The organism is Caballeronia sp. A2-2 (assembly GCF_057612605.2).
The window spans coordinates 3,079,391-3,193,722 of the sequence record NZ_CM172587.1 but is presented as its reverse complement, the minus strand read 5'-3'; the positions used below and the strand labels follow the sequence as shown (position 1 = coordinate 3,193,722).

Annotated in this window: 100 protein-coding genes and 1 pseudogene (2 of these 101 running past the window's edge); 53 read left to right on the top strand and 48 right to left on the bottom strand. The window is 61.1% G+C overall.

Annotation, left to right across the window (positions count from 1 at the left end):
- A protein-coding gene (locus tag ACZCWR_RS15110) for a lysophospholipid acyltransferase family protein (protein WP_487301534.1) crosses the window boundary here: on the top strand, positions 1-373 show its 3' end. 380 nt of this gene lie to the left of the window's left edge; only the last 373 of its 753 coding nucleotides appear in the window; its start codon lies off the left edge, out of view; the stop codon is at positions 371-373.
- A gap of 26 nt (positions 374-399) precedes the next feature.
- Here the strand turns inward: ACZCWR_RS15110 and ACZCWR_RS15105 are convergent, their stop codons facing one another.
- A complete protein-coding gene (locus ACZCWR_RS15105) occupies positions 400-1,272 on the bottom strand; it encodes a symmetrical bis(5'-nucleosyl)-tetraphosphatase (RefSeq protein ID WP_487301533.1) in 873 nt (290 codons plus the stop codon).
- Between the two features lie 457 nt (positions 1,273-1,729).
- Between ACZCWR_RS15105 and rfbB the strand changes: the two genes are divergently transcribed.
- From rfbB to ACZCWR_RS15025, 16 genes are all read left to right on the top strand, one after another.
- Positions 1,730-2,791, top strand: coding sequence for a dTDP-glucose 4,6-dehydratase (rfbB, locus tag ACZCWR_RS15100; RefSeq protein ID WP_487301532.1), 1,062 nt, complete (start codon positions 1,730-1,732; stop codon positions 2,789-2,791).
- An 11-nt stretch (positions 2,792-2,802) separates the two neighbouring features.
- Positions 2,803-3,684, top strand: a complete 882-nt coding sequence (gene rfbA, locus ACZCWR_RS15095; protein ID WP_487301531.1) for a glucose-1-phosphate thymidylyltransferase RfbA — start codon at positions 2,803-2,805, stop codon at positions 3,682-3,684.
- Complete coding sequence (gene rfbC / locus ACZCWR_RS15090; RefSeq protein WP_487301530.1) at positions 3,681-4,232, top strand: dTDP-4-dehydrorhamnose 3,5-epimerase; 552 nt, start codon at positions 3,681-3,683, stop codon at positions 4,230-4,232. The genes rfbA and rfbC overlap by 4 nt, the downstream gene beginning before the upstream one ends.
- Positions 4,233-4,238: 6 nt before the next feature.
- Positions 4,239-5,150, top strand: coding sequence for a dTDP-4-dehydrorhamnose reductase (rfbD, locus tag ACZCWR_RS15085; protein ID WP_487301529.1), 912 nt, complete (start codon positions 4,239-4,241; stop codon positions 5,148-5,150).
- 79 nt (positions 5,151-5,229) lie between these two features.
- Positions 5,230-6,126 carry a hypothetical protein gene (locus ACZCWR_RS15080; protein ID WP_487301528.1) on the top strand — a complete coding sequence of 299 codons (897 nt, stop codon included), beginning with the start codon at positions 5,230-5,232 and terminating at the stop codon, positions 6,124-6,126.
- A 4-nt stretch (positions 6,127-6,130) separates the two neighbouring features.
- Complete coding sequence (locus ACZCWR_RS15075) at positions 6,131-6,886, top strand: GNAT family N-acetyltransferase (RefSeq protein ID WP_487301527.1); 756 nt, start codon at positions 6,131-6,133, stop codon at positions 6,884-6,886.
- 11 nt (positions 6,887-6,897) lie between these two features.
- Positions 6,898-8,058: a dTDP-4-amino-4,6-dideoxygalactose transaminase gene (rffA, locus tag ACZCWR_RS15070; RefSeq protein ID WP_487301526.1), complete on the top strand. Its 1,161-nt coding sequence runs from the start codon at positions 6,898-6,900 to the stop codon at positions 8,056-8,058.
- The gene (locus ACZCWR_RS15065) at positions 8,058-9,323 is read left to right on the top strand and encodes an O-antigen translocase (protein WP_487301525.1); all 1,266 of its coding nucleotides are present in this window, start codon (positions 8,058-8,060) and stop codon (positions 9,321-9,323) included. The genes rffA and ACZCWR_RS15065 overlap by 1 nt, the downstream gene beginning before the upstream one ends.
- Positions 9,320-10,237, top strand: coding sequence for a glycosyltransferase (locus tag ACZCWR_RS15060; RefSeq protein WP_487301524.1), 918 nt, complete (start codon positions 9,320-9,322; stop codon positions 10,235-10,237). Before ACZCWR_RS15065 ends, ACZCWR_RS15060 begins: the two co-directional genes overlap by 4 nt.
- Before the next feature lie 15 nt (positions 10,238-10,252).
- Positions 10,253-11,296, top strand: a complete 1,044-nt coding sequence (locus ACZCWR_RS15055) for an EpsG family protein (protein WP_487301523.1) — start codon at positions 10,253-10,255, stop codon at positions 11,294-11,296.
- A gap of 36 nt (positions 11,297-11,332) precedes the next feature.
- Positions 11,333-12,307 (top strand): NAD-dependent epimerase/dehydratase family protein, encoded by a 975-nt coding sequence (locus tag ACZCWR_RS15050; RefSeq protein ID WP_487301522.1) that lies wholly within the window; start codon positions 11,333-11,335, stop codon positions 12,305-12,307.
- A complete protein-coding gene (locus ACZCWR_RS15045; RefSeq protein ID WP_487301521.1) occupies positions 12,307-13,497 on the top strand; it encodes a glycosyltransferase family 4 protein in 1,191 nt (396 codons plus the stop codon). The genes ACZCWR_RS15050 and ACZCWR_RS15045 overlap by 1 nt, the downstream gene beginning before the upstream one ends.
- Before the next feature lie 3 nt (positions 13,498-13,500).
- On the top strand, positions 13,501-14,466 hold the full coding sequence (locus tag ACZCWR_RS15040; protein ID WP_487301520.1) for a UDP-glucose 4-epimerase family protein: 966 nt from the start codon (positions 13,501-13,503) through the stop codon (positions 14,464-14,466).
- Positions 14,463-15,023: a sugar transferase gene (locus tag ACZCWR_RS15035; RefSeq protein ID WP_487301519.1), complete on the top strand. Its 561-nt coding sequence runs from the start codon at positions 14,463-14,465 to the stop codon at positions 15,021-15,023. Before ACZCWR_RS15040 ends, ACZCWR_RS15035 begins: the two co-directional genes overlap by 4 nt.
- A gap of 363 nt (positions 15,024-15,386) precedes the next feature.
- Positions 15,387-17,291 (top strand): polysaccharide biosynthesis protein, encoded by a 1,905-nt coding sequence (locus ACZCWR_RS15030; protein ID WP_487301518.1) that lies wholly within the window; start codon positions 15,387-15,389, stop codon positions 17,289-17,291.
- A gap of 15 nt (positions 17,292-17,306) precedes the next feature.
- On the top strand, positions 17,307-18,341 hold the full coding sequence (locus tag ACZCWR_RS15025) for a glycosyltransferase family 9 protein (protein WP_487301517.1): 1,035 nt from the start codon (positions 17,307-17,309) through the stop codon (positions 18,339-18,341).
- Here ACZCWR_RS15025 and ACZCWR_RS15020 read toward each other — a convergent pair.
- The 3 genes from ACZCWR_RS15020 to ACZCWR_RS15010 all read right to left on the bottom strand — a co-directional run bounded on the left by ACZCWR_RS15020 (position 18,314) and on the right by ACZCWR_RS15010 (position 20,978).
- Entirely contained in the window at positions 18,314-19,240 is a 927-nt protein-coding gene (locus ACZCWR_RS15020) for a LysR family transcriptional regulator (protein WP_487301516.1), read from the bottom strand. The two genes, ACZCWR_RS15025 and ACZCWR_RS15020, sit on opposite strands and share 28 nt — an antisense overlap.
- An 87-nt stretch (positions 19,241-19,327) precedes the next feature.
- Positions 19,328-19,927, bottom strand: a complete 600-nt coding sequence (locus tag ACZCWR_RS15015; protein WP_487301515.1) for a phosphatase PAP2 family protein — start codon at positions 19,925-19,927, stop codon at positions 19,328-19,330.
- 49 nt (positions 19,928-19,976) lie between these two features.
- On the bottom strand, positions 19,977-20,978 hold the full coding sequence (locus ACZCWR_RS15010) for a GlxA family transcriptional regulator (RefSeq protein WP_487301514.1): 1,002 nt from the start codon (positions 20,976-20,978) through the stop codon (positions 19,977-19,979).
- A gap of 374 nt (positions 20,979-21,352) precedes the next feature.
- Here ACZCWR_RS15010 and galU point away from each other — a divergent pair, with 374 nt between their 5' ends.
- Positions 21,353-22,288: a UTP--glucose-1-phosphate uridylyltransferase GalU gene (gene galU / locus ACZCWR_RS15005; RefSeq protein ID WP_487301513.1), complete on the top strand. Its 936-nt coding sequence runs from the start codon at positions 21,353-21,355 to the stop codon at positions 22,286-22,288.
- Between the two features lie 75 nt (positions 22,289-22,363).
- Here the strand turns inward: galU and ACZCWR_RS15000 are convergent, their stop codons facing one another.
- The 8 genes and pseudogenes from ACZCWR_RS15000 to ACZCWR_RS14965 form a co-directional block, all read right to left on the bottom strand.
- On the bottom strand, positions 22,364-23,044 hold the full coding sequence (locus tag ACZCWR_RS15000; protein WP_487301512.1) for a hypothetical protein: 681 nt from the start codon (positions 23,042-23,044) through the stop codon (positions 22,364-22,366).
- Between the two features lie 4 nt (positions 23,045-23,048).
- Positions 23,049-23,387 carry a hypothetical protein gene (locus ACZCWR_RS14995; RefSeq protein ID WP_487301511.1) on the bottom strand — a complete coding sequence of 113 codons (339 nt, stop codon included), beginning with the start codon at positions 23,385-23,387 and terminating at the stop codon, positions 23,049-23,051.
- Between the two features lie 7 nt (positions 23,388-23,394).
- Positions 23,395-24,288, bottom strand: a complete 894-nt coding sequence (locus tag ACZCWR_RS14990; RefSeq protein WP_487301510.1) for a hypothetical protein — start codon at positions 24,286-24,288, stop codon at positions 23,395-23,397.
- Positions 24,289-24,292: 4 nt separating this feature from the next.
- On the bottom strand, positions 24,293-26,044 hold the full coding sequence (locus ACZCWR_RS14985) for a DUF2345 domain-containing protein (RefSeq protein WP_487301509.1): 1,752 nt from the start codon (positions 26,042-26,044) through the stop codon (positions 24,293-24,295).
- A gap of 1,396 nt (positions 26,045-27,440) precedes the next feature.
- A pseudogene (locus ACZCWR_RS14980) lies at positions 27,441-29,561 on the bottom strand (type VI secretion system Vgr family protein); the annotation flags it as partial.
- Positions 29,558-29,680, bottom strand: coding sequence for a hypothetical protein (locus ACZCWR_RS14975; RefSeq protein WP_487301508.1), 123 nt, complete (start codon positions 29,678-29,680; stop codon positions 29,558-29,560). The gene ACZCWR_RS14975 and the pseudogene ACZCWR_RS14980, both read right to left, overlap by 4 nt.
- Positions 29,681-29,983: 303 nt before the next feature.
- Positions 29,984-30,436 carry a GDP-mannose mannosyl hydrolase gene (locus tag ACZCWR_RS14970; protein ID WP_487301507.1) on the bottom strand — a complete coding sequence of 151 codons (453 nt, stop codon included), beginning with the start codon at positions 30,434-30,436 and terminating at the stop codon, positions 29,984-29,986.
- A 203-nt stretch (positions 30,437-30,639) separates the two neighbouring features.
- Positions 30,640-32,826 (bottom strand): hypothetical protein, encoded by a 2,187-nt coding sequence (locus ACZCWR_RS14965; RefSeq protein WP_487301506.1) that lies wholly within the window; start codon positions 32,824-32,826, stop codon positions 30,640-30,642.
- Positions 32,827-34,075: 1,249 nt separating this feature from the next.
- Between ACZCWR_RS14965 and ACZCWR_RS14960 the strand changes: the two genes are divergently transcribed.
- The 9 genes from ACZCWR_RS14960 (at position 34,076) to ACZCWR_RS14920 (ending at position 46,658) form a co-directional block, all read left to right on the top strand.
- Positions 34,076-35,083, top strand: a complete 1,008-nt coding sequence (locus ACZCWR_RS14960; RefSeq protein WP_487301505.1) for a GlxA family transcriptional regulator — start codon at positions 34,076-34,078, stop codon at positions 35,081-35,083.
- Positions 35,084-35,246: 163 nt separating this feature from the next.
- Positions 35,247-36,752 carry a mannose-1-phosphate guanylyltransferase/mannose-6-phosphate isomerase gene (locus ACZCWR_RS14955; protein WP_487301504.1) on the top strand — a complete coding sequence of 502 codons (1,506 nt, stop codon included), beginning with the start codon at positions 35,247-35,249 and terminating at the stop codon, positions 36,750-36,752.
- 149 nt (positions 36,753-36,901) lie between these two features.
- Positions 36,902-38,281, top strand: a complete 1,380-nt coding sequence (locus ACZCWR_RS14950) for an undecaprenyl-phosphate glucose phosphotransferase (protein WP_487301503.1) — start codon at positions 36,902-36,904, stop codon at positions 38,279-38,281.
- Between the two features lie 51 nt (positions 38,282-38,332).
- The gene (locus ACZCWR_RS14945) at positions 38,333-39,487 is read left to right on the top strand and encodes a polysaccharide biosynthesis/export family protein (protein ID WP_487303340.1); all 1,155 of its coding nucleotides are present in this window, start codon (positions 38,333-38,335) and stop codon (positions 39,485-39,487) included.
- Between the two features lie 80 nt (positions 39,488-39,567).
- The gene (locus tag ACZCWR_RS14940) at positions 39,568-41,793 is read left to right on the top strand and encodes a polysaccharide biosynthesis tyrosine autokinase (protein WP_487301502.1); all 2,226 of its coding nucleotides are present in this window, start codon (positions 39,568-39,570) and stop codon (positions 41,791-41,793) included.
- 77 nt (positions 41,794-41,870) lie between these two features.
- Positions 41,871-42,989, top strand: coding sequence for a GDP-mannose 4,6-dehydratase (gene gmd, locus ACZCWR_RS14935; protein ID WP_487301501.1), 1,119 nt, complete (start codon positions 41,871-41,873; stop codon positions 42,987-42,989).
- Positions 42,990-42,995: 6 nt separating this feature from the next.
- A complete protein-coding gene (locus tag ACZCWR_RS14930; RefSeq protein WP_487301500.1) occupies positions 42,996-43,952 on the top strand; it encodes a GDP-L-fucose synthase family protein in 957 nt (318 codons plus the stop codon).
- A 59-nt stretch (positions 43,953-44,011) separates the two neighbouring features.
- A complete protein-coding gene (locus ACZCWR_RS14925) occupies positions 44,012-45,160 on the top strand; it encodes a glycosyltransferase family 4 protein (protein ID WP_487301499.1) in 1,149 nt (382 codons plus the stop codon).
- A 145-nt stretch (positions 45,161-45,305) separates the two neighbouring features.
- A complete protein-coding gene (locus ACZCWR_RS14920) occupies positions 45,306-46,658 on the top strand; it encodes a WcaI family glycosyltransferase (RefSeq protein ID WP_487301498.1) in 1,353 nt (450 codons plus the stop codon).
- Between the two features lie 898 nt (positions 46,659-47,556).
- On the opposite strand, the gene ACZCWR_RS14915 is transcribed toward ACZCWR_RS14920, so the two are convergent.
- Together ACZCWR_RS14915 and ACZCWR_RS14910 are read right to left on the bottom strand one after the other, a co-directional pair.
- Positions 47,557-48,687 (bottom strand): IS481 family transposase, encoded by a 1,131-nt coding sequence (locus ACZCWR_RS14915; RefSeq protein WP_487300626.1) that lies wholly within the window; start codon positions 48,685-48,687, stop codon positions 47,557-47,559.
- A gap of 175 nt (positions 48,688-48,862) precedes the next feature.
- Positions 48,863-49,312, bottom strand: a complete 450-nt coding sequence (locus tag ACZCWR_RS14910) for a hypothetical protein (RefSeq protein WP_487301497.1) — start codon at positions 49,310-49,312, stop codon at positions 48,863-48,865.
- Positions 49,313-49,385: 73 nt separating this feature from the next.
- Between ACZCWR_RS14910 and ACZCWR_RS14905 the strand changes: the two genes are divergently transcribed.
- The 4 genes from ACZCWR_RS14905 to ACZCWR_RS14890 all read left to right on the top strand — a co-directional run bounded on the left by ACZCWR_RS14905 (position 49,386) and on the right by ACZCWR_RS14890 (position 53,192).
- Positions 49,386-49,574 carry a hypothetical protein gene (locus ACZCWR_RS14905; RefSeq protein ID WP_487301496.1) on the top strand — a complete coding sequence of 63 codons (189 nt, stop codon included), beginning with the start codon at positions 49,386-49,388 and terminating at the stop codon, positions 49,572-49,574.
- 226 nt (positions 49,575-49,800) lie between these two features.
- Positions 49,801-50,424: a DapH/DapD/GlmU-related protein gene (locus ACZCWR_RS14900; RefSeq protein ID WP_487301495.1), complete on the top strand. Its 624-nt coding sequence runs from the start codon at positions 49,801-49,803 to the stop codon at positions 50,422-50,424.
- Positions 50,425-50,866: 442 nt separating this feature from the next.
- Positions 50,867-52,597 (top strand): FAD-dependent oxidoreductase, encoded by a 1,731-nt coding sequence (locus ACZCWR_RS14895; RefSeq protein WP_487301494.1) that lies wholly within the window; start codon positions 50,867-50,869, stop codon positions 52,595-52,597.
- 130 nt (positions 52,598-52,727) lie between these two features.
- Positions 52,728-53,192 (top strand): hypothetical protein, encoded by a 465-nt coding sequence (locus ACZCWR_RS14890; RefSeq protein ID WP_487301493.1) that lies wholly within the window; start codon positions 52,728-52,730, stop codon positions 53,190-53,192.
- A 937-nt stretch (positions 53,193-54,129) separates the two neighbouring features.
- On the opposite strand, the gene ACZCWR_RS14885 is transcribed toward ACZCWR_RS14890, so the two are convergent.
- Positions 54,130-55,326 (bottom strand): glycosyltransferase, encoded by a 1,197-nt coding sequence (locus ACZCWR_RS14885; RefSeq protein ID WP_487301492.1) that lies wholly within the window; start codon positions 55,324-55,326, stop codon positions 54,130-54,132.
- 26 nt (positions 55,327-55,352) lie between these two features.
- Positions 55,353-56,834: a hypothetical protein gene (locus ACZCWR_RS14880; protein ID WP_487301491.1), complete on the bottom strand. Its 1,482-nt coding sequence runs from the start codon at positions 56,832-56,834 to the stop codon at positions 55,353-55,355.
- Positions 56,835-57,319: 485 nt separating this feature from the next.
- Here ACZCWR_RS14880 and ACZCWR_RS14875 point away from each other — a divergent pair, with 485 nt between their 5' ends.
- Complete coding sequence (locus ACZCWR_RS14875; RefSeq protein WP_487301490.1) at positions 57,320-58,471, top strand: acyltransferase family protein; 1,152 nt, start codon at positions 57,320-57,322, stop codon at positions 58,469-58,471.
- Positions 58,472-58,476: 5 nt separating this feature from the next.
- Here ACZCWR_RS14875 and ACZCWR_RS14870 read toward each other — a convergent pair whose 3' ends face one another.
- The 3 genes from ACZCWR_RS14870 to ACZCWR_RS14860 all read right to left on the bottom strand — a co-directional run bounded on the left by ACZCWR_RS14870 (position 58,477) and on the right by ACZCWR_RS14860 (position 61,515).
- Positions 58,477-59,823, bottom strand: coding sequence for a type II toxin-antitoxin system HipA family toxin (locus tag ACZCWR_RS14870; protein WP_487301489.1), 1,347 nt, complete (start codon positions 59,821-59,823; stop codon positions 58,477-58,479).
- 37 nt (positions 59,824-59,860) lie between these two features.
- Positions 59,861-60,202 carry a helix-turn-helix domain-containing protein gene (locus ACZCWR_RS14865; protein ID WP_487301488.1) on the bottom strand — a complete coding sequence of 114 codons (342 nt, stop codon included), beginning with the start codon at positions 60,200-60,202 and terminating at the stop codon, positions 59,861-59,863.
- Positions 60,203-60,336: 134 nt separating this feature from the next.
- Complete coding sequence (locus ACZCWR_RS14860) at positions 60,337-61,515, bottom strand: glycosyltransferase (protein ID WP_487301487.1); 1,179 nt, start codon at positions 61,513-61,515, stop codon at positions 60,337-60,339.
- A gap of 410 nt (positions 61,516-61,925) precedes the next feature.
- On the opposite strand from ACZCWR_RS14860, the gene ACZCWR_RS14855 reads away from it, so the two are divergent.
- The 5 genes from ACZCWR_RS14855 (at position 61,926) to ACZCWR_RS14835 (ending at position 66,102) form a co-directional block, all read left to right on the top strand.
- Positions 61,926-63,191: an oligosaccharide flippase family protein gene (locus ACZCWR_RS14855; protein ID WP_487301486.1), complete on the top strand. Its 1,266-nt coding sequence runs from the start codon at positions 61,926-61,928 to the stop codon at positions 63,189-63,191.
- Positions 63,192-64,271 carry a glycosyltransferase family 4 protein gene (locus ACZCWR_RS14850; protein ID WP_487301485.1) on the top strand — a complete coding sequence of 360 codons (1,080 nt, stop codon included), beginning with the start codon at positions 63,192-63,194 and terminating at the stop codon, positions 64,269-64,271. It begins immediately after the preceding gene.
- Positions 64,272-64,457: 186 nt separating this feature from the next.
- On the top strand, positions 64,458-64,928 hold the full coding sequence (locus ACZCWR_RS14845) for an ImmA/IrrE family metallo-endopeptidase (protein WP_487301484.1): 471 nt from the start codon (positions 64,458-64,460) through the stop codon (positions 64,926-64,928).
- The gene (locus ACZCWR_RS14840) at positions 64,916-65,389 is read left to right on the top strand and encodes a hypothetical protein (RefSeq protein WP_487301483.1); all 474 of its coding nucleotides are present in this window, start codon (positions 64,916-64,918) and stop codon (positions 65,387-65,389) included. Before ACZCWR_RS14845 ends, ACZCWR_RS14840 begins: the two co-directional genes overlap by 13 nt.
- Before the next feature lie 17 nt (positions 65,390-65,406).
- A complete protein-coding gene (locus ACZCWR_RS14835; protein ID WP_487301482.1) occupies positions 65,407-66,102 on the top strand; it encodes a dienelactone hydrolase family protein in 696 nt (231 codons plus the stop codon).
- Between the two features lie 48 nt (positions 66,103-66,150).
- Here ACZCWR_RS14835 and ACZCWR_RS14830 read toward each other — a convergent pair whose 3' ends face one another.
- The 5 genes from ACZCWR_RS14830 to ACZCWR_RS14810 form a co-directional block, all read right to left on the bottom strand.
- Positions 66,151-67,260: an MraY family glycosyltransferase gene (locus tag ACZCWR_RS14830; RefSeq protein WP_487301481.1), complete on the bottom strand. Its 1,110-nt coding sequence runs from the start codon at positions 67,258-67,260 to the stop codon at positions 66,151-66,153.
- 78 nt (positions 67,261-67,338) lie between these two features.
- Complete coding sequence (gene galE, locus ACZCWR_RS14825; protein ID WP_487301480.1) at positions 67,339-68,388, bottom strand: UDP-glucose 4-epimerase GalE; 1,050 nt, start codon at positions 68,386-68,388, stop codon at positions 67,339-67,341.
- A 20-nt stretch (positions 68,389-68,408) separates the two neighbouring features.
- The gene (locus ACZCWR_RS14820; RefSeq protein ID WP_487301479.1) at positions 68,409-69,536 is read right to left on the bottom strand and encodes a glycosyltransferase family 4 protein; all 1,128 of its coding nucleotides are present in this window, start codon (positions 69,534-69,536) and stop codon (positions 68,409-68,411) included.
- A 51-nt stretch (positions 69,537-69,587) separates the two neighbouring features.
- Complete coding sequence (locus ACZCWR_RS14815; protein ID WP_487301478.1) at positions 69,588-70,397, bottom strand: glycosyltransferase; 810 nt, start codon at positions 70,395-70,397, stop codon at positions 69,588-69,590.
- Positions 70,394-71,656: an oligosaccharide flippase family protein gene (locus ACZCWR_RS14810; RefSeq protein ID WP_487301477.1), complete on the bottom strand. Its 1,263-nt coding sequence runs from the start codon at positions 71,654-71,656 to the stop codon at positions 70,394-70,396. Before ACZCWR_RS14810 ends, ACZCWR_RS14815 begins: the two co-directional genes overlap by 4 nt.
- A gap of 412 nt (positions 71,657-72,068) precedes the next feature.
- Between ACZCWR_RS14810 and ACZCWR_RS14805 the strand changes: the two genes are divergently transcribed.
- The gene (locus ACZCWR_RS14805; protein WP_487301476.1) at positions 72,069-73,469 is read left to right on the top strand and encodes a phosphomannomutase/phosphoglucomutase; all 1,401 of its coding nucleotides are present in this window, start codon (positions 72,069-72,071) and stop codon (positions 73,467-73,469) included.
- Positions 73,470-73,515: 46 nt separating this feature from the next.
- Here the strand turns inward: ACZCWR_RS14805 and ACZCWR_RS14800 are convergent, their stop codons facing one another.
- Positions 73,516-73,947, bottom strand: coding sequence for a DUF29 domain-containing protein (locus ACZCWR_RS14800; RefSeq protein WP_487301475.1), 432 nt, complete (start codon positions 73,945-73,947; stop codon positions 73,516-73,518).
- A 200-nt stretch (positions 73,948-74,147) separates the two neighbouring features.
- Here ACZCWR_RS14800 and waaC point away from each other — a divergent pair, with 200 nt between their 5' ends.
- Genes waaC through waaA form a run of 3 tightly spaced genes read left to right on the top strand, consistent with a single transcriptional unit; the run spans position 74,148 to position 77,380 of the window.
- Positions 74,148-75,089 carry a lipopolysaccharide heptosyltransferase I gene (gene waaC, locus ACZCWR_RS14795; RefSeq protein ID WP_487303339.1) on the top strand — a complete coding sequence of 314 codons (942 nt, stop codon included), beginning with the start codon at positions 74,148-74,150 and terminating at the stop codon, positions 75,087-75,089.
- Between the two features lie 45 nt (positions 75,090-75,134).
- Positions 75,135-76,019, top strand: coding sequence for a Kdo hydroxylase KdoO (gene kdoO / locus ACZCWR_RS14790; protein WP_487301474.1), 885 nt, complete (start codon positions 75,135-75,137; stop codon positions 76,017-76,019).
- A 44-nt stretch (positions 76,020-76,063) separates the two neighbouring features.
- Positions 76,064-77,380 carry a lipid IV(A) 3-deoxy-D-manno-octulosonic acid transferase gene (gene waaA / locus ACZCWR_RS14785; RefSeq protein ID WP_487303338.1) on the top strand — a complete coding sequence of 439 codons (1,317 nt, stop codon included), beginning with the start codon at positions 76,064-76,066 and terminating at the stop codon, positions 77,378-77,380.
- A gap of 816 nt (positions 77,381-78,196) precedes the next feature.
- Here the strand turns inward: waaA and ureG are convergent.
- From ureG to urtA, 16 genes are all read right to left on the bottom strand, one after another.
- Positions 78,197-78,847, bottom strand: a complete 651-nt coding sequence (ureG, locus tag ACZCWR_RS14780) for an urease accessory protein UreG (RefSeq protein ID WP_487301473.1) — start codon at positions 78,845-78,847, stop codon at positions 78,197-78,199.
- Between the two features lie 18 nt (positions 78,848-78,865).
- Positions 78,866-79,546, bottom strand: a complete 681-nt coding sequence (locus ACZCWR_RS14775) for an urease accessory protein UreF (protein ID WP_487303337.1) — start codon at positions 79,544-79,546, stop codon at positions 78,866-78,868.
- The gene (gene ureE, locus ACZCWR_RS14770) at positions 79,533-80,093 is read right to left on the bottom strand and encodes an urease accessory protein UreE (protein WP_487301472.1); all 561 of its coding nucleotides are present in this window, start codon (positions 80,091-80,093) and stop codon (positions 79,533-79,535) included. Before ureE ends, ACZCWR_RS14775 begins: the two co-directional genes overlap by 14 nt.
- A gap of 5 nt (positions 80,094-80,098) precedes the next feature.
- On the bottom strand, positions 80,099-81,805 hold the full coding sequence (ureC, locus tag ACZCWR_RS14765; RefSeq protein WP_487301471.1) for an urease subunit alpha: 1,707 nt from the start codon (positions 81,803-81,805) through the stop codon (positions 80,099-80,101).
- Between the two features lie 22 nt (positions 81,806-81,827).
- The gene (locus ACZCWR_RS14760) at positions 81,828-82,133 is read right to left on the bottom strand and encodes an urease subunit beta (RefSeq protein ID WP_487301470.1); all 306 of its coding nucleotides are present in this window, start codon (positions 82,131-82,133) and stop codon (positions 81,828-81,830) included.
- A 6-nt stretch (positions 82,134-82,139) separates the two neighbouring features.
- Positions 82,140-82,442, bottom strand: coding sequence for an urease subunit gamma (locus ACZCWR_RS14755; RefSeq protein ID WP_008342482.1), 303 nt, complete (start codon positions 82,440-82,442; stop codon positions 82,140-82,142).
- 833 nt (positions 82,443-83,275) lie between these two features.
- Positions 83,276-83,995: an amino acid ABC transporter ATP-binding protein gene (locus tag ACZCWR_RS14750; RefSeq protein WP_487301469.1), complete on the bottom strand. Its 720-nt coding sequence runs from the start codon at positions 83,993-83,995 to the stop codon at positions 83,276-83,278.
- Complete coding sequence (locus tag ACZCWR_RS14745) at positions 83,982-84,632, bottom strand: amino acid ABC transporter permease (protein WP_487301468.1); 651 nt, start codon at positions 84,630-84,632, stop codon at positions 83,982-83,984. The genes ACZCWR_RS14750 and ACZCWR_RS14745 overlap by 14 nt, the downstream gene beginning before the upstream one ends.
- Entirely contained in the window at positions 84,629-85,306 is a 678-nt protein-coding gene (locus tag ACZCWR_RS14740) for an amino acid ABC transporter permease (RefSeq protein ID WP_487301467.1), read from the bottom strand. The genes ACZCWR_RS14745 and ACZCWR_RS14740 overlap by 4 nt, the downstream gene beginning before the upstream one ends.
- An 18-nt stretch (positions 85,307-85,324) precedes the next feature.
- The gene (locus ACZCWR_RS14735) at positions 85,325-86,116 is read right to left on the bottom strand and encodes a transporter substrate-binding domain-containing protein (RefSeq protein WP_487301466.1); all 792 of its coding nucleotides are present in this window, start codon (positions 86,114-86,116) and stop codon (positions 85,325-85,327) included.
- Positions 86,117-86,289: 173 nt separating this feature from the next.
- Positions 86,290-87,150 (bottom strand): urease accessory protein UreD, encoded by an 861-nt coding sequence (locus tag ACZCWR_RS14730; protein WP_487301465.1) that lies wholly within the window; start codon positions 87,148-87,150, stop codon positions 86,290-86,292.
- Between the two features lie 29 nt (positions 87,151-87,179).
- A complete protein-coding gene (urtE, locus tag ACZCWR_RS14725; protein ID WP_487301464.1) occupies positions 87,180-87,872 on the bottom strand; it encodes an urea ABC transporter ATP-binding subunit UrtE in 693 nt (230 codons plus the stop codon).
- An 809-nt stretch (positions 87,873-88,681) separates the two neighbouring features.
- A complete protein-coding gene (urtD, locus tag ACZCWR_RS14720) occupies positions 88,682-89,566 on the bottom strand; it encodes an urea ABC transporter ATP-binding protein UrtD (RefSeq protein WP_487301463.1) in 885 nt (294 codons plus the stop codon).
- Entirely contained in the window at positions 89,563-90,759 is a 1,197-nt protein-coding gene (gene urtC, locus ACZCWR_RS14715) for an urea ABC transporter permease subunit UrtC (protein WP_487301462.1), read from the bottom strand. Before urtC ends, urtD begins: the two co-directional genes overlap by 4 nt.
- Before the next feature lie 3 nt (positions 90,760-90,762).
- A complete protein-coding gene (urtB, locus tag ACZCWR_RS14710) occupies positions 90,763-92,379 on the bottom strand; it encodes an urea ABC transporter permease subunit UrtB (RefSeq protein WP_487301461.1) in 1,617 nt (538 codons plus the stop codon).
- 81 nt (positions 92,380-92,460) lie between these two features.
- On the bottom strand, positions 92,461-93,768 hold the full coding sequence (urtA, locus tag ACZCWR_RS14705; RefSeq protein WP_487301460.1) for an urea ABC transporter substrate-binding protein: 1,308 nt from the start codon (positions 93,766-93,768) through the stop codon (positions 92,461-92,463).
- Between the two features lie 334 nt (positions 93,769-94,102).
- Between urtA and ACZCWR_RS14700 the strand changes: the two genes are divergently transcribed.
- Entirely contained in the window at positions 94,103-94,786 is a 684-nt protein-coding gene (locus ACZCWR_RS14700) for a DUF433 domain-containing protein (RefSeq protein WP_487301459.1), read from the top strand.
- Positions 94,783-95,187 (top strand): PIN-like domain-containing protein, encoded by a 405-nt coding sequence (locus ACZCWR_RS14695; protein ID WP_487301458.1) that lies wholly within the window; start codon positions 94,783-94,785, stop codon positions 95,185-95,187. Before ACZCWR_RS14700 ends, ACZCWR_RS14695 begins: the two co-directional genes overlap by 4 nt.
- 53 nt (positions 95,188-95,240) lie before the next feature.
- Here ACZCWR_RS14695 and ACZCWR_RS14690 read toward each other — a convergent pair whose 3' ends face one another.
- Both ACZCWR_RS14690 and ACZCWR_RS14685 read right to left on the bottom strand, forming a co-directional pair.
- Complete coding sequence (locus tag ACZCWR_RS14690; RefSeq protein WP_487301457.1) at positions 95,241-96,017, bottom strand: SDR family oxidoreductase; 777 nt, start codon at positions 96,015-96,017, stop codon at positions 95,241-95,243.
- 31 nt (positions 96,018-96,048) lie between these two features.
- Positions 96,049-97,488, bottom strand: a complete 1,440-nt coding sequence (locus ACZCWR_RS14685; RefSeq protein WP_487301456.1) for an aldehyde dehydrogenase family protein — start codon at positions 97,486-97,488, stop codon at positions 96,049-96,051.
- 236 nt (positions 97,489-97,724) lie between these two features.
- Between ACZCWR_RS14685 and ppa the strand changes: the two genes are divergently transcribed.
- Complete coding sequence (ppa, locus tag ACZCWR_RS14680; protein WP_487301455.1) at positions 97,725-98,252, top strand: inorganic diphosphatase; 528 nt, start codon at positions 97,725-97,727, stop codon at positions 98,250-98,252.
- A 66-nt stretch (positions 98,253-98,318) separates the two neighbouring features.
- Here the strand turns inward: ppa and ACZCWR_RS14675 are convergent, their stop codons facing one another.
- A complete protein-coding gene (locus ACZCWR_RS14675; protein WP_487303336.1) occupies positions 98,319-98,609 on the bottom strand; it encodes a GIY-YIG nuclease family protein in 291 nt (96 codons plus the stop codon).
- A 155-nt stretch (positions 98,610-98,764) separates the two neighbouring features.
- Here ACZCWR_RS14675 and ACZCWR_RS14670 point away from each other — a divergent pair, with 155 nt between their 5' ends.
- From ACZCWR_RS14670 to ACZCWR_RS14650, 5 genes are all read left to right on the top strand, one after another.
- On the top strand, positions 98,765-99,907 hold the full coding sequence (locus ACZCWR_RS14670) for a GNAT family N-acetyltransferase (protein WP_487301454.1): 1,143 nt from the start codon (positions 98,765-98,767) through the stop codon (positions 99,905-99,907).
- Positions 99,908-99,983: 76 nt separating this feature from the next.
- Complete coding sequence (locus ACZCWR_RS14665) at positions 99,984-102,038, top strand: NAD(+) synthase (protein ID WP_487301453.1); 2,055 nt, start codon at positions 99,984-99,986, stop codon at positions 102,036-102,038.
- Positions 102,039-102,167: 129 nt separating this feature from the next.
- The gene (gene glnK / locus ACZCWR_RS14660; RefSeq protein WP_086969848.1) at positions 102,168-102,506 is read left to right on the top strand and encodes a P-II family nitrogen regulator; all 339 of its coding nucleotides are present in this window, start codon (positions 102,168-102,170) and stop codon (positions 102,504-102,506) included.
- A gap of 149 nt (positions 102,507-102,655) precedes the next feature.
- Positions 102,656-104,413, top strand: coding sequence for a cation:proton antiporter (locus ACZCWR_RS14655; RefSeq protein ID WP_487301452.1), 1,758 nt, complete (start codon positions 102,656-102,658; stop codon positions 104,411-104,413).
- A gap of 144 nt (positions 104,414-104,557) precedes the next feature.
- Positions 104,558-105,895, top strand: coding sequence for a gamma-glutamyl-gamma-aminobutyrate hydrolase family protein (locus ACZCWR_RS14650; protein ID WP_487301451.1), 1,338 nt, complete (start codon positions 104,558-104,560; stop codon positions 105,893-105,895).
- A gap of 78 nt (positions 105,896-105,973) precedes the next feature.
- On the opposite strand, the gene ACZCWR_RS14645 is transcribed toward ACZCWR_RS14650, so the two are convergent.
- The 3 genes from ACZCWR_RS14645 to ACZCWR_RS14635 form a co-directional block, all read right to left on the bottom strand.
- A complete protein-coding gene (locus ACZCWR_RS14645) occupies positions 105,974-106,642 on the bottom strand; it encodes a DUF2968 domain-containing protein (RefSeq protein WP_487301450.1) in 669 nt (222 codons plus the stop codon).
- 41 nt (positions 106,643-106,683) lie between these two features.
- The gene (locus ACZCWR_RS14640; protein WP_487301449.1) at positions 106,684-107,583 is read right to left on the bottom strand and encodes a hypothetical protein; all 900 of its coding nucleotides are present in this window, start codon (positions 107,581-107,583) and stop codon (positions 106,684-106,686) included.
- Between the two features lie 187 nt (positions 107,584-107,770).
- Positions 107,771-108,298 (bottom strand): GNAT family N-acetyltransferase, encoded by a 528-nt coding sequence (locus tag ACZCWR_RS14635; protein WP_487301448.1) that lies wholly within the window; start codon positions 108,296-108,298, stop codon positions 107,771-107,773.
- Positions 108,299-108,455: 157 nt separating this feature from the next.
- On the opposite strand from ACZCWR_RS14635, the gene ACZCWR_RS14630 reads away from it, so the two are divergent.
- On the top strand, positions 108,456-109,751 hold the full coding sequence (locus tag ACZCWR_RS14630) for a tricarballylate/proton symporter TcuC (protein ID WP_487301447.1): 1,296 nt from the start codon (positions 108,456-108,458) through the stop codon (positions 109,749-109,751).
- A 49-nt stretch (positions 109,752-109,800) separates the two neighbouring features.
- Here ACZCWR_RS14630 and ACZCWR_RS14625 read toward each other — a convergent pair whose 3' ends face one another.
- Positions 109,801-111,672, bottom strand: coding sequence for a tetratricopeptide repeat protein (locus ACZCWR_RS14625; protein WP_487301446.1), 1,872 nt, complete (start codon positions 111,670-111,672; stop codon positions 109,801-109,803).
- Positions 111,673-111,767: 95 nt separating this feature from the next.
- Between ACZCWR_RS14625 and ACZCWR_RS14620 the strand changes: the two genes are divergently transcribed.
- The 3 genes in view from ACZCWR_RS14620 to ACZCWR_RS14610 are tightly spaced (at most 58 nt apart) and all read left to right on the top strand, a layout consistent with a single transcriptional unit that may run on beyond the window.
- Positions 111,768-112,133 (top strand): ArsR/SmtB family transcription factor, encoded by a 366-nt coding sequence (locus ACZCWR_RS14620; RefSeq protein WP_487301445.1) that lies wholly within the window; start codon positions 111,768-111,770, stop codon positions 112,131-112,133.
- 16 nt (positions 112,134-112,149) lie between these two features.
- On the top strand, positions 112,150-113,136 hold the full coding sequence (locus ACZCWR_RS14615) for a cation diffusion facilitator family transporter (protein WP_487301444.1): 987 nt from the start codon (positions 112,150-112,152) through the stop codon (positions 113,134-113,136).
- A gap of 58 nt (positions 113,137-113,194) precedes the next feature.
- Positions 113,195-114,332 carry the 5' portion of an FAD-dependent monooxygenase gene (locus ACZCWR_RS14610; RefSeq protein ID WP_487301443.1) on the top strand. The gene runs 614 nt beyond the window's last position, so the window shows 1,138 of its 1,752 coding nt (coding positions 1-1,138); the start codon lies at positions 113,195-113,197; the stop codon falls past the right edge of the window.

Here is a 114,332-nt window from a genome sequence, read left to right as displayed (position 1 = left end):
TGCGGAGCGTTTGCAGAAGGGCGAAGTGATGTGCGTGTTCCCCGAAGGCACGACCACCGATGGTCAGTCCTTGCTGCCGTTCCACGCGAATATGTTTCAGGCCGCGGTGTCGGCGTGTGTGCCGGTGCAGCCGGTGTGTCTCATGTACGAAGATGCGCGCGGCATGCTCTCGACCGCGCCCGCTTATATCGGCGACATGACATTGAACGATTCGCTGACCACCTTGCTCAAGGCCGAGTCGCTGATCGCTCACGTCTACGTCTGCGAGCCGATTCTCGGTGACGACCGCCGCGCGCTGGCGGCCGCCGCGCAGCAAAGCGTCGCCGATGCGCTGGACGCGATGAAGCGCGACTTGCGCTCGGCCTTGCCGTAGCAAACAGCAAACAGCAAACGCCCGCGTCAGCCCGCGACCCCTCGGCAGTCGTTGCATTTCACCTGCGTGAGCAGGCGTTCCGCCGGATTCGGCATCAGCCGGACGGCGGACAGTTTTTCGCCCCACACACATCCCGAGTCGAGACCAATGAGGTTGTCGCGCATCGTCAGGCCGAGCGCGGCCCAGTGACCGAACACGACGGTGATGTCGGCGGTACGCCGCGACGGCACGTCGAACCACGGCATCTGCCCCGGCGGAGCCGAATCGAGCCCGCCATTGCTCGAAAAATCCATCACGCCGTCGATGCTGCAAAAGCGCAGGCGGGTGAGCGCATTGCAGGTGACGCGCAAGCGGTCGATTCCTTTCAGCTTGTCGCTCCAATGGCTCGGCTCGTTGCCGTAAAGCCCCGCGAGCGTTTCCTTCCAGTTCGGCGCACGCAGCGCGCGATGCAGTTCGTCGGCGAGTTCGAGCAATTGGGTGACGTCCCACTGCGGCAGCACGCCCGCGTGGACCAGCAGCATGCCGTCCTCGAAGTGAGCGAGAGGTCTGAAGCGAATCCAGCGGAGCAGATCCTCGGCATCGGGCGCGGCGAGAATTTCATCGATCGTGTCGCCTTTCTTCGACTTGCGGATGCCTGCCGAGACCGCGAGCAGATGCAGATCGTGATTGCCGAGCACCGGCACCGCGCGATCCCCGAGCGCGATGATGTCGCGCAGCGTGGAGAGCGATTCGCTGCCCCGGTTGATCAGATCGCCGGCAAACCACAGCGGCGCGTCGGCGGGCGGCGCGGCCTTGGCGAGCAAACGCCGGAATGGCGTGCGGCAACCTTGCAGATCGCCGAAGGCGAGCGGAGCGGAACGCGTGGCAGGCGGCAGCGGATGACACGAAGTGGCGTTCATCGGGCAATAAGGGCTGTGGATGCAGCATTCCTGAAAAGGGCTTCATTCTATCGGCTTTGCCGTGCGGCTGATTCGGCTGCTTTCGTGCTCGCCGGACGCAGTTGCTTCGCGCGCACGGATCCTGCTGATGGACATCTTTCTGGCATGGGGACGTGTAGAGACAGCCTTGAAGCGAGATCGAATGTTGCGTCCATGTCGTGCTTTGAGCACGAAATTCGACACGTGAGGAATGTTTCAAGTTGTACCTGCGTGATAGGGCGCTTCCCTGATGGCATATAATGTTGGGTTCGGACATCTTTAATGCGTTGTCCTTGAAAGCGGTTCAACCGCCGGCGCACCGGCACTCTGACGCTTCGCTCGGCGCTTCATGCACCGAAAGCAATGTTGCGACAGGCATTCGAAATCGGCGGGCGTCGAAGTCGACGACACCGGAAAAAGTTAATCCTGAAGGATTTGTATGATTCTTGTGACGGGCGGCGCCGGTTTCATTGGCGCGAATTTCGTGCTCGATTGGTTCACCCATCACGATGAGCCGCTGCTCAACGTAGACAAGCTGACCTATGCAGGCAATCTCGCTACGTTGAAGTCGCTGGAGAACAACGCAGGACACGTGTTCGTGCGGGCCGACATCTGCGACCGCGTCGCAATGGATGCGCTGCTCGCCCAACACAAGCCGCGCGCCATTGTGCATTTCGCCGCGGAAAGCCACGTCGACCGTTCGATCAACGGACCGACGGACTTCATCCAGACCAACGTTGTCGGCACCTTCACGCTGCTGGAGTCGGCGCGCGCGTACTGGAACACGTTGCCGTCCGACGAGCAACGCGCGTTTCGCTTTCTCGCGGTGTCGACCGACGAAGTGTTCGGCTCGCTCGGCCCGGCCGATCCGCAGTTCTCCGAACTCACGCCGTACGCGCCGAACAGCCCGTACTCGGCGACCAAGGCAGCCGCCGATCATCTCGTGCGCGCCTATCACCATACCTACGGCCTGCCCACGCTCACGACCAACTGTTCGAACAATTACGGTCCGTATCACTTTCCCGAAAAGCTGATCCCGCTGGTGATTCATCGTGCGCTGATGGGCCAGCCGCTGCCGGTCTACGGCGATGGTCAGAACGTGCGCGACTGGCTGTATGTCACGGATCACTGCGCGGCCATCCGCGAAGTGCTCGGGCGTGGAACGCCGGGTGAGACTTACAACATCGGCGGCTGGAACGAAAAGACCAATCTCGACGTGGTGCACACGCTGTGCGATCTGCTCGACGAACGCAAGCCGCGCGCACAAGGCTCGTATCGCGACCTGATCACGTTCGTCACCGATCGTCCCGGCCACGATCGCCGTTATGCGATCGACGCCCGCAAGATCGAACACGAACTCGGCTGGAAACCGGCGGAGACGTTCGAGAGCGGCATGCGCAAGACTGTCCACTGGTATCTCGACAATCAGACGTGGGTCGATGACGTGACCTCGGGCGAATACCGCAAATGGGTGGATCTCAACTATGCGCAGCGCGCTTGACGGAGGCCGCAATGGCTCGTAAAGGCATCATCCTGGCCGGCGGCTCCGGCACGCGTCTGTATCCGATCACGCACGCAGTGTCGAAGCAACTGCTGCCGGTCTACGACAAGCCGATGATCTACTATCCGCTGTCGACCCTCATGCTGGCAGGCATCCGGGACGTGCTGATGATCTCCACGCCCGTCGATCTGCCGCGCTTCCAGGCGCTTTTGGGCGACGGCGCGCAGTGGGGCATGAACATCTCGTATGCCGAACAGGCGTCGCCGGACGGCATCGCGCAGGCGTTCATCATCGGCCGGGAGTTCATCGGCGGCGAGGCGTGCGCGCTGGTGCTCGGCGACAACATTTTCCACGGCGACGGGCTCGGGCCGCTGCTGACGCGGGTGTGCGCGCGGACCGACAGCTCGACCGTGTTCGCCTACAAGGTTCACGATCCCGAGCGCTACGGCGTGGTGGAGTTCGACGCGGCCAACCGCGCGGTATCGATCGAGGAAAAGCCGATCAAGCCGCGCTCCGGGTTCGCGGTCACGGGCCTGTACTTCTACGATCACGATGTCTGCGACATTGCCGCCGAGGTCAAGCCATCGCCGCGGGGCGAACTCGAAATCACGGACGTCAATCTCCGCTATCTGGAACTCGGCCGGCTCAATGTGCAGACGCTCGGCCGCGGCTGTGCGTGGCTGGACACCGGCACGCACGACTCGCTGATCGAAGCCTCGACGTTCATCGCGACGCTGCAGCGTCGTCAGGGGCTGATGGTCGCGTGCCCGGAGGAGATCGCGTTTCGTCAGCACTGGATCACCAGCGAACAGTTGCTCGGACTGGTCAAGCCGCTTGTCAAGAGCGGTTACGGAAAGTACCTGCTCGATCTGGTAACGGAGCATCGTTCATGATCTTCGATATCGTCGACACGCGTTTTGACGAGGTCAAACTGATCGATCCGCGCATCTTCCGAGACGAGCGGGGTTTCTTTCTGGAGGCTTTCAACGTCCGCGACGCCGCGAAGCTCGGTATCCACCGCGCATTCGTGCAGGACAACCACTCGTGTTCGGCGCAGCACGTGTTGCGCGGCATGCACTATCAGATCGGACGTCCGCAAGCGAAGCTGGTGCGGGTTGTCGAAGGCGCGATATTCGATGTCGTCGTCGATCTTCGCCGCAGTTCGCCGACCTTCGGGCAATGGCAGGGCTTCGAGCTATCGGCCGACAACAACCGGCAGATGTACGTGCCGGAAGGCTTCGCGCACGGTTTTCTGACCGTCACGCCGCGCGCGCAGGTGATCTACAAGACCAGTGACTATTACTCGCCGGAGCATGAGCGGGCGATCGTCTGGGACGATCCGGATGTCGGAATCGACTGGCCGCTTACCGGCCAGCCGCCGCGCCTCGCCACACGCGACGCCGCCGCGCCTCGCCTGCGCGACGCCGAATGTTTCGAATGAACCAAGATGCGTACTAGCGATTCGCGGACTATTCTCGTCACCGGCGCGGCCGGGCAAGTCGGTTTCGAACTGATGCGCTCGCTGCAAGGGCTCGGTCACGTGATCGGTCTCGATCGCGCCGCGCTCGATCTTGCCGATCCGCTTGCGATCCGGCACGTGATCCGCACGACGAAACCCGCGATGATCGTCAACGCGGCGGCTTATACGGCCGTTGATCGTGCTGAATCGGACGCGGCGATGGCGCACGCGGTCAACACGGTGGCGCCGGAGGTCATGGCGAACGAAGCGCGCGCGCTGGGCGCGGCGCTCGTGCATTTCTCGACCGATTACGTATTCGACGGCGCGAGCGTGGCGCCGTATGCGGAAACGGACGCGACGAATCCGCAGAACGTGTATGGCCGAACCAAGCGCGATGGCGAACAGGCGATCGTCGCGTCGGGTTGCGACCATCTCATCCTTCGCACGAGCTGGGTCTACGCGGCGCGCGGGCAGAATTTCCTGCTGACCATGCTGCGGCTCGGCGCGGAACGCGACGAATTGCGGATCGTGGACGATCAGCACGGCGCGCCGACCTGGGCGAACACGCTCGCCGCAATGACCGCGCAGCTCGTGGCCCTGAGCTTCGCGGGCAGCGAGGACGAGTCCCGGCAATGGTGGCGTGAACATGGCGGCATCTATCACATGACGTGCGCGGGGCAGACGTCGTGGTATGGCTTTGCGCATGCAATCTTCCACGCCGCGGGATGCGAGCGCTTGCCGCGATTGAGCGCGATCGATTCGGCATCGTATCCGGTGGCGGCGAAGCGTCCGGCGCATTCTGTCCTGAGCAATCGTAAGTTGCACGACACGTTCGGCCTGCGCCCGCCTCCGTGGCGCGACGCCCTGACGCTGTGTCTGCAGGAGCGGCGTCACGTATAGCGCCAGCGGCGCTTGCTGGTCCGAAGCACATTCGCGTAGGCGCTTCGGCGTTACTTGTTTTCATCGATACACGACCCTAATGCAAAACCTCAACCGCGACATCTATCAGAACGAGAACAGCGAAACTGAAGCGCGCCCGGAGACCTTCTCGAACTTCGTGAAATTCCTTCGGCGCGATGCACGGCTGCTGATCGTCGGCGCCGTGGTCGGCGCGCTGGTCGGATTCGGATCGAGCTATCTTGCGCACCGGCAATGGCAGGCGTCGCAGGTCGTTCAGATCGGCCAGATTTTCAACGGCACCAACGGCGTGCTGCTCGAAACGCCGCCCAATCTGCTGACTCGGGTGCAGTTGCGCGCGTTCCAGCTCGAGGTGTTGCAGCGGCTCGGCTGGCCGGCGCCGCCGACGGACGACCCCCGCACGCAACTGCTGATGAACAGCCTGCGCGCGAAGGTCTTGTCGAGCGATCTGGTCGAAATCAATGTCAACGGCCGCACCGCCGATGACGCCAAAACCGAACTCGACGCCACGCTGAAGGCGCTGTATGGCCGTCATGAAGCCATGATCACGCCGTCGATCACGCGCATGGACACGGATCTCAACGAGACCACGCAGCGTCTCGCGCAGGCGGAAGACCGCGGCAAGCAACTCGTCGCGCTTGCGCAGGACCGCATGAAGCCTCACTCGGGCGACGCAGGCAATACGTCGACCGACATCATGATTTCCGAGCTGATCAACGGAAACGATCAGACCATCAACGTCTTGCGCGCGCATCGCGACGATATGAAGGAGCGGGTCGATCCGCAGCGCACGTTCCTGACGCGTCCGGTCGGCGCGCTGTCCGCCGGCGATGGCCCGGTCTATCCGCGCCGCGCGGTGATGGCGTTCGCCGGGCTCGTCCTCGGTATCGGGCTGGCGCTGTGCATTTCGTTGTTCTTGTCGTCCCGCGCCACGAAGCGCGGCCGCAGCGATGTCTGATGCAATGCCCGACGCACTGCCCACCGGCCGCGCGGCGATGATCGCACTGTCCGCCATCGATGAAGCGCGCTTTGGCGTGGTGACGGCGAAAGCGAACGCCGTTGCTGTGTCCGAGATCGCGCTGATCGGCGCGCAGTGCCGCGAGCAGAACGTGGCATTGCTGATCCTGCGCATCGACACGTCGCATGTCGCCGCGATGCAGGCCGCCGAGCAGGCGGGCGCGTATCTCGCCGACACGCTGGTGTACTTCGAGCGGCCGGTCGCGGGCATCGGCGAAGCACGGCTGCCCGAAGGCGTGCGTTCGCGCGTCGCCAGCACCGCGGATGCCGACCGCGTGGCCGCCCTCGCGCGTGAAATATTCAAAGGCTACACCGGCCACTATCATTGCGATCCTCGCTTGCCGGCCGATGCCGCCGACGAGGTCTACGTGTCATGGGCGCACGCGACCTGCGCCACGCCCGGCGTCGCCGACGCGGTGCTGCTGCTCGACGACGAGCACGGCCTGGCCGCCTTCTGCGCGCTGCGCGTGATCGGTGCGAATACCGTCGATGTCAGCCTGATCGGCGTGGCCGCGCGTGCGCGCCGGCTCGGGCTGTTCGCCTGTCTGCTGCGCATGGCGGCGCAATGGGGCGCGGCGCGCGGGCTCGATACGATCGAGTATTCGACTCAAATCACGAATATCGCGGCTCAGCGCGGTCTGGCGAAAGCCGGCTTCCTGCCCATGAAAAGCCTTTACACGCTTCATCAATGGTTCGATTAAGGAGGCGCGAAATGTCCGAAGCATCGAAGTCCGAAGAAATGATTCCGTTCAACAAACCCTATCTGCATGGCCGCGAACTGGTCTATATCGCTCAGGCGGTGGCGTCCGGCAAGATTTCCGGCGACGGCATGTTCTCCAAGCGCAGCCACAAGTTCTTCGAGGACCGTTACGGTTTCAAGAAGGCCTTGCTGACCACGTCCTGCACGGACTCGCTGGAAATGGCCGCGTTGCTGCTCGATATCGGGCCGGGCGATGAAGTCATTCTCCCGTCGTACACCTTCGTATCGACCGCGAACGCCTTCGTGCTGCGCGGCGCGAAGCTCGTGTTCGCGGACAGCGGTCCGCTCGAACCGAACATCGATGCCAACGCCGTCGAGGCGCTGATCACGCCGCGCACCAAGGCAATCGTCGTGGTCCACTACGCGGGCGTGGCCTGCGACATGGATCGTTTCGTCGAACTCGGGCAACGGCACGGCATCGCCGTGGTCGAGGATGCCGCGCAGGCGATCGAGTCGTTCTACAAGGGACGCCCGCTCGGCGGCATCGGTGAAATCGGTGCGTTCTCGTTCCACGAGACCAAGAACATCATCTCGGGCGAGGGCGGTCTCACCACCATCAACGACGAGCGCTATATTCAGCGCGCGGAAATCATCCGCGAGAAGGGCACCAACCGCTCGGCGTTCTTCCGTGGCGAAGTGGACAAGTACGGCTGGGTCGATATCGGCTCTTCGTATCTGCCCTCGGAGATCGTCGCGGCGTACCTGTACGCGCAACTCGAACAGATCGAACCGATTCAGGCGCGCCGCCTTGCGATCCACGAGCGCTATCAGCGCAACCTCGCGCCGCTCGCGCGGAAAGAATATTTCGCGCTGCCGTTCATCCCGGACTATGCGACCAACAACGCGCACATGGCGTATATCGTGTGCCGCTCGCTGGAAGAACGCACTCGTCTGGTCGAGCATCTCAAGCAGCGCAACATCATGTCGGTGTTCCACTATCTGTCGCTGCACGCGAGCGCGTTTTACGCGGATAAGCACGACGGCCGCGCGTTGCCCCACAGCGACCGCTACACCGACTGCCTGCTGCGTCTGCCGCTTTTTTACGAATTAACGGATGCACAGGTCGATCGCGTCTGCGCGGAGATCGAAAGCTTCTTCGGGGCAGCCCGATAATGTCGTTACGCTGGCTCAAGGCGTCGATGGCGAGCGCCATCGCGCAGATCACACGAATGATTTGCGGTCTCGCGGTGCTCAAGATCGTCGTCATCGAGCTCGGCGTCGACGGAGTCGGCAAGCTCGGCCACTTCATGAACATGCTGTCGATTCTTTTCGTCTTCGCGGGCGGGGGCATCAACATCGGCATTTCGAAGTATGTCGCGCAGTACGAGTCGGATGCGCCGCGTCTCCGGCAATTTCTGTCGAGCGCCTGGACTTACTCGGTCGGCGCGTCGGCGCTGATCGCCGTGCTGTTCGCGGCGCTCGCGCACAGCGTCTCCGAGATCCTGTTCGGCACCGATGCGTATCAATGGCTGATCGTTTGCATCGGGCTCGTTCAGTTCGCGTTCGCGTACGTCAATTTCGCGACCGGCATTGTGAACGGCTTGCGGATGACACAGGCGTACTCGCGCATCTCGACAATCGGCTCGCTGATCGGCCTGTTGCCGTGCTATCTGATCGTGAGCCGGTTCCATCTGACCGGCGCGGTCTTCGCGCTGGTGCTGGTGCAGGCGGGTCTTTTGATCCCGGCAATCTACGAACTGCGCAAGCTGGAGTTCGGCCGGCCGCATTTCACCCGGCATCCGGGCGATACCGCCGATCTCGGCCGCTTCAGTCTGATGCAACTGTTTTCGGTTGCCACCATGCCGCTCGTCGAGATATTCATTCGGACGCAGATCGTTCACGCGTCCGGCTGGGACGCGGCGGGCATGTGGCAGGGCGTGCAGCGGCTGTCTTACGCGTCACTGAGCCTGTTCACGAGTTTTCTTGCCGTGTACTACATGCCGACGCTGTCGTCGATGAAGAACGCGGAGGAAGGCGTGCGTTATGTATTTCGCACGCTCGCCGGCATTCTCGGCGCCTTCTCGGTGGTCGCAATCGGCGTGCTGCTGTTGCGGGATTTCGTGTTTTCCGTGCTGCTGTCGAAAAGTTTCTCGATCGCGCCGTCGCTATTGGTCGCTCAACTGATTGGCGACTTTTTCCGCATCGGCTCGTATGTGGTGGGTTTTTATGCTGTCGCCAAGGCGGCAACGCGCATTTACGTGATCTGCGAAATCGTGCAGTCGGCGCTTTACGTGCTTGCGTTTTATATCGTCTCCAGAATGGAAGGCGCAGGGCAGGGCGTCTTCGTTGCATATGCCATTTCGAATGGTTGCTACTTCTTGTTTTGCGTATCGGGCCTGCTGATTTATCGTAAGTCCGTGATTGAGGTGTCAAAGTGAATTCGCCGAAACTTTCCGTAGTCGTATCGAGCTATAACCAGCGCGATTACATCACCGGTTGTCTGGAAAGCATCGTCTCGCAGGACGTGGATTTTCCCTATGAAGTCGTGATCTCGGATGACGGCTCGAAAGACGGCACACGCGAAATCATCGAGGAATTTGCGTTGCGGCACCCGAATCTGATCCGGGTCTTGCAGAACGAAAGCAACGTCGGTCCCGCGCGCAATTATTTTCGCGCGCACAACGCGGCGCAGGGCGATTATGTGGCGCATATCGACGGCGATGACATCATGCTTCCCGGCAAGCTGAAAGCGCAGGTCGCCGTGCTGGACGCCAACCCCGATTGCGTGCTGGTCATTCACCGGGCGCGTTATTTCAACGACAGCCGCACCTATGTGACCGATACCGGGGAATTGCCGAGCGGCGAAGAACTGACGTTTTACTCGATCGAGGAAAACGCGCGCTGGGGCACCATCGCGGTTCATAGTTCCTATATGTATCGCGCCAATGCGCGCAGGACCCGCGAGTTCCAGGCCGATTTCATGGAATGGTACTTTACGATGGAGTATCTGCTGGCTCCGGGCACGCGCGCCTGTTTCATCAATCGAATTCTGGTGGAATATCGCTGTAACGATTCCAATTCGGCCTACACGGCATCGCGCAAGGGACGTCAGCGCTCTTACCGGATTCATATCGGTCACCTGATGGATTACTTCGCTGCGCACCCCGCTTTACGCCGCGATATTTACGCGCACGCATTTCTTAATATTCTGACCTATCACCGCGCCGTGCGCACTTTCGAGCCGGGCATGCTCTGGTTTTTGGTGCGCCATCTGGGCTGTTTCGATCTCACCCGCGTAAAGGACGTGATGCGCATTCGTCAGGCAGTCGCTCCGCGCCAAAGAATCCGATAACGGCTTAATTTCGTCATGAGCGACTTCGAGCATCCATTGCAGAACGCGGCAGAACGCAGCGCGTTTCACCGGTTCCGTCTGACCGGGCTTTATATCGTCTTCGTGCTGTTGATCGCGCTCGTCTACGCGTCGGCGACGGTCGGCGCGGACTCCGATAAACCGGCTTACGAGCTGTATTTCTTTTATCTGCAGAATAATCTCGGCGTGCCGATCGGCTTTGATCGTGTCGAGCCGGGCTTTCGTCTTTTCACGTGGCTGATCGCCAGGCTCGGCGGTTCGACGTATCTGTATTTCTCGTTGATCTTCGCGCTCGAACTCTTCGGTTTGACCATACAGACCGGCAAGCGAAGCACGCTGTTCCGAGATCGGTTTTTCCTGCTCGTGCTTTGGCTTGGCTTTCCGTTCTTTTACTCGCTGAGCATCAATGCGGTACGGCAAGGCCTCGCGCTCATTTTCGTGATCTACGCGCTCGACGCGGAACTGAACGGCCGACGCCTGCGCAGTTGGATTCTGATTGCAGGCGGCACGCTTTTCCATGTCAGCACGATCGTCTATCTGCCGCTTTTCCTGTTGTTGCGCCGTCATCTCAACTTCCGCACCTTGCTGATTTTTTGGATCGTCTGCGTGACGTGCGCGGCGCTGTCGGTGCCGCAGCATCTCGTGCAGTTCGCGACGTCCTTCGTGCCGCAGAGCTTTCGCGACCAGTTTCCGTATTACTTCTCCTATCTGACCGGAACGCTGACGACCGAATACGACACCGGTTTCAAGTTCCGTTTCCTGCTGTTCAGCGCGATTCCACTGCTGGCGCTGCTGGCGTCGCGGCCGTTCGGATTCCGGCCGTCGCGCGATTGCATGTTCGTGCTCAGGCTCTATCTGATCCTTAACGGCATGTTCTTCCTGATCGGTTATATCCCGTTCAGCGACCGTATCGCGTTGCTCAGTTGGCAACTCATCCCGATTCTCGGAGTGGGCCTGACGCCGCCTCCGTTGAAGAATTACGTGTGCTGCGTCGCGATCCTCATGGCATTGCTCGCGCTCGGCTACTTTTTCGTCTTTTGATTTTCCAAGGCCACGAGGCCTGTTCAGGAAGAAAGCATGCGTGCATCGGTCACGGGCGCGTCCGGTTTCATCGGCCGTCGTCTGGTAGACAAACTGGTTGTTTTGGGTTGGGACGTCACGGTGCTCACGCGCCGCGGCGACTCGCGCGAGTTCGCGTCATCGGTGAATGTCGTGCGTGGCGATCTGGCCGATGAAAACAGCGATCTGAGCGGTTTCGTCGACGGTTGCGACGTGCTGTTCCATTGCGCCGGCGAGTTGTACCGTCCCGAACTGATGGAAGCGCTGCATGTCGGTGGCGCGCGGCGTCTGGCCGCGGCCGCGCAGGCGCGCAGCGGTAATGGCGCGGCGCCGCTGCACTGGGTCAACCTGAGCAGCGTGGGCGCATACGGCCCGCCCCGCGACCCGCGCGAGCGCCGCGTCGTGCGGGAGGACTTTCCGGCCGCGCCGGTCGGTCAGTACGAGATCACCAAGACGCGTGCCGATGAAATCGTGCTGGATGCATCGAAGCGCGGCGCGGCGACGTGCACGATCGTCCGCCCGAGCAACGTCTTCGGCGAGACCATGACCAACGCATCGCTGCGCGGTCTGTTGTCGATGGTGCGCAAACGGCTGTTTTTCTATGTCGGCGACCGCGATGCCATGGCCAATTACGTCCACGTCGACGACGTGGTCGATGCGCTGATCGCGTGCGGCACGAATCCGGCGGCGCGCAACCGCGTGTTCAACGTGGCGCACGATTGCCGGCTCGAAACGATGATCGCCGGGTCGGCCAGCGCGCTCGGCGTCGCGCCGCCCCGGCTGCGGGTGCCCGAGTGGACGGCGCGGCTCGCCGCATCGACGGGCGGACGGCTGCCGGGCTTTCCGCTGACTCACGACCGGATCAACGCGCTGGTCGGCCATACGCACTACGCATGCGATGCGCTCCACGACACGCTCGGCGTGCGTCCGTCGATCACGGTTGCATCGCGCGCCCGCGCCATGCTCGGCATGCCGACGGCGGAGACTGCGTGATGGCGGCCAACGCTCAACAAAGTCAACGCTTTGCGCATCGATCGACGGAACGGCCGCGCCTGTGCGTCGTGTCGACGATCGCCACGCCCTTGCGTGTCTTCATGGGTCCGCACATCGCGGCGCTGTCCGAGACTTACGACGTGACCATGGTCTGCAACGGCGAGCGCGGCGAACTCGAACCCATGCTCAACGAGCACGTGACGTTCGTCTCCTGTCCGATTCGCCGCGACATCTCGCTGGCGCAGGACATCCGCTGCACGGTCTGGTTGCGGCGGTTCCTGCGCGACGGCCGGTTCGACGTGATTCACACGCTGATGCCGAAGTCCGGGCTGCTCGGCATGATCGCCGGCCGCCTCTCCGGCACGCCGATGCGCTTTCACACCTTCACGGGCCAGGTCTGGGCGACGCGCACCGGCCCGATGCGCGCGCTGCTCAAGACCATGGATCGCGTGCTGGCCGCCTGCGCGACGCGGCTTCTCACCGACAGCCAGTCGCAGATGAATTACCTCGTCGACGAGGGCATCGTGTCGCGCGAGCGTGTCGAAGTGCTCGCCGATGGGTCGATCTGCGGCGTCGATATCGAGCGGTTTGCCCGCGATCCGGCAATGCGCGCGCGCTTGCGTGCGGAGCTGGGCGTGCCGGACGGCGGTACGCTGTTCATGTTTCTCGGCCGCGTCACGGTCGAGAAGGGCATCAACGAATTGCTGAGCGCGTTTCGCGAAGTGGCGGCCGCGAAGCCCGATGCTCATCTCGCGATCGTCGGACCCATGGAGGCGGACTTCGACCGCGCGCTCGCCGAGACGGCGTCCGCGACCGGTGGCCGGCTGCATCGGATCGGCTTCACGCTCACGCCGGAGCATTACATGTCGGCGGCCGACGTGTTCTGTCTGCCGAGCTACCGCGAAGGGTTCGGCACCGTGATCATCGAGGCGGCGGCAGCCGGCTTGCCGACCATCGCGTCGCGGATCTATGGTGTCTCGGATGCGATCGAGGATGGCCGTACCGGGCTGCTGCACACGGTGCGCGATGTGGCGCAGATGCGCGAGATGATGCTGCGCCTGATCGACGATCCCGCCTTGCGCGACCGGCTCGGCGAAGCGGCGCACGAGCGCGCGGTCACGCGTTTTCCGAAGCAGCGGCTGGTCCGGGCCATGCTCGATTTCTATAACAAGGAACGCATCAAAGCGTAATTCATGGCCTCCACGACACTCATGAATAGCAAGGTGATGGTGACCGGCGCGAGCGGCTTCGTCGGGAAGCGGCTCTGCGAAATGCTGGCCGAGCGCGGCGTTAACCATGTCGGTACGTCGCGCAGCGGCGGCGCTGGTTTGACCGCGGTCGGAGAACTGCGCGCCGACACCGACTGGAGCCCGGCGCTGCAAGGCGTCGACGTGGTCGTGCATCTGGCCGCGCGCGTCCATGTGATGGTCGAAACCGAATCCGATCCGACTCAGGCGTTCCGGCGCGCGAACGTGGACGGCACCATCCGGCTCGCCGAGCAGGCCGTGCAAGCGGGCGTCCGGCGCTTCGTCTACGTCAGCTCGGTCAAGGTCAACGGCGAGGCGACTCACGCGCGGCCGTTCTCGGTCAATGACGCGCCCGCGCCGGAAGATCCTTATGGCGTTTCGAAGCGCGAAGCCGAGGACGCGTTGCGGACCTTCGCCGCGCAGGCCGGTCTGGAACTGGTGATCGTGCGCCCGCCGCTCGTGTACGGTCCCGGCGTGAAAGCCAACTTTCTGAACCTGATGCGCGCCGTGCGGCGTGGCATGCCGTTGCCGATCGGTGCGGTTCGCAATCTGCGCAGCATGGTCGCACTGGACAATCTGACGGATTTTCTGATTCTCGCGGCCAGCCACCCCGATGCGCCGGGACGCACCTTCCTGATCTCGGACGGCGATGATCTGAGCACCGCGACACTCGCGCGCAAGCTCGCTGCCGCAATGCAACGATCGCCGCGCCTCGTTCCCGTGCCACTCTGGGCGCTGCGTCTGATCGGCAGGCTGACAGGCAAGTCGTCGGTGATCGACCGCCTGACTTCGTCCCTGCAGGTCGACAGCAGTCCGTGCCGCGATGTGCTCCGCTGGACGCCGCCGAAGTCGGTGGACGAAGGCATCGCCGCGGCCGTCAATCATTTCCTGACCCGCGAGGAGGCACGATGAAGCGCTGTTTCGATCTGGCGCTGGGCATTGTCGCCGCGCTCATTCTCGTCATACCGACCTTGCTGGTCGCGCTTCTGGTGAAGCTGACCTCGCCCGGGCCGGTGTTGTACTGGTCGGATCGTGTCGGCCGCAACAACGACATTTTCCGAATGCCCAAATTCCGGTCGATGCGCGTCGGCACGCCGGCCGTCGCCACGCATCTGCTGTCGAATCCTGATTCGTATCTGACGCCGATCGGCGGTTTCCTGCGCAAAAGCAGTCTGGACGAACTTCCGCAGCTCTGGTCGATTCTATGCGGCGACATGAGCTTCGTCGGACCGCGTCCGGCGCTTTTCAATCAGGACGACCTGATCAAACTGCGCACCGAGAAGGGCGTGCACACCTTGCGCCCGGGCTTGACGGGCTGGGCGCAAGTCAACGGCCGCGACGACCTGCCCATTCCCGTCAAGGTGGAGTTCGACGAAGCCTATGCGCGCCGGAAATCGCTGGCGTTCGACATCCGCATCCTGTTTCTGACCTTCGTGAAGGTGTTGGGACGGGAAGGCGTCTCGCACTAGGGAAGAAAATCGTTACAAAAATTTTGATCGATCCGAGACAGGACGCAACGCTTGGCGCTCATCGCGCAGGCAGGTTTTCTGCTGAAAGCTTGGGCCACGGCGCCTGATGGCGCTGGGTCAACGCGTTTTTTCAGCACTTCGCGCGGCCCTTCGACGGTTCATCCGACGATAGACAAGTTACATGGGTCAGGTAGCTTGTGACCGGGCGGCAAGGCATAATCTTTTCCCGCGATGCTTCGCCCCGGCGTGCGCGAGAACGCGTGGCCCCATGAGCGCCCGCCCTTGCAGGCGCCGTGCAATTTCAGTATTAGTTCAGTATTTGCTGCCCGGTCATCGAACCAGGCAAGTGGAGGTGGGTTACCTATGTTTCGACACAAGTCCTCGTGGATCTCGTTCATCGCCTTCATCTTCGATTTGTGCGCAGTCGTCGGAACGTGGCTCGGCGCCTATCTGATCCGCTTCAACGGACCGGTCCCTTACGAATACTGGAGCGGTGCGCTGCGCGCGTTGATCTGGGTGCTTCCGGTCTACGGACTGATGTTCCGGGTGTTCGGCCTGTACCGCGGTATCTGGGTGTTCGCGAGCTTGCCGGACCTCTTGCGCATCTCCAAAGCCGTGGGCTGGGGCGCGCTGACCGTGATGGTGCTCTCCGTCGTGGTTCAGCCCGTGCCGATCATCCCGCGCTCGGTGCTGATCGTCTCGCCCTTGCTGCTGTTTCTCGGAATGGGCGCGCCACGCGCACTGTATCGTGCGGCGAAAGAATTTCGTCTGTATGGCGGACTGGTCGCGGAAGGCAAGCCCGTGCTCGTGCTCGGCGCGGGTCGCGCGGGCGCGAATCTGGCGCGCGAACTGTCGCGTTCGAGCGAGTGGCGTCTCGTCGGCCTGCTCGATGACGACACCGCCAAGCATGGCCGCGAAGTCTATGGCTATAAAGTGCTGGGCCGCATCGATGACCTGGCGCAATGGGCGGAGAAATTCGGCACCGAATACGCGATCATCGCGATCCCTTCGGCATCGGCCGACGACCAGCGGCGCGTCGCCACGCTTTGCCTGAACGCAGGCGTGAGCGCCATGGTGCTTCCGGCGCTCACCACGTTCACGGACGAACAGGCGGCTCTGTCCCGAGTGCGTCAGATCAATCTGGAGGATCTGCTGGGCCGCGCCGCCGTGACGATCGACACCCAGCACGTCGAAGCCTTGCTGCACGGCCGCGTGGTGATGGTCACGGGCGCAGGCGGGTCCATCGGTTCGGAGTTGTGCCGTCAGATTCTCCGTTTCGCGCCGGCGCAACTGGTCGCGTACGACATGTCGGAATTCGCCATGTACCGGCTCACCGAGGAATTGCGCGAGCGCTTCCCGGATACGCCGCTGGTGCCGATTGTCGGAGACGCGAAGGATTCGCTGCTGCTGGATCAGGTCATGGCACGCTACGCACCGCATATCGTGTTTCACGCGGCGGCCTACAAACATGTCCCGCTGATGGAAGAACTGAACGCGTGGCAGGCCGTGCGCAACAACGTGCTGGGCACGTATCGCGTGGCGCGTGCGGCGGTCAACCACAACGTCAAGCATTTCGTGCTCGTGTCGACCGACAAGGCCGTCAATCCGACCAACGTGATGGGCGCGAGCAAGCGGCTCGCCGAAATGGCGTGCCTCGCGTTGCAAAAGACGAGTCGAAACACGCAGTTCGAGATGGTCCGCTTCGGCAATGTGCTGGGCAGCGCGGGCAGCGTTATCCCGAAGTTCGAGGAGCAGATCCGCAAGGGCGGCCCGATCACGGTTACCCACCCCGAGATCACGCGTTTCTTCATGACGATTCCCGAAGCGTCGCAACTCGTGTTGCAGGCATCGAGCATGGGGCAGGGCGGCGAAATCTTCATTCTCGACATGGGCGAGCCCGTGAAGATCACGAATCTCGCACGCGATCTGATCCGTCTGCACGGCTACACCGAGGAAGAGATCCGGATCGAGTTCACCGGTCTGCGTCCTGGCGAAAAGCTCTATGAAGAACTGCTCGCCGACGACGAAACCACCACGCGCACGCCGCACCCGAAACTGCGTATCGCGCAGGCGCGCGGCGTGGCGGAGAATTTCCTCGGCGAACTGCTGCCGTGGCTCACGCAGCATCGCGTGTTGCCGGACGACGAAGTGCGCCGCGATCTGCGTCGCTGGGTGCCGGAATATGCACCGGTGAGCGCGCCGTCGCTGCAAGCCGTGCACAGCCTGCCCGCCGCGCAGTCGGCGAACGAGCGCGGCGCGGCGGCCTGAACCCTGGCTCAACGCATGGTCACGACGCTCGACGACGTGCATGCGCTGAGCCACGCAGGTTCGCTTTTGTCCGGCGAGCGCCTGATCCTCGCACCCTACGACCTCGAAGTATCGAACCATGCGGCAAGCGGCTTTTCCGCCTTGCCGTCATCCATTCACCACGCGCCGTTCTCTACCCAGTACGAGCACGCGCGCCACGTCCATCTCATCAACGCGTTCGGCGTCACCCTCGGCGATTCGATCATCGGGCTGACGGCCTTGTTCGCGCTGGCACGACGCTATCCGCATCTGACCTTCACGATCCATCGCCCGGCGCATGCTCCGCGTTTCGTGCAGCATTTGTATGAACTTGCCGCGCCGTTCGCAGGCGAGATCGTCGATCTGCCCGTGCCGCTCGCCGCGTTATCCGATGACGCCCTGAAAATCGACATCGGCAATCATCTGTTCTGGCCGTCGTTCGCCTCGATGCCGATGATCGACTTCTTTCTCTGGGCCATGGGCATCGCGCCGGAAAGCGTGGCGGCGGAGGACAAGTGCAATCGCTGGCTTAAAGGTCTTCCGCTGCCGAAGGCACCGCAGCACGATTACGTGCTCCTCTGCGCCGACGCCAGCACGCCGGTGCGCAGCATTCCGATGGCGGCGCGCGAACGCATCGTCGAGCGCTTGTGGGAAGCGTTTGGCTGGCCTGTGCTGGGTTTCGGCGCGGTCGATCATCCGCGCTATCGGGACATCGCCGCGCAATCGCGCGATACGGCCGAGTTTCTCGCATGGGTCGGTGGCGCGCGGCACGTCGTCACGTCCGATACGGCGGCACTCCACATCGCCGCAGGTTTCGACGTGCCGACGACGGCGTTCTTCACCACCATCGCGCCGGAGCTTCGCGCGCGCGATTACGGGCGTTGCGTGTCGATCGACCTTGGCTTGACGCATCTGCAAGGCATGCACGCGAGCGCGCGGGAGAGCGATCTAAACGCAGTAGAACGCGCATTTCGATCCTTCGACTTCGACACGATGCCGCTCGCTCAGGCCGCCACTTTCTCGCGTATCTGAAAGATCGGCAGACGCGAATACAGCTCCGCCACCCAGTCGATGAACACGCGCACGCGCCGTGGCTGATGCCGGTTCGCCGCATACAGCACCGACACCACGCGCGCATGCGACGGAAACTCGCTCAACACTTCCCGAAGCTGTCCGGTCCTGAGATACGGTTCCAGCGTGTAGCTTGAACTTTGAATCAGCCCGAGACCGGACACCCCGGCGGCGATATACGAATCCCCGTCGTTCACCGCGATCTTGTGCTTCATCGCGAAGGTGCGCGCTTCGTTATCGACGGCGAATTCCCAGTTGCGCACGCGCCCCGAGTTGTTCAGCACATAACCCACGGCGAGATGATGTTCGAGGTCATCGAGCGTCATCGGCTCGCCATGCTGCTCGATATATCGCGGCGATGCGCACGTGATCTGCGAATACGCGCCGATACGCTTGGCCACCAGCCCGACATCGCCCACCGCGCCCACGCGCACCACGCAATCGACGCCTTCCTCCACGAGATCGACTTGCCGATCCGTGAGCAACAGTTCGATGCCGATATCCGGATACGCCGCGAAGAAGTCCGGCAGCGCGGGAATGATGGTGCTTTTCGCCATGACCTGCGGCAGGCTGATCTTGACCGTGCCCTTGGGACTGGTCTTCGAATGCGCGAGCGACGCTTCCATGTCGTCCACTTCGCCGAGCACGCGCACGCAGCGCTCGTAATACGCTTCGCCGTCCTCGGTGATGCTGATGCTGCGCGTCGTGCGATTGATGAGCCGCGCGCCCAGATGCGCTTCGAGCGCCTGCAGCGTGCGCGATACGCTCGCGGGCGGCAGGCGCAGGGCATCGGCGGCTTTGGAGAAACTGCCCGCCTCGACCACGCGCGCGAACACTTTCATTGCCAGGAAACGATCCATGCTGACAATCCCGGTTAGTTCGATGAATTGCGACTAACCGACGATCATACTTGGGATCGTCATCCGGCGCGGTTTCGGTGCAACGCGTCAGTCCAAACCGAGCCCGCGGCACACCCACCAAGAGTAATGCTCGATCAGGCTTTGAAAGGGCGCGTGATGCCCATAAGCCAGCGTGGACACCGCCAGCAGCGCGACCCCGGCGAGCGCGGCGCGCGGCATCTTACGCGGCTGGCTGAACACGCGCATGAGCAGCGTCAACGCGATGGCCGCACCGAGCAGCCAGCCCGTCACGACTTCGGAAGTCGTATGCGCGAGGATCAGCACGCGGCTCACGCCGATGGCCGCCGCGAACAGCAGCCCGGCCGCCGCGCCCACTCTGTACCAGCCGCGTCCGAACCCGCCGAGCAGCAGGCCGCCCGCCACGGTGTAGATGGCCGCCGACAGCATGGTATGTCCGCTGATCATGCGGAAGTTGATGGCTTCGACTTCGAGGCCGCAACCCGCGTAGAGAATCTTCGACAAACCGACGAGCGCCATGCCCAGCATGAGCGCAACGGCCCAGAAAATCGCGAGCCGTTTTTCCACCGTGCGCAGCCATAGGCCGCACACGACGGCGAGCGGCAGTGTGAGTGCCGCATCCCCGAAATTCGAAAAAGCCCACAGCCAGAATATTGTTTTGGTCGTCATGCGACTCCGTGACAGATGCGCATCAGGTCGATGCGCCGGGTTTCATGATTCATGAGGTGTCGCCCTGTTTGCGCCGGCCGGCCAGTCGGTACTCGGTCGGCGAGATGGACAGGCGCTTGCGGAAAATCTTGGCGAGGCCGTCGCCGCTGCCCGCGCCGCAGCGGCGCGCGATCTTGTCCACCGGCAGGTCGGTCGCGGCGAGCAGCATGCAACTTGCGTCCAATCGGGCACGCAATAAGTATTCCGATGGCGTGAGGCCGATCTGCGCCTTGAAGCGCCGCAGGAAATTGCGCTCGCTCATGGCCGCGACGCGCGCGGCATCCGTGATGGAGATGGGCTTCACGTAATTTTCGCGGATCCAGCGCGCGGCTGCATCGATTTTCTGACGCACGCCGCCGCCATCGGTATCTTCGAGCAGCGTGGCGAGTTTCTGCCACGCGCCTGGAATGGTGCGTTCCGACACTTCGCGCGCCACCGCCGCACCGTGATCGCGCTTGATGATCGACAGCGCCGCCGCGATCGGACCTTTCGGGTCGTCCAGCGTCAGCGTTTGCTCGGCGATGAACAACGCGCTCGACATCGCGGGCGTCAGCGCCGAGGACAGCGCTTCCTCCGGCTCGCCCGCGAAATCGAGCGAACGGTTCTGCAGCGTGAGATTCGCCGCCGCCAGAATGTGCGCGCCGTCGCCGATCGCCTTGATGAACGGAATCTTCGGCGCGACGCGCCCGAGCCGCTTGCGCAGCACGATATCGTGACGCGCCTGCCGCGCCCCCGCGCCACCGGCGATGAACAAGGCATCGCACTCGTTCATCCAGCGCGTTTCCAGACTCTCGGTCCAGATGCGCAGCGAACAACTGCTTGCCACGCTGCCGCCATCCGATGACAGGAATTGCAGCGCGTAGTTAGGCCTCGGTCCGCTGTCCACCGTGGTGCGAACCTGATTGGCGAGCGCGAAGACTTCGGAAATCGAACTGACTTCGACCAGCGAAAAGTCCTCGAAGATCAATATGCCGATCCGTTTCGCCATGCTGGCCGAATCGGTGGACGACATATCGGGCTCGGGCTCTGAGCGAACCACTTGCAGCCTGCTTGCGCCCGTACCATGAACATATGACATCGAACTTCTCCCTCACTCCTCAGGGTTCCTTACCGGAACGTGCATGGCGGGAATATGAGACCAATTGAAGCCACTATACGCGGCAGCCCACATCCGCCGCGTGCCAAGTCGGAAAATGGCGAAGTGTTGGCAGATGATTTCGATATTCAAGGAATAAGCTGGCGTTGCTCGTGTCGTCTGATGAAATCGGGCGCATTTTTGTCGTGGAATCATTCGTCACACGCGCGTGTCACAGTACAAGAAAAAGGCGGCTGCGGTTCGGTGCGAACCCGGCGCGCCTTCGATATTTCAACGGGATCGAGGTGAGCATGCTCGAAGTGCGCAAGGCGGTATTTCCTGTAGCGGGCCTCGGCACGCGATTTCTTCCGGCGACGAAGGCCAGTCCCAAGGAGATGTTGCCGGTCGTGGACAAGCCGCTGATTCAATACGCGGTCGAAGAGGCGATGGCTGCGGGCATCACCGAGATGATTTTCGTGACCGGGCGCAGCAAGCGCGCGATCGAAGACCATTTCGACAAGTCCTACGAGATCGAGGCGGAACTGGAAGCGCGCGGCAAGGAAAAGCTGCTCGAACTCGTGCGCGGCATATTGCCAAGCCATGTCACGTGCATGTATGTGCGTCAGGCCGAGGCGCTCGGTCTGGGTCATGCGGTGTTGTGCGCGGAGAAGATGGTCGGCGGCGAACCCTTCGCGGTCGTGCTCGCGGACGATTTGCTCGATGGCGTGCCGCCCGTGCTTTCGCAAATGGTCGATGTGTTCGATCACTACCATTCGTCGGTGATCGGCGTGGAAGAGATCGATCGTCGCGATTCGAAATCGTATGGCGTGATCGAAGGCAAGCCGTGGGACGACGGGTTGTTCAAGCTTTCGCGCGTGGTGGAGAAGCCGGAGCCTGCGGTGGCGCCGTCGAATTTCGGCGTGGTCGGGCGGTATGTGCTGATGCCGCGTATTTTCGAATTCCTGCGCAAGCAGCAACCGGGCGCGGGCGGTGAAATTCAGTTGACGGATGCGATTCAGGCGTTGCTCGTGGAAGAGCAAGTGCTGGCGTTTCGGTATCGCGGTCAGCGGTTTGATTGCGGCAGCAAGCTCGGGTATCTCAAGGCGACGGTGGAATTCGCGCTGCGTCATCCGGAGGTGAAGACGGAGTTTGAGGCCTATTTGCGGGCGCAGTTTGGCACGCCTGCGATCGTCGAGGAAGCGCCCATCACCGACGGTGCGGACGACGAAACGATTGAAGCGGCTTGAGTAGGGATGGAGAATGAAGGCGGCGCGCAGGGATGTGCGCCGTTTTTGCTTGATGGGGCTGAAGCGTAAGTGCGGCTAAACGATCTCCAGGCAGGCCATGCTTGTGCAATGGTTCATGTCGCCGTGTTTTTGTTGCTTGGCGTCGTTGCGCTGCTGGAGTTCTTCGGGCGTTAGGTAAGAGCGCACTATTTCAAGTGAACGGAAATCGGTGGTGTTTTCGAACGTCGATCGTGCGGGCTTATCAGGCGCGCGTTGATATTGTAGATTCACGTAGACATCAAAAGGCGAGTCGTCCGACAACGGAAGACGAAGATTGAGGCCAACTCTGTTAGGAAAAGGTGTTGGAAGATTAGGTGCATTAAAGTAGCTCAAAACCTCTTTCCTAACCCCGTCTATCAATTCACCTCTCTGTAAGCGATGCAGGCCAAGACCTTGTTCAAGCGTGTCACGCGGAATATTGGATGTAATCCAGTCTTCTACGTCCAATAAGAATCGCCTTGATATACCGTGCTTTTGAAGATCCCACTGCGTTTCTATCCTGAATGCGGCTCCGAAGCCATCAAAGCCGTAGGTATACGAGCGCAGATCATCGGAAAGAAACGGAGCCTTCTTTCCTAGCTCTTTCTGCACTTCGTCCATACTCATGGTTCCGGCGACCCACTTCAGGCCGATATCCGTCACGCGGAAAATCTGTTGGCGCTGTTTATCGGTCAGATCGCGTTGCGCGGGCCAGCCGATTCTGGAGCTATCGGTCATCGTCTTAGGCTCCGTTACCGGCGGGGCGGTATCGCTCGCGACCGTTATGGGCGAGTGCATACTGGCGGCTGCACTGATTACCAACCAGGCCATCCGGTACGTGATCGTTGCTCCAGTAATCTCCCGCGATTTCACCGCAGAAGAAGGCGTCATTTTCCCAAGGGCGCGCTTGGTAGCCTTCACCAAGGCCTGCCAGCATGTCGTCAATGTCAATTGAGGTTCCTCCCGCTCCAACGTCTTTGAGAATTTCTTTCGCCTGCTTATAGGCGCGGTTGTATTCATCAGCGAGCGCCGAAGCATCCGGCGCGAAAGGCGAACGCGACGCAAATGCGTCGCGCCGCATTTGCGATTTAAGTCATGTGGTATTGAAGTCTGCGCAGTGGCACCATGCGTTCACCCGCCAGCTCGTCCTGATGCTCGGAACATAGCCAGAAATATCGGGCATTTACGGCATATACGCGGCTTTCGCGGTACGTTTTCGCAGAATTGCGTGCTGTGGGAAACTGACCGCCGAACTTCATCAGTTCGACGTCAAGTATGCCGTTCGGCCCCCATGCTTCCCAAAAACCTGTTTCTGGGCAGGTCATGCCTGTGCAAAGGTTCATGTAGCCGTATTTCTGGCGCTTGGCGTCGTTACGCTGCCGAAGTTCTTCGGGCGTAAGGTAAGAGCGCACTATCTCAAGTGAACGAAAATCGGTGGTGTTTTCGAACGTCGATCGCTCGGGCTTATCAGGTGCGCGCTGATATTCTAGATTGACGTACACATCAAACGGTGAGTCGTCCGGCAAGGGAAGGCGTAGATTAAGGCCAACTATGTTCGGGAAATCTGTCGGAAAAATAGGCAAATTAAAATAGTTCAAAACCTCTTTCCTAACTCCGTCTATCAATTCCCCTTTCTGTACGCGATGTAGGCCGAGATCTTGTTCAAGCATCTCACGCGGAATATTGCCTGTAATCCAGGCTTCTAAGTCCAATGAGAATCGCCTTGATATGTCATGCTTTTGAAGATCCCACTGCGTTTCTATCCGGAACGCGGCACCAAAGCCATCAAAGCCGTAGATATACGATTGCTTATCGCCCGGAAGAAGCGGAGTTTTCTTTCCTAGCTCATCCTGCACTTCGCCGATACTCATAGTTCCAGCGACCCACTTCAAGCCGATATTTGTTACGCGGAAAATCTGTTGACGCTGCTTTTCGGTCAGATCGCGTTGTGCGGGCCAGCCGATTCTGGAATTATCGATCATCGTCTTAGGCTCCTTTACCGGCGGGGCGGTATCGCTCGCGGCCGTTATGGGCGAGTGCATACTGGCGACTGCACTGATTACCAACCAAGCCATCCGGCGCATGGTCATTGCTCCAATATTCCGCCGCGATTTCACCACAGAAGAAGGCGTCATTTTCCCAAGGGCGCGCTTGGTAACCCTCACCAAGGTTTGCCACCATGTCGTCAATATCAATTGAGGTTCCTCCCGCTCCAACGTCTTTAAGAATTTCTTTCGCTTGCTTATAGGCGCGGTTATATTCATCGGTGAGCGCCGAAGCATCCGGCGCGAAAGGCGGATACCACGAGTCGCCGACGGAGCTATTTCGCTGCCTCCATACGCTTAGGTTCCATACGTACATTCCGGCTGCCATTTGCTTTATGCCTGCAAGACTTAGATTGTCGTGAGGGATGGGCTGCTGTGCGGCTATCGCCGCAACCTTGGCTCCATCTTCTTTTCCTGTGAACACGGCTGGCCAAGCCGCAATGTTGGGAGTGTCGGGGAACATCGCAGTCATCTGCTGTGCCACGGCACAAATCCAAAAATATTGCTGGCAGTGACGCGTTTCGTGAAAAATCGTATCGACAAAATCTCGTAAATTCGACGTGACAAAAGTCTCACGTTGCGCCTGCTCTTGAAGTTCACAGGGTTGAAAAAGAACACCCAATGCTTCCGTATTAATAGAAAGTTTCCACTTTTGGCCATTAAATGTTCCTTTTGCGTTACCCTCCAAGGCAAAGTTTGTTACGTTCACGAATGGAACCGCGTTGACAGGAATCGCGAAAGCACCTGAACTCAAAGAGGTAAGCGCTTTTTCAACTATCGGAGAAATGAAATCAGCAAGAATCTTGATGTTTGAGTCACTCAGCGGAAACCGCTCAACCTCAACCTCCGGTCGCCCCTTACCAAAATAGTTTTCACCCCATTTCACTTTCTCAATCAGCACATCTGCGAGATCGATTGCAAATTGCCGCGCCACCGGGAACGCCAGTCGTTTCGGGTTTTCGCTGTCCTTCACGCTATAGCGCATCCCCCAGTTATACGGCTGGCAAATCGCATAGTAAATGCCATGGCCTGACGATTCAGGCGAAACGTCATTAACTTGAAGCTCACGATTATCTTTGCGAGCGATGATTTCCACACCATCACGCTGCGCTTCGATGCGAATCTTCCCCGCTGCCGCCGTCAGCGCGATGCCCGCCTTCTGCACAAACAGCGCGAAGGTATTCGCGACGCTGGCAAACATCGAACGTGCCGCCGCGATGCTGACATTGCGCCCGCTCGTGACCGCGAGGTCTTCGCCGCTCGCAACATGCGTGCTGCCGGCCGTGGTGCTTCGAATCCCCACCGGACTCGACAGCGTCAGATGCGGCTTGGTGTATTCGGGGAAGGTGAACGTGCGCCCCGGCTGAAGCCCGCGCAAATGCCCCTTGCCGTGTGCGCGCAATCCTTCGCAGCGCACCGCCTGAAGCATCACGCGCGCGAAGAGCTGGCCTTCCTCGTGGGCATTGTTGCTCGCATGCGGGCCGTCATACGAATCCGGTTGCGCGAACTCAGCGGGCGCATAGATTTCGATGCGCTCGTTCGCCGTGCCTTGCGGGTCCTCGTATTCCTCACGCAGCGGCGCATTGGCGCGGCGCAAGCGCGGGCGCATGTAGTCGTGATCGTTGACGGTCGCCTTGCCTGCGGTGGCGGTATTCCCAATAGTTTCCAGCTTGTTCGCCGCAGTAAAAAGCATCGTCTTCCCAAGGCCGCCCTTTATAGCCGTCATTCGTGCGTTCATACACCATGTTGTCAACATCAATCTGCGTCCCTCCTGCTCCGACCTTACACAATAGCTTTGTGGCTTGTTCAAGTGCCGCCTGATACTCTTCCGACAATTCTGCATCGGTTGTCACGAGAGGAGCAGCAAAGTATTTTGTTGTTGCAGACTCGTTATATCGTTTCCAATTACCTAAAGTCCAGACATACATCCCGACCGCCATTGATTTGAGGCCAGCGAGCGCGAGCGTATCGCCTGGAATTGAATATTGTCTGGTTAGTTCGACCACCTCTTTAGCCTTTATTGCATTGCCTGACACAAGAGCGTTCGGCCACATTGCAATTTTTGGCGTTTTTGGAAAATCTGCAGTTTGCTGCTGCACCATTGCAAATATCCAAAAATATTGTTGACAATTGCGAGTCTCGTGATAGATCGTATCCACAAAGTCTTTCAATGCTTTTCGCGCACGCGCCTCACGCATCGACGCTTCTTCCTTTTTGAAGTCTTGGAATAACGGCGCGAATGTGGCTGTGTTTATTGATAGCGCCCATGTTCCGCCAACGAACACTCCTTGTGCGCCCTCAACTAGCGCGTCATTCGTGACGATGACGTCAGGCATCGCACTAATTGGAAGGGCAAACGGGCCTGAATTGTTTGAGGTCAGCGCCATCGACAATACTTGCTGGATTCGTTTGGCTAGTTCTTTAAGTACGTTGTTGTCCAATTGAATCTGTTGGAACATCTTTTTCTCACCGGACGGCATGGAAGCCTCTTTACCACTCCAGATCGGCGTAATAGTCAGCGTCGGCGTGCCTTTGCCAAAGTAGTTATCTCCCCACTGAATTTGCTCGATCAATAACTCGCCCATATCAAGCGCAAATTGCCGTACAACCGGAAAATCGAGACGCTTCGGGTCTTTCTTATCCTTCGTGCTATATCGCATTCCCCAGTTATATGGTTGGCACAACGCGACGCTCCATTCGAATCCCGGTTGATCCGCTTCATTGCGCTGAAGGTCGCGGCCATTGACCGTGCTGCCGTCTCGCTTCTTTTGAGTGACGACGACTGGCGTTTGTGCTCGATTAACTGACTGCGTCAGCATGACCGGAAGAATGGCGACCGGGTTCTCCGTGCCGTCATCGTGCAAAATTTCCACCGTCGCCGGCTGCACTGATTCGGCAAGTACAAGCGCCATCTCTCCCGCGTCGTTGGTACGACCTTTGATGACCTGTCCGTCCTCCAGCGTGATGCGATACGGCTGATCCGCGATCAGCAAACCCGAACGGTTATCGACCAGCACGAAAGACTCGGCAATCTTCGCGCTCGAGACGTCCGCGAGCGGGAGCTTGAGCGGCGTCTCTTGAGGATCGTCCGTCGCGTGACTTGCCGCATGAATCAAAAACTCGCCGAGGGTGAAGCCGCGCAGGCCTTGCGAACCAATCTCGAGCACCGAGCCGCCTCCATGCAGGCGAATGCCTTTGGCCGCGGTCAGATTGATCCAGCCATCCGTGCTGACGAGTTCGGTATCTTTGCGAGCGATGATTTCCACACCATCACGCTGCGCTTCGATCCGAATCTTGCCCGCTGCCGCCGTCAGCGCGATGCCCGCCTTCTGCACAAACAGCGCGAAGGTATTCGCGACGCTGGCAAACATCGAACGTGCCGCCGCGATGCTGACATTGCGCCCGCTCGTGACCGCAAGGTCTTCGCCGCTCGCAACATGCGTGCTGCCGGCCGTGGTGCTTTGAATCCCCACCGGACTCGACAGCGTGAGATGCGGCTTGGTGTATTCGGGGAAGGTGGCCAACTGCGCCTGCATCTTCCCGAACGTGTCATCCAAAAAGCAGTGATTCGACGCCTGGCTATTGCCTAAACTCTGGCTTCGCTGGCCGCTGACGGCGGCATTGTGCGGCAAATCCAAGGGTGTCCGGTTGTACTTATCAACCACGAAACCGGAGATGTACGGCCGATCAGGATCGCCATGAACGTGCGAGACGATGACCATCTGCCCGGCGCGTGCGGGCGTGACCACGCCCATCTCATTGCCCTGCCATTGCGACGCGAGCCGCACCCAGATCGATGTCGAGCCGTCGAACTTCGCCTCTCGATCCCAATCGTATTGAATCAGCGCCCGGTTCTTATCGTCGATCCACCACTCATAGTTTCCGCCCTTGCTGTCTTTGGGCGTGACGATGACCGCATACTCATTGCCGACATGCGGACGTGGCGTGACTTGCGGCAAGCGATAAAACTCCGTGGCGGGCTGAAGTTCGAACGCCGTGTGCACGCTGTAATGACGCCACGAACCAGACGAGGTGCCGACTTCCGTCAGTTCGAGTTCGCAAGACAGAACGATATATTCACGGTTCGCCGCCTCTTGCGGATAGTTCGCGAGCATGAAAGTGCGCCCCGGCTGAAGCCCGCGCAAATACCCCTTGCCGTGCGCGCGCAATCCTTCGCAGCGCACCGCCTGAAGCATCACGCGCGCGAAGAGCTGGCCTTCCTCGTGGGCATTGTTGCTCGCATGCGGGCCGTCATACGAATCCGGTTGCGCGAACTCAGCGGGCGCATAGATTTCGATGCGCTCGTTGGCCGTGCCTTGCGGGTCCTCGTATTCCTCACGCAGCGGCGCATTGGCCAGTCGCAAGCGCGGGCGCATGTAGTCGTGATCGTTGACGGTCGCCTTGCCTGCGGTGGCGGTATAGGTCACCGACAATTCGTTGATGTGCTCCTCGTCGATACGCCCGTCCGTGTGATACCGCAACGTTTCATAGGCGATGCCGTGATCGTGAAAGCCGCCCAACGTGTCGGAGATAACGAGCGTGTGTCCGTGATCGTTGTGCTCGAACCAGAAGCACAGCCCCCATTCCTCCATGAGCCGCAGGGCGAAACTCCAGTCGGTTTCCCACGCCTGCCGGATGAAGTCGCGCGGCGGATACGCCCGCATGCCGCTCCACGGTCCCGCGATGCGCCAGTCGAGCATGGTGCGATCGCGCAGCAGTTCTTCGAGGATGTCGGTCACCGAGCCCTTGAAGATGCGCGAGTTCCGGTTACGTGTCGCCCACCACACGGACGGCCGCAGCACGAACTCATAGACCGCCGCGCGATCCTCCGCGCAAATGATCCGGGCCGTTGCGATATTCCCGGCGATGTAGCGCGTATCGGCACCGATGTTCGCGCGTCCCGTATCGCCTTTCTGCGCGGCGCGAAACGTGCCGATGCCGTCGATTTGAAGCGAGACAATCCCGTGCGTCCCAACGATACGCTGTAAATCGACTTGCGCCGCGTCGCTCACGTTGACTAGAACATCGGGATGCTCGACCTCGGCGAGAACCGTATATTCGAACAGTTCGCCCACTGCCTCCCGTCCGCGAATGCTGCGCACGGTCAGCAAGGGCTCGCTGTGCTGCTTACGGTCCGGTCCTCGATAAATGGTCTCTGGCAGCGCGGGACAATCGAAGGTGATGGTTCGTGTCTGAATCTTCCACGTCATGCGAACCTCACGCGCCGATCAACGAGATGCGCGAGTTCTGCCGCGGCCTCGATGATCGTGCCGCCGTGGTCCGTACTGTCGCCGAAGCGTGCGACCTCGCGACCCACTCCGTCTCTCATGATTCGACTTCCTTATCGTTTGTTGTGTTGAAAACGAGCAGGAGGGTACGACGTGAGATTGTTGCCCGGCACGAGCGAGACAAAATGTGACTTCGTACTATTTATGAGGCAGGCACCGGGAAAGCATTCGCTGTCTGAGGGCAGTTGTGAGCTTATGTAGACGAAGCAGCACCGGTTCCCTGACTTATGTCAGTGAATGACGAAGCCGTTACACGCAAACAAGAAAGCCGCCCGAGTGGACGGCTAGAGATTGATCAGACGTAGCGCCTTCTGCCAGAGATAAGGAGAGGACAGCCTCGAAGCCTACCGAAAATAAGCCTTCGTATTCTCATGCACATCATCCCGCGCGAGCAGATCATCGGGCAGCAGCCATTCATACCCGCTGTGCTGATCGAAGCGTCCGATGGGCACCGTGCCGTTGAGCGTCATCGCGTAGGCGAGCACGACGTAATGCGTGCCAAAGCCCTCGACGCCCGCGAAGTTGTCCTCATAGCGATGCTCATACACGCCAAAAAACCGCGACGACGAGCGTTCAACACTTGCCACGCCTAATTCATTATTCACGATGCGCTTGAACGCGGCATCGAGCGATTCGTCCTTGTCGATGCGTCCGCCCGGCACGAACCACGTGCCCTGCGCCGGACGGTTGCGGCGGCGTCCGACCAGCACGCGCCGGTTGCCGTCCGTCACGATCAGATCGATCGATACGAGCGGCGTGAGCCTGACCACCGTCTTGAAATCCGACTCGCTCAGCATCGATACTCCGTTTATTTGTTCGTTTCGTGTGGATGTCGCTCCCTCGTTTGCTTTCGGCGGCGTGGTCTTCGTCAGCCAAAAGCAGGGTTCAGCGCGTGCTCAGTGTAGCGCGCGTGTTATCGGTAAAGGCGCGCGCCACACTGGCGAAAAACGCCGAAAGGCCGTTCGCGCAGGCCACCCTGTAAGGATGGCTGAAGAAGGCCTTATTGACCGGCATATCCGGCGGGTTTCGTCACGTTCGCGCGCAGCGTTTCGACGTTGTCGGAGACGACATAGACGGGCGCTTCGGTCAGCACGAGCGGCACATGTCCGTCCTCATACGGAACGGTCTTCGCGTTGCCCATCATGTCGAAGACGGTCACGGAGCCGGACTTGCCCGGCGCATCGACGGCGAGATTGTATTGAACCGCGTGCGCGGGATCGAAACCCTTCGCGCCCGGCCACACGGCGTTGTCGTGCGTCCAGAGCGCGGTGACTGCACGACCACCGTTCAAGCGTTGATACGCATACGCATAAACACCTTTCGGCGTGTCGTTGAGGTAACCCATCGTCGTGGTGCCGTCGATCAGGCGCGTCATCGCGGCAACGGCCATCGCGGCGGGCTTCGGGCTGATCGCGTTCTGGCCGAAGCCGCCTTGCGCGTTGGCGAGATCGAAGAACACGCCATAGCCCACTTCGCCGGGGAAATCGGCGGAGTAGAACACGAAGCTCACGTCCGCACCTTCGCCCAGCAGAATCAGATGCGCGCGCGCCACCACCGCGCCTTGCGCATACAGCACGTTCCAGTTCGGTGTGTTCGGCCCGTATTTGGTGCCGATGTCGTAGCTCACGCCCGTTTCGGTGACGAACAGCTTCGCGCCCGGCTTCACGACATCGCTCATGGTGCGGCGAAGTTCGCGCATGGCGCCGGGCATCGACTTGAAGGAGGTCGCGGAATCGGCGTCGAAGCGTTCGGGCGGATGCGAGGGCGACGTGCCGACATCGTAATAACCGTGTGCGCTCACGCCATCCAGATACTTGCCGATGCCCAGCGGCGCGAGCCGTTTGAGCCACGTCGCGTTCGAGGCGAGATTCGACAGCGTGAGGCCCATCACGACGCCGTTCGGATCGCCCGCGTGGATGCCTTCCGAGGTGGCCTTGTACATCGCGACGAGGTTCGCGTCCGTGTCCTTCCACGGCAGGCCGCCTTCGTAGTCCGGCTCCCACGTCACCTGATAGAAGTTGCGCGTCTGCTGCGGGAAATATTTCTTGCGCACCGTGTTCGATTCCTCGCCCACGCGCTTCATATAGTCGCGGTACGTATCGAGCGAGACGGGCGCGTAGCTGTGCGTCGTCTTGTGCGTCGGGCTGGCCCACGCGGGAATACCGTCGAGCTGGATCAGCCGAAGCAAATCGCCGGGCTTGAAGTACGGCGCGAGCCGGTCCGCCGACGCGTTGAACAGGTTCGGGCCTTTCTCCTCGGTCACGTACCAGTTGCGGTTGTCGTTGACCCAGGTGAGGCCGAGATCTTTGTAGAGCGGACGATAACCGTCGCCATCGCAGCAGGCCGCGCCCGGTTTCAGATACGCCGCGCCCTGTCCGCCGAAGCGATGTTCATCCGGATGCGCGAACGTCACGGCCGGCAGCGCCTTCGACACATCCGGCAACACCCCGAACGTGGCGATGCCATTGGGCCGCGTGCCGCGCGCAGGCAACGCGCTTTTCTCCGACGCCAACGATGCGCTCACCGCGAAATAACCCGCCGCGCCCGACGTGCACGCGAGCGTGACCGTGCCGGGTTTCGCCGCGACGGCGAAGCGGCCGCTCGCCTTCACGTTGTTCCATGCATCGCGAATCTGCCAGTCGACCTGATCGGCGGCCTTCGCGCGCGTCGTGATGGCGATGCGCACGGGCGCGTTCAGCGCAAACATGCGCGTGCCGTCGCTGCCGGGCGTGTCGGCTTCGATGGCGTCGCCGATTTCGGTGGCGGCTTCCGGCGATGTCGGCGCCTTGCATTGCAAAGGCGGCGTATCGGTGGGACTGGGCGCGGAAGTCGTCACGCTGGCGGCGCGTTTCGTCGCGTTCTGGACGACCGTGCCCTTCGGCGCGGCGTACCAGCAATTTTTTTCCTCGCCGGGCGCGGGGTCGTCAAAGGCGCTGTTGTCGCAGGCCGCCTTCGCGGTGAAGGTCTTGACCGCGTGCTTCGCGGCCGTGCCGTACATGACCGGCTTCGTGCCGTCGAACGTGCAGGTGCCGCGCTCGCTGGCGCAGGGAATCCACGCACCGCCGTCGATGGAAACGGCGTTGGCGGCGGCTGCATCGCCGCGTTCGTCGGAGATGGCCTTGTCGCAGGCCGAGAGCGCGAGAAAGGCGGCGAGGGCAGCGCAGAAAGAGGTCGGAAATCGGTTCATCGTCTTTTTTCTCGAAAGCCCGAATGTTGGCGATGCAAACACAAGCAGACGCATGCTACGCAGATGAAACGTTTCTGCCACGCGCCGACGGCAAGCAACCACCATGAGGGCTCGCGCCGGGCGCTACCGTGCGCATCCGCACGTGTGGCGGTCGTTCGTCCGATCAATGCCGGAGGCAGGCGTTACGCGGCAGACGACGCATTCGGAGCATGCGGCGGCACATCGACGTCCGACGCATATCACCGGTGAAACAACCAGCGTCGCCCGGCGATATCGCAAATCGGGCCGAAGATGCCGCAACGTTGCCCGAATCGGAACAACTTTCCGCATCGAATTTCTACGTGCAACGATGGCGCGCTTTGACGAAGAAACGGCGGATCGACGCGAGAAAACGAGTGGCAATCCGCAGAGTATTACAGAACCTTTCAATTTGTGATTTCAGCTTCGTAATAAGCTCCGCGCCGCCGCAAATGACTAAGACTTGGCGGAAGAATCCGCCGCCGAACGCTTGACCAGACGGTGCTTCGCGCGCGATTCGGCATTGCGCAGCGCAGCAGAACATTTCTTGCCACGCGGGTCTGAAAAAGCCTTTCGTTTAAAATAAAAATGAGCGTTTTAAAATCGCCGGGATTAACTCGGCTATCTCAAAAGAAAATGCGATGAATATAAAGAGTCTATGAATGGCATTTTTAATTTATGCCGATAAACACGCAATGGACAAAGCTTGTTCATCCTGAACATAAACCCAAAATTGCCGATTCTTCTGAAACATGACGCAAGCGGATGCCCCTTTCATGTTTCATCCGTGTAACAGTTTATATCGTCTGACCGAGTATGCTAAATTCGCTGTGAGCCGCTCCGGGCCGTGCGTTGCGGGGAAGTGTCAACCCCCATGACGGATACATCCGGTACGCGCATCGACGTTTGCTACTCAAAGCGGCTTAAGTTTGTATGACAAATCCGGGATTTGTTTCCTTCTGGATGAGCGGTAATGGTCGAATCAAATCTGGGGAGGGATTTCAATGTGCGGTCAGCCTCACAGCACGACAGATTTTGTGTCTAAAAAGCGAAAATCCATCCCACAAAAAAGTTTGTCTGCTTATTATTCATCCCAGCGGATCGATTCCGCCATCCGCTCGTTCCAATCGGTCACTGACAACCCGGCGAAGTTCGGGAATGTCCTTGATGCGCTGCAATGGCCGAGTCGATTCCACGCAACTCCTGGAAACAAAAGCTGCAGAGGATGACCATGCCTTATGCCACTCTAGAACCCGCCGTAATGGGCTGGATGCCGCCTTCGCCCCGACCCGCTCAGGCCGAGGTGAAACGCATCGCGATTTTGCTGTTCGACGGTTTCTCGCTCCTGGGCGCGGGGATCGTCGCGGAAGTCTTCCACATGGCGAACGAACTGTCGTCGGCGAAGAGCAAGACCGATTGCACGTATGACGTGCGCTTCCTCTCTGTCGAAGGCGGCAACGTCGCGTGTTCGTCGTCGGTGCGGGTGTGGACCGACGGACTGGACGCACGCCACTACGGCGGCTTCGACGCATTGTTCGTCGCGGGCGGCCGGGGCGCGGACGAAGCGGCGAAAGACGATCGCATCATCGAATGGGTGCGTCGCGTGAATTCGAAGACCACGGTCGTGAAGTCGATCTCCGAAGGCCGCAAGGTGCTGGAAGCCGCGGGCATCGGCATGGGTCAGACGCACGACGGACAGGCGCGCTACGGCACCGCCATGATCCATCTGGTGCGCGACGAACAAGCTGCCGATGGCGGCGACCGCTACGAATCGATGAAGGGCGCGCTGTTGATCGTCAAGCGCGACCTCGGACTGGAAGTGTCGCGCAACGTCGCCGAACGGCTGATGCCCGGTTCCGCCGCGAAGATGGTTTCGATCCTCGGCGACAGCGGTGCGGCGTCCGCAGGCGACAAGATCCGCGCGGCCGCACGTTGGTTGCAGGACAACTGCGAGCGTCCGATCTCCGTGGTCGATGCCGCGCAAGTGGCCGCCATGAGCGAACGCAATTTCCTGCGCCGCTTCAAGATCGAAATGGGCATCACGCCCTCGGATTACCTGTTGCAGGCACGCCTCGCCGTGACGTGCGCGTTGCTCACCGACTCCGAATTGCCGGTGGACAAGATCGCGCGCCGCAGCGGCATGGGCAACGGCGACCGGCTCGCCAAGATTTTCCGCAAGCGTCTGTCGATTTCGCCGACGGAATACCGCATGCAGAGCCGGCGCGAGGCGACCGTCTGAAGCACGCGCTTCACGACGCGCCAGCGGCGTCTTTTGCGGGACGCCGAACATTGATGGCGTAAAGCATCGAACAAATGGCCGAACCATCGCGTTCGGTGAATCAATCATTCTCGAGCGGCAAGACCAGCCTAATCGAAGAACAGTGAGAGCACGGAGTCCTGATATGACGAATGAAGCACGCACGGGTGAGATGACGGTGAGTTCGGAGAATGTCGCGGCGGCCTGCCGGCGCATCGTTCCCGTCATTCTCGCGGGCGGTTCGGGCACGCGCTTGTGGCCGATGTCGCGCGAACAGTTTCCGAAGCAGTTGATCGGCATCGTGGGCCGCGATTCGTTGTTGCAAGCCACCGTCGGACGCATGAAAGGCTTCACGGGCGACTTCAAGGTCGCGGCCGAGCCGATCATCGTGTGCGGCGAGGAACATCGCTTCACGACGGAAGAACAGACCCGCGAGTCGGGCGTGAACGCACGCATCATCGTCGAACCGGCGCGGCGCGACACGGCCCCGGCGTTGACGCTGGCAGCACTCGCCGCATGCAAGGACGGTCAGGACGCGATCATGGTTGCGATGCCCGCCGACCATTCGATCTCCGACATCCCGGCGCTGCATCGCGCGATTTCGATCGCCGCCGAATACGCAGAGCGCGGCGCGATCGCCACGTTGGGCATTCCGCCGACGCGCCCCGACACCGGCTTCGGCTATATCCGCATCGGCGGCGCGTTGAACGATGGCGCGCACAGCATCGACCGCTTCGTGGAAAAGCCCGCCGCCGAACTCGCCGCGCAATACGTGGCCGCCGGAACGTACTGGTGGAACAGCGGCATCTTCGTCGTGCGCGCAAGCGTGTGGCTGGCCGCGCTCCAGAAGCTCAACGGCGACATGCACGCGGCCTGCTGCGCGGCATCGGGCGAAGGCAAGGACGACGGCAAGTTCTTCCGTCCTGAAGCCAAGGCTTTCGGCAGCGCGCCTTCGGATTCGATCGATTACGCGGTGATGGAACATATCGGCACCGCCAGCACGCCGTGCGAAGGCGTGGTGGTGCCGCTCGTCGCCGGCTGGTCCGACCTCGGTTCGTGGGACGCCGTGTGGGACGCGATGGACAAGGACGAATCCGGCAACGTCGCGAGCGGCCGCGTGGTGTTCGAAGGCGCGACCTCCAGCTACGCACGCTCGGAAGGCGGACGTCTGGTGGCCTGCGTGGGTACGACCAATATCATCGTGGTCGAGACGGATGACGCGGTGCTGGTGGCGGACCGTTCGCGCGTGCAGGACATCAAGGGACTCGTTGCACGTATTCGCGAGCAGCAAGCGCCGGAAGCGAACATTCACCGCAAGGTGCGCCGTCCGTGGGGCTTTTACGACTCCATCGAACATGGCGAGCGGTTCCAGGTGAAGCGCATCGTGGTGTCGCCGGGTTCGAAGCTGTCCTTGCAGATGCATCACCATCGCGCCGAACACTGGATCGTGGTGTGCGGCACGGCCATGGTCACGCGCGGCGAAGAAACGTTCCTGCTCTCGGAAAACGAATCGACCTACATTCCGCTGGGCGTCACGCACCGGCTGGAAAATCCGGGCAAGGTGCCGCTCGAAATCATCGAGGTGCAGTCGGGCAGCTATCTCGGCGAGGACGACATCGTGCGTTTCGACGATACCTACGGCCGCAACTGAGCACCGGCAACATCAAGCAATACCAAGCATCGCCAAGCAAGACAAGACTTCCCTGCGTCACGGCTTCAAACGACATTAAAGACCGGTTGAGCGAGGAGGGACAAGCGTCAGGCAGCAAACGTGGAATCGAATGCATTCGGGGGGATGACATGCGCGAATTCGAAGGACTACTGGCACGGCTGTTCGACGTCGTGATGATCGTCGGCGGAGCGGCCCTGGCGTCGCAAATCAGGTTCGAGTACATCGAGGCACACACCTATTCGGTGGCGTTCGTCGCGTTCGCGGCGGCGTTCTCGCTTGCGCTCTTTCCGGGCTTCGGCGTCTACCAGTCGTGGCGTGGCCGCAGCAAGTTGCAACTGACTTGCCAGGTGTCGCTCGGCTGGCTGGTGGTGCAGGGCTGCGCGCTCGCGCTGATGTTCTCCCTGCATCGCCTGGATTATGTTTCGCGTCTGTGGTTCGCCTACTGGACGGCGATGTCGGGCGGCATGATGATCGCGGGGCGCCTCGTCACGCATGCGGTGCTCGCGCACATGCGCCATGCCGGCATGAACGTGCATCAGGTGGCGGTGGTGGGCTGCGGCAAGCATTGCGATTCCGTCGTGCGCAAGATCGACCGCGCGACGAACTCGGGCTTTCGCGCCGTGGCCGCCTACAACGCAACGCCGGATGAAACCCGCCTGAACACGCGCGTTCCCGTATTCGACGACCACGATGCGTTCGTCAACTACGTGCGCACGCAGAACGTGCATGAAGTATGGCTGGCGCTGCCGCTCTCGGAAGAGCGCACCATCCTGCGCTTCGTGAACGAATTCCGCGACGACTTAGTCAACGTGCGTTTCATGCCCGACGTGCGCAGCCTCGCCCTGTTCGAAAGCGGCGTGACGGATCTGCTCGGCGAACCCGCCATCAATCTCGTCGCCTCGCCGCTCTCTGCGAGCGCCATGCTGCAAAAAGAATTGTTCGACCGCACCTTCGCGCTGTTCGCGATCCTCGCGGTGTCGCCGTTGCTGATCGCCTGCGCGCTCGCCGTCAAGCTGAGCTCGCGCGGTCCGGTGTTCTTCACCCAACGCCGCAAGGGCGCGGATGGCCGCGTCTTCAAGATCTATAAGTTCCGTTCGATGCGCATGCACACGGAACAGGCCGGAGTGCTTCGCCAGGCCACGCGCAACGACCCGCGCGTGACCCGAGTCGGAGCGTTCCTGCGCCGCACCAGCCTCGATGAGCTGCCGCAGTTCTTCAACGTTCTGCGCGGTGACATGTCGGTCGTGGGCCCGCGTCCACACGCGCTCGAACATGACGATCTTTATCAAAAGGTCGTATCGGGGTACATCCATCGTTACCGGATCAAGCCGGGTATCACCGGCTGGGCTCAGGTCAACGGATTTCGTGGTGAAACTGATCGGATTGAAAAGATGGAAGGACGCGTCGCTCACGACTTGTACTACCTCGGAAACTGGTCGTTCGGACTCGATATGAGAATCATCGCCGCAACGATCTTCAAGGGACTACGCCACACCAACGCTTATTGATTGCAGGGGACGACCATCATGCAAAACGTACAACAACCGGGCACCACATCCATGGCCGCCAATACCACTTCCTCCGGCTTCTTCCGGCTTTCGAGCCTGGCTGCGGCTGCTTCCCTGTGCGTTGTCTTCGCGGGCTGCGGTCTGGCTCCGGGCATGCACTTCGACAAGCCCGCCGCGCTCGCCGAAACGTCGAACGCCGACGGCGATGTCGCGACCGCGCAAAACATCCCGATCACGCCGATCGACCTGTCGCTCATTCGCAAGATGAAGGCGCAGCAACCGTCGGCCGGCACGGACCCGAACGCCGCGCTGTACGGCAAGCCCACGCAGTACAAGCTGGGCATTGGCGACGTGCTGCAGATCACGGTGTGGGATCACCCCGAACTCGTCGCCGCGCTCGGTCAGCCGCAGCAGCAGACGCGTACTTCGGATGCCGCTCCCGGCTTCGTGGTCGATGCCGACGGCAATATCCAGTTCCCCTACGTGACGCATCCGATTCACGCAGCGGGCAAGACCGAAGCTCAGGTTCAGCGCGAGCTGTACCAGGATTTGTCCAAGGTCTTCGTCAAGCCGCAGGTGACCGTGCGCGTGGCTTCGTTCCGCGCGGGACAGGTGTATATCGACGGCGACGTGCGCACGCCGGGTTCGCAGCAAATCAACGACATTCCGATGACGTTGGTGGAAGCCGTCGGCCGTGCGGGCGGTTTCGCACCGACCGCCGATCAAAGCCGTGTCACTCTTATTCGTGACGGCGTGACGTATCACATCAACATGGCCGGCATGACCTCGACGGGCCACAGCCCCTCCGAAATCATGCTCAAGCCGGGCGATGCACTGCGCGTCGATTCGCGCGATGAAAACGGCGTCTACGTGATGGGTGAAGTGACCAAGCCTGCCACCGTGATCCCGATGCGTAGCGGCAAGCTGACGTTGTCCGATGCGATTTCGCAAGCGGGCAGCTTCAACGCCGAGACGTCCGATCCGAAGCAACTTTACGTGATCCGCAACGGCAAGACGGACAGCCCCGAGGTTTATCACCTCGATGCACGTTCGCCGGTGGCCATGCTTCTCGCGAACGGCTTCGAGCTGCAACCGAACGACGTCGTCTACGTGGATAACAACGGCCTCGTCCGCTTCAGCCGCGTGTTGAACCTGCTGCTTCCGGCAATCAACGCGGGTCTGACGGCCGCGGTGATTACCCGTTAAGTCTGTATCCGGCGCAGCCCGACACGAATCGGGCGCGCCGGCAAACCCAAAGCTACTTAGAAAGAGCGAGCGAGAAGACCATGGCCATGAACTTCGACACACGATACTCGGACGTCTCGACCGGCGACGAGTTGCGATTATCCGACTATCTGGCGGCCGTATTCGGCAACTGGAAGCTCGTGACATTCATCACGCTCGCAGCCGTGCTGCTGGGCGCTGCCTATGCGTTCGTCGCACCGTCGACGTACAAGGCAGACGCGCTGATCCAGGTGGAAGAATCCGCCAACAACAACAACCCGCAGGCGAATGCGAACGCGGTGCAGGCCGTCTCGCAGATGTTCGATGCAAAGTCGACCACCGCCGCGCAGATCGAACTGCTGCGTTCGCGTCTGGTCGTGGACGACACGGTGCGCCGCATGCATCTGGACATCAGCGCCGCGCCGCACGCGCTGCCCTTCGTGGGCGGTCTGGTCGGCTCCGCGTTCTCGATGTTCAACGTCCCGCTGCCGGCGCAACTGTCGCGCTTCGCATGGGGCGGCGAATCCATCGACGTGCCGCTGTTCGACACGCCGAAGGACCTGTACGACAAGAAGTTCACGCTGGTCGCAGGGGAAAACGGCACCTACGCGCTGAACGACCCGGATGGCGTGGCGATCCTGACCGGCAAGGTCGGCGAAGAAGCCTCGGGCGTGACGCCGCAAGGCCCGGTCAAGCTCAAGGTGGACAAGCTGGTTGGACACCCGGGCGTGGAGTTCGACCTGACGCGCTTCTCGACGCTCACGACGATCGACAACCTTCAGCAACGTCTGACGGTCGCTGAAACGGCGTTGCAGTCGGGCATCATCGGACTGAGCCTGGAAGGTCGCAACCCGAAGGAAATCGCGGACATCGTCAATAACATCGCGAACCGTTACGTTGCTCAGGATGCCAACAAGCGTTCGGCGGAAGCGGAAAACACGCTCACTTTCCTCGATCAGCAATTGCCGCTGTTGAAGAAGCAACTCGACGACTCGGAACAGAAGTACAACACGTTCCGTAACAAGCAAGGCACGGTCGATCTCTCGGAAGAAAGCCGCCTGTTGCTGCAACGTATCGTCGATAACAAGACAAAGCTGTCGGACCTGCAAGCGCAACGTGCCGAACTGTCGCTGCGCTTCACGCCGAACCATCCGTCGGTGCAGGCACTGGACGCGCAGATCGCCGCGCTCTCCGGCCAGCAAGCCCAGATGGCGAAGAACGTCTCGACGCTGCCGGACACGGAACAAACCGCGCTGCGCTATCTGCGTGACGTGCGGGTGAACACCGAGCTGTACACGAACCTGTTGAACAGCGCGCAACAACTGCGTATCGCCAAGGCTGGTCAGATCGGCAACGTGCGTGTAGTGGACTACGCACAGACGCCGGACGATCCTGTCCGCCCGAAGAAGCTGATCGTGATCCTGATCGCGGCTGGCGTGGGCCTGGTGCTCGGCATCATCGTGGCATTCGTTCGCAAGTCGCTGTATGGCGGTGTGGAGCGTCCGGAAGAGATCGAAAAGCAACTCGGCGTGCGTGTGTTCGCCATCGTTCCGCGCAGCACGACGCAACTGCGTCTGCAACGCAAGGTCGGCGACCGTCGCGAAGGGCTGCATGTGTTGGCGGCGCAAGCACCGGAAGACGCAGCAGTGGAAGGCATTCGTGGTCTGCGCACTTCGCTGCAACTGCAAATGGCCGATGCCCGCAACAACGTCGTGATGCTGACGGGCTCGCGTCCGGAAGCCGGCAAGTCGTTCCTGTCGGTGAATTTGGCGACGCTGGTGGCATCGACCCGCAAGCGCGTTCTGCTGATCGACGGCGACATGCGCCGTGGCGACATCCACTCGCATTTCGGCGTGCGTCACTCGCCGGGTCTCTCGGATGTGCTCATGGGCGCAGACGTGATGAGCTCGATCCTGCACGATGTGTTGCCGGGCGTCGATCTGATCACCAAGGGTTCGCTGCCGTCGCATCCGTCGGAACTGCTGGCGAGCGATCGCCTGGGTGAAGTGCTCGAACAACTGAAGCAACTGTATGACCTCGTGATCGTCGATACGCCGCCTGTGCTGGCTGTCACTGACGCAACGGTCATCGGCAAGCACGCGGGCACCAGTCTGCTCGTCGTGCGCCACGGCAAGAATCAGGTGCAGGAAATCGGCGAGACGATGAAGCGCCTGCACCACGGCGGCGTGAACATGAAGGGCGTTCTGCTGACGGACGTACCGCAATCGAAGATGTTGCAGGGAAGCACGTATGCCGGTTACTACGGCTACGAGAGCATCGCAGAGTAAAACTAAGACTTACAAAAACTAATCTCTGGCGCGCCTGGCCGCGCGCCGCCTTCAGACCGAATTTATCGAGGTTTCGCATGGACCGCAAAGTCGCTTTGATCACGGGTATCACGGGGCAAGACGGGTCGTATCTTGCCGAGCTGTTGCTCAACAAGGGTTACGAAGTTCACGGCATCAAGCGCCGTAGCTCGCTCTTCAACACGGACCGTATCGACCATCTGTACCGTGATCCGCATGATCCGGATCAACGCCTGTTCCTGCATCACGGCGACCTGACGGACTCCACGAGCCTCGTGCGCATCATCCAGCGCGTGATGCCCGACGAAATCTACAACCTCGCGGCGCAATCGCACGTGGGCGTGTCGTTCGAAGAGCCGGAATACACCGCGAATGCGGACGGCCTCGGCGCACTGCGTATCCTCGAAGCAATCCGTATCCTCGGTCTGGAAAAGAAGACGCGTTTCTATCAGGCTTCGACCTCCGAACTGTATGGTCTCGTGCAAGAAATTCCGCAGCGCGAAACCACGCCGTTCTATCCGCGCAGCCCGTACGCGGTGGCCAAGCTCTACGCCTACTGGATCACGGTGAACTACCGCGAAGCGTATGGCATGTACGCGTGCAACGGCATTCTGTTCAACCACGAATCGCCGGTGCGCGGCGAGACCTTCGTCACGCGCAAGATCACGCGCGCCATCGCCCGCATGGCCGTGGGCCTTCAGGACGATCTGTACCTCGGCAACCTGTCCGCCATGCGTGACTGGGGCCATGCACGTGACTACGTCGAAATGCAATGGCTGATGCTGCAACAGGAACAGGCCGAAGACTTCGTGATCGCCACGGGCGTGCAGTACAGCGTGCGCGAATTCGTGCAGCACGCCGCCGCCGAACTCGGCGTGCACGTGCGCTTCGAAGGCGAAGGCGTGGACGAAGTGGGTATCGTCGATCGCGTCGACAACCGCGACACGAAGTTCAAGCCGGGTCAGGTGATCGTCAAGGTCGATCCGCGCTACTTCCGTCCGACCGAAGTCGAAACGCTGCTCGGCGACCCGACCAAGGCGCACGACAAGCTCGGCTGGAAGCCGGCCACGTCCTTCGAGTCGCTCGTCAAGGAAATGGTGCGCGCCGACTATCAGATCGCCCGTCGCGACGCGCTCGTGACGCTTGCCGGTTTCAAGGCTCTCGAACATCACGAGTAAAGCGTCATGGACAAGAACGCACGCATCTTCGTTGCGGGCCATCGCGGCATGGTGGGTTCGGCGCTCGTGCGCCAGCTCACGCGCGCGGGCTACAGCAACATCGTGACGCGCACCAAGGCGCATCTCGACCTGACCGATCAGGACGGCGTCAATTTGTTCTTCGAGGAAGAGCAGATCGACGTGGTGTTTCTCGCGGCGGCGCGGGTGGGCGGCATTCTCGCCAACTCGTCGTTTCCGGCATCGTTTCTGTACGAGAACCTGGTCATCGAAACGAACGTGATTCACGCGGCCTGCCGCTGGAACGTGAGCAAGCTCGTGTTCTTCGGTTCGTCGTGCATCTATCCGAAGGCTTGTCCGCAGCCGATCAAGGAAGAGTATCTCCTGACTTCGCCGCTGGAGCCGACCAACGAGGCCTACGCGATCGCCAAGATCGCCGGTCTCAAGATGTGCGAGGCCTACAACAAGCAGTACGGCACGCGTTTCGTCTCGGTCATGCCGACGAACCTGTACGGTCCGAACGACAACTATGACCTGAAGACCAGCCACGTGTTGCCCGCGCTGATCCGCAAGGCGCACGAGGCCAAGCTGAACGGTCACGCGAGCCTGCCGGTGTGGGGTTCGGGCACGCCGAAGCGCGAGTTTTTGCATGTGGACGACCTCGCCGCGGCATCGACGTTCCTGATGGAAAGCGAGATCAGCGAAGGCGTGTTCAACGTCGGCGTGGGCGACGATCTGACCATTCGCGAACTCGCGGAAATGGTGTGCCGCGTGGTGGGTTTCGAGGGCGAGATCGAGTTCGATGCGAGCAAGCCGGACGGCACGCCGCGCAAGCTGTTGGATGTGTCGAAACTGGAAGGGCTGGGATGGAAGGCATCGATCGCGCTGGAAGACGGAATCCGCGCGACCTACGCCGAGTTTCTCGACCGTTACGACTCGATGCAGCAATCCGCCGTTGCCGTCTGACTCAAGAACAAACGAAGCGAGGCAGAGGCCCGCAGATCTCATCGAGGGACACGATAAAAATGAATGCTTCAGTGACCATTTTTCATAACGTCGTGTGGTCGCGGCACAAGGGAGAAGTGCTTTCAGCGCTTCACAATATCGCGGGCACTGGCTCGATTCGCTATTCGATGGTGCAGATTGCGGATACCGAGCACGATCGCATCGGGTTTTCGGAGGTCGATTATTCGTTCCACCGTTATCCGATGAAGAAGCTTTACGAGGGCTGCTACGAAGACGTACCGACCTGGCGCATGACCATGCGTCTGACGTGGGAAGTGCTCAAGACGAAGGCCGATCTCGTGGTGTTGCCGGGGTATCACCGTCCGGAGTACTGGGCGATGATGGCCGCGTGCGTCATCACCGGCAAGCGTCGCGCCGTGTTCTGCGATTCGACCGCTCGTGACAATCCGCGCCGCATGCTGACGTCGATTCCCAAGCGCGTGTTTTTCTCGCTGTGCGATGGCTACTTCGCGTTCGGCCAACGCAGCCGCGAGTATCTGATGTCGCTGGGCGCCAAGCAGGACAAGATCTTCGTGCCGTGTCAGGCCGCGGCGCTGCCGCGCGCGTTCTCACCGGAAACGGTGGTGCAGGACCGTGTCGATCATCGTGGCGATGTGGGCAACAAGCCGGTGTTCGTGTTCGTCGGACGACTTTCGGCGGAAAAGGGAATCAACACCCTCGTCGATGCGTTCAAGCAATTGAAGACCAGCACGCCCGATGCGGAACTGCGACTCGTCGGCACCGGCCCGCTCAGCGATCAGTTGAAGCAGCAGGTGACGGAATCCGGCTTGCAGGACAGCGTGAAGTTCCTGGGCAGTCTTCAGGATGCGCCGCTCTCGCGCGAGTATTTCAGCGCGACCTGCATGGTGTTGCCGAGCACGCGTGAACCGTGGGGCCTCGTGACCAACGAAGCGTTGAACCACGGCTGCCCGGTGATCGTCAGCGAAAGCTGCGGCTGCGTGCCGGAACTGGTGGTCGAAGGCGTGACGGGGTACGCGTTCCCGGCGGGCGACGTGGCGGCGCTTCATCGCACTATGCTCAAGGCGATCGAAGCGTTCGGGGACACGGCCTCCGTGGCACGTCGTTGCACCGATGTGATCCAGCGATTCGATCCGCCGTCGGCGGCGGCCAACATCGCGCGTGGCTGTGCGCTGTTGCTGATGAACTGACGCACTGATTCCGAGGGGAGGGTGCAAAAGCGGTGAAGGACGCCGTTCGGATGCGCGGTCCTGCGCGTCTGGCGGCTTGCGCCTCATGTCGGGCGGCCGAGGGGCCGCTCAGGTCAAGCGGCGCGAATGTCGGGCGAGGGACCAAATGAGAATATTGATCTACGGGTTGAACTATGCGCCCGAGCTGACGGGAACCGGCAAGTACACGGCGGAAATGGCCGAGGCGCTCGTCGCGTGCGGACACGAGGTCCGCGTGGTGTGCGCGCCGCCTTACTATCCGGAATGGAAGGTCGGGACGGGGTACAGGAGTTGGCATCATCGGATCGAGATGCGCAATGGCGTGCGGGTGTTTCGTTCGCCGATCTGGGTTCCTAAGCATCCCAACGGCAAGAAGCGCATGTTGCATCTGGCGTCGTTCGCGCTTGCATCCGTGCCGGCGCTGGTGGCGCATGCCTTCTGGCGTCCGCATGTCGTGATGACGATCGCGCCGAGTCTGGCGAATGCGCCGGGTGCGCTGGCGCTTGCGCGTCTGACTGGCGCGCGTTCGTGGCTGCATATTCAGGATTTCGAAGTGGATGCCGCGTTCGATCTCGGCTTGCTCAAGAGCAAGCGGGCGGGCGACATGGCGTTGGCGTTCGAGAGCCGTCTGATGAAGCGTTTCGACGTGGTTTCATCGATTTCCGACAAGATGATCGAGCGCGCGGTGAGCAAGGGCGTGGCGCGCACGAATGTTTTTCATCTGCCGAACTGGGTGGATACCGGCTCGATTTTTCCGCTCGATCGCCGCAGTGAGTTTCGGCGTGAGCTCGGGATCGGGGAGCATACGGCGGTCGTGCTTTACTCCGGCAACATGGGGGCGAAGCAAGGCCTCGAAGTCGTCGCGGATGCGGCGGCTGCGTTGAAGAAGCGCGAAGACATCGTGTTCGTGTTTTGTGGCAATGGGGCGACCAAGGCTGCGTTGCAGAAGCGGTGCGCCGATTTGCCGAATACGCGGTTCATGTCGTTGCAGCCTATCGAGCGGTTGAACGAGTTGCTTAATCTTGCGGATATTCATGTGCTTCCGCAGCGGGGTGACGTGGCTGATCTGGTCATGCCTTCCAAGCTCACCGGGATGTTTGCCAGTGCGCGGGCCGTTGTTGCGATGGCGCATAAGGATACCGAGCTTTTCGATGCGGTTTCCGGGCGTGGTGAGGTAGTCGTGCCGGAGAATGTCGAGGCGCTTACTTCGGCTATCGAGAAGTTGGTTGGCGATCCTGTGTTGCGTGCCACGCATGGGGAGCTTGGGCGGCTTTATGCTCAAGAGCGCTTGTCGCCGGAGTCGGTGTTTGCTCGGCTTGAGGATCGGTTGATTGCGCTTATCGGGGCGCGGCCGCCGCATACTGCCGAGGTTCGGATCAAGGAAGCTGCTGCGGAGGCTCGGCCTGGGGATGTGGCGGATAATCCGCTGGTCAGGATGACTGAGGGGAAGATTTTGCCTCAGGTGGAGAAGGTTGATTAACGAGGTTTTTCGGGGAAGGGGCTGCTGTTGTTTGTGTCTTTATTGCAGTAGCCGCCTCCCCGGCGGGGGGGTAACTTTCTTTGCTGCTGCAAAGAAAGTCACCAAAGAAAGCAGCTTTTTACCCCATGCACGATGGCTGGAGAGGGTTGGTCTGGATTAACGGATGCAGTGGCCGCAATAGGACCTTCCACGCTTAGCAATCCGCTTAGGCAACCTAGCGATTGCGCGCTCGATTCTTTTGGTCTTAGTGGACCGCATTCATTCTTTCGGCCATGCGCTACGCGCGCCGAGAACGTTAGAACGGAACCCCGCAGCGTGCGGGCGTCCAGACTCATCAAACCTCCCCGCTATTTCGCTATTCGGCCCTACGTTCGTTAGGGCTTCGATGCAATCTATACGTCGCGTTGTGCGCAAATGTCGTGCGCTTGAATGTGCCTTTTAGTGGAGCACAGAAGGCGGTGGCTTTCGTTTGCTTGGGCGGTCTACGCGTTGCGTCGTGCTTGTGCGTTGTGTTTGCGCTCGCGCCTGAGCGTGCCACCCGAAGCCTCGACCAAGGTAGGGCCGAATAGCAATCTAGCGGGAAGGTGTGATGCGGCTGGGCGCTGATACGCTGCGGGGTTCCGTTCTTACATTCTCGGCGCGCGAAGCGCATGGCCGAAAGAATGACTGCGGACCACTAAGAGAAGATTTTTGGAGCGCGTGATCGCGAGGTTGCCTAAGCGGCCGTTAAACGTGGCAAGTCCTATTGCGGCCATTGCATCGGTTAATCCAGACCAACACTTTCCAGCCATCGTGCATGGGGGTAAAAGCTGCTTTCTTTGGTGACTTTCTTTGCAGCAGTGTATAGACCGGAGACATGGTTGACAGATGTACGAGGACATCGTTGACAGTTTTATGGTCAGGCTTTTTCGCTCCTCAGGTCAAGTGTCATGATCCGATGATGGGCAAACCAGACGTCAAATACCCCGTCTTCACCCGGCTTTGCACGAGCCGCAACCGGCAGCCCATAAAGCGCGTTGGATAGCTTGATGCGTCGTCCTTCGAAGTCCACGCGCCCACCCGATCTGACCTTCATCACCACGTCGTCCGGGCTGTACTCGATCTCCGGCAGGACGGAGGGATACGCGCGCGAGCTTGCCCGATAACGGCTCTCGGGGGTGGCCATGCCGATTGCCTCGTGCGGCCGCTCGCAGTTATAGACGATGCGCCAGCGCTCAAACACCGTCTGCACGCGCTCCAGGTTCTCATAGCATCGCCCGTTCAGGACTTCGGCCTTCAGGGTGCGGTGAAACCGTTCCTCCTTGCCATTGGTCTGCGGGTGATAGGGCCGGCTGTAGCTGATGCCGATGTCCAGCCGGATCAGCCACACCGCCAGTTCGGTGAGTTGCCCCGGACTGCTGGGCGAGCCCCACGGCGCACCATTGTCGGTGTTGATGCGCGCAGGCAAGCCATACCGTGCGAACGCCTCGCACAGCCCCGCCTGCACGGCTGCGGTGTCGGTCGGGCCACAGGCACGCAGCAGGATATTGAAGCGCGAATGGTCATCGAGCACGGTCAGCGGACTGCAGCGCTGCTTGTCCAGCGTCTCGAAGTGTCCCTTGAAATCCATCTGCCAGAGCGCGTTGGGCTGCGCGTGCTCAAAGCGCTTCCAGGGCTCGCTCCGCGCCGACTCGGCCGGCAGGATGAGTTGGTGCCGATGCAGGATCGAAGTCACGGTGCTGGGGTGCGGCACCCCTTCAAAGCCCAGATCCTGAAGGCGTCGGCTGATTTTGCGTCCGCCCCAGCACGGATGGGCCAGACGCAGTCGAACCACTTCCTGCTCGATAGCCTCAGAACTCTTCGAAGGACTGCTGGCGGGACGGCGCGAGCGATCGGCCAGCGCCTGTTCGCCCCGCTTGAGCCATTTGTAGCCGGTCTGCCGGCTGATGTTGAAGCGCTCGCACAACTCCGTCATCGTGAGGGTGTGTTGAGTGGCCAAATGAACGAATTCTTGTCGCAGGCTCATCGTGTCTTTTATGTTCCAAGTCATGGTCGGCACCGGGGTTTCAGTACCCGAAAGTGTCAACCATGTCCTCGTACGTTTGTCAGCGATGTCTCCCGTCTATACACAGCAGCAAAGAAAGTTACCCCCCCCGCCGGGGAGGCGGCTACTGAATAAAAAGCACAAACACCAGAAGCCCCTTGCACGACAACAACGAAGCCCATTAATACGGCGACTTATAAATCTCCCTCACGCGAGCAGCGTTAGCAGGCGGCTTAAGCCCCCCAGAAGGATAAAGCGAAGCCGCCGCCCCTTGCGCCGTAAGCGCCCCCTTGCCAGCCGCATCATCGCGGCCAAGCCCACGCCGAAGCTGCGCCCCCGCCCCAGGATTCCCCACATACCCATTCTGCTGCGCCAGCAACTTATCAGTAGGCGAAACGCCATCAGCCGTCTGCGCCCCGGTCACCGCCTTGCCGCGCGCCGCCCCACGCCCATCCGTCGGCGCGCCATAAGGATCGGCATAAGTCTGCGGACTGCCCAAAAGATCCATCTCCCGCTGAGCATTCCCTCCAGCCTGACCATTGCTGATCGCCGCATCGGCGAAATTGCCTGCATAGGCGCCGCCCGAGGCAAGAAGCACACAAACAGCCGAAACCGCTGGCAAAAGTTTCATTCAGAATCTCCAGGCGAATGCGAAAAACAACACGTGCAGAGGCCTTAAGCATACGCGAACGAAATTGATGCAAATGTGCACCAAACCGCTCTTTGCGAAGAACCGCTGCATCGTTTCGGTGAGCATTGAAAGCGTGCTAAAAGCGCGTTTCAAGCGCATGAAAACAGCATATGGCCCGCCACCGCCGCGTACCGCCAAAAGCCATGCCGATGCGGCCATTCGTGCTGAAACGCACGTGACAGCAAAGCACGTTCGACCATAATCGGCCTACCGTATGCGCCAAAGCACGACGCACATGCGGCTGAACATGAGCATCTCCAGAAGGATGCCAAAGAAAACTACGGCCAGAACGAGTCATTCGATCCATTTGCGTATCAACGCACGCAGCACCGGCGACGCAAGGCGAGCGGCACGAACGGCAGGCATGGGGCACGCGGCGACACACCGCGCAGCCATTCGGGCAAATGCAATGTCAAGTCGGGGAATACATGGACCAGGCGTTCGATAAGCGTGGCGTCAGCGCGTCAGCGAGAAGCGCCCGCGAAAAAAAGGCAAGCACGCAAGGCAAGGTCATCGACCTGTCGCTCGCCGGTCCGGGCAACTTCGTCGCAAAACGCGGCTTCATCATCGAGCTGGTGTGGTTCTTTCTCGAAGCCTGCATCATCAACAACAAGCTGATTCCGGTGTCGTCCGTGCGGGTCGCGCTGCTGCGCGCATTCGGCGCGCGAATCGGCCGGAACTGTCGCATGCCGCATCCGATTCGCGTGAAGGCGCCGTGGAATCTCGAAGTGGGCGACAACTGCTGGTTCGGCGTCGACGCCTGGATCTATAACCAGGCCAGGATTTCTATCGGCAACAACGTGTGCATCTCGCAAGGCGTGTTTCTCACCGCCGGCTCGCACGATGTCGCCGGCAACATGGATTTGCAGGTTGCTCCGATCGTGATCGAGGACGGCGTCTGGATCACATCCAAGTGCGTGGTGCAGATGGGCGTCACCATCGGACGCTCGGCGGTGGTCACGCCGCTGTCCGTGGTGCATCGTTCGCTCGAAGCGGAAGGCGTGTACGGCGGCAATCCGGTGCGCTTCATCCGGAAACGCTTTCCGGACTGACAGGCTTGATGCCGCACGACGCGCGCAGGTTTTGCGCTTCTGTGCGGCATGCGTCAAAGAACATTCGAATTGATGCCGCAATGCATCACGCAACGTTCGCCATGACGCATACAGACGACGCGCCCGGCGTGATCCTGCAATCTCGTTGGAAACGGGACAGCGCAGGCGGGATGTTCGAGTCCCACGCCGGTTTTCCCGGACCGAATCTGCAAGGAGGCGGTAGAGCTGAACCGGCATGCTGGAACGAGGGGAAGTTTATCCAGTAAGCCGTCGAGACCGATCGTATTGGCCGTGAGCGGGGCGCGCGGGGGCGGTAAGGCGCGCAACGTTCGAGATGCGGCGAATGCGGCGTTTGGACATTGGGTCAGAAACGCGGTGGGCCAGAGAGCCACGAGGCATGCTCAGGCACCGCTCAAGCACGGAATAAGAAGGAGCACGGGGCATGTTCATTGACAGCCGAAGCGTGGAAGAAAACGCAGTCATCGATACCACGGTCTGCATCATCGGGGCGGGCGTTGCCGGCATCACGATGGCGCTCGAACTGGAAAAGCAGGGCATCGACGCGATCCTGCTGGAAAGCGGCGGGTACAAAGCCGACGACGAAACGCGCGATCTGTATCGCGGCGAAAACGTCGGCGTGCCATACGAATTCGCCGATGGCTGCCGCAGCCGTTTTCTCGGCGGCAGCAGCAATTGCTGGGGCGGATGGTGCCGTCCGCTCGATCCGTGGGATTTCGAAAAGCGCGACTGGGTAGCCGACAGCGGCTGGCCGTTCGGCCTCGAAGAACTGCGGCCGTACTATGCGCGCACGCATCAACTGCTTGCGCTCGGCGAGAACAACTTCGAGCCCTCGTACTGGGAAGCGGCGATCAACCGTCCCGACGTGCGGCGTCATCCGTATCCGACCGGCCGCGTGCGCGACACGATCTCGCAATTCAGCCCGCCGATGCGCTTCGGCAAGGCGTATCGCAAGCACTTGCTGGATGCGAAGAACGTGCGCGTGTTTCTGTTCGCGAATGCGCTGAACATCGACACGACGGCGGATGCTGCCACGGTCACCAAGATCGATATCGGCACGCTGTCGGGCCGGCGCTTCGCGGTGCGCGCGAAACAGTTCGTGCTGGCGACGGGCGGCATCGAAAACGTGCGGCTGTTGCTGTCGTCGAACAAGGTGCAGAAGGCGGGTCTCGGTAACGGCAACGATCTGGTGGGCCGCTACTTCATGGACCATCCGCGCATCATGTCGGCGAAGGTGAACTTCAAGAAGGAATGGTCGCGCAACAAGCTGTACGACATCAAGTATCACTACCAGAATCGCGCGGTGTCGGCGCATGGCACGTTCATTTCGTCGCAGTTCGCGCTGACGCAATCGGTGCTGGAAAAAGAGAAGCTGCTGAACGCGCGTTCGTGGTTCTACTCGGTGTTCAAGGGCGAGAACACGGAAGGCGCGGAAGCGCTGATCCGCGCGAAACAGGCCATGCTCAAGAAGGATCAGCCGGGCTACACGATGACCGGCGATCTGCTGACCATGCTCTCGCATCCGGTCGATACCGCGTGCTTCGGTCTCGCGCGTTTGTTGCAGCCGCGTCCGCTCATCACCGAGGTCAAGATTCAGACCATCGTGGAAGCGGAGCCGAACCGCGACAGCCGCGTCACGCTCTCGTCGCAGAAGGATGCGCTGGGCCTGAACCGCGTGATCGTCGACTGGCAGGTGACGGAACTCGTCAAGCGCACGTTCGATCGCACGGTCGCGTTGATCGCCGATGAACTCAAGCGCGGCGGCGTCGCCGATGTCGAACTGGACGAGCCGCTCGAAGGCAAGCCGTGGCCCGCGCAGCTCGAAGGCACCTGGCATCACATGGGCACGACGCGCATGCACGATTCCGAGAAGGAAGGCGTGGTGGACCGCGATTGCAAGGTGCACGGCATCAGCAATCTGTTCGTGGCGGGCAGTTCGGTGTTCCCGACCGTGGGCGCGAACTTCCCGACCATCACGATCGCGGCGCTGACCTTGCGGCTCGCCTCGCATCTCGGGCGCGTCATCAAGGGTGACGATGCCACCACGACGATCGTGAGCTCATCGGGCATGCCGTACAAGGCCGAAAGCCTGCCGATGGCCGCATCGACCATGCATGTGCCGGGCGATCTCGCCTTGCAGATGGGCAAGAAATAACGGGGGTGGAGCAGGAGAGAAAGGGCGCCGCCGGTCCGGAAGACCGGCGGCGTTTTTTCATGGCGATGTGGGGTTGCGTGGAGCGGCTCGTTATAATCGCCGTCCGAACTGGTTTCAAGGTCTATCGCCCGTGAAAAAGCTTATCGCGCTCGCATTCGTTTCGCTTTCACTTGCCGCCTGCTCGTCGGCGGAGAAGGAAAAGCAGAGGGAACTCGGCTTCACGCACTCCGAGCAATCGCTTCAGGACGCCCAGCGCGATGCGACCATCGCGTGCCGCGACGCCGCGCAGTGCGACGCCATCTGGGCGCTGACGAAGACGTATATCGAGAAGAATTCGAGCGAGAAGATCGTTCGCGCGGATGCTGATGCTATCCAGACGCGCGTGCCGTACGACGGCGGCAAGCCGGTGTTTTCGGCCACGCGTATTGCGGGTGAGAACGGCGGCGGTGCGACCATCGCGTTGTTCGCGCAGTGCCGCGACATGTATGGGCCGGAGCGCGCGCGTGGGTCCGATTACGATAATTGCGCGGAGAAGATCATCGCTACGCAGAATGGTTTTGCGCCGTATTTGAGGGCGCATTTGAGTGCGCAGTGATTTTTTTCAGTCTGGGTCTTTACGGTGAGATGGCTCGTGGACGGTGCGGTTTTTACGTCATGCAAGGGGCCGCTGTTGTTTGTGCTGCTTATTCAGTAGCCGCCTCCCCGGCGGGGGGGTAACTTTCTTTGCTGCTGCAAAGAAAGTCACCAAAGAAAGCAGCTTTTACCCCCATGCACGCTGGCTGGAAAGTGTTGGTCTGGATTAAGCGATGCAGTGGCCGCAATAGGACTTTCCACGTTTAACGGCCGCTTAGGCAACCTCGCGATTACGCGCTCCAAAAATCTTCTCTTAGTGGTCCGCAGTCATTCCTTCGGCCATGCGCTTCGCGCGCCGAGAAAGTAAGAACGGAATCCCGCAGCCTATCAGCGCCCAGCCACATCACACCTTCCCGCAAGATTGCTATTCGGCCCAACCTTGGTTATCGCTCCCGTGCAAACGGCATAGGCCACGCGAGGTCAAGTCACAATTCGCGTATCGGCAGGTGGGGTGACGCTGACATTTGCATTTTAGTCGGAGCACTAACGAACGTAGGGCCGAATAGCAATCGAGCGGGGAGGTTTGAGGAGGCTGGGCACGTGCATGCTGCGGGATTCCGTTCTTACGTTCTCGGCGCGCGTAGCGCATGGCCGAAAGAATGAATGCGGTCCACTTAGCGTTGATTCTTCGAGCGCGTAATCGCGAGGTTGCCTAAGCGACTCGTTATGCGTGGCAAGTCCTATTGCGGCCACTGTATCGGTTAATCCAGACCAACCCTTTCCAGCCATCGAGCATGGGGTAAAAAGCTGCTTTCTTTGGTGACTTTCTTTGCAGCAGCAAAGAAAGTTACCCCCCCGCCGGGGAGGCGGCTACTGAATAAACAACACAAACAACAGCAGCCCCTTGCACGACAGCCAAAACAAGCACCGTCCTCAGGTCAAACGCAGCGGTAAAAACCTCAAAGCGGCATCACGGCACGCGCGAAGGTGCCTTTCTTCGCCGTATCCGACGTCTCGCGTATCACCCGCGCAAGATCCTTCGACATCGCATCCACATGAAAGCGCTTCATAAACGTCGTCAGCGCCTGCTCACGCATGAGTTCGATCGCGCGAACATCCATGCTCAACCATTCCCGCAGCGCTTCCTTCGCGCCTTCGACCGTATCCGTCGTGACGATACCCGCACCGTCTTCCTTCACCTCGCGCCAGATATTCACCTTATCGGAGATCAGCACCGGCAGACGCGAACCCAGCGCTTCCGCCACCGCGATCCCGAAGTTCTCTTGATGCGAAGGCAGCGCGAACACGTCGCTGGTGCGAAAAGCGCCCCATTTCTCGTCGCCGGTGAGCATGCCGGTCCACGTCATGCGCGGCGCGATGTTCAGCTCTTTGGCCAGCGTGCGGAGTTGCGTGGCGTATTCGCCATCGTCGGGACCGGCCATGACCAGATGCGCATTGGCATCGAGATGACAGACTTCTGCGAAGGCCTTGAGCAACAAATCGCAGCCCTTTTTCTCGTGGATGCGGCCCAGAAACAGAATCGCGCGTTTGCCGGCGAGTTGCGGAAACTTCGCGAGAAACGCATCGCGCAAAGCGGCTGAATCCGCCGGCGGCTGACGCGTGCCGAACGCGACCACTTCTTCATTCGCGCGATACATCCTGAACGATTCGCGCGCGAGCAGCTTTTCTTCCTGCGTGGTGAACAGCACGCGGCGCGCATCGCGCAAGACGCGATATTCCGCCCACGGCCAATACAAACTTTTCTTCAGATGCTTGAGCGGATACGTGCGCTTGAACCACGGATCGAGCATGCCGTGCGGAAACACGTAATAAGGCACGCTGCCGCCCGCCAGCGCCTTCCACGCGCCATAGCTCTGGTACTGCCAGAGCCCGTTGACGATCACCGCATCGAAGCGCGGAGCCTGTTCCTTGAGCCACGGCACGAGCGCGGGGCAATAGCCGTAAAACCCGCGCGATGGCCCGAGCGCGTGCAGCTTGAGCGGAAACGCGGCGACGTGCGGCGCGTCGGGTGCATCGAGCGAGACGACTTCGATGTCGTGACCCATCGCCCGCATGCTCAGGCCGCTTTGCAGCACGCCTTCGGTGGCGCCGCCCGCGCGCGGATCGACAGTGGGAAGCAGATGCAGGATCTTCATGATTTCTTATAGTCCGGAGGCGCGGATCACGCGGAAGGGGCGAGCGTGCTGGCGCCGGCTGGCGGCTCGCCTCGTCCCTGCGAATCGTGATGGCCGTGCGGCAGACCGGGCGCTTGCGCGGCATGGGCCGGCAGGCTTTCGGGCATGGGTTCGTCGAACGGACGGAAATCCGGCGGCACGCCGTAGTACGGCCTTCTGAACGAACGCTGCGGACCGGATTCGGCGGCACGCGTGCGCAACGCATGCGCGATGCGAGCATAGGCCGCCACCAGAAGCCCCAACGCCAGGCCGTAAATGATCCCCGAGAAGCGATTGCCCAGCGGATTGCCGCCGATGGACGTCGCCGGCAGCGATGCCACGATCAACAGCGAACGCCCCAGCACCGGCAGATACTTCACATCCGGCGCGCGATGCTTCCACGCGCGATACGCCATCGAACCGCGCCACAAGGCCCACAAGACCGCCAGCGGCAACGCAAGACCGAACAGCAGCCCGCCCGCGAAGAACTGATAGACCCAGAAGTTGTGACCCGCGGCCCATTCGTTGATCGCGTAGAAATCCTTCTTGCTGAACTGGCCCGCGAGGTCCGGCAGATAGTAGGGCGAGTAGTGATAGTTGTGACCGTAGCCCTGACCGACCGCGATGGACAGCGTCGAGGACATCGTCTGATCGTACTGATCCTTCATTTCGGCCAGACGCGTGATGGTGGTCGGATCGCGGCCGGACTCCGTATCCTTCGCGAACGAGAAGCGCTGTTCCCAGTGCTCCGCGACGCCGGGGAAGAACGCGGCGGATGCGGCGACCATCGCGCCAAGCAATGCGGCGATAGCGAGCGCACGCAAACCGGCGGCGAACAGATGGCGCAGCGACGGTGCGGCGAGCCAAGTTGCATACGCGAACAGCAGCAACGAGCCGACAAGCAGACTGCGCGTGACGGACAGCAGCTCGATCACGACCGTCGCGAGAAACAGCAGCACCGTGAACTTGGTGATGCGCCGCGCAATCACGAACTCATGCAGCAACAACGCCTGCAAGGACAAAAACTGCACGGACACGATGCGGAACCGCACGTCCGCCAGACCGCCCGTCGACGTCGCCATGCCGAAGAAAAAGCTGAAGATGAGCGAGGCGATCATCGACCAGTACATGGCGCGTTCGATCTGCTCCAGGCGGTTCGGCTCCCACGGCCGGCAGCCGACGAAGAAGCCGATCAGCATCAGCAGGAACGGCAGGATCACGCGCATGTAATTGCCGGAGTCGTTGCCCTGCAGCACTTGCGTGGCGACACTGCCGAGCAGCGTCAGCACGATCATGAACGTGATGGTCGTGCGCAGCCGCGAGCGTTGCGCGAAGCGTGGCCCGATCAGCAGCAGCGCGCACGCCGCGCCGATGGATGGCACGGTGAGCAGAATCTGAATGGCCTTGCTGGCTGTTTCCGCGCCCTTGAAGTCGAACGCGAGCGGAAGGATGAAAAGCCAGATCCAGATGACGGCGAACTTGTTGCGCATGGCATTCTCTTTAGATCGCAAAGCTCATTCGATTTATCTTCGCGGCAAGTGCCGCTGTATCCCTGGGCTTTCGCTTTTGTCCCGCGCCGTGAAGCCAATGGCGCAAGGCGGCGGCTCAGGGAACCCCGTATTTGTGGGTCGAATATATCAGCGGCGATTTGGGCGCGCCTTCGCGACGGCGTTTCGAGACTAGCGTTCGGCGCGAAACGACGGATGCCCATGTGCGGCGCACCACGCTCGGTGGAAACGCCAACTCGAAGTGTTGCGCAGCGCGCATCCGTGTGCCGGCGATGTCGGGTAAAAACGTGATTCTGGCGGATCGCGCCGGGATTCAGGACCGAAGATTGAAGGGCCGCGAAGTCTCTAAAAGTACGAGGATGCGTTTCGCGGAGCCACACCGGGAATTTTGTCGCGATGCGCGGAGTTTCCATCGTGCCGCGAGGCATCCATCAACAACAGAGACCTTCGCAAAAAAGGGGGAGGCCATGGGGCTGTTCGGCGCCACACGCATACCGGGACCCAAGAGTCGATCGATCGAACTCGATTTCATCCGCGGGCTCGCCATCATCGCAGTGATGGGCTATCACTTCCACTCGTTTCCCACGGGCAGCGCGATCATTTCCGCCATCGAGTATCCGTTGAAGAGCTTCGGACACGAAGGCGTGAACCTGTTCTTCACGCTGTCGGGCTTTCTCGTCGGCGGATTGCTGCTGAAGCAGTACGCGCAGGAAGGCAGGATCGATGCCTCGCGCTTCATCGTGCGGCGGATTTTTAAAATCTGGCCTGCTTACTATGTGCTCATTCTGTTCCATGTGATCGCGGGACGGCATCCGACGAATACGTTCCTCGTGCAGAACTTGACGCACATGCAGAACTATTTCGGGTCGTCGATCGCGCAGACGTGGAGTCTCGCGGTCGAGGAACATTTCTATCTGTTCCTGCCGCTGCTGCTGATCGTGTTCGCGCGCTTTCAGACGCGGGTGAACGCCATTCTCGGCGTGCTCGGGTCGATCTGCGTGGCGGTGCTGATCGCGCGCAGCGTCGCCGTGCATAACGGCGATCTCGATGGTACGTTCTTCTACACGCAATACCGCATCGACAGTCTCTTGTTCGGCGTGATGCTCGCCGCGCTCTACTGGATGAAGCCGGGCGCGTATCGCGCGATTGCGGACCGCAAGCTTGTGCTGATCGCGATGGTGCTCGGGCTGGTGGCGTGGCTCGTGTTCGGCACGCGTAACGTGGCGCTGGATCAGAGCATCGGCTATACCATTCAAGCGATTGGCTTTTGCGCGCTGATCGTGCTGACGCTGGAGTATTCGGGCAACGTGCGCGGTTCCATGCTGTATCGGCTGATCGGATGGATTGGCGTGTATTCGTACGGCATCTACCTGTGGCATTCGCTGGCGCTCGCGCCGGGCGACATGCTCATCCGCAAAGCCACGGCGATGCATCTGCCCGCCATTCCCGCGTGGTTCGCGATCATGGCGGCGCAGTTCGCGATTGCCATCGTCGTGGGGTATGTGACGACGCGCGCGGTGGAATTCCCGTTCCTCAAGATTCGCGATGCGTTGTTCCCGGCCAAGCGCAAGCAGCGGATCGAGGAAGTGGCGTCGGGGGTGACGACGCCGCAGGCTTGAGTCATTCAGGACAGCAGTTTGCGTAGCTCCGGCGTCGAGATTTCATCGATGTGACGAAACGCCGGAGCGACCTTATCCATCTCCGTTTCTTCGATACCGAATTCGTCGAAGAACACGCGCCACTCGCGCACCACGCGCCAGACTTGCGCGATGATCTCAGCAGCGCTTCGCCGCGATAGCGTGAAGCGCGCGTGATCGCTGATCGCGTTGTCGAGCGTCGCGATTCTTCCTTCTCGTCCTACGCCAAGATGCAGATAGCGCTCGCTGGCGTTGCTGGCGCGCGGGAGCACGTCGTAAAGCGGACTCAGGCGCCAGCCGCGAAGCGCGGCGTGCCGGATGAAGCCGTGATTGCGCAGATGGTCGTCGTCGTTGCTGACGAAGATGTTGTAGACCATGCGCCGGAAAAGCTCGGCGTTGTCGTCGCGAATGACGTCAGGATGGCAATACTTGCGGATGGCGTCGGCGAGTGCGGCATAGGACTGGTTACGCGATTCGGTTTCGTCGCAGGCTGCCAACGTGAGCCCGCTCACGAACGCCGAGCGATGTTCCGCCCGGCCATTCGCGGGTCCTTGTTCGAGCAGATCGGCGCGCGGCGACAGCGTGTCGCCTGGCGTCGTCCAGTAACGATCGAAGCGGCGAATGAGCATGACGCGGCGATCGCCGAGCAACAAGGTCTTTACCGGCGGCACGGTGAGTCCGGCTTTCTGCGCGAGCCGTAGCGCGGCACATTCGATGCCGGGAATGTCGAAGCGGTCGTGACGGCTGGAGAACTTGGCGAGCCACAACACGCCTTCGTCGTCACGCACGGACGCCTTCGGACGCGCGCCACCCAAGGCTGTGCCCTCGACGAAAATGGCTTCCAGATGAGCCGGAACGGGTAACCCTTCTTCGATCCGCTCCGCTGCTTCCATGAGGTGATCCAGCGTATGCCAGTTGCCGACGCCGACGGTCGCCTCATCGGTCAGGCCGGGACGCACATCGAGCGCACCTGCGCGTTCGCTTCCCGCGTGAAGCAAATATTGCGACTCGGGCAGACTGTTCGGCGGCACCTTGAGCTTGGCCTCGATGACACGGCGTCCCCATGAATCCGGCGCCGCGTCGCGGATGCCGCCGAAGAACGGCAACGCGTTGACGGGCAAAAGAAACTTACCGGCGATCGAAGCGCGGTCCGAGAGACCGAGGCTGACGGGATCGACTTCCAGCGCGTCGCGGCGCTTCAGATAGTTGAGCCCATACGCGAACCTCGATGCCACCAGCGACGGTCCTTCTTCGACCAGCGCAAGCTGGCCGCATGGCGACCATTGGTCGTCGATATGAGCGAATACGATCAGTCTGGTTTCGCGTGCTGCCATGAGAAGGACTTTGGGGAAAAGGCGTGTCGGAGCGAACTTAGAAATCCAGTTCGTCGCGTTCGGATGCGGTCATGTCGCGAACCCGCTGCGTGCGTTCTCGCGTGGCCTGCGCCTTGAGCGCCGGGTCGGTCTGCGCGTACAGCGACGCCAAAGAGGTGCCCGGCGCAATGGCTTCGAGGTAGCGGAGCACCTGACCGATCGCGACGCCCGGGTCCCCTCGCTCCAGCCGGGATGCCGTGTTGCGCGATACACCCGCACGCAGCGCTGCCTCGCTCTGCTTCATGGCGCGCGCCGACCGCAGCCGTGCGATGAGATCGCCGAGGTGCTTGCTTTCTTCGAGGAGGGCTGGCGGAAGAACCGCGGCTTGCGCGACTTTCATGATCGATTAAACGCTCCTAAACAGGCTTAAGGATCGATTAATCGAACATAGTGGGGGTGTGGGAACGAAAAGTCAAATTGTCTCTTAAATCGATCCTTAAGCTGATAAGGATCGATTTAACGCGCATTTGAGTATTACGCTACGGCCTGCCGCAACGTCTCCTTAAACTGACTCAACGTATTCCGCTCCAGCAAATGCCCCGCAGGCTGCGGCCGCGCCCGACGCGCCAGCACGTCATCCAACGCGCGATTGATCGATGCCGGCGCGAGATCGTCGATCACCGGCCCGAGTTCGCCCGTGCGACAGAACCAGCCGATCAATCCATCGGCCGTCGCCACCACCGGCTTACCGAAGCGATACGCCTGCACCAGCACACCGCTCATGCCGTAATGGCCTTTATAGCCGAGCCACACGACATCGCAGGCGGAGAAGAGGTCCAGCTCCGTCTCGCTGGAAATGAAGCGGTCCAGCACCACAGGCGCAGGCTTGAGCGTGGCCACAGCCGAAGCAATCTGCGCGCGCACGTTGTCGTCCTGCGCGCCCGCGATCACGAGCGTCGGCGCGAACGCGCCGCCGGGACGTTGCGCGAGCGCATCCATCAATTCGAACAGGCCCTTGCGATCGTTGATTGCGCCATACACGAGGATATGCGTGCCGTCCGACAAACCGAGCCGTTGCTTGGCCGCCGATGGTTCGGCGGCGCGGGCATCGGGAAACGGATCGGCGAGATACTCGACGCTCGTGCGCGACGAACCCGCGTTCTTCTTCCACCAGTCGGGCAAGGTCGGATCGATGGTAAGCAACGTCTTCATGCCGCCCAACCGCACCGCGCTGGAAAACAGCTTCGACTTGACCGCGTTGACCATCGGCCGGCGCGGCGCACGCACGCCCACCCGATGATGATGAAAGTTCGAACGCATGGTGATGCCGACCCACGGCGTCGAACCGAACGGCGAGCGCAGGAACGGCAACGCAAGCAGGAAATAATCGACATACGGCACGACGACGAGCGCAACCGGCTTGCCGCCGCTCGCGATATCGAAGTAGTGTTTGAAGTCGCGGTGAAAGCGCGCATACGCCACTTTCGAGAGCGGCCCGCTGACCGGCGCGGGCGGCTCGATCAGTTCGATGCCGAGCTTGCCGCTGCCTTGCTCCTGAATCTTCTTCACGAGCGCGTGCGAGGCGTTGACCGGCTCGGTCACGATCACGCAGCGATAACCCGCTTCCATGTACGCGTTGGCGGCCCATTCGGCGTATCGCCAGCGATGGCCGCTGAAATTGGGTTCGATGATGAGGACGGTTTCGTTCGACATGTTATGGGTTCACCGCGAAAGGCTGCATCAGGGATGGTGTTTTCGAGCGTGCAACAGGACGACAACGACCCTGACGCGCTTTGAGCCGACGAATGAACAGTAGCACCCGTCATGCGTATCCGACGGCCATATTTGAGCCTTTATCCGCGCGTGCGGACGTGTGGAAACCCACTCAGCGGCCAAGTCAACCCGCATCGATACCCATTTCGGGCCGATTTCTACTACGGGTTGGCGTCCGGCAAGGCGGCGCTCACGATACTTTTGCCACAGTCGCCTGAAAACAAGCGAGGCCGCGCACGTACCCGTCCAATCGACAGTTCCGCGCAGGGCACGCGAAAGGAAGCGCTACCGCATACCGACAATATCGCGGCGCGCCACGAACCAAATCAACAGCAGCGCGGGGAAATTTAGTGAGATCAGTCCGGCTACCTTTTTTACCGGCAAGCGCGCGATTCCGGCAGGATGCGGCTTTTTGGGTACTCCTGCAACAAGTGGTCGTGCGCGGCCTCGTCGCCGTGAAGTTTCTGGCCATCGGCCGGATTCTCGGGCCTGAGGCGATCGGTGCGGTCAGCATCGCGCTGCTCGCCGTGGCGATCGCCGAATCGTTGTCCGATACGGGACTGGCGCAGGCCGTCGTGCAAGGACGCGACGCACCCACGCACAGCGAACTGGGCGCGGTGCTCGCCACGCTCTCGATGCGCGGCGTGCTCATCGGCATCCTGATCGCCGCGCTCGCGCCGCTCATGACGAACCAGTTCCATATGAGCGGCTCCATCGGGCTGATCTTTCTGGCGGCGGTGCTGCCGATTCTGCGCGGTATCGCTTCACCCGCGTACTTCGTGGTGACGCGTCAGCGCGGCTTTCAAAAGCTCGCGGGCGTGGAATGCTCGGCGTCCTTCACCGACTGCGCGGTGGGCCTGATCTGCGCGCTGTCCGGCGCGGGCGCCTACTCGGTGCTGATCGGTCTGGTCGCGGGCGAAATGCTCAAGACCACGCTCACGTGGACGACCATGTCGCCGCGTCCGCCCATCCGTCTGTCGTTCCACGGCATCTCGCACTATGTGAACTTCAGCCGCTGGATCTGGGCGGGCAGCGTCGTCAACCTGTTGCTCAATCAGTTCGACAAGGTGGTCGTGGCGAAGCTGCTCGGACCGTTGCAACTCGGCGCGTATCAGATGTCCTCGAAGCTCGCGCAGATGTTGCTCGCCGATGCCGCCATCGCGATGTCGCAATATCTCTTTCCGACCTTCGCCGATCATCAGCGGCGCGATCCGGCCGCCGCGCGCAAGATGTTCAGCAAGTGGATGCTGCTGGCCGTCGTCGCGCTGACGGTGATCGTGATCGTGCTGCGGATCATCGCCGAGCCGCTGTTCAATATCGTGCTCGGACCAGCGTGGCTGTCGGCGGTGCCGCTGTTCCGCATCTTCGTCATCAACATGGCGATTGGCGCGCTGATCGCGGTGCTGGTGTCGTGGCTGCGCGCGGTCGGCACGCCGAAGGTGGCGACGCATGCGTCGATCATCCAGGCAATCGTGCTGTGCGTGACGGTGCCGTTCGCGACGCATTACTGGGGCGTGACGGGCATTGCCTGGGCGATGACGCTGGGCCTCGGTTCCGCTGCGGGCTGGATGCTGTTCCGTACGTTTGGCACCTTTCGCACCATGAGGGAGGCTTGAATGCGCATCGTCCATCTGGTGCTCGCACCGCGCCTGTCGGGCGCCGAAGTCCTCGCGAAAGATCTGGCGATCTATCAGCAAAAGAGCGGCGAGACGGTCGCGCTGGCTTCGCTCACGCCGGCGCATGACGACTTCAAGGCGTTGCAGGCGGAACTCGTCGGCAACGGCGTGCAATGTCTCTTTCCCGAGAAGCCCTACGGGCGCTTCGGCAAGCTGTTGAAGCTGTATCAGACCTTGCGGGATTTTCATGCGGATGTCGTGTTCGCCCACGCGACGATTCCCGCGTTCTACGCACGCGCCTTGCCGCTCGCGATGCCGGTCGTCTACGTGATGCATTCGGCCACCAACGATTTCGAGAGCCAGATTTTCCGGCGCGTCGAGCGGTTGTTGTCGCGGCGGGCGCGGGCGGTGATCGCGGTGTCGCCGTCGAATATCGATGACTACGTGGCGGCGGTGGGCAAGCATCCGGCGATGTCGCTGATCCCGAATGGCGTGGACATGTCGCGCTTCGGCATGCGCGCGCGCACGCCGGGGAACGATGGCGCGCGCATCGTGCAGATCGGGCGTTATACGTCGGTGAAGAATCAGCTTTCGACGGTGCATGCGTTCCAGAAAGTGCTCACGCGTGTGCCGGATGCGCGGCTTTTGCTGTGCGGCGTGATCGAAGATCCGGCGTATCACGCGGCGGTGGGCGATCTCGTCGAGAAGCTCGGGCTGTCGGATCGCGTGACGGTGCAAGGTCCGCGTTCGGATGTGGCGGACTTGCTGTTTGCGTCGAGCGTGTTTGCCATGCCTTCGAGGTCGGAAGGGCACAGCATCGCGTTTCTGGAAGCGCTGGCGTCCGGCGTGCCGGTGGTCGCGAGCACCATTCGCCCGTTCAGTTTCGCGGCGGATTTTCCGGGCGTGCATCTGTGCGATCCCGACGATACGCAAGCCTATGCCGATGCACTCGTGCTCGCGCTGACCGAGCCGCGCTCGATGCGGCCGCTGAAGGGCTTGACGCTCGCGGATACGGCGGCGCGGTATCTGGCCGTGGCGCGAGAAGTGACGCAGGCCTTGCCGCGTACTGCGCCGGCTTGAGTTTTTCTTCCGCCTGATTTTGGATTAAACCGCCCGCGCCATGCGGGCGGTTTGCTTTTTGGACTGGCCATTCGGACGAGGTGCGCCAATTCTCCTTTCGTCCGATGATAGACTCCATCGCCAAGAACGCTATGGATGCCGAAATATCTGCGGCAGGCGAGAACTTGTTGATGGAGGGCAATCAAAATGAAGCCGACTCAAGCTGCGACTTATCTTTTGTACGATCACTGGGATGGAAATCTGCCGGTTGATCCGATCGCCATCGCAAGAACGTTGGGCGTGAAGGTCGAGGAAGATACCGAGATGGGCGAAGAATACGGGCTTTTCGAATTCGTCGACGGGAGTCCGTATATCTGTGTCAATGCAAACACGCATGCAATCCGCAAACGGTTCATGGTGGCTCACGAACTCGGGCATTACGTGCTCAAGCATGGAGATCGTTTTGTCGATACCGCGCGGGAAATGCGGCCTGTTCAGCTCGACTATGTGGAGATGCATGCCAACAACTTCGCGCTTGAATTGCTGATACCCGGCTTTGCGGTGGAGATTTTGATCATGAAGCGCAATGTAGGCAGGCTCGAAGAACTGGCCGACCTGTTCTGGGTAGGTGAGACCGCCATGCACGCAAAACTGAAGAAGCTCGGATGGAACAAATGAACCACGAAAGGAAACGAGATCTGGCGCTGGAAAAGGCGCAAGGCGTCCTAGAAGATGACTTTAGCGCGAGCGAGAAACATCTGCTTCAACGGGACCTTTCCGCCGAGCAAATTGCCAATCTCAAGCAATACCGCGCGCTCAGGCACTATGCTTTCTTCGGCGTCGCCATTTTGAGCGCCGTGGGATTCATGACTCTTCTGGCGTGGACGGCATCGTTCGGCTACCAGCTTTTCTATGGCAGCAACAAGGGCGATCTATCGAAAACCGGACTCGTCCTGACGCCGATCGCCGTGATGGCCGCGCTCGTCATTGCACCGGTCCTTGCGATGATTCGATTCGTGTTCCGCCAGACCGGCGAGCAGAGCGAGGATTCCGACACGCTCAGCGTCTGGCAGACGATCATCAAGGAACTCTCCGACGTCCTGAAAACCTACGTTTCCCGAGCCAAACCCGCAGCCTGAACTGACAGGAGCCCTTCATGTCCGACGTGCTTTCCATCTCCACCCCCACCGGCGATTTCGATGCCTACGTCGCCTATCCCTCCGAGCCACAAGCGCCAGCCGTCGTGGTCATTCAGGAAATATTCGGCATCAACGGCGACATGCGCGAAACCTGCGATGCCTACGCGCGTCAGGGCTATGTCGCGCTGTGTCTGGACCTGTTCTGGCGGCTGGAGCCGAACGTGCAACTCACCGACCGCACCGAGGCCGAATGGCAGAAAGCGTTCGCGCTCTATAACGCGTTCGATGTGAACAAGGGCGTGGAAGACATCGCGGCGACGATCGGCTTCGCGCGCACCTTGCCGCAGGTCAAGGGCAAGATCGGCTCGGTGGGCTTCTGCTTAGGCGGTCTGCTGTCGTACCTGACGGCGGCGCGCACGGATGTCGATGCATCGGTGTCGTATTACGGCGGCGGCACGGATCAGCATTTGAACGAACTGCCGAACATCAAGGTTCCGTTGCTCATGCATCTCGCCGAAGAAGACGAGTTCATCGATGCCAACGCGCGCAACAGCATCCTCGCGGCCGTGAAAGGGCGGGCGAACGTCGAGGCGTACACGTATCCCGGCTGTCACCATGCGTTCGCGCGCAATCAGGGCAAGCATTTCGATGCCGCCGCCGCGCAACTCGCCAATGGCCGCACGGCGGATTTCTTCTCCACGCATCTGAAATAAGCCACTAAAACGCCGCCTCGGAAGGCGGCGTCGCAACAAAAAGGCAACTTACTTCTTCAACGAATGCGGCCGTCGAAACACCATCCAGCGCGGCACCTTGAAGCGCACGATGCTGATGTACAGCCACACATACGTCGCGGCGAACACCATTACGAAACAGAACAGATGCAGCGTGTGCCGCCAAAACAGCGTCGCCGGAATCACGGCGATCAGGCACAGCAGCCAGAGATACGGCGACGTCAGCGAGTTACGCCGCGTGAGTTCATGCGCGTTCTTCGCGCCCACGGCCCAGCGCATCAGCCGCTTGTACACCAGCATATGCAGATGCACGCCGTCCGGCATGCCCGGCGAAATCCCGCGAATGAACTTCTTGCGGTAGATCGAGAAACACGTCTCGAAGATCGGATACATGAACAGCAACACCGGATACCACGCGGAGACATCGCGGTTGCGCATGACGAGCATGATCGAGAGTTCGCCCAGCATGAAGCCGACGAAGTACGCGCCGCCATCGCCGAGAAAGATCAGACCTGCCGGGAAGTTCCAGATGAAGAAGCCCATGACCGCGCCCATCATGATGAGCGAGCCGGACAGCACCACCGGATCGTGCACCTGAAACGCCACGTAGGCGAGCGAGGCGAACATCATGAAGCTGACCATCGAGGCGAGGCCATTGAAGCCGTCGATGATGTTCACCGCGTTCGCCAGCGCCGCGACCGCGAGCACGGTCACGACGCAGGAAATGATCGCGTAGGACAGCAGGAAATCGAGCGGCGGCACGCTGATGCGCGTCACCGCGATATCGAGCAGCGCATACGCAAGACCCGCCGCCGCCATCGTGCAGATAAGGCGCACGAGCGGCGTCACGCGCTTGGTCAGATCTTCGATCAGCCCCGAGAAAAACGCCGGCGCCCCGCACGCGATGATGCCAAGAATGCCCGCCGACACAGCCGGATAACTCCATCGCAACTGGACGGCCGAAACCGTCAGCCCGCAGACGATGCCCACGCCGCCAATACGCGGCACCGGACGCGCGTGAAACTTCTGCACACCGGCGAGATCGGTGTCGCCGAGCACGCCTTCGTGCAGATGCGCAAACCGCACGATCAACAACGTGACGAGCAGCGAGATAAAAAATGCGAGCGCGAAACTAAGCATGAAATGGAACCGGGGGAGGGAAGCGGCGCCGCATCGCTTTCTTGTTCATGAAATACGATGCGGAGCGTCGCGTGAAACTCAGGCGAACCCTTGCGGATTCTGCGACTGCCAGCGCCAATGATCCGCGCACATGCGCTCGATGCCGTGTTCGGCGCGCCAGCCAATCAGTTCTGCGGCGGCCTTAGGGTCCGCGTAGCACGCGGCGACATCGCCGGGGCGGCGCGGCACGAGTTCGTACGGCACGCTTTTGCCGGACGCCTTCTCGAACGCCTTCACCACATCCAGCACGCTGTAGCCTTGCCCCGTGCCGAGATTCACGACGAAACTGCGGTCCAGCGATTTGAGCGCGTCGATGGCCGCGATATGTCCGCGCGCCAGATCGACCACATGAATGTAATCGCGCACGCCGGTGCCATCGTGCGTGTCGTAATCGCTGCCGAACACGCGCAGGCGTTCGAGCTTGCCGACCGCCACCTGCGCGACATACGGCATGAGGTTGTTCGGCACGCCCGCCGGATCTTCGCCGATCAGCCCGCTTTCATGCGCGCCGACCGGATTGAAGTAACGCAGCGTCGCGATGCGCCAGGACGGATCGGATACTTCGAGATCGCGCAGAATCTGTTCGGCGATCAGCTTCGACTGACCGTACGGATTGGTCGCCGACAGCGGAAAACTCTCGTCGATGGGCACGCTTTGCGGCACGCCATACACCGTCGCAGACGACGAAAACACGAAGTTGCGAACGTTGCGCTCGCGCATGACTTCTAGCACGGCAAGCAAACTGCCGATGTTGTTGCTGTAATACTCGATGGGCTTCGCCACGGATTCGCCCACCGCCTTGAGCGCGGCGAAGTGGATCGCGCCGGTAATGTCGTGCGCATCGAAAATACGTTCCAGCGCGGCCTTGTCGCGCGCATCGTCCTGATAGAAGGCGACGCTTTTTCCCGTGATGCGCTCCACCCGCTTGAGCGACTCGGGCCGGCTGTTCACGAGATTGTCGATGACCGCCACGCCGTAACCCGCGCCGAGCAGTTCGACACAGGTATGCGAGCCGATGAAGCCCGCGCCGCCCGTGACCAGGATCGTGCCTTTTTCTGCGTCTCGCTGCGGGGAATTGCCATTCGTCATGTGCGCTCCAGAAATCGAGTTCAGATTGAGATGCCGGTAATGGCGTGTATTGTGCGCTCGTATCGTTGCACGACTTGCTTTTCGTCGAATTCGCGCGTGACTTTGGCGCGGCCGCGTTCGGCCAGCGTCATGCGTTCTTCGCGCGAGAAAGTCAGCATGCGTTCGAGTTGCGCGGCGAGACTGGCCGCGCTTTTCGCTTCGCACAGCAGGCCGGTCACGTCGTGCTCCACGACTTCGCGGCAGCCGGGCACATCCGTCGCGACGATGGGACGGCCCATCGCGGCCGCTTCCATCAGCGTGCGCGGCACGCCTTCGCGATACGACGGCAGCACCACGCAGTCCGCCGCCGCGATCAGCGGACGCACATCGTTCGCCTCGCCGAGATATTCGATGACATTTTCGCGCTCCCACTGCGCCACGTCGGTGCGTCCGATCGCGCTCGGATTGTCCACGCCGACCGGCCCGAGCAACTGGAAACGCGCGTGCGGAAAACGCGGCTTCAACGCGCGCGCCGCATCGACGAATTCGGCCACGCCTTTATCCCACAGCAAACGCCCGATCAGGATGAAAACGAACGCTTCGCGCTCGGGCATCGGCGTGAACGGAAAATCGTCCAGATCGACGCCTTCGCCACGCAGCAGCCGCGCGCGTTCGGGATGCGCCAGCAGCTTTTCGCGCGCGAACGCTTCCTGATCGTCGTTGTTCAGAAACCAGACTTCGCGCGGAAAGCGAAACGCAAAACGATAAAGCCGCTTGGCAATCTGCGCGGTCCTGCTTTTCTGGATAAACACATAGCCCAGACCGGTCGTCACCGCGATCGACGGCACGCGCGCCAGCATCGCCGCGATCGAGCCGTAGATGTTCGGCTTGATCGTGTAGTGAAACACGATATGCGGACGCGTCGCGCGGTATTCGCGGTAGAGCGCGCGCATCGTTTTCAAATCCTGACGCGGGTCGGTGCCTTTCGAGGCGACGGGCAATTCCACACAACGGCATCCCATTTCGATGAGCGGTTCGAACGTGCGGTCGCGCGGCGCGATGATCGTCACCTGCGCGCCGCGTTCGGTCAGCATGCGCAGGACGCCGCGCCGGTACGTATAAATGGCCCAGGCCGTGTTGCAGACAAGAGCGATGCGAAGGTTCGTCATCCGGAAGTCAGTCACCGTAGCGCAAAATCAAACGAAAAGAATTCGACAAAATCATCGACTTGAGGAAGCGGGTTTCATGAGCCTTGCCTTCACGGCGCGCAGCAGGCCGTAAGGCAACAGCAAGTGCGCGACGCTCCTTGCCATGCCCGCCCAGTCCAGCGGATTCGCCACGCGAAAGTAACGCCATTGCAGGCGCAGCGTTGACAGCGTTTGCGCCCGGCGCTTCGTCGCGCTGATACCGCTTTCATTCAGTTCGTAGTACAGGCCGAATTCGGGCAGATTCGCGCCGTCATGGCGCGCGAGCAGGCGCAGCAGCAGATCGAGGTCTTCGGCAGCGCGATATTTCGCGCGATAGTTTCCGGCGGCGAGCACGGCATCCACGCGCAGCATCAGCGACGGATGCGTGAAGCACGTGCGCGCGAGCATGGCGCGGCGGATGGCGGCGGGCGCGGTCGGCGGCGTGAGATCGAACAGCGGCGTGCCGTCTGTCGAGACGACATGCGTCCACATGCCGAGCATCGCGATGCGCCTGTTCGCTTCCATGAACGCGCGTTGTTTCGCGAGCCGGTTGGGCGTGGCGCGGTCGCCCGCATCGATGCGCGCCGCGTAACGCGTGCCGCGCGCCGCGAGCGCGACCATGCCCGCCTGCAAGGCGCGCTCGATGCCACCGTTTTGCGGCATCCGCAGAATCTCGATCTGCATTCCGTCGATGGACGGCGCGACGATGGGCGGCGTGCTGCCGTCATCCACGATCAATACGTGGACGGTCGAGGTTTCGCTGAACGAGGCCAGCGTGCGGTTCACATCGGCCTGAGCGTTGAACGCGGGAATCAACACGGCGACATCGGAGAGAGCGTTCATGCGCGCAGCCGAAAACGAAGGTAGTAAAAGTTCACCGATGCCGCCGCCACATAGCCCGCCGCTAAACCAATCAGCGCGCCATGGCCCGACAGACGCGGAATCGCGATCAGATTGACCACGCCCGCGACCGCGAGCGCGAAGACCCACTTCGCGAGCAGCACGTACTTCGCCTGATATTTGAGCACGACGAGATTGCCGATGGCTTCGATCCCCGCCGGCACCGACAGCCACACTGCCCAGCGGAAAATGTTCGCGGCATCCGCGTAATTTGCGCCGAACACGCGCGTGATGATGAAGCCCGAGAGCGCATCGAGGACGGCCGCGCCCGCGATCATCAGCGCGGCGGTCATGGCGAGCAGACGCAGCATGTTGCGCTTCAGTTGCGCGCGCTCCTGCACGCGGTACACGAACGCGGGCGCGATGGTTTGCGCGAGCATCAGCGCCAGCGCGATCCAGTTTTCGTTCAACTGCTGCGCGGCGGAATAGAGGCCGAGTTCGGCAAAGGACACGCGATGCGCGAGCATCAGCCGGTCGAGTTTGAGGAACAGATACATGCAGATGAGCCCGAGCCAGAACACCGTTCCCGCGCTGGCGAAATGCCTGAACAACGCGCGGTCGAAATGCCAGCCGAGCGTGCCGCCGTTGCGCCGCCGATAGTACAAAACGAGCGCCGCGCCGATGCCCGCCGCCTCCAGCGCCCACAGCCAGCCGAAACTCGCCGCGCCCGCCGCCGCGCGCACGAGCGCGAACACCAGCGCCGCCTTGACGAGCGCCGCCACCATGCTCGCCAGCAATTGCGGCTTGCTGTACGTCATGCTCTGCAGCCACGTATTGATGACGCCGACGAACGGCTCGCGGAACAGCAGCGTGAGCGCGAGACCGGCGAGCATCGCGCCGACCATCGGATCGGTGAGCCCGGCGGCGATCCAGCTCCACGTCAGCACCAGCGCCAGCACGGACACGCCCATGCGCAGCACGAACGCGCTGCCGAGCACCGCGCCCGTTTCCGCAGGCGGCCGATGTACGATGGTCGGCACCAGAATCTCCGCGCCGCACACCCACGTCACGGGCGCGATCACCAGGAGCAGCGTGTTCGCGTACTGCCATTTGCCGAACACGTCCGGGCCGAGATAGCGCGCCAACAGCCCGGAAATGACGATGGCGACGACGATCTGCGTGAGCCGCTCGAACCCCAGCCAAACGATGTTGGCGAACGCCTTCGCGACGTCCGGATTGCCTGCGCGCGTCAACCGCTTCATGCGGCGTTGCATCCGTCACGCGCGGCACCGGGAGCGGGCATGCGCCATGCTTCCCATGCCCGACCCGGTGCAATGTCGGCGATGGCGGCCGGAAATGAGGTGTTGGCGCGCGAAGGCGCGTCTTCGGACGGCGCCGGGGCCAAGTAACGTTTGAGCATTGGATTAGAATGAGGCGGCGGACCACACTTCGCGAAACGCGCAGGCGCGGCACCGCTGAAAGACAGCGATTATAAGTGCGAACCGAATGCCGGCCGCCGGCGCACGTTCGCCAGATTTTCATCAAGGTAACGGCAGAATTCGAGGATGAACCGAAGGTCCGCATGGGCCGGGCGCTCGTATCGTGACGACCTGCATGCCCTCATGGCTGCATCGCCGAGAAACAATCAATCAATAGACAAGAGGGAGCCATCTCATGAGCCAAGTATCGCAATCCATCTTCAAGGCCTACGACATTCGCGGCATCGTGGGCAAGACGGTCGACGGTGACGTCGCGAAACGCATCGGCCAGGCGTTCGGCAGCGAGATCAAGAAGCAGGGCGGCGATTCGGTCGTGGTCGCGCGCGACGGCCGTCTGTCCGGTCCGGAACTGGTGGGCGCGCTCTCGGACGGCTTGCGCGCGGCGGGCATCGATGTCGTCGATGTCGGCATGGTGCCCACGCCGGTCGGCTATTTCGCGGCGAGCGTGCCGCTGCCCTTGCCCTCGGGCGAGCGTCGCGTGGATTCGTGCATCGTCGTGACGGGCAGCCACAATCCGCCCGACTACAACGGCTTCAAGATGGTGCTGCGCGGCTCGGCCATCTATGGCGAGCAGATTCAGGCGCTGTATCAGCGCATCGTGAATGACGATTTCAGCACGGGCGAAGGCACCTACACCGAGTTCGACGTGCAGCAGATGTACCTCGACCGCATCGTGTCGGATGTGAAGCCGGTGCGCCCCATGAAGATCGTCGTCGATACGGGCAACGGCGTGGCGGGCGATCTCGCGCCGCGTCTGTTCAAGGCGCTCGGCTGCGAACTCGTCGAACTGTTCACGGAGATCGACGGCAATTTCCCGAACCATCACCCGGACCCGGCGCATCTGGAAAATCTTCAGGATGTCATCAAGGCGCTGAAGGAATCGGATGCCGAAGTGGGCTTCGCGTTCGATGGCGATGGCGACCGTCTTGGTGTCGTCACGAAAGATGGTCAGGTGATCTATCCGGACCGCCAACTGATGTTGTTCGCGCAGGAAGTGCTGTCGCGCAACAAGGGCGGCCAGATCATTTACGACGTGAAATGCACGCGCAATCTGGCGAAGTGGGTGCGCGATCAGGGCGGCGAACCGGTGATGTGGAAGACCGGCCATTCGCTCGTGAAGGCGAAGCTGCGCGAAACCGGCGCGCCGCTGGCGGGCGAAATGAGCGGCCACGTGTTCTTCAAGGACCGCTGGTACGGTTTCGATGACGGTTTGTACACCGGCGCGCGTCTGCTCGAAATCCTCTCGCGCGTGGCCGATCCGAGCAAGCTGCTCAACGATCTGCCGGATTCGCTTTCGACGCCTGAATTGCAGATCAAGATGGAAGAGGGCGAGAACGTGCAGCTTATTTCGAAGCTGCAGAAGAATGCGAAGTTCCAGGGCGCGGACGATGTGCTGACCATCGATGGCTTGCGTGTCGAGTATCCGGATGGTTTCGGATTGGCGCGTTCGTCGAATACCACGCCGGTTGTCGTGATGCGTTTCGAAGCGGATAACGAAGCAGCGTTGAAGCGTATTCAGGAAGATTTCCGTCGCGTGATTCTGGCGGAGAAGGCGGATGCGAAATTGCCGTTTTAATGTTTTGAGTTGAAGCAGCGGCACGGTCGAAGGACCGTGCCGTTTTTTATTGCGGATAAAACTCCGGAGCGAGAATTTGTTCAGTTGTCCACGGAAGATCCTCGGGGAACACGTCGAGCCCGGTTTCTTCCGCCGCCTTGGAAACGGCGTCGGCCCACGATCCGGTGAGCCAGTCGGAATCGCGCAACGATGTTTGCAGGCTCGGTGTCTTCTGCAACGCGACGCCGACGGCGCGGCGCTGTTCCTTGATCGTGCGCTGCCAACTCGATCCGCGACGTCCGGGTTGGTATTGCCATTTGAGCAGGTGAGCTAAAAGCAAAGCCATGCGGCTGGACATGGCCCGTTCTTCCGCTTTGCCCACGTCCTCGATTTCGTCGGCGATGTGCTTCACGTCGATCGCTGAGAATTTCCCTTCTCGCAGCAACGCGGCTTGCTCGCGCGCCCATGCGATCACATCATGTTCGTAACTCGTGCTCATCGCTCGGTCCATGCTCGTTCCGCCAAACTCGGCATGTTAACTGGCGCAACCACCGTACTCCCCGTCCTTGTCCCGCACAACACGCGCTAAAATCCCCGTTTCCCTGTCTCTCGTCAACCGCGCGTTTCCGCGCTCCGATTCCCAGCGTGCAAAAGATCCTGATCGTCCGCGTGTCGTCGCTTGGCGACGTCGTTCATAACATGCCGGCCATTGCCGACATCCGCCGCCGCTTTCCCGATGCGCAGATCGACTGGCTCGTCGAGGAAAGTTTCGCGAGCCTCGTCGATCTGGTCGATGGCGTGCATCGGGCGATTCCGTTCTCGCTCAGGCGCTGGCGCAAGTCGTTCGCCTCGCCCGCGAACTGGCGCGAGATCGGCAAGTTCAAGCGCGCGCTCGCCGCCGAGAAATACGATCTGGTGATCGATTGCCAAGGGCTCATCAAGACGGCGTGGGTGGCGAGTTGGGCGCGCGGGCCGCTCGTCGGGCTCGGCAATCGCACTGACGGCGCGGGCTACGAATGGCCGGTGCGCTTTTTCTACAAGCGCCGCGTGCCGATCGAGCCGCGCACGCATGTCGTCGAGCGCACGCGGCAACTCGTGGCGGCGGCGCTCGGCTTGCCCAAACCGCAGATGACCGATCACATCGATTTCGGTATCGATACGCGTCGCGCGGCGAGGGCCATCGCGGAAATGGGTTTGAATCTGCCGGTGCCTTACGTGGTGTTCGCGCATGCGACTTCGCGCGCCGACAAGCAATGGCCCGAGGCCGCGTGGATCGAACTCGGGCAGGCGCTGGTGACGCGCGGCGCATCCATCGTGCTGCCGTGGGGCACCGAAGCCGAGCGCGCGACAAGCGACAAGCTCGCGAAGGAATTCGGCGCGGCGGCCATCGTTCCGCCGAAACTTTCGCTGCCCGCGGTCGTCGGATTGATCGACGGCGCGGCGGCGACCGTGGGCGTTGATACCGGCCTCGTGCATATTGCCGCGGCGCTTAAGCGTCCGACCGTCGAGTTGTACAATTTCTCGACCGCATGGCGCACGGGCGGCTACTGGTCGCCGCAGGTCATCAACCTCGGCGACGCGAGCCGTCATCCCACTCTTGGCGAAGTCAAGAAGGCGCTCGCGGGCTTTGGCCTGCTGTAGCGCGAACGCCTGCGCCGTGCGCGAGCAAACCAGTTCGAAGGCACCATGACGGAATCTCAAATCATCGAAGTCGTATCGGGCGACTGGCAGGGCAGAAACCTGTCCGTGCCGCGCGAGACGCTGCTGGCCGGCGTCGAAAACGGCAAGGTTCTTTATTTCCCGAATCTTCGTTTCGCGATCGAGGGCGGCGAGCAGGCCTTGCTCGATCCGGCCATCGCCGACCCGAAGCGCAAGAACATCAGCCTTGCGCCGAACGGCGGCGCGCTCAACGGCGTGCTCGGCGACGACGTGATGCAATCGGCCGTGCGCTCGCTCATCAAGCGTTATCAGGACAATGCGCGTTCGCTCGTCGATGGCCTGTTCCCCGAGTACGACGGCAAGCTGCGCGTCGCGCCCACGAGTTTGCGTCTGCATCAGGTCGAAACGCGCGAGACTTCATGGCGCAAGGACGACAGCCGTCTTCATGTCGATGCCTTCCCGTCGCGCCCGAACTACGGCGAGCGCATTCTGCGCGTGTTCACCAACATCAACCCGAAAGGTGCGCCGCGCGTGTGGCGCGTGGGCGAGCCGTTCGAGGACATGGCGAAGCGTTTCCTGCCCGCCATCAAGGCGCAGGCGCCGGGGTCGGCGTGGCTGATGAATCTGCTGCACATCACCAAATCGCCGCGCAGCGAATACGACCATCTCATGCTGCATCTGCATGACGCGATGAAGGCCGATCTCGATTATCAAAAAACTTCGCCGCAAGAGAACATGCCGTTTCCGCCCGGTTCCGTGTGGGTTTGTTTCTCCGATCAGACGTCGCACGCGGTCATGTCCGGCCAGTTCATGATGGAGCAGACGTTTTTCCTGCCCGTCAAATCGATGGCGCGTCCCGATCACGCGCCGCTCGGCATACTCGAACGCCTCAAGGGCCGGGCGCTCGTTTGAGCCGCGTCGCGCCTTCGTCCGTGTCGCCGTTGGCATCGGCGACGTTGTTGCGGATCATCTATCGCGCGGCGTGGTGGATCGTCGCGCCGCTTGCGGTGTTGCGGCTGCTGATTCGTTCGCGCAAGGAGCGCGGGTATCGCGAGCATATCGCCGAGCGTTTCGGGCGTGGTCCTGCGCGCAGTCAGAGCGATACCGCGCCGCTGATCTGGGTGCATGCGGTGTCGGTCGGCGAGACGCGCGCCGCGCAACCTTTAATCGAAGCGTTGATGCGTGCGCATCCCGAAGCGCGGGTGCTGCTCACGCATATGACGCCGAGCGGACGCGCGACCGGTGAATCGCTGTTCGGCGATCGTGTTTTGCGCAGCTTTTTGCCGTATGACTCGCCCGCGCTCGTGCGACGTTTTTTGCGTGCGTGGCGGCCGTCGCTTGGCATCGTGATGGAAACGGAAGTGTGGCCGACGCTCATCGACGAATGCAAGCGCGCGGGCGTGCCGCTGGTGCTGACGAATGCGCGCATGTCGGAGCGTTCGTATCGGCGGGCAACGCGCTTTGGCCGCGCGGTGCGTGAAGTGTTTGGTGGATTTACGCGCGTGCTTGCGCAGACGCCGCCGGATGCTGAACGGTTGACCGCGCTCGGTGCGCGGAATGTCGCGGTGCTTGGCAATCTCAAGTTCGACATGAGCGCGCCGCCGGAACTCGTGGCGCGGGGGCATGCGTGGCGTGCGGCTATCGGCGATAGGCCGGTGTGGGTTGCGGCGAGCACGCGCGAGGGTGAGGAAGCGTTGGTGCTGCGCGCGTTCGCGTCTTTGAATGTACCGGATGCCTTGCTGATTCTCGTGCCGCGTCATCCGCAGCGGTTCGATGAAGTGTCGGCATTGATTACGAGCGTTGGATTGACGAGCGCGCGGCGGTCGGTGTGGGCGCCGAAGCCGTTGGCCGCCGGTTCTGGGGCGGATGTCATGGAGCCATTACCGACGTATGTTCAGGTCTTGCTCGGAGATTCGATGGGCGAGCTCGGCGCGTATTACGCGGCTTCGGATTTGGCGTTTATCGGGGGGAGTTTGTTGCCGCTGGGTGGGCAGAATCTGATCGAGGCATGCGCGGCGGGCGTGCCGGTGTTGATCGGGCCGCATACCTTTAACTTCACGCAGGCGACGAAGGATGCCATCGCGGCGGGCGCGGCGTTGCGGGTGGAAGATCCGCAGGCGCTGGCGCGTGGAGTGCGGGAGTTGTTTGAGGACAAGGCGCGAAGGTTGGCGATGAGCGCGGCGGCGGCGGCGTTTGCGGCGGCACATCGGGGGGCGACCGATAGAACTGTAGGGGTGTTGGGGGCGTTGTTGGAGGAAGAGGGCGAGGCGTGAAGTTAGGGCTGGTTTTTGTCGTGCAAGGGGCTGATGGTTTTTGGGCTTTTATTGCAGTAGCCGCCTCCCCGGCGGGGGGGTAACTTTCTTTGCTGCTGCAAAGAAAGTCACCAAAGAAAGCAGCTTTTTACCCCATGCACGCTGGCTGGAGAGGGTTGGTCTGGATTAATGATGCAGTGGCCGCAATAGGACTTGCCACGCGTAACAAGCGCTTAGGCAACCTTGCGATTACGCGCTCGAATCTTTTTAGTTCTGTGGACCGCGCTCATACCTTCGGCCATGCGCTACGCGCGCCGAGAGCTTTAGAACGGAATCCCGCAGCGTATGAGTGCCCAGCCACATCACGCTTCCCCGCAAGATTGCTATTCGGTCCTACCTTGGTTAGTGCTCCGACTAAAAGGTGACTTGCGTTGGTGTGCGCGCTTTGCCCGGAAGCGCTTACCAAGGTTGGGCGCAATGGGAGAGGTGCGATGCGGTGTGAGGTGGCTGGGCACTCATACGCTGCGGGATTCCGTTCTTAAGCTCTCGGCGCGCGCAGCGCATGGCCGAAAGAATGAATGCGGTCCACTAACACTAAAGGATTCGAGCGCGTAATCGCCAGGTTGCCTATGCGGCTAGTTATGCGTGAAAAGTCCTATTGCGGCCACTGTATTGGTTAATCCAGACCAACCCTTTCCAGCCATCGAGCATGGGGTAAAAAGCTGCTTTCTTTGGTGACTTTCTTTGCAGCAGCAAAGAAAGTTACCCCCCCGCCGGGGAGGCGGCTACTGCAATAAAGACACAAAAAACAGCAGCCCCTTCCACGACAAAACCAACTCAAACCCTCAACAACCCCTTCTCCTCAATAAACCCAACCACCCGCTCAAGCCCATCCAGCGCCTTAAGATTACACATAACAAACGGCCTCTCCCCCCGCATCTTCTTAGCATCACTAGCCATCACATCCAAATTCGCCCCCACATAAGGCGCGAGATCCGTCTTATTGATGACCAGCAAATCCGACTTGGTAATCCCCGGCCCGCCCTTACGCGGAATCTTCTCCCCACCCGCAACATCGATCACATAAATAGTGAGATCAGAAAGCTCAGGACTAAAAGTAGCCGCCAGATTATCCCCACCTGATTCAATAAACACGATATCCGCATCAGGAAACCGCGACACCATCCGATCCACCGCTTCGAGATTGATCGAAGCATCCTCACGAATGGCGGTATGCGGACAACCCCCCGTCTCCACGCCCATGATGCGTTCAGCCGGAAGCGCCCCCGCCACGGTCAGAAGCCGCTGATCTTCCTTCGTATAAATATCGTTGGTGATCGCGACAAGATCGTAACGCTCCCGCATGGCCTTGCAGAGCATTTCGAGCAGCGTGGTCTTGCCGGACCCAACCGGCCCACCCACACCCACACGCAACGGCGGCAACTTCTTGGTACGACGTGCAGCAGCAGAATAAACAGGTGCGTTCATGGTTTTTTCTAAAAAGGACTAAGAGCGAAAAAGCCGCGAATACTGCGACTCATGCCGCGCCGACAAAACGCCCAACTGCGGCGCAAAAGTATTGATACGTTCGAGCGGTGTATCCAGCGCATGCCGCACGGCATCGTCGATAATCACGCGCAACGCAACGATGATCCGCTGCCCCGCAAGCTGCCCGAGCGGCACGGCCTTCAACGCGGCGGCAGCCTGATTCTCGACCCATCCGAACGCATAAGCAGCAAGCGCGGACTCAACAGACGCATCGTGCGCGAAGGCTGCGAGCGCGAACGCCGTGGGCTGCGCCACCGGCTTGATCGATGAGAGCGTCGCGCGCCGCGCAACATCGCCCCATTCGAGCGATGCGCACAACTGCGCCAACGACCAGCCCATCTGCTCCGTCTCGCGTCGCAGTTCCGACGACTCGCGGCTCGCGATGTATTCATCGTTCGTGCTTTTCAACGCGGCCGCATCATGCGCACGCCAATGCTCGATCTGATGCGCAAGCATCGGCAACTCGCCGCGTGCGAGCACGTTGATCAAACCACTCGCGATCCAGTCGCGCGCAGAATCGCCATCGTGAATAAGACCATGCTCGATGGCCGCTTCCAGCCCTTGCGAATAGCTGAACGCGCCGATAGGCAACGCAGGCGAAGCAAGATGCAGCAGCGCGGTAAGCTCAGCCGTGTGCATGACCGTGATCGTGCCCACAGGTCGAATGATCATGCCCATGATGCTCGTCATAAACCTTCTGCGCGAGGGCATAGTCCTCGCTGAAGGTTTCATCGTGACCATGCTTGTGGCCGCCGCCATACGCGCCGGTTTCCGGCTGAAACGGCTGCGACTCACGCGCAACGAGCACGCCCAGACGCTTCAACATATCTTCGAGCACGGGATCGGCTTCGAGCTTCAGATAATCCGCACCGACTTCCACCGGCGTATGACGATTGCCGAGATGATAGGCCGCGCGTGCAAGCATGCGCACACTGGGCGCGCGCACCGTAAGCACATCTTCCGACGCCGCGACCACGCGCACGAAAGCGCCGTCGTCCGCGACGAGCATGTCGCCATCGGCGAGCACGGTGCCACGCGGCATCACGATGGCGACTTCCTCGCCGTTATCCAGCGTGGCCGCGAGCCGGCTCTTGCAGCGCGCATCGAAAGCGAGCGTGAGCGTGGGCGCGCGCTTCACGAGCACAGGCGCGAGTTTCGCGGTCAGACGTTTATCGAGAGTGCGCATGATGCCTAGAACAGAAAATAGCGCTGCGCCATCGGCAGCACGGTGGCGGGATCGCAAGTGAGCAATTGTCCGTCGGCGATCACCTGATAGGTCTGCGGATCGACGCTGATGGACGGCTGCCATGCATTGTGGATCATGTCGGACTTCTTCACATTGCGGCAGTTCTTCACCGCGACGACTTGCTTGCTCAGACCGTAACGATCCGCGATGCGCGCTTCCATCGCCATTTGCGACACGAACGTAAGCGATGTCTTGCCGAGCGCACCGCCGCGCGTGGCGAACATCTCGCGATAGTGCACCGGCTGCGGCGTGGGAATCGACGCGTTCGGATCGCCCATCTGCGCCAGCGCGATCATCCCGCCTTTCACGATCAGCGACGGCTTCACGCCGAAGAACGCCGGTTCCCAGAACACGAGATCGGCCCACTTGCCCGGTTCGATGGAACCCACTTCATGCGAGATGCCATGCGTGATCGCCGGGTTGATCGTGTACTTCGCCACATAACGCTTTGCGCGGAAGTTGTCGTTGCGCGGCGTGTCCTCCTTCAACGCGCCACGCTGAATTTTCATCTTGTGCGCCGTCTGCCATGTGCGGATGATGACTTCGCCGACACGGCCCATCGCCTGCGAATCGGAAGAGAGCATGGACAGCGCGCCGAGATCGTGAAGAATGTCTTCCGCCGCGATGGTCTCGCGTCGGATGCGCGATTCCGCGAACGCGATATCTTCTGCGATGGAAGGATCGAGGTGATGACAGACCATCAGCATGTCGAGATGTTCGTCGAGCGTGTTGACGGTATAGGGCCGCGTGGGATTGGTGGAGGAGGGCAGCACGTTCGACTCGCCCGCCACCTTGATGATGTCCGGCGCGTGGCCGCCGCCCGCGCCTTCGGTGTGATACGTGTGGATCGTGCGGCCCTTGAACGCGGCGATGGTCGTTTCCACGAAGCCCGCTTCATTCAGCGTGTCCGTGTGGATGGCGACTTGCGTGTCGGTATCGTCCGCAACAGAGAGACAGTTGTCGATGGCCGCGGGCGTCGTGCCCCAGTCCTCGTGCAGCTTGAGTCCGATGGCGCCGGCCTTGATCTGTTCCGTGAGCGGCTCGGGCAGGCTCGTGTTGCCCTTGCCGAGAAAGCCGAGATTCATCGGCCAGCCGTCGGCGGCTTGCAACATGCGTTCGATGTGCCACGGGCCGGGCGTGCAGGTGGTCGCGTTCGTGCCGGTCGCGGGGCCGGTGCCGCCGCCGAGCATCGTCGTGACGCCGCTGGCGAGCGCTTCGTCGATCTGTTGCGGGCTGATGAAGTGGATATGCGTATCGATGCCGCCTGCGGTCACGATCATGCCTTCGCCCGCGATCACTTCCGTCGCCGCGCCGATTGCGATGGTCACGTCTGGCTGAATGTCGGGATTGCCCGCTTTGCCGACCGCGAAGATGCGTCCGCCCTTGATGCCGATGTCCGCTTTGACGATGCCCCAGTGATCGAGGATCAGCGCGTTCGTCACGACTGTATCGACCACTTCGGCGGAGGGGCGTTGCGACTGGCCCATGCCATCGCGGATGACCTTGCCGCCGCCGAACTTTACTTCCTCGCCATAGGTGGTGAAGTCTTTCTCGACTTCGATGATCAGATCCGTGTCGGCCAGGCGCACGCGGTCGCCGGTGGTGGGGCCGAACATTTCGGCATAAGCGCGGCGGCCGATGCGTAGCGTCATGTTTTCGATGTCCTGTTCAGGTTCAGAGTGGGCCCATCACGAGGCCGTTGAAACCGTAGACGTGGCGATCGCCCGCGAGCGCGACGAGTTCCACGGTGCGTTCCTGTCCCGGTTCGAAGCGCACGGCGGTGCCGGCGGCAATGTTCAGGCGAAAGCCGCGGGCTTTTTCGCGGTCGAATGTCAGGGCGGCGTTCACTTCGTAGAAGTGATAGTGCGAGCCGATTTGAACGGGGCGGTCGCCGGTGTTCGCGACGGTGACCGATGTGGTTTCGCGGCCTGCGTTCAGTTCGTGCTCGCCGTCGTCGATGAGGTATTCGCCTGGGATCATGGTCTTCTACGGGATCGGGTGGTGGACGGTGACGAGCTTCGTTCCATCGGGGAAGGTCGCTTCTATCTGGATGTCGGGGATCATCTCGGGGACGCCTTCCATGACGTCGTCTCTTGTGAGCAATGTTGTTCCGTAGTGCATGACTTCGGCGACGGTCTTGCCGTCTCTTGCGGCTTCCATTAGCGCGGCGGAGATGAAGGCTACCGCCTCGGGGTGGTTTAGTTTCAGGCCGCGGGCGCGGCGGCGTTCTGCCAGTAGCGCTGCTGTGAAGATCAGCAGTTTGTCTTTTTCTCTTGGGGTTAGTTTCATGGGTGCTTTTCGGGCTTATTTGGTGGGCTTTGGTGATGCTAGCACTTGGGGTTTTGGTTTGTGGTTTGGGCGTGCATAGGGCTGCTGTTGTTTGTGCTGCTTATTCAGTAGCCGCCTCCCCGGCGGGGGGGTAACTTTCTTTGCTGCTGCAAAGAAAGTCACCAAAGAAAGCAGCTTTTTACCCCATGCACGCTGGCTGGAGAGGGTGGTCTGGTTTAACGATACAGTGGCCGCAATAGGACTTGCCACGCATAACGAGCCGCTTAGGCAACCTAGCGATCACGCGCTCGAAAAATCTTCTCTTAGTGGACCGCACTCATTCTTTCGGCCATGCGCTACGCGCGCCGAGAACGTAAGAACGGAACCCCGCAGCGTATAAGCGCCCAGCCACCTCACACCTCCCCGCAACATTGCTATTCGGCCCTACCTTGGTTGGAGCTTTCATGGCTTGCACGAAAGCACTTGCGAACGTAGGGCCGAATAACAATCTTGCGTTGCTGCTTCCTGTTGCTGGACACATGCATGCTGCGGGATTCCGTTCTTACGTTCTCGGCGCGCGCAGCGCATGGCCGAAAGAATGACTTCGATCCACTAAGCCTCAAAGATTCGAGCCCGTAATCGCTAGGTTGCCCACACGCTTAACGAAACGAGGAGCGTCCTAACGCGGCCACTGCATCGTTAATCCAGACCACCCTCTCCAGCCATCGAGCATGGGGGTAAAAGCTGCTTTCTTTGGTGACTTTCTTTGCAGCAGCAAAGAAAGTTACCCCCCCGCCGGGGAGGCGGCTACTGAATAAACAACACAACAAAGAGAAGCCCCTTGCACGACAAACTCACTGAATAAACCTCTGCAACTCAACACTAGCAGGCCGCTCAAAAATCTCCTCCGGCGCCCCCGCCTCCCAAACCCTCCCTTGATGCATAAACACAACCTTATCGCTAACTCTACGAGCAAACCGCATCTCATGCGTAACCATAATCAGCGTCATCCCATCCCGAGCAAGGCTCTCAACGACAGCAAGCACCTCACCCACAAGCTCAGGATCAAGCGCAGAAGTAATCTCATCGCAAAGAAGAACTGCAGGCTTCATGGCCAGCGCCCGAGCGATAGCCACCCGCTGCTGCTGCCCACCGGAAAGCTGCTCAGGATAAGCATCGAATTTATCCCCAAGCCCCACGCGCTCAAGCATGGTATGAGCCGTAGCCCGCGCTTTAGCCTTATGAATCTTCTTCACCACCGTCTGCGCGAGCATCACATTCTGCCCCGCAGTGAGATGCGGAAACAGGTTGTACTGCTGAAACACCATCCCCACTTTCAAACGTAATGCACGCAAGTCAGCATGCCGCGCATCGATATGTTCGCCGTCGATTTCGATCGACCCTTCATCGATACTCTCAAGCCCGTTCAAAGTCCGCAGCAAGGTACTCTTGCCAGAACCACTCCGCCCGATGATGGCAACGACCTGTCCCGCCTCGACCGAAAAATCGATGCCCTTCAAAACTTGATTCGAACCAAATTGCTTCTGAAGATTACGAGTCTCAACGAGCGGCATTCCATTTCCTTTCGAGCGTGCGCGCGTAACGCGTCAGCGGATAACAAAGCACGAAGTAGATGATCGCGACAAGGCCATAAACGAGAAACGGGCGAAACGTCGCGTTCGAAATCATCGTTCCGGCCTTGGTCAATTCGGTAAAGCCGATGATGGAAACCAGCGCCGTATCCTTGACCGCCTGCACGGCAAAACCCACTGTAGGGCCAATAGCAATACGCATGGCCTGCGGAAGAATCACATGACGAAGCTGTTCGAGGTAACTCATCGCAAGCGAAGAAGACGCTTCCCATTGACCCTTCGGAACCGCCTCCACCGCGCCGCGCCAAATTTCCGCAAGATACGCCGATGTGAAAAGCGTAAGGCCAACAGTAGCCGCAAGCCAAGGCGATACATCGACGCCAAGCAAAGGCAATCCGAAGAAGACTAGGAACAACTGCATCAGCAACGGCGTGCCTTGAAAGATCTGAATATAGCCTTTCACAAACACACGCAGCAATTGCGAATGCGATACGCGCATCACCAGCAGCGCAAAGCCCACGATCCCGCCAAGCACGAACGACACGATAGACAGCACCACGGTCCAGCGCGCCGCAAGCAACAGGTTTTCGAAAATCTGCGCGAGTGTGAATTCGATCATCGCGCGGTGCTCCGGCTGTTGGCGAACAAGCGCTTGCCTGCCGCATTCAACGCGGCGCGCAAGAGCAACGCCATCACCAGATAAGAGCCGGTGATAAAGAAGCACGTCTCGAATGCGCGGAAGTTGCGCGACTGAATATAGCTCGCCGCATACGTCAAATCAGGCACGGAAATCTGCGATACCACCGCCGAGCCGAGCATGGTGATGACGATCTGACTCGTCAATGCAGGAAAGACTTTTGCCAAAGCCTGCGGCAACACGACATGCCTGAACGTCTCGCCCTTCGACATCGCGAGCGAAGCCGCCGCTTCATGATGACCACGCGGCACGGCGGCCACACCGGAACGAATGATCTCGATGGAATACGCGCCGAGGTTGAGTGTCATCGCAAGAATAGCGGCGACGTATTCGCTCAAATGAATGCCGAGCGCGGGCAACCCGAAGAACACGAAGAACAGTTGCACGATGAACGGCGTGTTGCGAATGGCTTCGACATAGCCGCCGACCAGACCACGCACCCACGCATGACGGCTGCCGCGCCCGGCCGCGCCGAACACGCCCACCGTCACGCCCAGCGCCGTCGATACCGCAGTGAGCGCGAGCGTGGTCGCCGCGCCGCTCGCGAACATGCCGGCGTATTGCGTGAGATCGCCGAATTGAAGTTCATAGGCCATCGTCGGCGCCGTCCTTCTTTACAGCGTCGCGGGCAACGGTTGCTTGAACCATTTCTTCGACATCGCGTCGAGCGTGCCGTCCTTTTTCGCCTGTGCGATGGTGTCGTTCACCTTGGTCATCAGGTGCGTTTCGTTCTTGTTCATACCGACAAAACACGGCGAATCCTTGATGATGAATTTAGCCTCCGGCCTGCGCGGCGGATTCTTAGCCAGGATCGCAGCCGCGACGATATTGCCCGCCGCGATCAACTCCACCTGGCCCGAGAGAAACGCGGAGATGGTCGCGTTGTTGTCCTCGAAGCGCTTGATGGTCGCGTTCGGCGCCATCTGCGAAAGCGCGATTTCTTCGAGCGCGCCGCGCGTGGCGCCGACGGTCTTGCCGGTGAGATCGGCGGGGCCGGTCACCTTGATGTCGGCGGGACCGAAAACCCCCTGAAAATAAGGCGCATAAGCGGTGGAGAAGTCGAGCACCTTCTCGCGTTCGGGCGTCTTGCCGAGCGAGGAAATCACGAGATCGACCTTGTTCGTCGTGAGATAAGGAATGCGGTTCGCGCTGTTCACCGGCACGAGTTCGAGCTTTACGTTCATCGATTTGGCGAGCAGCGCGGCCATGTCCACGTCATAACCTTGCGGCTTCATGTCCGCACCGACCGAGCCGAAGGGCGGATAGTCTTCCGGCACGGCGACTCGCAAAGTGCCGTTCTTCGTGATGGTATCGAAGCCGTCGGCGTGCGCGGCAAGCGGGGCGATGAAGGCGATCAGACAGGCGGCGAGCAACGTGCGGCGCGTGCGGGAAAACAGAATGGGCATCGATGATCCTTCGTTCTTGACGGCCGCGTTGAAATGCGCGGCTCTTGAGCGAAGGGTTTAAGCGAGATGCGTGCCATCGATTGCGAATGCTTGTGGTGTGTGGGTTTTCGCAGGACTGAATAAATGCGATGCACGAAACAAGTGCGCATTTGTGCGCTAACGTGGTGCGCGTTTTACGTGGTCCAGAGCCGCAATGGTTTCGCTTCCACACCATGCACGATAGGACGCAGATGCATCCAGCAATCGGTGAGGGCGCGTTGCAGTGGTTCCATCGAACGGCTCAGCGTGCGCACGATGAGCACGCCCGGCGTCACGCACGATGCAGCGGCGCGCAAGGTATCGTCGTACGCGAGGCGCGCGGTGATGCTTTCGGCGAGGGCATCGTCGCAAGCGGGGCCGATGGCCCACAGCGTGCCGTAGGCGGGGAAGCCTGCGAGACCTTGGGGTGATTCGCGCAGGGGATCGGTTGCATCGAGCAGGCTGCGTTCGAACCAGAGTGGATGGCCCGCGCGTGTTGCAATGCGTGAGACGGCTTTGATGTGCCCTTGCGTCCATCGTTCGCCTGCTGCGGCGCGGCCTAGCAGCATGGCATCCCAGCCGAGGACGGTGGCGGTTTCATCGAGCGTCATGTCGAATTCAAGTTCGATATTCGACGATTCGAACACGATGTTGTTTTGCGGAAGCCAGTCGAGTTTGGCGTTCTTTCCCAATTCGATATGGATGCGCTGCGACGCGAGCCGGCCGTTGGCCTTGTACCACTTCGTTGCGCCCGGCGTGGTGATGACCGCATGCGTGTCGTCGCCTAGTTCAACTTGAATGGACAGACGATCGCCGCCCGCCACGCCACCCGGCGGATGCACGATCACCGAATGGCAGATATCGCCTTCGGGATAGAGCGGGCGTTGCAGCCTGAGCGGCCCTTCATGCTTGCGATGAACGCAGACCGTGCGGCCGTGCTGACGCGCATAACCGAGTTCGAGCTTGCCATGCCAGAGGTTCGGATCGACGAGCGTTGCGTGAGGTTCGTGATGCATGGAGCGGGGCGTTCAGGAATGAGCCGCCATCATACGGCGATCAATTCCCGCACGCCATGCTCGTCCATTTCGGATCCTGCGCCGCCTTTGATGATTTCGCCGCGGCTCATGACCCAGTATCTGTCGGCTAGCTCTCTGGCGAAGTCGTAGTATTGCTCGACGAGTAGCACGGTCATGCCCATGTCTTCGACGAGTTGTCTCAGGGTGCGGCCGATGTCGCGGATGATCGAGGGTTGGATGCCTTCTGTCGGTTCATCGAGGATTAGCAACTGCGGTTCGCTCATCAGGGCGCGGCCTATGGCTAATTGCTGTTGCTGGCCGCCGGATAGGTCGCCGCCGCGGCGGTGTTTCATGTCGCGTAGGACGGGGAATAGTTCGTAGATATGATCCGGTATCTTCGATGGGGATTTTCTGCTGGCGGCGCCTACTAGTAGGTTTTCTTCTACTGTCAGGCGGCCGAAAATGTCTCTGCCTTGTGGGACGTAGGCTAGACCGCTAGATACACGGGCGTAGGTTGGCATCGAGGAGATCTTTGTGCCTCGCCAGGTGATGGTGCCGCTTTTGGTCGGCACTACGCCCATTAGGCAACGTAGCAACGTTGTCTTGCCTACGCCGTTGCGGCCTAAGAGGACGGTTAGTTTTCCATCGGGGACTGTTAGCCTTACATCTCTCAGGATGTGGCTGCCGCCGTAGTATTGGTTTAGGTTTTCTACTTCTAGCATGAGGTTTTGTCTCTGCTGGTGTGGTTGGGTTTGTCGTGCAAGGGGCTGCCGTTGTTTGGGCTTTTATTGCAGTAGCCGCCTCCCCGGCGGGGGGGTAACTTTCTTTGCTGCTGCAAAGAAAGTCACCAAAGAAAGCAGCTTTTTACCCCATGCTCGATGGCTGGAGAGGGTTGGTCTGGATTAACCGATGCAGTGGCCGCAATAGGACTTGCCACGTTTAACGGCCGCTTAGGCAACCTCGCGATTACACGCTCCAAAAATCTTCTCTTAGTGGACCGCATTCATTCCTTCGGCCAAGCGCTACGCGCGCCGAGAACATAAGAACGGAACCCCGCAGCCTATAAGCGCCCAGCCTCATCAAACCTCCCCGCAATATTGCTATTTGGCCCTACGTTCGCGAGTGCTTCTTGTAAAAACCAAAGCTCCAACCAAGGTAGGGCCGAATAGCGATACAGCGATGTCGCTTCTTTTGGCTGGACACATGCACGCTGCGGGATTCCGTTCTAAAGCTCTCGGCGCGCGCAGCGCATGGCCGAAAGAATGACTGCGGTCCACTAAGCCATGAATATTCGAGCGTGCAATCGCAAGGTTGCCCATGTGCTTAACCCTACGAGTGACGTCCTAACGCGGCCACTGCATCGTTAATCCAGACCAACACTTTCCAGCCAGCGAGCATGGGGTAAAAAGCTGCTTTCTTTGGTGACTTTCTTTGCAGCAGCAAAGAAAGTTACCCCCCCGCCGGGGAGGCGGCTACTGAATGAACAACACAAACAACAGAAGCCCCTTGCACGACGACACACGCAAACCCCTCACCGCCCCAAATATGACTCAATAACCGCCTCATCCCTCTGCACATCCTCCAGCGTCCCTTCAGCAAGCACACTACCTTCAGCCATCACAGTAACCTTCCCAGAAGCCCCAGAAAGCGCAGCAACAAACTCCATATCATGCTCGACGACCATCATCGAACACGACCCACGGAGTTTATTAAGCAGTTCAGCAAGCTCCATAGTTTCATGATCCGTCATCCCCGCAGCAGGCTCATCGAGCAAAAGAAGCGCAGGCTGCTGCATCAACAACATCCCAATCTCAAGCCGCTGCTTTTGCCCATGTGAAAGCTCGCCAGCAAGCCGCGTCGCATGATGCTGCAATCGAATAAGCTCCAACGTCTCCTCGATACGCGCCTGCGCTTCCCGATCGAGCCGCGCGCGCAACGAAGCAAACCACCGCTTATCAGTCTTCATGGCAAGCTCGAGATTCTCCCAAACCGGATGATTCTCGAACACAGTAGGCTTCTGAAACTTCCGCCCGATGCCAGTCCGCGCAATCACAGGCTCCGACATGCGCGTGAGATCGAACGTCTGCCCGAGAAACACACGCCCGTCATCGGGCCGCGTCTTGCCGGTAATGACATCCATCATCGTGGTCTTGCCCGCGCCGTTGGGCCCGATCACACAACGCAATTCGCCGACATCGATAGAAAGCGTCAACTTATTCAGCGCACGAAAGCCATCGAAACTCACCGTCACATCTTCGAGATAAAGAATGGTTCCGTGCGATACATCGATCTCATCCGGCTTGAGCACATGCCCCAACCCCGATGTCACGTTGATGTTCTTGTGACTCGAATCGGCGTTATCGGGCACCGGCGGAATCGGCGGCAAATCGACGATCAGTGCATTGTGTGCAGTCATTCCGCAGCATCTCCTGCATGTGCCTTCTTGCGGCGCGCGAGCGCAACGAGTCCTAAGATGCCATTCGGCAAAAGCAAGGGCACCAGCGTGAAAATCAGGCCAAGGAAAAACAGCCAATACTCCGCAAAATAAGCGGTAAAGAAAGACTTCGCGCCATTCACAGCAAACGCACCAATGATCGGCCCGATCAGCGTCCCACGCCCGCCAACGGCCACCCAAATCGCCATCTCGATGGAATTCGCCGGCGACATCTCGTTCGGGTTGATGATGCCCACCTGCGGCACATACAACGCACCCGCAATGCCGCACAAGACAGCGGACACGGTCCAGATGAACAGCTTGTACGCAAGTGGGCTATAGCCGAGAAACATCAGACGCGTTTCGCCATCGCGCACGCCGGTCACCACGCGCCCGAGCTTAGAAGTAACGATCCAGCGCGCCGCAATGAACGCCAGCACCAGCACGGCGAAAGTAATGAGGAACAACCCCGTGCGAGTCCCCGGATGCGTGATCGGAAAGCCCGCAATGCGCTTGAAGTCGGTGAAGCCGTTATTGCCGCCGAAACCCGTCTCGTTGCGATAGAAAAGCAGCATCGCGGCGAAGGTCATGGCCTGCGTGATGATCGACAGATACACGCCCTTGACACGCGAACGAAACGTGAAGAACCCGAACACCCAGGCCAGCACACCCGGCACGAGCACCACGAGCGCAAGCGCATACCAGAGATGCTCGGTGCCTTCCCAATACCACGGCAGCTTGTGCCAGTCGAGAAACACCATGAAGTCGGGCAGGTCGCTTTGATAGTTTCCTTCGCGGCCGATGGAGCGCATCAGATACATGCCCATCGCATAACCGCCGAGCGCGAAAAACAGCGCGTGACCCAAACTCAGGATTCCGCAATATCCCCAGACGAGATCGAGCGCGAGCGCGGCGATGGCGTAGCACATGAGCTTGCCGATGAGCGTCATCGCGTAGGCGGAGAGGTGGAACGTGCTCGTTTCCGGCAACACGAGCGCGGACACCGGCACGACGATTCCCATCGCGATGATGAGCGCGATGAGCGCCACCCATCCGCTGCGCGGCAACAGCGCTGCACGCGGCGGCAATCCGAGCGCGAAGCCCGCGCGGGCCGCTTCCGCATCCGGTTGCGGCGCGACGTCGAGATTGGCGCTGATATCGGTCGAAGCAGTCATCGATCAGGCCTCCGCGCTGCGGCCCTTGAGGGCGAACATGCCCTGCGGACGCTTCTGGATGAACAACACGATCAGCACGAGCACCGCGATCTTCGCGAGCACCGCGCCCCAGAACGGCTCCACCGCCTTGCTGATGAGACCCAGCCCGAAGCCGCCGATCACCGTGCCCGCCAGTTGGCCGACGCCGCCCAGCACCACCGCCATGAACGAATCGATGATGTAGCTCTGCCCGAGGTCCGGCCCCACGTTGCCAATCTGCGAAAGCGCGCAACCGCCGAGTCCCGCGATGCCCGCGCCGAATGCGAAGGCGTACGAATCGACACGCGCTGTCTTTACGCCCACGCACGCGGCCATGCGACGATTCTGCGTCACCGCGCGCACGAACAGCCCGAGCCGCGTCTTGGTGAGCACGCCCCACGCAATCGCCACTACGGCCAAGGAGAACACGAGAATGGTGATGCGGTTATACGGAAGAATGAGATTCTGCATGACGGCGACGCCACCGCTCATCCACGATGGATTGGTCACCTGAACATTCTGCGCGCCGAAGATCGTGCGCGTCGCTTGAATAAGGATCAGGCTGATGCCGAACGTCGTCAGCAACGTTTCGAGCGGACGTCCGTAGAGATGCTTGAGCACGAGCCGTTCGAGCACGATGCCGACCACGGCCGCAGCCGCGAACGACACCGGCACCGCGAACAGCGGATACCAGTTGAACGCAGCGGGCGCATAGTGCTGCACGAGGTTCTGCACGACATACGTCGCATACGCACCGATCATCAGGAATTCGCCGTGCGCCATGTTGATGACGCCGATCAGCCCGTAGGTGATCGCAAGTCCCAGCGCCGCGAGCAACAGCACGCTGCCCAGCGACAATCCCGCGAACAGCGTGCCGAAGATTTCGCTGCGGCGTTGAATCGAATCGAGCGCATAGATGCCTTCCTGCGCCGCGTTGCGCACGCGCTCGTCGGGTTCGTTGAACGTGCCGTCCGCTTTCTTCGCGACGATCGGGCGCAGCAGTTCGTACATGTCCACTTCGTGGCGCGCCGCGACGAGCTTCGCCGCTTCGAGGCGCTTCTCGACATCGGGATCGTGCAGGGCGGTCATCGCCCAGAGCGTGTCGAGGCGCTTCTTGAGGTCGGCGTCCTTTTCAGCGGCGCGGGCGCGGTCGATCATCGGCTTCATCGATGCATCGGGATTCTTGAGCAACGCGGTAATGGCATCGCGCCGTTTGGCGATATCGGGCGAGGCGAGTTGCAGACCGGACAACGCACCGGCAACCTTCGTGCGCAGCGTATTCGACAGCGTGATGGCCTGCGCATCCGGCGCTTCGGCGGCCTTGCCGGTGACCGCGTCCTTGTTGCCTTCGTCGGTCTGGATATACACGTGGCCGTTGTCGGTCGCGACGAGCGTGCCGTCTGCAAGCGCGCTCAGCACTGCGACGGACGGCGCATCCGCATTGGCGATCAGCTTGTCGATGGCGGCGGATTTGGCGTCGAAGTCGTCGCCTGCGAGCGGCGCGAGATCGTCGTTGGTGAGTGCGTGCGCGGTGAACGAAGCCAGCGCGATGGATAGCGCCAGCACCACACGCATGAAGGATGAGACGAGCGAACCGGTCATGGTGGCCTTTCTGATGAGACTCGAACGGCCGCGCATCCGATGCCGAACGCGCGGCCTTTGCCTTACACCCTCATCGATGCATCACGCCACGCGCACACGCTGGCGGCGCAGGAACGACGGAATCGAACTGACCACATCCGGCTTGCCTTCGTTGCCGGCAATGTACGGGCTCCACGGCTGCGCGCGCACCGCGGTCTTGGTCTTCCACACGACATTGAACTGACCGTCGCCGCGAATTTCGCCGATCATCACCGGCTTGTGCAGATGGTGATTGCCGTCCATCGACAACGTGAAACCCGAAGGCGCGGCGAAGCTCTGGCCGATCATCGCGACGCGCACCTTGTCCACATCCGCGCTCTTCGCTTTTTCCACGGCCTGCTTCCACATGTGGATGCCGACGAAGGTCGCTTCCATCGGATCGTTCGTCACGCGCTTGTCGCCGCCCGGCAGGTTTTGCGCCTTCACGTATTCGAAGAATTCCTTCTCGAACTTGGTATTGTTAGGATTCTTGACGGACATGAAATAGTTCCACGCCGCGAGGTGGCCCACCAGCGGTTTCGTGTCGATGCCGCGCAGTTCTTCCTCGCCCACCGAGAACGCGACCACCGGAACGTCGGTCGCTTTCAGGCCCTGGTTGCCGAGTTCCTTGTAGAACGGTACGTTCGAATCGCCGTTGATCGTAGAGACAACGGTTGTCTTTCCCCCTTGGGAAAAGGTCTTGATGTTCGCGACGATGGTTTGATAGTCGCTATGTCCGAACGGTGTGTAGACCTCTTGAATGTCCGCATCCTTGACACCCTTTGAATGGAGGAAGGCACGCAGAATCTTGTTCGTCGTGCGCGGATACACGTAGTCGGTGCCGAGCAGGAAGAAGCGCTTGGCGCTGCCGCCTTCCGGTCCCATCAGATATTCGACGGCGGGGATCGCCTGTTGATTCGGCGCGGCGCCCGTATAGAAGACGTTGCGCGACATCTCTTCGCCTTCGTACTGCACCGGGTAGAACAGCAGGCCGTTCAGTTCCTCGAACACCGGCAGCACCGACTTACGCGACACCGAGGTCCAGCAGCCGAACACCACGGCGCACTTGTCCTGCGTAAGCAACTGGCGCGCTTTCTCCGCGAACAGCGGCCAGTTGGATGCCGGATCGACCACGACCGGTTCGAGTTGCCGGCCCATCACGCCGCCGCTCTTGTTGATGTCCGCGATGGTCATGAGCGCCGTGTCCTTCAGCGACGTCTCCGAGATCGCCATCGTGCCCGACAGCGAATGCAGGATGCCGACCTTGATCGGACCCGTGTCGGCGGCCTGCGCCTTCGAGATCGGAAGTTGGCCGGCGATGGCGAGTGCGCCCGACATGGAGCCGAACTTCAGCAGACTGCGTCGTTTCATGTGTGTGTTCCCCTTGCCATGTGCTTGTAAAGAGCGATGAAGTATTGGAGCGGGTCGTTTGGCGTGATTGGCGTTGACCTGCGCGAATACGTTCTGCAAGGGATGTGCCAATGAGGGCGAAATGCCCGGATGGCGGGGGTTTGCGGGAGATTGTGGGAGGTTTTACTGGATCGTATGTGGTGGCGATGCGGGGGGTTTTGGTGCAACGGGGTGGCGCGGTGCATCGTTGCGGTGCGTGGTGGGGAGAGGCACCGATGGAGGGCATTCAGCGTACGTCCGTTAAAATCGATTCACTTAAACAAACTGACCATCAACATCACGAGAGGAGGGCCAATTGAAATTGATCGGCATTGGCCTGTACACATTCCAGGAAGCATCGAGGCTGACGAAAATCCCCATCCGAGACTTGCGGAGGTGGCTCGAAGGCTATCGATATCGAGACTTGTCCAGCGACGAGTCAATCGCGGTGCCACCACTCTGGAAAACGGAACTGGACGATAACCTCGAAGGTGTCGGCTTTCACGATCTTCTTGAAGTTCGTTTTGTTCAGGCCTTTCGAAAGCACGGCGTGAGTCTGCAGACCATACGACTTGCCAGTCAGCGGGCGAGCGAATATCTGGATACGCCTTATCCGTTCACGTCACGTCGTTTTCAGACAGACGGACGGACGATCTTCGCCTCGGCCATCAAGGACAGCGGAGAGACGGAACTGCTCGACCTGATCAAACGGCAATACGCGTTTCATCGGATCATCGAGCCTTCGCTGTATCGCGGCATCGAGTTCGATCAGAGCGAACTGGCGACGCGCTGGTATCCGTCAGCGCCCAGCAAGTCCGTGCTTCTCGATCCCAAGGTTGCGTTCGGAAAGCCGGTGATCAACGACGAGTTCATCCGAACTTCGGTTCTCTATGACGCTTTCAAAGCAGAAGGCGACAAGGATCGGGTTGCGGCGCTTTACGAAGTATCAGTGGCAGCCGTTGGCGCAGCCATTGCGTTTGAGGAAAGGCTGGTCGCATGAAGTTTTTTTTCGATAACAATCTTCCTCCTGCTTTTGCCCGAGCCATGCACGCGCTGAGTGAACGCGACGGACACGAAAGCCGTCATCTCCGGGATAAATTCGCGGCGAATACCGCCGATGCCGATTGGATAGAAGTCCTGTCTGACGAGGGCGGCTGGTCCGTGGTCACGCATGACAAGCTGGACAAGGGACTGGAGCGCGAAGCGCTTCGCCACGCGGGCCTTATCGTATTTTTCCTGGATAAGGGCTGGGCGAACCACGCTTATTGGGAAAAGGCTTGCAATCTCGTTCGTTGGTGGCCGAGAATCATTGAGCAATCCGAAGGGGTCAAAGGCGCTGCTGCATTCAAGGTGCCGTTCAACTTTTCAGGGAAGGGGCAATTCGCGCAGTTGATTCTCTAGACCTACACATATCAGGCGCGCCGCCCGACCCGCGAGCAGCGCGCCCAACCACCTCAAACGCATCGTCCCCCATCCACCTCTAACGCCACCCCCGTAATAAACTCCGCCTCATCCGAAGCCAGATAAAGCGCTGCATTCGCAATATCCTGCGGCGTCGAAAGCCTTCCAAGCGGAATGGTCGCGAGAAACTTCTTTCGATTCTCCGGCGTATCTTCGACACCCATGAATTCGGAGAGCAAACCCGTTTCGCCCATCACCGGATTGATGCAGTTCACGCGTATCCGGTCTGGCCCGAGCTCGACTGCCAGCGCCTTGCTCGCGATGATCACCGCCGCCTTGCTGCCGTTGTACCAGACGAGTCCCGGCCGCGGCCGCACGCCTGCCGTCGATGCCACGTTGATGAACGCACCGCCGCCTTGCCCGCGAAAATACGGCACGAACTGCTCGACGCTCCAATAAGTACTTTTCACGTTCACCGCATACACGCGGTCGAATTCGGCTTCGGTGACATCGAGCACGGGCTTGTTACGGTGCGTCGTCCCCGCGTTGTTGACGACAACCTGCACGCTGCCGAAGTCCTCGATGGCGGCATCGTGCAGCTTCTGCCAGTCCTCGCGCTTCGTCACGTCGCCCTGCACGGCGATCGCGCGGCCGTGCTTCACTTCCGGCGATGACGCCAGCGCGATTTCGCTCGCCACGCGCTCGGCCGCCGCGCCGTTCAGATCGTTGACGACGACATTCGCGCCCTCACGCGCAAACGTCTTCGCGATGCCCTCACCAAAGCCCGAGCCGCCGCCCGTCACGATCACCGTTTTGCCTTGCAGTCGCATGTTGTGTTGTCTCCTGATGTTATTGGTCAAGTCAGCCATGTTTGATGGCAATGGTCTTCAAGGTCGTGAAGCCATACAGCGCCTCGAAGCCTTTCTCGCGTCCATGCCCTGAATGCTTCACGCCACCAAATGGCAACTCGATGCCACCGCCCGCGCCATAGTTATTGATGAACACCTGCCCCGAACGCACGCGCCGCGCAAGCCGCATCTGCCGCGCGCCATCGCGTGTCCAGATGCCTGCGACCAACCCGTAATCCGTGCCGTTGGCGAGCCTGAGCGCATCGGCTTCGCTGTCGAAGGGCATGGCGGCGAGCACCGGGCCGAACACTTCCTCGCGCGCGAGACGATGCGTCGGCGGCACATCGCGCAGCAGCGTGGGCGCCTGGTAAAAGCCCGCTTCGGGTGCATCCGCGATCACTTCGCCGTGCGCGGCCATTTCGATGCCGTCGTGTTGCGCATCGGAGAGAAAATCCCACACGCGCTGCTGCTGCTTCGCGCTGATGAGCGGGCCGCAATCGAGATCGAGCGTGCTCGGGCCGACCTTCAACGCGGTGAAAGCATCGGACAAACGCGCGAGTAACGGCTCGTAGGCCGAACGCTCGATCAGCACGCGGCTGCCCGCCGAGCACGTCTGTCCGGCGTTCTGCACGATGGCCGCGACGAGCACGGGCAGGGCGGCGTCGAAGTCGGCATCGGCGAAAACGATTTGCGGAGACTTGCCGCCGAGTTCGAGCGTGACCGGAATGTGATTGTCGGCGGCCATTTTCGTGACCGCCGCGCCCGTCGCCGGAGAACCGGTGAACGAAATATGATCGATGCCCGGATGCCGCGCCAGCGCCGCGCCCGCTTCATGTCCGTAACCGGTGACGATATTCAGCGCGCCTTCTGGCAAGCCCGCTTCCGCCGCGAGATCGGCAATTCGCAGCAGCGAGAGACACGCATCCTCGGCAGGCTTCACGACGCACGCATTGCCGGTCGCGAGCGCCGCGCCCACGCTGCGACCGAAAATCTGCAGGGGATAGTTCCACGGCACGATATGCCCGGTCACGCCGTGCGGCTCGCGAATGGTCAGCACGGTAAAGCCGGTCTGATACGGCAGCGTTTCGCCATGCAGCTTGTCCGCCGCGCCCGCGTAGAACTCGAAATAACGCGCGATGCCGGTCGCATCCGCGCGCGCCTGTTTCAGCGGCTTGCCTGTGTCGCGCGCTTCTATCTGCGCGATTTCCTCGTGACGCGAGGCGATCAGCATCGAGAGCCGCGCGAGGATGCGTCCGCGTTCGGCTGCGCTCATCGCGCCCCACGTGCCGTCGAAGGCCGCGCGCGCCGCACTCACCGCGCGATCGATGTCCGCGCTCGTGCCGCGTGCGATCTCCGCGAAAATCTGGCCGTCCGAGGGATCGACGACGGGAATCGTTTCACTGACCGATGCCGCCACCCACCGGTTGTTGATGAAATGCTTCGCTTCTTCCATGCATGTCTCCTTGAAGAACGATGTATGCCGCTGGAATGCGCCCTTGCCGACGATTATCGCGCCATCCGCCACGCGCGGTCATGCGGCGGGACGGTAAGCTCGTTTGGCTATAATGCCCGAGTGTTCCGGTCGGGTGCATCGGCGGTTTCAGGCGCGTTTCAGTGTGCAGCTTCGACTTTCCGCCATCGCCCGGCAGCGCATTTCCCCTTTCCGAACCTACCATCAAGAGAACGCTCATGAGCTTCAATAACGTACCTTCCGGCAAGGATCTTCCGCAGGATTTCAACGTCATCATCGAAATTCCCGCGCAGAGCGATCCGGTCAAATACGAAGCGGACAAGGACATGGGTCTGCTCGTGGTCGATCGTTTCATCGGCACCGGCATGCGCTATCCGGCCAACTACGGCTTCATTCCGCAGACGCTCTCCGGTGACGGCGATCCGGTCGATGTGCTGGTCATCACGCCGTTTCCGCTGCTCGCAGGCTCGGTCGTGCGTGCGCGCGCGGTCGGCATGCTGAAGATGACGGACGAATCCGGCGTGGACGCCAAGCTGATCGCGGTCGCGCATGACAAGATTTGCCCGATGACGGCGCACATCAAGTCCGTGGACGATGTGCCCGCGCATCTGAAAGACCAGATCAAGCACTTCTTCGAGCAATACAAGGCGCTGGAGAAGGGCAAGTGGGTGAAGGTCGAAGGCTGGGATGGCATCGACGCCGCGCACAAGGAAATCTCGGAAGGCGTGGCGAACTTCAAGAAGTAAGCGCACGCAGCCGCAGAAACGAAAAAGGCAAACTGTGAGGTTTGCCTTTTTTGCTTGTGCCGCGCTTTATGTTTCTTCGAGCGGCAAGGGCGGCGACACTGAATCCAGCGTCCTTTCTCCCGCGATCAACGCACGCTTCTGCTGCGCATTCAACCGCTTCACGCGATACTCCGCCCGCAACGCCTCCGACCGTCCCGCCACTTCGAACGATGCCAGCACGCGCACCGGCTTTCTCGCCCGCGTATAACGCGCGCCCTTGCCGCTCGCATGCGCGATGAAGCGCGCCTCGACATCCGTCGCGATGCCGGTATAGAGGCTGCCATCGGCGCATTCGATCAGATAGAGGAACCACGGCATCATGACGGTTCGGCACAGTAGGATTGCCGCGCATTATCGCCGAAAGCACCGCGTTGGGGCGCGTGAATGACGGCTTCGCTCCGGCGTCAACATGCGAGTTGCGCGAGAATGAGTGTATTGAGCGTTCCGTCTGTCCATTCAAGCGAGGTTGCCTGTTGAAGCGCGAGGTCGAAATTCATGTGGTGGACACGCTGGAGGATATTCCCGCACAGGACTGGAACCGGCTCGCCGGCGACAATCCGTTCGTGCGTCACGCGTTCCTTTCAGCGTTGCAGGAAACCGGCTGCGCGGTCAAGCGCACCGGCTGGCGGGCGCATCATCTGATCCTTAAACGTGGCGATGAATTCGCAGGCGCCATGCCGCTCTATCTCAAGGCGCATTCACGCGGCGAGTATGTGTTCGATCACGCCTGGGCCGATGCCTTCGAGCGCCACGGCCTGCGCTATTACCCGAAGGCGTTGTCCGCCGTGCCGTTCTCGCCGGTGACGGGGCCGCGCCTGATCGCGGCGGATCACGAGGATCGCGTGTTGCTGGCGCGCGGGGCGATCGAACTGACGAAGCGGCTCGATATTTCCTCGCTCCATGTGCTGTTTCCGCAAGAGCAGGACATCGAAGCGCTCACGGATGCGGGCTTCATGCTGCGCGAAGGCGTGCAGTTCCATTGGGAGAACTTGCCCGGCGACGGCTATCCGGACTTCGACGCCTTTCTCGCGACGATGAGCCACGACAAGCGCAAGAAGGTGAAGCAGGACCGCCGCCGCGTGCTCGATGCAGGCGTCACCTATACGTGGCTGCGCGGCGCGCAGATCGATCGCGCGGCGCTCGATTTCTTCTACGACTGCTACGAGAACACGTACCGCGAACACTGGAATCCGCCGTATCTGTCGCGCGATTTCTTCGGCCGCATTCATGCCGATGCCCCCGACAGCATGCTGCTCGTGATCGCGGAAGCGGACGGCAAGCGGCTCGCGTGCGCGCTCAACATGATCGGCGGCGACATCATGTACGGGCGTTACTGGGGCACGCGCGAGTTCGTTTCCGGGCTGCACTTCGAGACGTGCTATATGCAGGGCATCGCGTATTGCATCGAACATAAACTGGCGCGATTCGAAGGCGGCGCGCAGGGCGTGCACAAGATGTCGCGCGGCATGCTGCCCACACCCACATGGTCCGCGCACTGGATCGCGGATCGGCGTTTCGCGGATGCCATCGCCGAATTTCTCGATGCCGAAACGGAAGCGATGGACCAGCATATCGTGGAACTGGAAGCGCATACCCCTTTCAGAAAAAAGGGCTGAATGCGCGTGCGATAATCGATTGCATCACGCCCGAGCCTTTGTGAAAGGCGCTTTTCAAGCGCAGGACCTGTCGAACATGAGCCGAAACTTCTTCAACTTGTACAGTCATGATTTCGCGCGCGTCGCGGTGGGCGTGCCGAATTGCAAGGTGGCCGATCCGGCCTTCAACGCGGCGGAAACCATCGCGCTGGCGCAGCAGGCCGCCGCCCGCGGCGCGGTGCTCGCGGCGTTCCCGGAACTCGGCATTCCCGCTTATACGTGCGATGACCTGTTCCATCAGCGCGCCTTGCTCGATGCCTGCGAGGACGCGCTGCAAAGCATCCTCGATGCATCGAAGGACATGGACATCGCGCTGATCGTCGGTGCGCCGGTTCGCTGCGAGCACAAGCTGTTCAACTGCGCGGTCGTCATCGCGAACGGAAGCATTCAGGGCGTGGTGCCGAAGAGCTATCTGCCGAATTACGGCGAGTTCTACGAAGCACGTCAGTTCAGTCCCGCCGATGAAGCCACCACGCGCACCGTCACGCTCTGCGGTCAGGACGCGCCGTTCGGCGCGGCGCAATTGTTCCAGATTCGCAATCTGCCGCTGTTCCGCTTTCATGTGGAAATTTGCGAGGACGTCTGGGTGCCGATTCCGCCGTCGTCGTATGCGGCGCTCGCGGGCGCGACTGTGCTGGTGAATCTGTCGGCTTCGAATATCGTGGTGGGGAAGTCGGCGTACCGGCATCAACTGGTCGGGCAGCAATCGGCGCGATGCGTCGCCGCGTATTTGTACACGTCGGCGGGCGATGGCGAATCGTCGACCGACATGGCGTGGGACGGGCAAGGGCTCATCTACGAGAACGGCGAACTGCTGGCGGAGTCGGAGCGCTTTTCGGGCGAGTCGCATCTCATCTTCGCGGATATCGATCTGGAGCGGCTGTCGCGCGAGCGCATGCGGCAAGTCACGTTCGGCAAATCCACGCGCATCCACGCGGACGAAGTGGATGGCTTCACCGTGATCGATTTCCCCATTTCGATTCCGATGGATGCAAAGCTGCCGCTCGAACGCCACGTCGAACGCTTTCCCTACGTGCCCTCCGATCCCGCCCGCCGCGACGAGCGATGCAACGAGGTCTACAACATTCAGGTGCAGGCGTTACTGCAACGGCTGCAATCGTCGGGCATGTCGAAGGTGGTCATCGGCGTGTCGGGCGGTCTGGATTCGACACATGCGCTGCTCGTGTGCGCGAAAGCGATGGACCGCCTCGGATTGCCGCGCTCGAACATTCTCGCGTACACCATGCCGGGTTTCGCCACCAGCGACCGCACCTTGAAACAGGCGCGCGAACTGATGGACGTGATCGGCTGCACCGCGCAGGAAATCGACATACGCCCCAGTTGCGTGCAGATGCTTGCGGACATCGGTCATCCGCACAGCAAGGGCGGCGAGCAATACGACATCACGTATGAGAACGTGCAGGCCGGCGAGCGCACGAGCCATTTGTTCAGGCTCGCTAACTTTAATCACGCGATCGTCATCGGCACCGGTGATCTGAGCGAGCTTGCGCTCGGATGGTGCACATACGGCGTCGGCGATCACATGTCGCACTACAACGTGAATGCGAGCGTGCCGAAAACGCTCATCACGCATCTGGTGCGGTGGGTCGCGGAGTCGGGGCAGATCGGCGACACGGGAACCGATGTGCTCGAAAACATTCTGAGCACGGACATTAGCCCGGAACTCATTCCCGGCAAGACTAGCGGCGCGGTGGAGCAGAAGACGGAAAGCGTGATCGGGCCGTACGAGTTGCAGGATTTCAATCTGTACTACACGCTGCGCTTCGGTTTTGCACCAACAAAGGTCGCGTTTCTCGAACTCGCCGCGTGGCGTGATCGCGATGCTGGCGAATGGCCCGAAGGCCCGACCGTTGCGCGCAATCAGTACACGCTCGCCGACATTCGCCGGAACCTGCGCATCTTTCTGGATCGCTTTTTCCGGACCAGTCAGTTCAAGCGTTCATGCATTCCGAATGCACCGAAAGTGGGTTCGGGCGGCTCGCTTTCACCGCGCGGCGACTGGCGCGCACCGAGCGATTCGCAATCCACGGTGTGGCTCAAGGACCTGGAACGTATTCCGGAGACCGAATAACGCGTTTTTTGCATCGACCTCGCGGTTTACCGTACCGCTGACGCGATGAAACGCGGCTAGAATCGAAGGCATCTGTCACGCGAGTGACGACCTTCCTTGAACATCCGATCCTTCTACGCGAGGCACGCCATGAAACGCATCACCGCCATCATCAAACCGTTCAAGCTCGACGAAGTGCGCGAGGCGCTGGCCGAAGTGGGTCTCACGGGTCTGACGGTCACGGAAGTGAAGGGCTTCGGCCGTCAGAAGGGACACACCGAGCTTTATCGTGGTGCAGAGTATGTGGTGGACTTTCTGCCGAAGGTGAAGATCGAAGTGGTCGTGGCGAACGATCAAACCGATCAGGTCATCGACGCGATCATCGGCGCGGCGCGTACCGGCAAGATCGGCGACGGAAAGATCTTCGTGGCCGAAGTCGAGCGCGTGATCCGCATCCGCACCGGCGAGGAGAACGAAGCGGCGGTTTGAGCGCTTCGTCTGCTGAATGAATTGCTGGTGAACGCCCGCTCGAATCGAGCGGGCTTTTTTATGCCTGCCGATCCGCCGGTTTCCCCGCGAAACCCTTGCCCTGCGGTAACATCGCCTATCGCTTAATCATTTTGTAAGGATAGGATCGGATGCATCACGGGATCGCGTTCATTCAGGATCTCGCGGTGATCATGGCCATCGCGGGCGTCGTCACGGTGCTGTTCCACCGCATGCGGCAGCCGGTCGTGCTGGGCTATATCGCTGCGGGCGTCATCATCGGGCCGTACACGCCGCCGTTCAACCTGATTCACGACGAAGCCACCATCCAGACGCTCGGCGAACTGGGCGTCGTGTTCCTGATGTTCTCGCTCGGTCTCGAATTCAGTCTGCGCAAGCTGTTTCGCGTGGGCGCGACCGCGTTTGTCGCGGCGCTTTCCGAGATCGTGCTGATGATCTGGATCGGCTACGAGATCGGCCGCTGGTTCGGCTGGAACGCGATGGATTCGCTCTTTCTCGGCGCCATGCTCGCCATTTCGTCGACGACGATCATCGTCAAGGCGCTGTCGGAACTCGGCATGAAGGGCGATCGCTTCGCGCAGCTCGTGTTCGGCATTCTGATCGTGGAGGACATTCTCGCCATCGCCATGCTGGTGCTGCTGTCGGGCGTGGCGCAGACGGGTTCGGTGAGCGCGGGGCTCGCATTCGCGACGCTCGGCAAGCTGCTGCTGTTCATGGTCACGTCGCTCGTCGTCGGCATTCTGACGGTGCCGCGCACGCTCGATTACGTGGCGCGCACCGGGCGCGACGAGATGCTGCTCGTTACCGTGCTGGGGTTTTGCTTCGGCTTCTGTCTGCTCGTCGTGAAGCTGGATTATTCGATCGCGCTCGGGGCGTTTCTGATCGGCGCGATCATGGCGGAGTCACGTAGTCTCGCGCGCATCGAGCATCTCATCGCGCCGTTGCGCGATACGTTCTCGGCTATTTTCTTCGTGACGATTGGGCTGTTGCTGAACCCGGCCGTGCTGGTCGATTACGCGTGGCCGATCGCGGTCATCACGTTTGCTGTTGTGATCGGCAAGATCGTGTCGTGCGGGCTCGGCACGTTCCTCGCCGGTCAGGACGGACGCACGTCGATGCGCGTCGGCATGAGCGTCGCGCAGATCGGCGAGTTCTCGTTCATCATCGCCTCGCTCGGGCTGACGCTGAATGTCACGAGCAGCTTTCTGTATCCGATTGCGGTCGCGGTCTCGGCGCTCACCACGCTGTTCACGCCGTATCTCATGCGCGCGGCCGATCCGATCACCTCGCGCCTCGCCCGCGCCATGCCTGCGCCAGTCGCCAACACCTTCGGCATGTACTCGCAATGGCTGGCGAGCCTGACGCCCGCGACCGGCGGCCCGACGCTGTTCTCGATGACGCGGCGCATCGTGTTGCAGATCGCGGTGAATCTGGCGCTGGTCGCGGCGATCTTTCTCGGGGCATCGTACTCGGCGCCGTTTGCATCGGGCTATCTCTCGCGCTGGCTCGATACGGACAACGCGCAACGCGTGGCGTTGTGGAGCGCGGCGCTGATCGTCGCGTTGCCGTTTCTGGTGGCGGTGTATCGCAAGCTCGAATCGCTCGCGTTGCTGCTGGCCGAAGTGAGCGTGCAGCCCGCGACGGCGGGGCGCTTCACGCGCGCGATTCGAAGCGCCGTGTCGGGACTCATTCCAATCGTCGCCATGTTCGGTGTCTTTTTGCTGGTGGCGGCGCTTTCGGGCGGCATTCTTCCGCCCTTCGGCCTGATGGTCGCCGTGCTGCTGTGCGCGGCGTTGCTGCTCACCGTGTTGTGGCGATGGTGCGTGAAGATCCACGCGACCATGCAGATCGCGCTGCGCGAGACCTTCGAGGAACCGCGCGATCATTGAACGTTTTCGATGCGCCCCTGCCTCACCGTGTTACCGCTTCTCGCGATAATGTGAGTAAATGTGTGCCGGTTTGCCGCGTCCGGCCCACTGGCGGATAATTGGGTCTCTGTCCATTCTTAGTGCGCAACGACGCCCGGAAACGGAATGAGCGAAAACAACACCTCGAACGACGCAAAGACGGGCAGCACTCCCGCCATTGATCCCCGGCGAAGCGGCGCCGATTCTTCGGCACCGGACGCGCAGGCGTTGCGGGATGCCGGAATCAGCGCGAATCCGACCGCGCCGCCGGATGCGGCAGCGGCGGCATCCGCGCCCGGACCTCGAGCAACCGCAAGCGAACGCGCCTCCACGGATTCGCCATCGAGCGCTTCCACGGTAGAAGCGCGGATGGTTCCGCCTGCGGCCACGGCGCGCGCCAATCTCGCGCAGAACCTCGAAGCCGCGACAGACGCCGAAGCCGCCACCGCGGATCAAGCTGACGCTGAACGCGCTACCGTGCGTCCCGCAGTCGGCTTCCCGCCGGAAATCTCCGCCACGCCCGATTTCGGCAAGCTCAACGTCCCGCCGCTGCCCGCGACCGATCAGGCCGGCGCGAACGCGCAACCCGCGTATCTCAAGCAATCGGATTCCACGTGGTCGGTCTTTGGCCGAGTGATCGCAGCCCGCGCGCGGCAGATTTTCGACCGCGCCGGACAGCGCATGACGCAGCGCACGCTGCGCATCGGCGTGTCGGCGCGCATCTTTCATCCGGAACCGGGTGCGAAGGGCCTGCGCGGCAAGACGCTGCAATATCTGGAGGAATCCATCGCGCATTGGGTCATGTCGCGCGATGTGCTCGTGTTCATGATTCCGACGGTCGGCAATCAGGGCATGCTGCATACGAGCAATATCCGGCTGCGCGACTACGCCAAGCATCTCGATGGATTGCTGTTGCAAGGCGGCGCGGATGTCTCGCCGCAGTCCTACGAGGAAACCATCACGCGTCCCGAATGGCCGGGCGACCGCGTGCGGGATATGTACGAACTCGAACTGCTGCATGAGTTCATCGAATCGGGGAAGCCGGTGCTGGGCGTGTGCCGGGGCTGTCAGCTCATCAACGTGGCGTTCGGCGGCACGCTTTACGGCGATATCGCGACGGATGTGCCGACGGCGGGCATCCACGTGAACGAACAGTACGATCAGCATCGCCATTCCATTCGCTTTCCGGATGGCTCGACGCTCGTCAACATGTTTCCGAATCAGCGTGAGGCGCTCGTCAACTCGATCCACCATCAGGCGGTGAAATCGGTCGGACGCGATCTGAATATCGAGGCGGTGTCGGCGTCGGACGGGATTATCGAGGCGGTGCGGTATCGGAAAGCGCCGTTCGTGGTCGGCGTGCAATGGCATCCGGAGTTTCATCGCGCGGGCGGCGGGGAATTGCTCGACTGCACGCCGCTGCTCGATACGTTCCTGCGCGTGGCGCGCGAGACGCGGTTCTGATTTAACGCTGCTCGATACAAAAAAGGCTCGCTTCGTGATGAAGCGAGCCTTTTGTTTTAAGCCGATGCGACGACGCGTTCAGCGCACCGGCGTCAAACCGGCTTCGCTCTGACGCTGAAGCTGATCCACTTGTTGCTGCAATGCGCGCAGTTTGCGTTCGGCTTCGGCCTTGTCGGATGCCAGCGCCGAGGATTCCGCCTGCAACTTCTGCTGACGCTCCGAGACTTGCGCGTCCTGCTGCTGCGCCAGCGCGATATCAGCCGACAACCGGTTCGCACGATTCGCCGATACCTCGATCACGCGATCCAGCAGCGCGGTTTGCGCCTGCAGACGCACGCGGCGAATTTCGCCATCGGCGAGATCGAAGCTCTTGCGCGCGAACTGCGCATACACGAACTCGGCGCGGCTCTCGTCCTGCGTTTTCACGACGCGCCACAAGCGTGTTTCCTGCGACAGCGCGATGTAATACACCATGTCCTTCGGCAGGAAATAGAGTTGCGCGCCATAGCTCGCATTACGCGACGAGCGCAGTTCGTTCAGGCCGCCGCCCTTGATGAGATCCTGCAATTCGCCGACGTTGCCCGCGACATTGCCCGCGCCATCGGCCTTGATGTCCGACAGGTCTTCGGCGATGGGTGCGGTCTGATTCGCGGTAGCCGCGAACGTGTCGGCAAACGGCGCGAACGCGCAGCAGAGAAACAGCGCGACGGTCCACGTCGCCAAGCGGATAAGACTGGTGTGCTTCATAGTGACGTCGTGCCGGAAAGGTTGTGTGGAGTGGGCGCTGATCACTGCGCGGCGTTGGAACGAGAAGCGCCCGTGCCGACGTTGCTGTCGAGCGTCGGCGAATGCTGGAGCATGCTGTAGAGCGCTTCCGTGTTCATCGCGCCGCTCGGAGCACGCGCCGGACGAGCGATGTAGTAAGCGCCGCCACGCTTGCGCGACTTGGCTGCATGGCCCGCCGTCGTGTGCCGGGTCCATTTCGCCACGCGCACCGCGCGACGGACGGCTGGCTTCGCGACCTTGCGTGCATCGGACAAGCTCGCAACACGTGCCGGTGCCGAAGCCTGCACAGGCGCGCTCGCAATCGGCGCTGCCTGTCCGGCAGCCGCCTTATCCGATACGCGAACGAGAGCGTCCGCCTGAGGCGCTGCAAGCGCGGGCGTGACGAATGGCAGGGAGTTGCTCGATTGCACGCCTTCGAAGGAATGCGCGCCATCGCCCGCGTGCTGCTGATGCGCATAGACGATCCACGCCGCGAACGCCGCACAAGCCAGCACGATGGCCGCCTTGAGTGCATTGGGAAATCGGAACTCCAGCGTTTCCGGCTTGGCCGGCGTCGTGACGTTGAGTTGAATGGGTTCGGCCTTGGGTTGGTTGCCTGACTTCGAGACAGGCGCGGCATCTTTTTTCCGGCTGAAGCCGAACATGGACCGGCGCGCGGGCTTTTCGGTCAACGTGGCCCAGATGCTCAGCGGGCGATAGCGCGATGCGGCATCCGCAAGCGAAAAAGGTTTGACGTAAGCAGTTTCGAACGTCGCGCCATAGAGCTTGAATTCGCTCTGGGCGAGCAGGGGGCGGTTGTGTGTAATCGACCACTCACGACCGAAACTGAAGCGAGGATCGGCGAGCGGGCGCAGCGATGGCAGGCGAAGACTGCCTTCTACAACGATCAGCGGGTCGGTCATGAGAATTCCAGGAGGGCGCGCCGACGTCCGGGCCGCAAGAAGCGGCGTCTGAGCGTCTACCGCGGGGACTGCCAAATTGACCCGCGATCATACGAAAGCAACGAACGTCCCGCGACCAGAACATTCCTATTGTCTTTTTTTGACAGGAATGCTGATTGACGTCGATTGTCTGATGTGTTTATCCCGTTCAGGCGAGCGGGAACGCGTAGCGCAGCGAGAACACGTCGATGCCTGCCACATGATCGGCTTCGCGCGCCATGCGTTGCCATCCGTGCGATTCGTAAAAGCCGATTGCTGCTTCGTTATGTTCCAGCACGGAAAGATGCATCGCACGCGCGCCGCGCGAACGCGCCCAGCGCGCGGCTTCGTCGAGCATCGCGGTGCCGACGCCTCTTCCGCGATACCCCGGCAACGCATGAAGATTGTCGATCAGCACGCTGCCCGATTCATCCGACTCGATCATGCAGACGAAGCCGATCGCGTCGCCGTCGCGCTCCGCGATCAACACGCGTCCCGCGCCCGCTTCGATCTCGGGCATGCGGATTTTCCAATGTTCGGCGCGATCCGCCTGCACTTCGTCATCGAGATACGCATCGGGCAGCATGCCGCGATACGCCGCGATCCAACTACGCGCATGCATCGATGCAATGAGGGACGTGTCGCGCGCGTCTGCCTCGCGCAAACGCAGTGCCGACGTAGGCTGATTGTTAGGCATATGTAAGCTCGTTTTGCCCCATTTTAGCGGAAGTTGTGTGCAAAGGAGCCGGGCTGCGCGGTAAGATTGGAGCCAACCCACCATTTACAAAATCGTAACGGGTTAACCCTAATCCAAGAATTCTTCGCGCCCCTCAGCCAGATTTTGAGATAGTCCCATGTCATCAGCCCACGTAGCACCCGCGAACGAGTCGAAGGCGAAGACGGTATTTCGTGTCGTCAGCGGCAACTTCCTTGAGATGTACGACTTCATGGTCTACGGCTATTACGCCTCGGCCATCGCCAAGACCTATTTTCCGAACGGCAACGAATTCGCCTCGCTCATGCTCGCGCTTTCCGTATTCGGCGCGGGCTTTCTGATGCGGCCAGTCGGCGCGATCGTGCTTGGCGCGTACATCGATCATCACGGGCGACGAAAGGGCCTGATTCTCACGCTGACGCTCATGGCGATCGGCACCGCATGCGTGGCGCTCGTGCCGGGCTACGCGACCATTGGCGCGATTGCGCCGATCATCGTGCTGGCGGGGCGGTTGTTGCAGGGCTTCTCGGCGGGCGTGGAACTGGGCGGCGTGTCGGTGTATCTGTCCGAGATCGCGACCAAGGGCAACAAAGGCTTCTATTGCGCGTGGCAGTCCGGCAGTCAGCAAGTGGCGGTCGTGTTCGCAGCGCTCATCGGCGTGTTGATGAACCGCCTGCTGCCCGCTGACCAGATGGGCGCGTGGGGCTGGCGCGTGCCGTTCCTGATCGGCTGCCTGATCGTGCCGTTCTTGTTCATCATCCGCCGCTCGCTGCGTGAGACGGACGAGTTTCTCGCGAAGAAGCATCGTCCGGGCATGGGCGAGATCGCGCGCTCGATCGCGCAGAACTGGCCCATCGTGATCGCGGGCATGGGCATGGTCATCATGACGACCGTATCGTTCTACATGATCACCGCGTACACGCCGACCTTCGGCAAGGAAGTACTCAAGCTCGACGCCGTCGATGCGCTCGTCGTCACGGTCTGCGTGGGTCTGTCGAATCTGGTCTGGCTGCCGTTGGCGGGCGCGGTGTCGGACCGTATCGGTCGCCGTCCGGTGCTGCTCGTGTTCACCGTCCTCACCATCCTGACGTCGTATCCGGCGGTGCAATGGCTGGTCGCCGAGCCTTCGTTCGCGCGTCTGCTGATGGTCGAACTCTGGCTCTCGTTCCTGTACGGCTGCTATAACGGCGCGATGGTCGTGGCGCTCACCGAAGTCATGCCTGTCGATGTCCGTACCACCGGCTTCTCGATGGCCTACAGTCTCGCGACGACCATCGGCGGCTTTACGCCGGCCATCTCCACGTATCTGATTCATTCGACCGGCAACAAGGCTGCGCCGGGTTTGTGGATGGGCTTGGCCGCGATCTGCGGGTTGATCGCCACGCTGGTGCTGTATCGCTCGACGGAAGCGCGCAATCAGTACAAGACGGCGTGAACTGCGTCGATGTTCGATGAAAAAACCGGGCCTTTGAAGCCCGGTTTTTTTATGCGGTGACCGCGCGCTGTTGCAGTGCTTTGGCCACTTCCTCGACGACCGAAGCCCAGTCGCCGGGCGCGCGCTGACGCACCAGCTTCGCCTTCGGATACCACGGTGTGCTGTCCCGATCCGCGCCCGAGTTCCAGCGCCAGTCCGGCGCAAACGGAAGCATCACCCAGAGCGGTTTGCCGAGCGCACCAGCCAAATGCGCAACGGATGTATCGACGGACACGACCGCATCCAGCCGATCGACGATCGCGCCCGTATCCGCGAAATTCCCGAGCTTGCCTTCCACGCGATGAATCGACTCCGCGCGCGGTTGCGCGAGCAGGACATCGCGTTCGTGATCGGTGAGAAACGGCTGCAACACCACCCACTCGATGCCCTCGATCGCGAACAACGGCGCAAGCGTTTCGACGGGCGCGGAACGCGTTTCGCCCGGCTGCATCCGTCCTGACCAGGTGATGCCGATTTTGCGCGTCTCCTGAGTTCCGAGCCAATCGCGCCACTTGCGGCGGTAATCGGCCGGAATGATGAGATAGGGCGTGCGCGTGGGCAACGCATCCTTGTTTGAGATGCCGAGCGCGTGCGGCAGCGAGAGCAGCGGACAGAAGGCATCGGCGTGCATCTTCACGCCATCGCTCTTGCTTTTCACTTCGACGTGCACCGCATGCGCCGCTGGCGCGATCAGCGGCACCAGCGACGGCTGCACTTCCAGCACCAGCGTGCCGACACGCTTCTTCGCGTACGCCGCGAAGCGCACGAATTGCAGCGTGTCGCCGAAGCCCTGTTCCGCGCGCACGACGAGCGTGCCTTGCGGCATCGGCTCGCCGTTCCAGCGCGGCAAGTCGGGTGCAGGCTCGCTTCCGGGCGTTTGCAGACGCCATTCGTAGGCGGGCAGGCCGCGTTCGTAATCGCCGCTGGCGAGCAGCGCGATGGCCCGGTTCAGATGCGCGGCGGGCATGTCGGCATCGAGCCGCAGCGCCTGATCGAACGCGCGAATCGCCGCACGCGGGGACGCCAGCGCGAGATGCGAATTGCCGAGGCACAGCCACGCCACGCCGTATTTCGGATCGAGCCCGACCGCGCGTTCGTAGCACGACACGGCTTCCTCGTGACGCCCGAGCTTGGCGAGCGCGTGACCCAGACCGAAGCGCGCGGGCGCGAAATGCGGCTGCAACGCAATGGCCATCTCGAGCGGTGCGAGCGCGTCTTTCGGATGCCCGTGCGTATCGAGCAGATTGCCGAGGTTGAAATGCGCCGCCGCGTACTTCGGCTCGACCTCGATAGCCGAGCGAAAGTGTGCGATGGCCCCAAGCGTATCGCCGATGGCGTTCAGCGCCATGCCGAGATTGTTGTGCGCGCCCGCGTGACGCGGCCGGATCGACAACGCGCGGCGAAACGCGGCGCTGGCTTCCTCGAAGCGCTTCATCGCGGAAAGCGCGTTGCCGAAGTTGTTCCAGGCGGCGGCGTCGTTGGGCTGCGCGCGCAGGGCTTTCTCGAAGGCATCGGCGGCGTCTTCGTGACGGCCGATCAGCGTGTAGGCATTGCCGAGGTTGTACTGCGCGAGCGGAAAGCCCGGTGCGAGCGTGAGCGCGTTGCGAAAGCGCTCGATGGCGTCATCGATGCGGCCCAGCGCCTTCAATGCGTTGCCGAGATTCAGTTGCAGACCGGCATCGCCCGGACGCAGATCCACCGCGCGACCGACGAGCTCGGCCGCCTCCGCGTGCTTGCCTTGCTGATGGCGAAGCACGCCGAGGTAGTGAAGCGCATCGACGTGAGCAGGTTCGACGGCGAGCGCAGCGCGGTAATCGCGCTCCGCTTCGGTGAGGCGGCCGTCACGATGGGCCGCGAAGCCGCGGGCAAAATCTGTGTCCATGACGGGAAAAGTGTGCAAACTCCGCCATTTTCCCACACTCGCACCGGCAGACTTCCCGGCATCGGTTGACATGTTGCCCTGATGGTACTTAACATATGAACACCTATTCACATGTTTGTCAGGTTGCCGTGGTATCCATCGACTCAACTTCTGCTGTTGCGCTGGCGTCCGATGAACGCGTCGTGCCGCTTGCCGACCTTTTTCGCTTGCTCGGCGACCCTACGCGCTTGCGCATCGTGCTGGCGTGCGTCGAGCAGAAACGCGCGGTTGGGGCCATCGCGGAGACGCTCGGGCTTTCTGCGTCGCTCGTGAGCCATCATCTGCGGCTGCTGCGGGCGGCGCGCATCGTGCGGGCGGAGCGGCAAGGCAAGCAAGTGTTCTACGCGGCGGCGGATCGCCATATCAGCGGGATGCTCGGTGAATTGCTCGAACACGTCGCCGAACCGACCGACATCGACTGAACGAAGACTCATAACGATGAACACGCATTCGCATCACGACCACGACCACAAAGACCATGACCACGACGGCCACGAAGGCCACGACCACGGCGCGGGCGGTCATCACCATCATCACGCGCCGCAGGAAGGGCAGGGCCGCACGTTCGCGCTGGCGGTCGGGTTGAACGTGGTGATCGTGGTGGTGCAAGCCGTGTACGGCATCCTCGCGCATTCCACCGCGCTGCTCGCCGACGCCGGTCACAATCTCTCAGACGTGCTCGGCCTGCTGCTCGCGTGGGGCGCGGTGTGGCTCGGCGGGCGACGTCCGAACGCGCGCTATACCTTCGGGCTCGGCAGTTCGTCGATCCTCGCATCGCTTGCGAACGCGGCGCTGCTGCTGTTCGCGTGCGGCGCGATCGTGCTCGAAGCCATCCAGCGTTTGCTCAATCCCGCGCCGGTCGCGGGGCTGGATGTGTTCATCGTCGCGCTCGTCGGCATGATCGTGAACGGCTTCTCCGCGTGGCTCTTCATGCGCGGCAGCAAGGAAGACCTCAACGTGCGCGGCGCGTTCATGCACATGGCCGCCGATGCCGCGATCTCCGCCGCCGTCGCGGTAAGCGGGCTCATCATTTTGTTCACGGGCGCGAGCTGGATCGATCCGCTGATGAGTATCGTCGTGGTCGCGGTCATCGTGTACGGCACGTGGGGACTCGGGCGCGATGCCATGCGCCTCGCGATGGGCGCGGTGCCGCCGGGCATCGACACCACGCGCATTCGTGCGTACCTCACGCGCCTGCCCGGCGTCGCCGATGTCCACGATCTCCACGTCTGGGCGCTCTCGACGACAGAAAACGCGCTGACCGTGCATCTGGTGATGCCGGCCGGCCATCCGGGCGATGCCTTCGTGCAGAACGTGGTCACCACATTGCGCGCCGATTACGCGATGCATCACTCGACCGTGCAAGTGGAGTTCGGCATGGTCTGCCAGTCGTGCGTACTGGCGGAGGGGGGACACGCGCACTGAGAAACGATCACGCGTCACCGGCGTACACTAGAACCCGTGTCGATTCACGGAGGACCGCATGCCGGGCCCTAAGCTGAACCCGAACCTTCCGCCCGAGCGGCTCGATGTCGCGCCCGTGCTGATCGTCGGTGCGGGGCCGACCGGGCTTGCCGCCGCCATGAGCCTGTCGCGGGCGAACATCCCCGTGCGGCTCGTCGACCGGGCGCGCGCGCCGTCGCCGTATTCGCGCGCCATCGGCATTCAGGCGCGCACGCTCGAACTGTTCGAGCAGCATCGTATCGTCGAGCCGTTTCTCGAACTTGGGCATCGCGCGCGCGTGGCGAATCTGTACTCCAACGGTCAGCGTCTTGCCCGGCTCGACTTCGATCCGCTGCAAACGCGCTATCCCTATCTGCTGTTTCTCGATCAGTCGCAGACCGAACGAATCCTCACCGAGCATCTTGCTGATTTCGATGTTCACATCGAACGCGGCGTCGAAGTCATCGATCTCACGCAGGGTTCGGCGGGCCTTCAGGCGATGCTCCGTCATCCGAACGGACGCGAGGAATTGCTGCGGCCTTCGTATGTGATCGGTGCGGACGGCGCGCATAGTTTCGTGCGGCATCGGCTGGAAATCGGTTTCGATGGCAAGACGTTCGAGCAAACTTTCCTGCTCGCCGATCTTCAGGCGGAGTCGGACTGGCCGGACGATGAGTTCCATATCTTCGCGTCAGGCGAAGGACTGGCCGCGCTCTTTCCGATGGGCGATGGCCGCGCACGCCTGATCGCCGACCTCGCGCCCACGGCCGTCAGCGCGCTCGAAAATGGCGCGCAGCCGCGCAATGGTCCGAGTCTCGATGCTTGCCGGGCGCTGGTGGCGCGGCGGGTGCATCATCGTGTGACGCTGTCGGATCTGAAGTGGTCATCGTATTTCCATCTCAACAGCCGCATGGTGCAGCGCCTGCGCACGCAACGCGTGTTTCTCGCGGGCGATGCCGCGCATGTGCACAGTCCGGCGGGCGCGCAGGGCATGAACACGGGCATTCAGGAAGCGCTCAATCTCGGCTGGAAAATCGCGCGCACGCTGGGCGGCGGCGGGCCTGACCGCTTGCTCGATAGTTATCACGCGGAGCGGCATCCGATCGAACGCGATGTGCTGCGTCAGTCGAGCATGCTCACGCAAATGGCGGGCGCGGAACACGGCCCGATGAAGATCA

What these genes read in the sequence shown, in the direction of transcription:
- ACZCWR_RS14820 (WP_487301479.1), bottom strand. Translation starts at nt 69,536, where the DNA reads ATGACGAACCTTCGCATCGCTCTTGTCTGCAACACGGCCTGGGCCATT.
- ACZCWR_RS14640 (WP_487301449.1), bottom strand. Translation starts at nt 107,583, where the DNA reads ATGACCGACCCGCTGATCGTTGTAGAAGGCAGTCTTCGCCTGCCATCG.
- ACZCWR_RS15040 (WP_487301520.1), top strand. Translation starts at nt 13,501, where the DNA reads ATGGCCTCCACGACACTCATGAATAGCAAGGTGATGGTGACCGGCGCG.
- ACZCWR_RS15080 (WP_487301528.1), top strand. Translation starts at nt 5,230, where the DNA reads ATGCAAAACCTCAACCGCGACATCTATCAGAACGAGAACAGCGAAACT.
- ACZCWR_RS14750 (WP_487301469.1), bottom strand. Translation starts at nt 83,995, where the DNA reads ATGCCGCTCGTTGAGACTCGTAATCTTCAGAAGCAATTTGGTTCGAAT.
- ACZCWR_RS14620 (WP_487301445.1), top strand. Translation starts at nt 111,768, where the DNA reads ATGAACACCTATTCACATGTTTGTCAGGTTGCCGTGGTATCCATCGAC.
- ACZCWR_RS14760 (WP_487301470.1), bottom strand. Translation starts at nt 82,133, where the DNA reads ATGATCCCAGGCGAATACCTCATCGACGACGGCGAGCACGAACTGAAC.
- urtE (WP_487301464.1), bottom strand. Translation starts at nt 87,872, where the DNA reads ATGCTAGAAGTAGAAAACCTAAACCAATACTACGGCGGCAGCCACATC.
- ppa (WP_487301455.1), top strand. Translation starts at nt 97,725, where the DNA reads ATGAGCTTCAATAACGTACCTTCCGGCAAGGATCTTCCGCAGGATTTC.
- rfbC (WP_487301530.1), top strand. Translation starts at nt 3,681, where the DNA reads ATGATCTTCGATATCGTCGACACGCGTTTTGACGAGGTCAAACTGATC.
- ACZCWR_RS15000 (WP_487301512.1), bottom strand. Translation starts at nt 23,044, where the DNA reads ATGACCGATAGCTCCAGAATCGGCTGGCCCGCGCAACGCGATCTGACC.
- ACZCWR_RS14875 (WP_487301490.1), top strand. Translation starts at nt 57,320, where the DNA reads ATGGGGCTGTTCGGCGCCACACGCATACCGGGACCCAAGAGTCGATCG.
- ACZCWR_RS14960 (WP_487301505.1), top strand. Translation starts at nt 34,076, where the DNA reads ATGCCTTATGCCACTCTAGAACCCGCCGTAATGGGCTGGATGCCGCCT.
- ACZCWR_RS14865 (WP_487301488.1), bottom strand. Translation starts at nt 60,202, where the DNA reads ATGAAAGTCGCGCAAGCCGCGGTTCTTCCGCCAGCCCTCCTCGAAGAA.
- ACZCWR_RS14645 (WP_487301450.1), bottom strand. Translation starts at nt 106,642, where the DNA reads ATGAAGCACACCAGTCTTATCCGCTTGGCGACGTGGACCGTCGCGCTG.
- galU (WP_487301513.1), top strand. Translation starts at nt 21,353, where the DNA reads ATGCTCGAAGTGCGCAAGGCGGTATTTCCTGTAGCGGGCCTCGGCACG.
- ACZCWR_RS14615 (WP_487301444.1), top strand. Translation starts at nt 112,150, where the DNA reads ATGAACACGCATTCGCATCACGACCACGACCACAAAGACCATGACCAC.
- ACZCWR_RS14740 (WP_487301467.1), bottom strand. Translation starts at nt 85,306, where the DNA reads ATGGCCTATGAACTTCAATTCGGCGATCTCACGCAATACGCCGGCATG.
- ACZCWR_RS15025 (WP_487301517.1), top strand. Translation starts at nt 17,307, where the DNA reads ATGGTCACGACGCTCGACGACGTGCATGCGCTGAGCCACGCAGGTTCG.
- ACZCWR_RS14945 (WP_487303340.1), top strand. Translation starts at nt 38,333, where the DNA reads ATGGCCGCCAATACCACTTCCTCCGGCTTCTTCCGGCTTTCGAGCCTG.
- ureC (WP_487301471.1), bottom strand. Translation starts at nt 81,805, where the DNA reads ATGACGCTACGCATCGGCCGCCGCGCTTATGCCGAAATGTTCGGCCCC.
- ACZCWR_RS15035 (WP_487301519.1), top strand. Translation starts at nt 14,463, where the DNA reads ATGAAGCGCTGTTTCGATCTGGCGCTGGGCATTGTCGCCGCGCTCATT.
- ACZCWR_RS14905 (WP_487301496.1), top strand. Translation starts at nt 49,386, where the DNA reads ATGTGCACCAAACCGCTCTTTGCGAAGAACCGCTGCATCGTTTCGGTG.
- ACZCWR_RS14965 (WP_487301506.1), bottom strand. Translation starts at nt 32,826, where the DNA reads ATGAACCGATTTCCGACCTCTTTCTGCGCTGCCCTCGCCGCCTTTCTC.
- ACZCWR_RS14930 (WP_487301500.1), top strand. Translation starts at nt 42,996, where the DNA reads ATGGACAAGAACGCACGCATCTTCGTTGCGGGCCATCGCGGCATGGTG.
- ACZCWR_RS14995 (WP_487301511.1), bottom strand. Translation starts at nt 23,387, where the DNA reads ATGCGGCGCGACGCATTTGCGTCGCGTTCGCCTTTCGCGCCGGATGCT.
- urtB (WP_487301461.1), bottom strand. Translation starts at nt 92,379, where the DNA reads ATGACCGGTTCGCTCGTCTCATCCTTCATGCGTGTGGTGCTGGCGCTA.
- urtA (WP_487301460.1), bottom strand. Translation starts at nt 93,768, where the DNA reads ATGAAACGACGCAGTCTGCTGAAGTTCGGCTCCATGTCGGGCGCACTC.
- ACZCWR_RS14730 (WP_487301465.1), bottom strand. Translation starts at nt 87,150, where the DNA reads ATGCATCACGAACCTCACGCAACGCTCGTCGATCCGAACCTCTGGCAT.
- ACZCWR_RS15055 (WP_487301523.1), top strand. Translation starts at nt 10,253, where the DNA reads ATGAGCGACTTCGAGCATCCATTGCAGAACGCGGCAGAACGCAGCGCG.
- ACZCWR_RS14735 (WP_487301466.1), bottom strand. Translation starts at nt 86,116, where the DNA reads ATGCCCATTCTGTTTTCCCGCACGCGCCGCACGTTGCTCGCCGCCTGT.
- rfbD (WP_487301529.1), top strand. Translation starts at nt 4,239, where the DNA reads ATGCGTACTAGCGATTCGCGGACTATTCTCGTCACCGGCGCGGCCGGG.
- ACZCWR_RS14985 (WP_487301509.1), bottom strand. Translation starts at nt 26,044, where the DNA reads ATGCTTTTTACTGCGGCGAACAAGCTGGAAACTATTGGGAATACCGCC.
- ACZCWR_RS15020 (WP_487301516.1), bottom strand. Translation starts at nt 19,240, where the DNA reads ATGGATCGTTTCCTGGCAATGAAAGTGTTCGCGCGCGTGGTCGAGGCG.
- ACZCWR_RS14900 (WP_487301495.1), top strand. Translation starts at nt 49,801, where the DNA reads ATGGACCAGGCGTTCGATAAGCGTGGCGTCAGCGCGTCAGCGAGAAGC.
- rfbA (WP_487301531.1), top strand. Translation starts at nt 2,803, where the DNA reads ATGGCTCGTAAAGGCATCATCCTGGCCGGCGGCTCCGGCACGCGTCTG.
- kdoO (WP_487301474.1), top strand. Translation starts at nt 75,135, where the DNA reads ATGACGGAATCTCAAATCATCGAAGTCGTATCGGGCGACTGGCAGGGC.
- ACZCWR_RS15030 (WP_487301518.1), top strand. Translation starts at nt 15,387, where the DNA reads ATGTTTCGACACAAGTCCTCGTGGATCTCGTTCATCGCCTTCATCTTC.
- ACZCWR_RS14920 (WP_487301498.1), top strand. Translation starts at nt 45,306, where the DNA reads ATGAGAATATTGATCTACGGGTTGAACTATGCGCCCGAGCTGACGGGA.
- ACZCWR_RS15010 (WP_487301514.1), bottom strand. Translation starts at nt 20,978, where the DNA reads ATGTCGTCCACCGATTCGGCCAGCATGGCGAAACGGATCGGCATATTG.
- ACZCWR_RS14950 (WP_487301503.1), top strand. Translation starts at nt 36,902, where the DNA reads ATGCGCGAATTCGAAGGACTACTGGCACGGCTGTTCGACGTCGTGATG.
- gmd (WP_487301501.1), top strand. Translation starts at nt 41,871, where the DNA reads ATGGACCGCAAAGTCGCTTTGATCACGGGTATCACGGGGCAAGACGGG.
- ACZCWR_RS14845 (WP_487301484.1), top strand. Translation starts at nt 64,458, where the DNA reads ATGAAGCCGACTCAAGCTGCGACTTATCTTTTGTACGATCACTGGGAT.
- ACZCWR_RS15105 (WP_487301533.1), bottom strand. Translation starts at nt 1,272, where the DNA reads ATGAACGCCACTTCGTGTCATCCGCTGCCGCCTGCCACGCGTTCCGCT.
- ureG (WP_487301473.1), bottom strand. Translation starts at nt 78,847, where the DNA reads ATGAACGCACCTGTTTATTCTGCTGCTGCACGTCGTACCAAGAAGTTG.
- ACZCWR_RS14955 (WP_487301504.1), top strand. Translation starts at nt 35,247, where the DNA reads ATGACGAATGAAGCACGCACGGGTGAGATGACGGTGAGTTCGGAGAAT.
- ACZCWR_RS14800 (WP_487301475.1), bottom strand. Translation starts at nt 73,947, where the DNA reads ATGAGCACGAGTTACGAACATGATGTGATCGCATGGGCGCGCGAGCAA.
- ACZCWR_RS14655 (WP_487301452.1), top strand. Translation starts at nt 102,656, where the DNA reads ATGCATCACGGGATCGCGTTCATTCAGGATCTCGCGGTGATCATGGCC.
- ACZCWR_RS14690 (WP_487301457.1), bottom strand. Translation starts at nt 96,017, where the DNA reads ATGCGACTGCAAGGCAAAACGGTGATCGTGACGGGCGGCGGCTCGGGC.
- ACZCWR_RS14970 (WP_487301507.1), bottom strand. Translation starts at nt 30,436, where the DNA reads ATGCTGAGCGAGTCGGATTTCAAGACGGTGGTCAGGCTCACGCCGCTC.
- rffA (WP_487301526.1), top strand. Translation starts at nt 6,898, where the DNA reads ATGTCCGAAGCATCGAAGTCCGAAGAAATGATTCCGTTCAACAAACCC.
- ACZCWR_RS14650 (WP_487301451.1), top strand. Translation starts at nt 104,558, where the DNA reads ATGAGCGAAAACAACACCTCGAACGACGCAAAGACGGGCAGCACTCCC.
- ACZCWR_RS14810 (WP_487301477.1), bottom strand. Translation starts at nt 71,656, where the DNA reads ATGAAGCGGTTGACGCGCGCAGGCAATCCGGACGTCGCGAAGGCGTTC.
- ACZCWR_RS14675 (WP_487303336.1), bottom strand. Translation starts at nt 98,609, where the DNA reads ATGCCGTGGTTCCTCTATCTGATCGAATGCGCCGATGGCAGCCTCTAT.
- waaC (WP_487303339.1), top strand. Translation starts at nt 74,148, where the DNA reads ATGCCGGCCATTGCCGACATCCGCCGCCGCTTTCCCGATGCGCAGATC.
- ACZCWR_RS14925 (WP_487301499.1), top strand. Translation starts at nt 44,012, where the DNA reads ATGAATGCTTCAGTGACCATTTTTCATAACGTCGTGTGGTCGCGGCAC.
- ACZCWR_RS14895 (WP_487301494.1), top strand. Translation starts at nt 50,867, where the DNA reads ATGTTCATTGACAGCCGAAGCGTGGAAGAAAACGCAGTCATCGATACC.
- ACZCWR_RS14850 (WP_487301485.1), top strand. Translation starts at nt 63,192, where the DNA reads ATGCGCATCGTCCATCTGGTGCTCGCACCGCGCCTGTCGGGCGCCGAA.
- ACZCWR_RS14625 (WP_487301446.1), bottom strand. Translation starts at nt 111,672, where the DNA reads ATGGACACAGATTTTGCCCGCGGCTTCGCGGCCCATCGTGACGGCCGC.
- ACZCWR_RS15065 (WP_487301525.1), top strand. Translation starts at nt 8,058, where the DNA reads ATGTCGTTACGCTGGCTCAAGGCGTCGATGGCGAGCGCCATCGCGCAG.
- ACZCWR_RS15045 (WP_487301521.1), top strand. Translation starts at nt 12,307, where the DNA reads ATGGCGGCCAACGCTCAACAAAGTCAACGCTTTGCGCATCGATCGACG.
- ACZCWR_RS15015 (WP_487301515.1), bottom strand. Translation starts at nt 19,927, where the DNA reads ATGACGACCAAAACAATATTCTGGCTGTGGGCTTTTTCGAATTTCGGG.
- rfbB (WP_487301532.1), top strand. Translation starts at nt 1,730, where the DNA reads ATGATTCTTGTGACGGGCGGCGCCGGTTTCATTGGCGCGAATTTCGTG.
- ACZCWR_RS14685 (WP_487301456.1), bottom strand. Translation starts at nt 97,488, where the DNA reads ATGGAAGAAGCGAAGCATTTCATCAACAACCGGTGGGTGGCGGCATCG.
- ACZCWR_RS14635 (WP_487301448.1), bottom strand. Translation starts at nt 108,298, where the DNA reads ATGCCTAACAATCAGCCTACGTCGGCACTGCGTTTGCGCGAGGCAGAC.
- ACZCWR_RS14940 (WP_487301502.1), top strand. Translation starts at nt 39,568, where the DNA reads ATGGCCATGAACTTCGACACACGATACTCGGACGTCTCGACCGGCGAC.
- ACZCWR_RS14630 (WP_487301447.1), top strand. Translation starts at nt 108,456, where the DNA reads ATGTCATCAGCCCACGTAGCACCCGCGAACGAGTCGAAGGCGAAGACG.
- galE (WP_487301480.1), bottom strand. Translation starts at nt 68,388, where the DNA reads ATGACGAATGGCAATTCCCCGCAGCGAGACGCAGAAAAAGGCACGATC.
- ACZCWR_RS14885 (WP_487301492.1), bottom strand. Translation starts at nt 55,326, where the DNA reads ATGAAGATCCTGCATCTGCTTCCCACTGTCGATCCGCGCGCGGGCGGC.
- glnK (WP_086969848.1), top strand. Translation starts at nt 102,168, where the DNA reads ATGAAACGCATCACCGCCATCATCAAACCGTTCAAGCTCGACGAAGTG.
- ACZCWR_RS14840 (WP_487301483.1), top strand. Translation starts at nt 64,916, where the DNA reads ATGGAACAAATGAACCACGAAAGGAAACGAGATCTGGCGCTGGAAAAG.
- ACZCWR_RS15050 (WP_487301522.1), top strand. Translation starts at nt 11,333, where the DNA reads ATGCGTGCATCGGTCACGGGCGCGTCCGGTTTCATCGGCCGTCGTCTG.
- ACZCWR_RS14775 (WP_487303337.1), bottom strand. Translation starts at nt 79,546, where the DNA reads ATGCACACGGCTGAGCTTACCGCGCTGCTGCATCTTGCTTCGCCTGCG.
- ACZCWR_RS14915 (WP_487300626.1), bottom strand. Translation starts at nt 48,687, where the DNA reads ATGACTTGGAACATAAAAGACACGATGAGCCTGCGACAAGAATTCGTT.
- ACZCWR_RS14910 (WP_487301497.1), bottom strand. Translation starts at nt 49,312, where the DNA reads ATGAAACTTTTGCCAGCGGTTTCGGCTGTTTGTGTGCTTCTTGCCTCG.
- ACZCWR_RS14665 (WP_487301453.1), top strand. Translation starts at nt 99,984, where the DNA reads ATGAGCCGAAACTTCTTCAACTTGTACAGTCATGATTTCGCGCGCGTC.
- ureE (WP_487301472.1), bottom strand. Translation starts at nt 80,093, where the DNA reads ATGCGCACTCTCGATAAACGTCTGACCGCGAAACTCGCGCCTGTGCTC.
- ACZCWR_RS14835 (WP_487301482.1), top strand. Translation starts at nt 65,407, where the DNA reads ATGTCCGACGTGCTTTCCATCTCCACCCCCACCGGCGATTTCGATGCC.
- urtD (WP_487301463.1), bottom strand. Translation starts at nt 89,566, where the DNA reads ATGACTGCACACAATGCACTGATCGTCGATTTGCCGCCGATTCCGCCG.
- ACZCWR_RS15075 (WP_487301527.1), top strand. Translation starts at nt 6,131, where the DNA reads ATGCCCGACGCACTGCCCACCGGCCGCGCGGCGATGATCGCACTGTCC.
- ACZCWR_RS14975 (WP_487301508.1), bottom strand. Translation starts at nt 29,680, where the DNA reads ATGAGAGACGGAGTGGGTCGCGAGGTCGCACGCTTCGGCGACAGTACG.
- ACZCWR_RS14755 (WP_008342482.1), bottom strand. Translation starts at nt 82,442, where the DNA reads ATGAAACTAACCCCAAGAGAAAAAGACAAACTGCTGATCTTCACAGCA.
- ACZCWR_RS14815 (WP_487301478.1), bottom strand. Translation starts at nt 70,397, where the DNA reads ATGAACGCTCTCTCCGATGTCGCCGTGTTGATTCCCGCGTTCAACGCT.
- ACZCWR_RS14695 (WP_487301458.1), top strand. Translation starts at nt 94,783, where the DNA reads ATGAAGTTTTTTTTCGATAACAATCTTCCTCCTGCTTTTGCCCGAGCC.
- ACZCWR_RS14830 (WP_487301481.1), bottom strand. Translation starts at nt 67,260, where the DNA reads ATGCTTAGTTTCGCGCTCGCATTTTTTATCTCGCTGCTCGTCACGTTG.
- ACZCWR_RS14870 (WP_487301489.1), bottom strand. Translation starts at nt 59,823, where the DNA reads ATGGCAGCACGCGAAACCAGACTGATCGTATTCGCTCATATCGACGAC.
- ACZCWR_RS14880 (WP_487301491.1), bottom strand. Translation starts at nt 56,834, where the DNA reads ATGCGCAACAAGTTCGCCGTCATCTGGATCTGGCTTTTCATCCTTCCG.
- ACZCWR_RS14990 (WP_487301510.1), bottom strand. Translation starts at nt 24,288, where the DNA reads ATGATCGATAATTCCAGAATCGGCTGGCCCGCACAACGCGATCTGACC.
- ACZCWR_RS14745 (WP_487301468.1), bottom strand. Translation starts at nt 84,632, where the DNA reads ATGATCGAATTCACACTCGCGCAGATTTTCGAAAACCTGTTGCTTGCG.
- ACZCWR_RS14860 (WP_487301487.1), bottom strand. Translation starts at nt 61,515, where the DNA reads ATGTCGAACGAAACCGTCCTCATCATCGAACCCAATTTCAGCGGCCAT.
- urtC (WP_487301462.1), bottom strand. Translation starts at nt 90,759, where the DNA reads ATGACTGCTTCGACCGATATCAGCGCCAATCTCGACGTCGCGCCGCAA.
- ACZCWR_RS14805 (WP_487301476.1), top strand. Translation starts at nt 72,069, where the DNA reads ATGAGCCAAGTATCGCAATCCATCTTCAAGGCCTACGACATTCGCGGC.